Below are 114,966 nucleotides of genomic sequence, written 5' to 3'. Positions count from 1 at the left end.
ATCGACCAGGCGACAGAGCAGCGCCGGATGGGCACGCCGGCCGCGAGAACGCGGCGGGCCATGCCGTCGACGAGGTCGTCGAGCACGACCGCCCTCAGGGCGTTGTCGAGCAGCCAGTCCTCAAGCGCGGCCCCGGTCGTGGTCTCGGCCATCGGGCCCCTCTAGCGGTGGCCCCGCCCTCAGGCGAATTGGCCGTGGCAGTGCTTGTACTTCTTGCCGGAACCGCAGGGGCAGGCCTCGTTGCGGCCGACCTTGCCCCAGGTGGAGGGGTCGTTCGCGTTCCGCGCCGTCGCCTCGCGCCGTGGCGGGGCGAGAGCAACGCCCCCCATCGCCTCGTCGGCCAGTGCCATCTCGTCCTCGCCGGTGAACGGATCGAGGTGATGGGCCTCCATCATCGGCAGGTCGTCGTCCGAGGGCATCGTCGGCGGCGACTGCACGAGCTCGACGCGGGCGAGCTGCGAGGTCACCTGCGTGCGCAGGTTGGACAGCAACGCTTCGAACAGCGTGAAGGCTTCGGACTTGTACTCGTTCAGCGGATCGCGCTGCGCGTAGCCGCGCAGATGGATCGCCGAGCGCAGGTGGTCGAGGGTGGCGAGATGCTCGCGCCACAGGTGGTCGAGCGTCTGCAGCAGCACCGCGCGCTCGATCTGGCGCATGATGTCCGGCGAGAAGCGCTCGGTCTTCGCTGCCATCGCGACGTCAGCGGCCGCCTTCAGGCGCTCGCGCACCTCCTCGTCGGCGATACCCTCTTCCTTCGCCCAGTCGGCGACGGGCAGGTCCTGGTTGAGGGTGTCGCGCACCGCCGCGGCGAGGCCCTCGACATCCCACTGCTCCGGATAGGCGTTCTCCGGAATGTGCTTGGCGACCAGGCCGTCGATCACCTCGTGACGCATCTCCGCGACCATGGCGCCGACATCCTCGGCGCCCATCAGCTCGATGCGCTGCTCGAAGATGACCTTGCGCTGGTCGTTCATCACGTCGTCGTACTTGAGAATGTTCTTGCGGATGTCGAAGTTGCGCGCCTCGACCTTCTGCTGCGCCTTCTCCAGCGCCCGGTTGATCCACGGGTGGACGATCGCCTCGCCGTCCTTCAGGCCGAGCTTCTGCAGCATGCCGTCCATGCGGTCGGACCCGAAGATGCGCATCAGGTCGTCCTGCAGCGACAGGAAGAAGCGCGAGTGGCCCGGGTCGCCCTGGCGGCCGGAGCGGCCGCGCAGCTGGTTGTCGATGCGGCGGCTCTCGTGGCGCTCGGTACCGATGACGTAGAGGCCGCCAGCGGCGAGTGCCTTTGCCTTCAGGCGGGCGATGTCGTCGCGGATGCGCTTCTCGCGCTCCTCCCGCTCCGGCCCTTCCGGCATGTCGGCGAGCTCTTCGCGGAAGCGCATCTCGGCGTTGCCGCCGAGCTGGATGTCGGTGCCGCGGCCGGCCATGTTGGTGGCGATCGTCACCGCCCCCGGCACGCCGGCCTGGGCGATGATGAAGGCTTCCTGCTCGTGATAGCGGGCGTTCAGCACCTGGAAGACGAGCTCGTCGTCAGCGTGCGAGGAGTCGAACAGCACCGAGAAGTCGCGCTGGCGGAAGCCCTGGGACTTCAGGAGGTCGGCGAGCGTCTCCGACTTCTCGATCGAGGTGGTGCCGACGAGCACCGGCTGGCCGCGCTTCTTGCAGTCGCGGATGAGCTCGACGATCGCGCGGTTCTTCTCGAGCACCGAGCGGTAGACCTCGTCGTCGTCGTCGACGCGGGCGACGCCGACGTTGGTCGGGATCTCGACGACCTCGAGCTTGTAGATGTCCATGAACTCGTCGGCCTCGGTCGAGGCCGTGCCCGTCATGCCGGCGAGCTTGCCGTACATGCGGAAATAGTTCTGGAAGGTGATCGAGGCGAGGGTCTGGTTCTCCGGCTGGATGGCGGCGTGTTCCTTCGCCTCCAGCGCCTGGTGCAGACCGTCGGAATAGCGCCGGCCCGGCATCATGCGGCCGGTGAACTCGTCGATGATGACGACCTCGTCACCGCGGACGATGTAGTCCTTGTCGCGCTGGAACAGCTTGTGGGCCTTCAGGGCCTGCTGCAGGTGGTGGACGAGCGAGACGTTCTCGATGTCGTAGAGCGAGCCCTCGCGCAGCAGGCCGGCCTCGCCGAGGAGCTTCTCGAGCTTCTCGTTGCCGATCTCGGTGAAGGCGGCGGTGCGCTGCTTCTCGTCGACCTCGTAGTCCTCCGGCACCAGCTGCAGCACGAAGGTGTCGACGGTGTTGTAGAATTCCGAGCGGTCCTCCAGCGGACCGGAGATGATCAGCGGCGTGCGCGCCTCGTCGATCAGGATCGAGTCCACCTCGTCGACGATCGCGAAGCCGTGACCGCGCTGCACCATCGAGGCGCGGTCGTACTTCATGTTGTCGCGCAGGTAGTCGAAGCCGTACTCGTTGTTGGTGCCGTAGGTGATGTCGGCCGCGTAGGCGCGGCGGCGCTCGTCGTCGGTCAGGCCGTGCACGATGACGCCGACCTCGAGGCCGAGGAAGCGGTGGATCTGGCCCATCCAGTCGCTGTCGCGCTTGGCGAGATAGTCGTTGACGGTGACGACGTGCACGCCCTTGCCGGCGAGCGCGTTGAGGTAGCTCGGCAGCGTCGCGACCAGCGTCTTGCCTTCGCCGGTCTTCATCTCGGCGATGCGGCCCTCGTGCAGGACCATGCCGCCGATCATCTGGACGTCGAAATGCCGCTGGCCGAGCGTGCGCTTGGCCGCCTCGCGGACCGTGGCGAAGGCCGGCGCGACGAGATCGTCGAGCGAGCGGCCGTTGGCGATCTGCTGGCGGAAGTCGTCGGTGCGGGCGCGCAGCGCCTCGTCCGACAGCGCCGAGACCTCGGCTTCGAGAGCGTTGATGGCAGCGACGCGGGCGCGATACGCCTTGACGCGACGATCGTTCGCCGACCCGAACATCTTGCGGGCGAGGGCACCAAGGCCGACCATGATTCCCGTCCCTTCGGAGGAAGAAAGACACCGGTCGGTCGCGCCGACCCGACGAACGGGTTCCCATGAACGGCGTCTCGACGGACCGAGACACGGAAGACCCGCAGATTGACGCTCGCCCGCGAAGGCGGCAGCGACAAGGCCGTCATCGGATCGCTCGCCGGCACCGCCCGAAGACAGAGGCAAGCTCGCAAGCCCCCTCCGACCGGCACCGCGCCGAGACATAAGAAGCACCCCGGAGGTTGTCAACGTCACGGCTTTCGGACATTGTGCCGCCGCCTCGACGGGGGGCGCCCTTGCAACCGACGGGCCCCGATCCCGCGGGCCAGAGACGGAATTCCATGACCTTTTTGAACCTCAAGCGGTTGGTCGTGCCGGCGGTCCTCGCCGTCGCGCTGACCACGTCCTCCGCCCTCGCCCCGTCCTTCGCCCAGGACACGGCGCCGGCGACCCCGACGACCACAGAAGGGCTGGCTGCGGCCCTGGCGCCCGCGGCGCCGGCCCCGCCCCCCGAGACCGTTCTCGCCACCGTCAACGGCCAGCCGATCACCCAGGGTGACATCGAGATGGCGGCCGAGGACTTCGCCGACGATCTCGCCCGCGTACCGGAAGGCGCCCGCCGCGGCATCATCCTCGACGTCCTGATCGACATGCACGTCATGGCCGACGCGGCCGCCAAGGACGGCGTCACCGAGACCGAGGCGTTCAAGCAGCGCCTGGCGTTCATGGAACTGCAGGCGGCCCGCAACGCCTACGTTCAGGACAAGATCGCCGGCGCCGTCACCGACGCCGAGGTGAAGGCCCGCTACGACGAGGAAGTCGGCAAGTTCGGCGACAACATGGAAGTGCGCGCCCGCCACATCCTGGTCGAGACCGAGGACGAGGCGAAGGCGATCATCGCCGACCTGAAGGGCGGCGGCGACTTCGCCAAGATCGCCGGCGAGAAGTCCAAGGACCCCGGTTCGGCCGCCCAGGGCGGTGATCTCGGCTACTTCTCGCGCGGCCAGATGGTGCCGTCGTTCGAGGAGGCCGCCTTCACCCTCGAGGTCGGCTCGATCACCGAGACGCCGGTGAAGTCTGACTTCGGCTTCCACGTCATCCAGGTCGAGGACAAGCGCAAGCAGGCGCCGCCGGCCTATGACCAGGTGCAGGCGCGGCTGCGCGACCTCCTGATCCGCGAGAAGTTCGCCTCGACCCTCGCGAGCCTCAAGGGGGCCGCCACGATCGACGTGCTCGACCCGACGCTGAAGGCCGACGATCCGGCGGCCGCACCGGCGCCGGCTCCGGCGCAGTAGTCCCGCAATCCGGCGCCGGTGCCCGCCAGGGTCGCCGGCGCCGACGCAAGCAGACGTGACCGGAGGACAGCCTCCGGCCATGGCAAGGGTGGCCCCGCCACCCCATATCCGCGGAGCAGCCGCCCGTCGGGCGGCTTTTCCATTGGCGCAATCGGCGCTAAAGCATCGCACGCGGACCGGCCGCATCCGGCGGCGCCCCGACGTGGCGACACAAGTCAGAGACGATGGCAGCTTTCAAAGACAACGACTTCAACGAGCGCAAGAAGGTGGCGGCCGAAGCCCGGCAGAAGCTGCTGGAGCGATTCCGCAGCCAGCCGAAGCCGGACGATCCGGCCGTGCAGGCGCGGCTGGCCGAACGCAAGGCGGTCGCCGATGCGCGAGAGGCGCGCACCGCAGAGCGCAAGGCGGCAAAGGAAGCGGAGGCGCAGCAGCGCGCCGCCGAGGCTGCCGCGCGTGCCGAGGAGGAGGCGCGCCGCGCCGTCGAGGACGCCGAGCGGTCGGCGGCCGAGAAGGCCGAGCGGATCGCCCGCGAGGCCGCGCTCGAGATCGAGCGCAAGGCCGCCCGCGACGCGCGCTACGCGGCCCGCAAGGCCCGCAAGCGGTGACGTGCCGGAGCCGCCACGGCGGCTCCCGCGGACCGGCGCGGCCTTCTCTGACGGGTGGGCCCGCCTGATGGGCCGCTTCGCGCCCGAGGTCGACGCCGCCGAGGCGGACTGTCGCGGCTGTGGCGCCTGCTGCGCCTATTCGGCCGAGTGGCCTCGCTTCACCATCGAGGACGACGCCGAACTGGCGCTGATCCCCGCCGCCTATGCCGACGACGGCGCGCCGGGAATGCGCTGCGATGGCGACCGCTGCTCGGCGCTGGTCGGCGCCATCGGCGTCGCGGCGTCGTGCGCCGTCTATGCCGTCCGTCCGCAGGTCTGCCGGGACTGCGAGCCGGGCGATGCGGAATGCCGCATGGCGCGGGCCCGCCACGGGCTCTGAGGCGCACCGCCGGCGCTTGCGCCGCCGCCCGGGGTGGGGCACACCGAAGCGCCTCCCGCCTTTCGGATGACCCGCCGATGTCCGTGACCGTTTCCCCCTTCGCGCCCGCCATCGTCGCCGAGATCCCGCCGATCGAGGGCGTCCGCCTCGCCACCGCCCAGGCCGGCATCAAGTACAAGGGCCGCACCGACGTGCTGCTGATGGCGTTCGCCGAGGGCACCACGGTCGCCGGCGTGACGACGCGCTCGCGCTGCCCGTCGGCGCCGGTCGAATGGTGCCGGGCGAACCTGCCGGGCGGCCACGCCCGCGCGCTGCTGGTCAATTCCGGCAACGCCAACGCCTTCACCGGCATGAAGGGGCGCACCACCGTCGAGGTCTCGGCCGCCGCGGTGGCGCGCACGCTCGGCTGCCGGCCGGAACAGGTGTTCCTCGCCTCCACCGGCGTCATCGGCGAGCCGCTCGACCCGGCCAAGTTCGAGGCGGTGCTGGACGAGACGGCGACGCGGCTTGCCGACGGCCCGTGGAGCGATGCCGCCCGCGCCATCATGACCACCGACACCTTCCCGAAGCTCGCCACCCGCACCGCCCGTCTCGAGGGCGCCGAGGTGCGGCTCTGCGGCATCGCCAAGGGCGCCGGCATGATCGCGCCGGACATGGCGACGATGCTGTCGTTCATCGCCACCGACGCGCCGATCGCCGCCCCCGTGCTGCAGGCGCTGCTCCACCGCGGCGCCGAGCGCAGCTTCAACTGCATCACCATCGACGGCGACACGTCCACCTCCGATACGCTGCTGATGTTCGCGACCGGGACTGCCGCCCGGCGCGGTGCTGCGGTGATCACCGATCCGGCCGACCGCCGGCTGCTGCCGTTCCGCCGGGCGCTCGACTCCCTGCTGCTCGAGCTCTCCCACCTCGTCGTCAAGGACGGCGAGGGCCTCAGGAAGTTCGTCGCCGTCACCGTCGAGGGCGCCACCTCCAGCCGCTCGGCCAAGAAGATCGCCATGGCGATCGGCAACTCGCCGCTGGTGAAGACGGCGGTCGCCGGCGAGGACGCCAACTGGGGCCGCATCGTCATGGCGGTCGGCAAGGCTGGCGAACCGGCCGAGCGCGACAAGCTCGCGATCTGGTTCGGCGACGTGCGGGTGGCCGTCGAAGGCGCCCGCGACCCGGCCTATTCCGAGGCTGCGGCCACCGCCGTCATGCAGAAGCCGGAAATCGACATCCGCGTCGAACTCGGCCTCGGCCGCGGCAAGGCGACGATCTGGACCTGCGACCTCACCAAGGAATATGTCGCCATCAACGGCGACTACCGCAGCTGATGGACGGCGCCTCGGCCGTGGATGTGCTGCGCCTGGAGACGGCGAACCTCTCGGCCTGGCCGGCCGAGCGGCTCCACCACGACGGCACGTGGCTCCTGCGCCGCACCCCAGGCCATGGGTCGAAGCGCCTCAACAGCCTCAACTTCCTCGATCCGGCCGACGACCGTGACGCTGAGGCGCGGCTCGCGGCGATGGCGGCGGCGTCGCGCCGCCACGGGCTCGACCCGACCGTCCGCATCACGCCGCTGACGCCGCCGTCCGTGGTGGCGCTCGTCGAGCGCGACGGCTTCGAGGCCTTCGACGAGACGCTGATGATGGTGCTGCCGACCGATGGTGCCGCCATGCCGGCGGGCATCGAGGCCTGGGACGCAGCACCCCGCCGCCGCTGGGCCGAGGCGATGAAGACGACGGCCTCTGCCAAGGCCGCCGACATCGGCGCGCTCGTCGCGGTGCTCGAGCGCATCGTGCCGGAGGCGGCGCTGATGGTGGCGGTCGACGGCGGCACCGTTGCCGCCTCGACGCTCGCCGTGCGCGACCGCGACCTCGTCGGGCTGTTCGACGTCGGCACCAACCCCGCCTTCCGCCGCCGCGGCCATGCGAGCGCCTGCGTCCGCGCGGCGCTCGCCTGGGGCCGCGCGGGCGGGGCGCGGACGGGCTACCTGCAGGTGCTCGCCGGCAACACGGTCGCCGTCGACCTCTACCGCCGCATGGGCTTCACCGAGGCCTACCGCGGCGACTACCGGCGGACGAGGGGGAGCGCGGCATGACGACGGCGACCGCAGCCGAGGGACCGCGCATCGTCCTCGTCGTCGCCTGCGCCCTCGTCGACGCCGACGGGCGGGTGCTCGTCGCGCAGCGGCCCGAGGGCAAGGCACTCGCGGGCCTCTGGGAGTTTCCCGGCGGCAAGCTCGAGCCCGGCGAGCGGCCGGAGGAGAGCCTGATCCGCGAGCTCGCCGAGGAGCTCGGCATCACCGTCAAGGCGGACTGCCTGGCGCCCTTGACGTTCGCCAGCCACGGCTACGAGAGCTTCCACCTCCTGATGCCGCTCTATGTCTGCCGGCGCTGGGAGGGCACGCCGGTGGGTCGCGAGGGCCAGGCGATCCGCTGGATGAAGCCGGCGCGCCTGCGCGATCTGCCGATGCCGCCGGCCGACGCGCCGCTGATCGCCCACCTGATCGACCTGCTCTGACGGCGGCCGCGACGGCCGCCGTCAGAGCCGCGCGGCCCCCACCGCGCAACGCCGCTCAGTTGCGGCGCTGGTAGGAGTTCTGCAGCTCGTCCTGGATGAGGTAGGCCTCGCCGTCGGCGGTGAGCTCGAGGTCGGCGTCGAGCACGCGGGTCGAGTAGGTCCAGCCGTCCGGCAGCTTCAGCTTGGCGCCGAGGCCGGCCAGATCATCCATCGTCAGCGTCTTGTCGACGATCTCGGCGAAGGTCTGCATGACGTAGACGCGGCCCTCGTCGTCGGTGATCTCGTAGACTGGCTTGCCGGCCTGATAGAGGTAGGTGGTCTCGCGCATAACGGTGCGAACCGCGTAGGCGCGGTGGCCGAGCAGGAGGTCGCGGAAGGGCAGCGACAGGGTGGCGCGCTGGGTGGCCGCGAGCCCGTCGAAGGTCTTCGTCACGCCGTCCTTGGTGGTGCCGGTAGCACTGATGCTGTCCATCACCCAGAAGCGCGGTCCATTCATCACCACCTCGAAGGCGCCGAGCTCGTCGGCGAGCTTTTTCCCATCGATGGCGTTCCAGACGTCCGGCGGGCAGTCGTTCTGACCAAGCGTGTTGTAGACCTCGAGGCGGAACGACAAGCCGTCGCGATAGACCGGGATGATCTCGCAATAGCGGGTGCCGCGCAGGTCCTTCGGGACCGTCCCGCCCGCCGTGGAGGTGTCGGCTGTGGCAGGGGCGGCGGCGAGGGCGGCGACGACGAGGGCCACCGGGGCGACGGCGGCGAGGAAGCGGGTCATCGGACTGTCTCCGGGCACGGGGCGCGAGGGCGCCGCTCAAAGGAGAATACGCGGCGCCGGGCCAAAGTCTTCGTGGCGCCTGCGCCGGCGCATCCTGTTGCCGTCCCGGAACGACGAAGGCCCGCCCCGCCGTCGCGGAACGGGCCGCCTCGTCGCTCGTCCTTGAGCCGCCCACCGGCTGACGGGCTCGCGCCCCGCCTGGCCCGGGGGCTGGCGGCCGGAGCCTACTGGGCCTGGCCGAGCTTGGTGAACCACTTCTCGCGCAGCGCCTTGTAGGTCCCGTTGTTGATGCGGTCCTGGATGTAGACGTTGAGGAAGTTCAGCATGTGCAGGTCCGACGGGCGCACGGCGTAGGAGAGGCCGACCGGCTTCAGGAGGTTGTCCTCGCCGTTGAGGAGCTTCACCTTCGAGGCGAGCTCCGGGTTCTGCGCCTTCAGGATGGTGAAGGTGGTGGGGTCGATCATGTGCGCCGTGGCGCGGCCGGCGAGCACGTCCTGGGTGGGGGCGGCGACGTTCTCGCCGACGAGCACACTGATCTTGGCGTTCGGATAGAGCTCGGCCGGGAAGATCGATTCCACCGAGCCGGACATGCCGACGAACGTCACGTCGGGCGAGTTCAGGTCGTCAAGCGAGTCGAGCGGCGAGTCGGCCGCCACCATCACCATGAAGCCATTGAAGGCGTAGGGCTGGGTGAAGGAGACGACGAGCGCGCGCTCAGGCGTGGCGAACAGGTTGGCGAAGACGACGTCGTACTGCTCGGCGACGAGGCCGGAGACCAGCGTCGCCCATGTGGCGTCGACGATCTCGAGCTTGACGCCCATGATCTTCGCCACTTCCTCGGCCATCTCGACATTGTAGCCCTCGTAGACGCCGGTCGCCGGGTTCGGCGACTGGTCGGACGGGCTCGGCGCCATGCCGACGCGCAGCACGCCGGCCGACTGGATGCGGGCGATCAGATCATCGGCGGCGTGGGCGGCGAGCGAGGCGACGCTCAGCGCCAGGGCCAGGACGGCGGTCGAAAACCATTTCATGGGTCCACTCCGTTGAAGGTTCGCCGGCGTTGCTGCCGGCCGTTCGTCATTGGCGCGGACCTGCGAGCGGCCCGCGCGTAAGGCGGTCGTCACATCGCGGCCTGCCGCCGGGTCTTCTCCAGGCGACGGGACAGCAGGCTAATCGGAAAGATGATGAGGAAATAACCGATGCCGATGGCGGTAATGAATTCGAAGTAACGAAAGGTCTGGGCGCCGAGGTTGTAGGCGACATAGGCGAGCTCGGCGACGCCGATCGCGGCGAGCAGCGTCGTGTTCTTGATGAGCTCGGTCAGATAGTTGATGAACGGCGGCGTCATCAGGGGAACGCCCTGCGGGAGCACCACGCGCGTCCACAAGGCAAAGCGGGAGAGGCCGAGGGCCCGGCCGGCCTCGAACTGCCCCTTCGGCACCGACTGGATGCCGGCGCGGAAGATCTCGGCGAGATAGGCGCCGGTGACGAGGCCGAGCGACAGGCTGCCGGCGGTGAGCCCGCTCATCTGGATGCCGAGCACCGCCGGCAGGCAGAAATAGGCCCAGAAGATCAGCACCATCTCCGGCGTCGTGCGGAAGAAGGTGAGGTAGGCGTCGGCGAACCGGCGGGACCACTTGCCGCCGCCGAGCCGCATGGCGACCATGATCACGGCGACGACGAAGCCGATCGACAGCGCGATCGCGGTGGCGAGGCACGTCACCATCAGCCCGCCGAGCAGGGCCGGATAGTTCGCTTCGAGGACGCCGATATTGAAGTTCATGCCGGGCGCTCCAGCCGCTTCTCGACGAAGAGGCCGAGCCGGCTGATGGCGAAGCCGACGAGGAAGAACAAAAGGGCGGCGGCGGTGTAGAGCTCGACCGGCCGGTAGGTGAAGCCGTTGATGCGCATGGCCACCCGCATCAGGTCGTTGATGGCGAGGATCGACAGGATGGTCGAGGCCTTGACGGTCGAGATCGCCGAGCTCGTCAGCGGCGGCACGATCAGGCGCAGCGCCTGCGGCAGGATGATCTTCGTCCAGACGAGCCGCGTCGGCAGGGCGAGCGCCCGCGCCGCTTCCACCTGTCCCTTGTCGATCGCGGCGATGCCGGCGCGGAAGATCTCGCTCGTGTAGGCGCCAACGTTGAAGGTGAGAGCCAGGATGGCGCTGACGGTCGGCGTCAGCGTGAAGCCGAGCGCCAGCGGCAGGGCGAAGTGCACCCAGATCGCCTGCATCAGCAACGGCGTGGCGCGCAGGAACTCGACCAAGGCGCGGATCGGCCAGCGGATGATCCACAGGCGCGACGACTGGAGGACGGCAAACACGGCCCCGAGGATCGTGCCACCGACGAGGCCGCTCCCCGCCAGGAACAGCGTGAAGCCGAGGCCCATCAACAGGGCATCGCGGAAGCGCCAGACGACGCCGAAGTCGAGGCTCGACCAGAAGGTCTCGGCCATCGGATCGCCTCCCCGCTTGCTGCGGTCGGGTGGTGGGCATGGCGCCGTTCCCCCGCGTCGTCGGCATGGCGTGGAGCGAAGATCCAGATTGGATTTTCGTATCCACTCGGCGATAGTGCTCTGGAATTCGGCCGTCCGTCAACACGCCGCGCGCCGCCGACGGGCAAAAATCAAGCAGCCCCAGCAGGAGCCCAAAAATGCAGCAGATCGTGCGTCACGAGGTCGGCCCGCGGATGACCCAGATGGTCGTCCATGGCGACACCATCTACCTGTGCGGCCAGACGGCGGCCGACCGCAGCGTTGGCGCCGCCGACCAGACCCGGCAGATCCTGGCGCGCATCGACGAGCTTCTGGCGGCCGCCGGCAGCAACAAGTCGAAGCTCCTCAGCGTACAGATCTGGCTCGCCGACATCCGCTATTACGACGAGATGAACGCCGTCTGGGACGCCTGGGTGGACCCTCAGAACACCCCCGGCCGCGCCACCTGCGAGGCCCGCATGGCCTTCCCGGACGTGTTCGTGGAGATCATCGCCATCGCAGCGAAGTAGGCGGGACTCCCGGATCCCCAGCGCTGGTTCCGGGTCTCCACTCTCTCGCTCCAACCCCTCCGAAGTCATTCCCGGGCTTGTCCCGGAAACCCAAGCAACCGTGAAGCGGGTGCTCGACCGAGAGGGTGTACATCGGCGCAGCGTATGGGTTCCCGGGACAAGCCCGGGAATGACTCAAGTGGGGAAGCGCGGGCTCACAGACGCGCCAGCAGATAGTTCACGCCCCCGCCGCCAGCCCCGCCCGTCGCCGCTCCGTCGCCGCTCCGTCGACGCTGCCCTCCGCCGTCAGCACCACCCCATAAACCGCCTCCGCCCGCTCGCGGCTCACCCACCCCTCCACCACGTCGCGGGCGACACTCGCCGGCGGTCGCTCCTGAGGCGGCCCATAGCCGCCGCCGCCGGCGGTCAGCGAGACGAGGCTCTCGCCCTCCTTCACGATCAGCTGCGACGAGCCCGGCAGCGCCTCGAGGCTGCCGTCGGCGCGCCGGAGATACGCCTCCGCCAGCGCCCCTGGTCCGCCGCCGCGCACCCCTTGTGCCGGGTGGACGACGCCGTCGCAGGCGAAGCCCACCTCGACGTCGCAATCGACCGGGCCGTACTCGATCTCCGCTCCCGGCGCGCCGCGGAAGCGGCCGGCGCCCTCGCCATCGGTCCTGAGGCGGCGCGCCTGCACGACGATCGGCTGGTGCAACTCGTCGAGTTCGATCGAATCGTAGAACGGCATGCCGGCGTTGCCCATGCAGGCGATCGTCAGCCAGCCGTCCGTCACCGGCGTGCCCGGCCCGCCGCCGGCGCCGAGGATGACGACGTTGATGAACGCCGCCCCGTCGGCCCGCGGATCGAAGCCGGAGACGACGCCGCACGAGGGCGGCAGGCTGGAGCCGGAGGCGTCCGCCATGCCGATGCCGTCGCCGAGCGAGGCGAAGGCACGCTGCACGGCGTTGACCAGCCGGTCGGCGAGGTTGGTGGTGGCGACCGAGGTGCTCGTCGGGTGCTCGGGAATGCCGACGACGCAGTTGCGGCGGAGCTTCACGTCGATGCGGCGGTAGCTGCCCGCGTTCGCCGGCACGCCGGGCTCGATCGAATCGAAGACGCCGCAGAGCGCCCCGGACGTCGCTGTGCCCTCGGACAGATTGAGCCCGCACGGCATGCAGTCGGGATTGTCGGTGAGGTCGATGACGATGCGCGCCGCCTCCGGGTCGACCTGCACGTCGGCGCGGATGTGGATGCCGTCGGCCGGCGTGCCGGGGAACGGGTCGTGGGCGTTCTCGGCGCTCGCGCACCCGCCGGGAAGCTTGCGGATCGCCGCGATCATGCGCTGCTCGGAATAGTCGAACCAGGCGCGCTCCAGCGCATGGAAGCGCGCCCAGCCCACCTCGGCGCCGAGCTTCAGGATCTCCCGCTCGGCGACGCGCGCTGCCCCCAGCGCCGCGAGATAGTCGCCCCACCACTGGTCGGGCACGCGGATGCGCATCCGGCACATCCGGACGATGTCGTCGATGTGGCGGTAGTCCGACTGGATCTTCGTCGCCGGGAAGATCAGCGCCCCCTCGGCGTAGACGTCGCGCGCGGCGCCCATGTAGGTGGTCGGCAGGGCGTTGCCGCAGTCTGCGACATGGGCCTTCGCCAACACCGAGAAGCGGTGGACGCCATCGTCGTCGACCACCGGCACGATGACGGTGTGGTCGGCGGCGTGCGAGTTGCCATGATAGGGCGAGTTGTGCAGGTAGGCGTCGCCGCGCTGGAGCACCGGGTGCATCTCGGCCATGCACTGCGCCATCAGGTCGGCGCCGCGCAGCATGTGGATCGGAAAGCCCTCCGACACCGACAGGAGTTCGCCGGTCGCCGTCACCAGCGAGCAGGAGAAATCGCGGGCGGTGTTGATCACGCCGGAGCGGCCGGTGCGCAGCATGGTGTTGGCCATGCGGCGGGTGATCGATTCCATCCGGCTGTTGAAGATCGCGAGTTCGACCGCGGTGGGCGGAGCGCCGGCGTCGGCGTTGGCCTCGGTGACGCGGTCCAGCATCGCGGTGTCCTCGCGGCTCATCGGGCTGTCCCCGGGTCGATGACGATGCCGCCGCTCCCGCTGCCGCGCGCGGTGGCACCGGGCGGCACGACGACGGTGGTGAAGGCGGATTCGACGATCGCCGGCCCGGCGACCGGCTCGGCGAGGTCGCCGAAGGCGCGCACGGCGGCGTCGCACCAGCCGTGGCCGGCGAAGTAGGCGCGGCGGCGCGAGGCCGGCTGCGGGGTGCCGGTTGCGAGCGCCGGAGCGTCATCGGCATCGGGCCGCAGCCGGCAGGCGACACGGGCGCTCCAGGTGAGGAATTCGACGGCCGAATCCGGGTCCGACACCGCAAACAGTTCTTCATGCGTGCGGTGGAAGGCCTCGACGAGGCGCGCCACGCCGGCGGCGTCGATCGCCGCGCCATCCGGCAGCTCCGTCTCGATGTCCCAGGCCTGCTGCACGTAGCGCGCCTCGACGGAGAAGCGGACGGTGTGGCCGAGCGAGCCGGCGCCGGGGCCGGCGGCGAAGGCGGCCGCGCGCTCGGCGAGATCGGCCAGCACCGCCGTCACGGCGGCGGCGTCGAAGCGGTCGCTGCGCTGCGGGGCGAGCGTGCGGAACTCCGCCGACAGCGTCGACAGCAGCGCCCCGGCGGCCGACAGCGTCGCGCCGGTGCTGGGGATCACCACCTCTGCGCAGCCGAGGCGGCGGGCGATGGCCACCGCCGTGAAGCCGGCCGAGCCGCCGCCGCCGACCAGCACCGCCTGCGACGGGTCGACGCCGCGGTTGATGGTGATGTCCTCGATCGCCGCCACCATGCGCTCGGTGGCGAGCGCCAGGATCGCCGCGGCGGCATCCTCGGTGGTGACGTTCAGTGGGCCGGCGACGTCACGGTCGATCGCGGCGCGGGCCGCGGCGACGTCGAGCGCCAACCGTCCGCCGAGGAAGTGGCCGGGGTCGAGGTAGCCGAGCGCCAGCGCCGCGTCGGTGACGGTCGGCCGCGTGCCGCCGCGGCCGTAGCAGGCGGGGCCCGGCTCGGCGCCGGCGCTCTCAGGGCCGACGGCGAGCAGCCCGCCGGCATCGACGCGGGCGATCGAGCCGCCGCCGGCGCCGATCCACTTCACCTCGACCGAGGGGAAGCCGACCAGGTGGCCCCGGAAGGGCGGGCCGATCCACGATTCCGCTGTCCATGGGATCTCGCCGCGGCGCACGAAGGAGACGTCGAAGGAGGTGCCGCCACTGTCGGTGACGATGGCGGTGTCGCGCCCGGCATCGGCGCGGGCATAGGCGCGGCCGGCGAGCGGGGCGAGCGACGGGCCGGAGTTGATGGCGTGGATCGGCGCGGCGGCGAGCATGGAGGTCTCGACGACGCCGCCCTGCGAGGTGACGCCGAGGATGCGGCCGGAAAAGCCGGCGCCGCGCAGCCGTGCGTCGAGGTCGCGCAGGTACGGACCCATGATCGGCTTCAGCGAGGCGTCGATGCAGGTCGACGATGCCCGGCGGTACTCGCGCAGGATCGGGTTCAGCTGGTGCGACAGCGTCACCGCGAGGTGAGGCAGGCGCTCAGAGAGCAGCTTGCCGACGGCGAGCTCGTGAGCCGGGTTGATGATCGACCACAGCAGCGAGACGCCGACGGCCTCGACCTCGAGTGCCGCCAACTGGTCCACGATCTGGTCCAGTGCCGCCGTGTCGAGCGGCCGCAGCACGCGGCCGTCGCTCCACAGCCGTTCCGGCACCTCGAAGGTCAGCGAGCGCGGCACGTAGGGGTCGGGGAAGGGGCGGGTGTAGTCGAAGAGGTCGGTCCGCCCGCCCTCGCGGAACAGGAGGATGTCGGGGTGGCCGGCGGTGGTGAGGAAGGCCGTCTTCGCCGTCGTGCCGGTGAGGATGGCGTTCAGCGCCCGCGTCGTCGCGTGGATGAAGACGGAGCCGCGGCCGAGGAGTGCCGCGGTGTCGGTGCCGAAGCTCTCCGCCGCCCGCGCCACCGCGGCCAGCACGCCGGCAGCGGGATCGTCCGGCGTCGTCGGCGCCTTGAAGCCGTGGAAGCGGCCGTCGTCGTCCTCGACCACCAGGTCACTGAACGTGCCTCCGACATCGACGGCAAATCGCATCGGCGGCCCTTCATGCTCGCAGGGGTGGCGGCCGCGACAGGGGGAGGGTCGCGACAGACCCGAACGCTAGCCGCGGGCGGAGATGTCGTCAACGATTTGATACGTGGATTTTTGGATACAGATTTGGCAATGCAGTGGGCAGTGGGCAGTGGGCAGTGGGCAGTGGGCAGTGGGCAGTGGGCGGTCGGCAGTGGGCAGTCGGCAGGAGGGTGGGCAGGGCAGGGGCTGTTGGCTCGTGGGCAGAGTGGTCTTGGGCGGTCGTGACTCCGCATCGGCGGAGCGTAGAGGGAGAGCAAGCGGTTGGCGGCCTGGTCCCCTCCCCCCTCGTGGGGGAGGTGGCCGGCGTAGCCGGCCGGAGGGGGCCGCCGCGCAAGGCGCGGCGGTACGGCGCCCGAGACTGCTGAACCCTTGCACCGCCGTCGGCTGCGCCGCCGGCGGCCCTCCCCGGTCCGCTCCGCGGCCCGGCCCTCCCACAAGGGGAGGGCGGGTGCCCCGCTGCTGCCATCGGCGCCCGGCACCTCGCCCTCCGTCAACCACCCGCCCCCCACTGCCCACCGCCACCGCCCCTCCCACTCCCCCACTCCCCCACCCCCCTCCTTGCGAACCTGGATCATTGCATCCAACGTGGCCGGTGCCGCCGAATCCTCGACCGGCGGCCGGCGAGGGGGTCTCCCTCCGGCGACCATCCCCCTGGAGCAACCCGTGGCGCAGCAGATCGAGTTCACGACGCGGCCGGAGATCGACGGCACCTTCGGGGTCGTCTCCACCACCCACTGGATCGCGACCGCCGTCGGCATGGCCATGCTGGAACGCGGCGGCAACGCCTTCGATGCGGCAGTGGCGTGCGCGTTCACGCTGCAGGTGGTCGAGCCGCACCTGAACGGCCCCGGCGGCGATGCGCCGTTCATCCTGCACGACGCCCGGCGCGGCGTGGAGGAGGTGATCTGCGGCCAGGGCACGGCACCGGCGGCGGCCACCGACGCGGCCTTCCGCGCCCTCGGGCTTGACCTCATCCCCGGCACCGGCCTGCTCGCCCCGTGCATCCCGGGCTCGTTCGATGCGCTGATGCTGCTGCTCGCCGACTACGGCACGATGCGGCTGCGCGACGTACTCGAGCCGGCGATCTTCTACGCCCGCGAGGGCTATCCGCTGGTCGCCCGCATCTCGGCCACCATCGCCACCGTCAAGGACCTGTTCCTCAACGACTGGCCGACCTCGGCGGCGGTGTACCTGCCGGACGGCAAGACGCCGGCGCCCGGAAGCCTGTTTCGCAATCCCGGAATGGCCGACACCTACGAGCGCATCCTGCGGGAAGCCGAATCTGCCGGCGGCGGCCGTGAGGTGCAGATCGAGGCAGCGCGCCGGGTCTGGTCGCAGGGCTTCATCGCCGAGGCGATCGACCGCTTCTGCCGGACTGAGGAGGTGCTCGACGTCACCGGCCGTCGCCACCGCGGCTTCCTCACCGGCGAGGACATGGCCGGCTGGCGGGCGAGCGTCGAGGCGCCAATCGGCTACGACTATGGCCGCTACCGCGTCCTGAAGGCGACGACGTGGACTCAAGGGATGGCGACGCTGCAGCAACTGGCGCTGCTGAAGGGCTACGATTTCGACGGCGTCTCGCCGACCGACCCCGACTTCGTCCACCTGCAGATCGAGTGCGCCAAGCTCGCCTTCGCCGACCGCGACGTCTTCTACGGCGACCCCAAGTTCTCCGACGTGCCGATCGAGGCGCTCTTGTCGGACGCCTACGCGGCCGAGCGGCGGGGGCTCGTCGGCGAGACGGCCTCGCTCGAGCAGCGGCCGGGCGCAATCGCGGGCTTCGGCCGCTCCTTCGGCGACCGCGTCGCCACCGGCGGGCGCACCGCCGTCTCCGCCCACGGTGCCGGCGAGCCGACCGTCGGGCGCCTCGGGGAGACGAAGGGGGACACGGTCCACTTCGACATCGTCGACCGCGCCGGCAACATGATCTCCGGCACGCCGTCGGGCGGCTGGCTGCAGTCCTCGCCGATCATCCCCGAGCTCGGCTTCTGCCTGGGATCGCGCATGCAGATGTTCGTGCTCGACCCGCAGCACCCGGCGGGTCTCGCGCCCGGCAAGCGGCCGCGCTCGACCCTGTCGCCGACGCTCGCCTTGCGCGATGGTGTGCCCTATCTCGCGTGGGGGTCGCCGGGTGGCGACCAGCAGGACCAGTGGGTGCCGCAGCTGCTGCTGCGCCACGCCCACTGTGGCCTCGACCTGCAGCAGGCGATCGACGCGCCGGCCTGGCACACCGAGCACTTCCCGTCATCGTTCTGGCCGCGGCTGGCGCGGCCGGGCGTCGTCGTCGTCGAGGAGCGGATGCCGAAGGCGACGGTGGACGAGCTGAAGCGCCGCGGCCACGTCGTCGAGGTCGGCGACGCCTGGTCGGAGGGGCGGCTGACGGCGGCGGCGCGTGACGGCGTGCGCCGGCTCGCCGCCGCCAACCCGCGCGGCATGCAGGCCTACGCCGCCGGACGGTGAGGCGGAAAGAGAACGCCGGGTCACCGGCGCGCGACGCACGGGAGAGCGAAGTGGGGGCGAAGCGATGAGCGCCAGGGACATGCCGGAGGGCGGCGCGACCTCGGCGCAGCACCAGGCCTACATCTACCTGCGCGACCAGATCCAGCAGGGCCACCTGAAGGGCGGCGCGCGGGTGAAGCCGGAGGACGTGGCGCACGTGCTCGGCATCAGCCGCATGCCGGTGCGCGAGGCGATCCGCCAGCTCGACACCGAGGGCCTGCTGACGATCCGCCCGAACCGCGGTGCCATCGTCACGGTGCTCACGCCCGACCGGCTGGTCGAGCTCTTCGAGATGCGCGCCGTGCTGGAGGGCCTGTGCGCCCGCTGGGCCTGCCAACTGCTCGACGAGGATGGTTTCGACGAGCTGACGCTGCTGCTCAACCGGATGACGCGCGCCTCCACCGACCTCGACCAGTGGATCGAGCGCCACGAGGCCTTCCACGACTTCATCTGCCTGAAGAGCGGCCGGCCCTATGTGGCGGCCGAGGTGCGCAAGCTGCGCGCCGCCGCCGAGCCCTACCTGCGCATCTCGCAGACGCGCGAGACGGCGATGGCGGATTCGCAGCGCCAGCACACCGAGGTGCTGGAGGCGCTCAGGAGCGGCGATCCCGAGCGGGCGGAGACGGTGATGCGCCGCCACGTCGACAGCACGGCGTCGGACCTGATCGCCGGGCTGGATGCCTAAAGGTCGTCCGCGACGTCGGCCGTGCCGGGCGCGGCCGGTCGCAGCGGCTTGATGAGGTCGGCGGAATAGGGGCGGAAGCCGAAGCGGTCGTAGGCACGCTCGGCCTCCGCGTTGCCGCTCTGCACGCTCACCATCAGCTGCGTCAGTCCGCGCGCTACCGCGATACGCTCCGCTTCCGACAGCAGCGCCTTCGCGATGCCGCGCCCGCGCTGCTCCGGCTCGACATAGAGCACCGCCACATAGGCGTAGGGCTTCTCCTGATCGCGCACATAGACCGGCGCCGTCTCGAAGGTCAGCGCCAGATGGCCGACGACGCGGCCGTCGGTCTCGGCGACGATCGTCACGCCGCCGGTGCGCGCGATCCGCTCCTCCGTCTCGACGAGCGATGCCTCGCCACCGTCACGGTCGGTTCGTCGGTTGGGACTGACGGCGTGCTCGTGGACGTTCAGCGCGAAATGGTGGTCGACGAGGGCGGGACGATCGCTCTCGCGGGCGGGGCGAAGGGTGACGGGCGAAGTAATGGAAGGCATGGGGACTGGCTGCATTTGAACGTTCGGGGCGGCGCCGGAGGATCGCCGGGCGGCTCCAGTATCGCCGCCGCAGGCCGTTGTCCTCAAGCGGCCGCAGCGACCTTGCTTGCAGCGCCGTGCGCGTCCAGCCGCTCGCGCGTCGCCCGTGGCAATTGGCGGGCGGACTTGATGCGCGGCATCGCCAGCTCGGCGATGTTCGCCTGCTCGGCGCCGTAGAGCGCCTCGAACTCGGCGAAATTGTCGAAGCGGCGGCGGGTGACGTGGTCGACGAAGGTCTCCGCCGGCACACCCTCGGCGAGGATCAGGGCGTGATCCACCAGTTCGACGTGGAAATAGGTGAAGCGCGGCGCCGGGGCGGGGGCGCGGGTGATCGTCGTCCCGTTGACGAGCGCGCTCGCCTGCACGAGCAGGCCGTCGACCAGCAGCGCATGGTCCGGCGAGACGAACAGGTCGCGGACCGGCAGGCCGTCGCCGAGGGCGCCCGGGGCGATGCGGATCGGATAGGCATGGAGCGGGTCGGCGAAGAGGGCGACGATCGTCTGCCGGCCGATCCAGCGCACCGGCCGCGTCGTGCCGTCGGCGGTCGTCACAAGGTCGCCGATCGAGAGCGTCTCGACGGCGCGCAACCCGTCCGGCGTGGCGATGCGGGTGCCTTCCAGGAAGCAGACGGGGAAGGGCGTCACCGAGACCTGGAAGGTCGACCCGACCAGCTTTTCCGCATTCGCGTACAGGAAGAAGTCGCCGTCCCGCTGCACGACGATGCCGCCGGAGACGTGGCCGACGAACTCGACACTGAAACTGCCGTTGATGGTGATGGTGTCGCCGACGGTGAACGTCCCGTCGATGCTGCCGGAGACGACGGCGTTGTAGGTGACGACCTCGTTGCCGAGCACCGTGTAGGTGTCGGTCTCCACTACGTAGCTGAGCTCGATGGAGACGGTCGCTTCGAACTCGGCGGCCATGGGCGTCCTCGTCGGGTGTCCGGCGCGGCACGCGCGCCTTCCCGAACTACGGGTGGGGGCGGGAAATCATTCGCCGGGCGATTGTGCAGGCCGGGGAGCGGACCGTCGCTCACGTATAGCAGAAGCGGAAGCCGTCGCCGTCGCTTTCGAGGCGGCCGGCGGTGCGGCCCGGGAAATGCGCGGTCAGAAGCACCGTGTCGGTGTCGGCCGTGCGTGCGATGATGTCGCGGCGGGTGCGGGTGCTCTCCGCCGGGTCGGCGTCGGCGGAGCAGTGCCAATGCGGCCGGCCGAACTGCACGGGGTGGTGCAGGGCGTCGCCGGTGAGCAGCGCGCGACGGCCGCCGGCGGCGATGGCGAGGCCGCTGTGGCCGGGGCAGTGGCCGGGCAGCGGCAGCAGCGTCAGGCCGCCGTCGAGACCGGCCTCCGTGGGCAGCGCCGTGTCGAACAGCGTCGCCCGGCCACTCTCCACCAGCGGCAGCACGCACTCCTTGAAGGCGAGGCGGGACGCCGGCGGGCCGTTGCCGCTCGCCTCGATGCGCAACCGGTTCGCGAAATCCTCGGCACCGAACAGGTAGCGGGCATTCGGGAAGGTCGGCACGAAACGGCCGTTGTCGTCGCGGACGTTCCAGCCGACGTGGTCGACGTGGAGGTGCGTGCAGAAGACGAAGTCGATGTCCTCCTGGCGGAGCCCCAGCGCTGCGAGGTTGGCGAGATAGGGGGTTTCGAGCTGGTGGAACGGCGAGGCGGTGCCGCGCTCGCGCCGGTCGCCGCAGCAGGTATCAACCAGCACCGTGCAGGTCGGCGTGCGCACGACGTAGGAATGCACGCCGATCAGGAGCTTCTTCGCCGCCCAGTCGACACCGTCGTCGCCGAGGCGGTGGCGCTCGGTCTCGAGCTCCGCCCAGTCGAGGTCGGCGATCAGCCAGTTCGGGTCGAGGGGGAAGAAGTCGAGCTCGACGATCTTCTCGACCGTGATGGCGCCGAAGCGCTGGGGGCTCATCGCGGGGTGGGACAACGGCGGCCTCACGGAGTGACGGGAAGCGTGCCTTCCGCGCCGGCGCCGCAGACGAGCACGCAGACGCGGGCGCCCGGCGGCACGGCGATGCGGCCCGCCCGGAGTGCCGCCACGGCGGCGGCACCGCTCAGGTCCGCGGCGATGCCGAATTCGAACCACAACCAACGCGCGGCCGCGAGCATCTCGTCGTCCTCGACGAGCACGATCTCGTCGACGGTCTGGCGGACGGTCTCGTAGACCGGCGTCTCGGTCTTGCCGCAGCCCATCGTGGCGATGCGGGTCGTCACCTCAGGCAGCCGCACGACGCCGCCGGCGGCGAGGCTCGCGTGCAGGGTCGGCGAGCCGGTCGGCTCGATGCCGACGATACGCGTTTTCGGCGACAGCGCCCGGAAGGCGACCGACAGGCCGGCGATCAGCCCGCCGCCGCCGATCGCCACCAGCACGAGGTCGAGGTCGGCTGCGTCCTCGATGATCTCGAGCCCGACGGTGCCCTGGCCGGCGACGACGGCCGGATCGCCGAAGGGATGGAAATAGGCGGCGCCGGTCTCCTCGGCGAAGGCGAGCGCCGCGACGTTCGCCTCGTCCCAGACGCGGCCGACCGTGCGCACCGAGGCGCCCCAGGCGGCGAGCTTCTCGACCTTCTCGGCCGCCACGGTGGACGGCACGAACACGGTGGCGTGCACGTTCGCCAGAGACGCGGCACGCGCCGTGGCGAGGCCGTGGTTGCCGCCCGACGCCGTGACGATGCCGCGCGCCAGCGTCTCCTTCGGGGTGGTGAGCAGCTTGTTGGTGGCGCCGCGCGCCTTGAACGAGCCCGAGGCCTGCAGGTTCTCGAGCTTGAAGACGAGCGTGCCGTCGATCAGCGGCGCCCGCATCGCGGTCGCCGCCAGCATCGGCGTGCGGCGCACGAACGGCGCGATGCGCGCCCGCGCGCCGCGGATGTCGTCGAGATTGATCATCACAGCGCCGCGTCCCTGTCCGTCACACCGTGACCGTCACCCCGAATCGGGTCAGGCGAGGATAGACCCGCGACGGCCGGTCACATCAGCCCTTCGCGGCGGACGTGGTCGAGGGTCTCGTCGAGGGCGACGGCGACGACGCGCAGGATCTCGTGGATGTCGGCCTTCTCGACGATCAGCGGCGGCGCGATGGTCAGGGCATCGCCCAGCGCCCGCAGGATGACGCCGTGTTCCTGGCAGCGGCGCTCGATGTAGAGGCCGATGTTCGCCGCCGGCGGGAACGACTCCTTCTTCGCCTTGTCCTTGACGATCTCGAGCGCGCCGACGAGGCCGAGGCCGCGCGTCTCGCCGACGAGCGGGTGGTCGGCGAGCGCCGCCATGCCGTCCTGCAGCACCGGCGCCATGCGACGCACGCGGGCGACGATGTCGAGGTCCTCGTAGATCGCGAGCGTCTCGAGCGCCACGGCGGCGCAGACCGGGTGGCCGGAATAGGTGAAGCCGTGGCCGAACACGCCGATCTTGCTGCTCTCCGACAGGCACGCCTGCCAGATCGGCTCGGAGATCATCACCGCCGAGATCGGCAGGTAGCCGGACGACAGCCCCTTCGCCATCGTCATGATGTCGGGCTTCAGGTTGAAGGTGTTGCAGCCGAACAGGTCGCCCAGCCGGCCGAAGCCGCAGATCACCTCGTCGACGACGAACAGCACGTCGTACTTCTTCAGGACCGCCTGTATCTTGTCGAAATAGGTGGCGGGCGGGACGATGACGCCGCCCGAGCCCATGACCGGCTCGGCGAAGAAGGCGGCGACCGTCTCCGGCCCCTCGGCCAGGATCATCTTTTCGAGATTGTCGGCGAGCCGCGTTGCGAACGCTTCCTCGCTCTCGCCCGGCAGGCCGTAGCGCCAGAAATGCGGGCAGTCGGTGTGCAGCACGCGGGCGATCGGCAGGTCGAAGTCGGTGTGGTTGCGGGCGAGCCCGGTGAGGCTGCCCGACGCGATGGTGACGCCGTGGTAGCCGCCGATGCGGCCGATGATCTTCTTCTTCTCCGGCCGGCCGATGGCGTTGTTGTAGTACCAGACGAGCTTCATCGCCGAATCGGCGGCTTCCGAGCCGGAGTTGGCGAAGAACACCTTCGACATCGGCGATGGTGCCAGTGCGAGCAGCTTCTCGGCGAGCTCGATGCCGGGCTCGTGGCTCTTGAAGCGGAACATGTGGTAGCTCGACAGCTTCGCCATCTGCTCGGCGGCCGCCTTGACGAGGCGCTCCTGGCCGAAGCCGAGCGAGATCGACCACAGGCCCGAGACGCCCTCGATGTAGGCGCGGCCGGTGTCGTCATAGACGCGCACGCCTTCGCCGTGGTCGATGACGAGTGGTCCCTCGCGATCGTGGCGCACGAGGTCGGTCATCGGATGCAGAACGCTGCGGCGGTCCCGCGACTCCAGCGAATTCGGCACGGCGAGGAGATCCGACAGAGCCATCACGAGTGTTCCACTTGTGGGGTTGGCGCCGCATTCGCGATTGCGTGGCGGGGCCGGGTCGCCATAATCTGATACGTGGATACAAATATCAAGTCTGCCGATCCTCCCCCCTTCGGCTGGCTGCCGTATCCGCCCGGCGGGATCCGCCGACGGGCGCCTCGGGCGCCGGTGGATCCCGCCGGATTGCCTCGAAGCTGAAGGCCGGAGGTCCTGTTGCCCACCGAAACCCGTCCAAGCACCGCCCGCCCGCACCCGCCGCTGGCCGGCCGCGTCATCATCGTCACCGGTGCTGCGCGCGGTATCGGCCGGGCCGCCGCCGAGCGTCTCCTCGCCCACGGCGCCACGGTCGCCCTGTGGGACCGCGACGCCGACCGGCTGCAGGCAACGGCTGCGGAGCTCGCGAGCCTCGGGCGGGTATCGCCGATCGTCTACGAGCAGTCGTCTCTCGATTCGGTCGAGGCCGCCGTCGCCGCGACGCTCGGCGCATTCGGCCGCATCGACGGGCTCGTCAACAATGCCGCGATCGTCGGGCCGACGGTGCCGGTGTGGGAATATCCGCCGGACGCGTGGGACGCGGTTGTGAAGGTGAACCTCACCGGCGTGTTCTACTGCTGCCGGTCGGTGATCCCGGTGATGCTCGCCGCGGGGCGCGGCCGCATCGTCAACGTCGCCTCCGTCGCCGGCAAGGAGGGCAACCCCAACCTCGGCTGCTACAGCGCGGTGAAGGCGGGGGTGATCGCGCTGACCAAGGTGCTCGGCAAGGAGCTCGCCACCAGGGGCGTGCTCGTCAACGCCGTGACGCCGACGGTGACGGAGACCGAACTCATGCACGCCGTCACGCCGGAGATGAACGAGGCCTTCCTGGCGAAGATCCCGATGCAGCGCTTCTGCCAGCCGGAGGAGGTCGGCGCGATGATCGCCTGGCTGGTCTCCGACGAGGTGTCGTTCACCACTGGCTCCGTCTTCGACCTCTCTGGAGGCCGCACGACGTACTGAGGGAACGCCGCCCGGGTCTTGCAACTGCGCCCGCGCGGGAACGGCAGTGGCCGCCCCGTCGTTGTCGACGGCGGCAACGGGACGGACGGCCGATGACGATCACCCTGGAGAGCGGGCACGAGGCGGGGCTCACGGAAGCGGGGCTGCGGCACGGGACGGTGTCGGCGCTCACCATCGCCCGGCGACGCCAGGGGCGGGGCTTCGTCTACCTCGACCGCAAGGGGCGGCGGATCAGCGAACCGAAGGTGCTCGACCGCATCGCCGCACTCGCCGTGCCGCCGGCCTACAGGGAGGTGCGCATCGCCACGGACGCGAAGGCGCACTTGCAGGCGGTCGGCCGCGACGAGGCGGGACGGCTGCAATATCGCTACCATCCCGGCTGGGAGGCGGTGCGCGAGGCGCAGAAGCTCGAGCGGTTGGCGGAAACGCTCGCGGTGCTCCCGAAACTGCGCAAGGTGGTCCGGGTCGACCTCGCCCGGCGCACGCTGACGCGCGAGAAGGCGCTCGCCTGCGCCGTGGCGATCATGGACGGCGCCCACATCCGCGTCGGCTGCGAGGACTATCTCCGCCTGTCCGGCAGCCGCGGCGCCGCGACCCTGATGAAGGACGACGTCGAGATCGGCTCCCGCCGCATCGAGCTCGCCTTCCGCGCCAAGGGCGGCAAGGACGCCTCGTGCGCCATCGAGGACGCGGCGCTCGCCCGCGCGCTCGCCCGCCTCGCGGAACTGCCGGGTCGCCGTCTCGTCCAGTATGTCAGCGGCGACGGCACGCGGCCGATCACCGCCCGCGACGTCAATGTCTACCTCGCGCAGGCGACCGGGCGGCCGATCACCGCCAAGGACCTGCGCCAGCGCGCCGGCTGCGTACTGGCGTGCGAGCGCTTCCTCGAGATGGAGCCGGCGGCGTCGGAGACGGCGCGCAAGCGTCAGATCGCCGGCGTGATGAAGGCGGTGTCGGAGATCCTCGGCAACACCCCGGCGGTGGCGCGCAAGAGCTACGTCGCGGCCATCGTCGTCGAGGCCTTCCTCGACGGCCGCCTGAAGGCGGCGCATCGGCGGACGCGCGGCGGCGGTGGCCGCAACCGCATCGAGGAGACCTTGCGCCGGCTCGTCACGGAGGCGAAGGCCGCGGCGTGAGGCGCGCCACCGCCACCGTCTGGACGCTGTCGCGAAACTCTGCGACCCCTTAGCGCCGGGTCGAAAGGACCCGGCCGGGGCCACGCTCCCCACCGACCGACACTGCGCCGGCCCATGAGCCAGGCGACGAGGAGGGCCGACGTCGATGCCGATTTCACCGCTCGCCGGCAAGCCGGCGCCGAAGGACATGCTGATCGACCCGGTGGCGCTGGAACGGGACTACCACACCCGGCGCCCCGACATGGATGATCCCGGTCAGCGCGTCGCCTTCGGCACCAGCGGCCACCGCGGCACCTCCTCAAAGGCCTCCTTCACCGAGGCGCACATCCTGGCGATCACCCAGGCGATCTGCGACTACCGCGCCGCCCAGGGCACCGACGGCCCGCTGTTCATGGGCAAGGACACGCACGCCCTGTCCGATGCGGCGCAGCGCACGGCGCTCGAGGTGCTGGCCGCGAACGGCGTCGAGACCGTCATCGAGCAGGACGACGGCTTCGCGCCGACGCCGGTGATCTCGCGCGCCATCCTCGTCCACAACCGCGGGCTCGCGTCGCGGCTAGCCGACGGCATCGTCATCACGCCCTCGCACAACCCGCCCCAGGACGGTGGCTTCAAGTACAACCCCACCAACGGCGGCCCCGCCGATACCGACGTGACGAAGTGGATCGAGGGCCGCGCCAACGCCCTGCTGTCGGACGGCAACGCCGACGTGCGTCGGATGGCCTACGAGCGGGCGATCGTCGCGCCGACGACGCACGCCCAGGACCTGATGCGGCCCTATGTCGAGGACCTGCGCAACGTCATCGACATGGCGGCGGTCCGCGACGCCGGCATCAAGCTCGGGGTCGATCCGCTCGGCGGCGCGGCGGTCCACTACTGGGACGCGATCAACGAGGTCTACGGCCTCGACATCGAGGTGGTGAACCGGGCGGTCGACCCGACCTTCGCCTTCATGCGCGTCGACCACGACGGCGCCATCCGCATGGACTGCTCGAGCCCCTATGCGATGGCGGGCCTCGTTGACCTGAAGGACCGCTTCCGCGTCGCCTTCGCGAATGACCCGGACTCCGACCGCCACGGCATCGTCTGCCCGGGCAGCGGGTTGATGAACCCCAACCACTACCTAGCGGTGGCGATCCTCTATCTCCTGACGCACCGGCCCGACTGGCCGGCGACGGCGGCGGTCGGCAAGACGCTGGTGTCGAGCAGCATGATCGACAAGGTGGTCGGCAAGCTCGGGCGGCGGCTCACCGAGGTGCCGGTCGGCTTCAAGTGGTTCGCGCCTGGCCTGTTCGACGGCACCGTCTGCTTCGGCGGCGAGGAGAGCGCCGGGGCGAGCTTCCTGCGTCGCGACGGCACGGTGTGGACGACCGACAAGGACGGCCCGATCATGAACCTGCTCGCCGCCGAGATCACGGCGCGCACCGGCAAGGACCCCGGCGAGCACTATGCCGACCTGACGGCCGAGTTCGGGAAGAGTTACTACACCCGCATCGACGCGCCGGCGACGCTCGAGCAGAAGGCGCGGCTCGCCAAGCTGTCCCCCGACGACGTCACCGCCACCGCGGTCGCGGGCGATCCGATCCTCGCCAAGCTGACGCGCGCGCCCGGCAACGACGCGCCGATCGGGGGCCTCAAGGTGGTGACGGCGAACGGCTGGTTCGCGGCGCGCCCCTCGGGCACGGAAGCCGTGTCGAAGGTCTACGCCGAGAGCTTCGTCTCCGCCGAGCATCTCGCCGAAATCGTCCGCGACGCCCAGGCGATCCTCGGCGGCGGCTGAACGGCCGCCTCCCGTCAGAGTGCAGGCGGCTGGGCCGCCGCGAGGGCCGAGAACGCCGGTGGCTGAGCCACCGGCGCCTTCGTCAGGGCCTCAGGCCGCCGGCGGGCGGGTCGCGGCCATCGACGGGCGCTCGCCGAAGCGGGCGTACCAGTCGGCGAGCTTCGGCCGCGACGGGCGCCAGCCGAGGTCGGCGAAGCGGAAGTCGAGATAGCCGAGCGCGCAGCCGACCGAGATCGTGCCGATGTCGACGACGCCGTCGATCGCCGCGATGTTCGCCTCGAAGTGGTCGAGGGTGCGGGTGATCTTGCGCATCTGGCCGTCCGTCCACGCCGCCCAGCGGTGCTCGGCCGGACGCACCGCGCCCTCATAGCGGGCGAGCAGCGCGGCATCGAGAAGGCCGTCTGCCTCCGACTGGCGCACCAGCGCCGGCCAGCGCGCCGCGCCGGCGGGGAACAGGGCGCCGCCGCCGAGGACGTCGAGGTACTCGCAGATGACGCGGCTGTCGTAGAGGGCGTGGCCGTCGTCGGTGAGGAAGGTCGGTACCTGGCCGAGCGGGTTGTCGCCGGCGATGGTCTTGTCGGTGTCGACCGGGTGGGCGGCGCTCGGCAGGTTCTCGATCCTGTCGGCGAGGCCGAGCTCGTGGGCGCACACCAGCACCTTGCGGACGAACGGCGAGGACTGGGAGAAGTAGAGGCGCATGGGGATCTCCGGGGAAAAGGTCAGGCGGCGGCGTCCACCGCGTCCGCGTCGGCGATGGTGCGGCCGGCAATGTAGCCGAAGGTGAGCGCCGGGCCGAGGGTGATGCCGGCCGCCGGATAGGTGCCGGCCATGATCGAGTTCATGTCGTTGCCGCAGGCATAGAGGCCGTCGATCGGCCGGCCGTCGGCACCGAGCACGCGGGCGGCGGTGTCGACCTTCAGCCCCGCAGCCGTGCCGATGTCGCCCGGCCAGACGGCCACCGCATAGAACGGCGGCGTCGCGATCGGGCCGAGGCACGGGTTCGGCCCGTGCGCGGGATCGCCGAGATAGCGGTCATAGGCCGATTGGCCACGCTGGAAGAGCGGGTCCACGCCCGCGACGGCCGCCGCGTTCATCTGCGCCACCGTCTCGGCGAGGGCGTCCGCCGGTACGCCGATCCTCGCCGCGAGCGCCGCGATGGTCGGCGCCTCGATCAGGTAGCCGGCCTTCCGGTAGCGGCCGATCGGATAGGGCGCGGGGCGCACCGCGCCGAGGCCGTAGCGGCGCAGGAACGGGCGGTCGACGATGAGCCAGGCCGGAATGCACGGCACGTCAGTGTGGGCGCGATGCATCGCGGCGACGAAGTCGTGATAGGACGTCGCCTCGTTGACGAAGCGCCGGCCGGCCGAGTTGACGGCGACGAGGCCGGGCTTCTGTCGGTCCATGATGAGGTGCGGGAACACCGTCTCGCGGCCGTTCTCCGTCAGCACCGACACCGGCGCCCACAGGGCGGGGCCGACGTTTTCCGTCTCAACCGCCGCGCCGACCGACAGGGCGAGCGACAGGCCGTCGCCGGTGTTGCCGGCGGGCGCCATCGAGCGGTGGACGCTCGCGTGCGGCAGCATCTCGGCGCGGCGGGTGGCGCTCTGCGGGAAGCCGCCGGTGGCCAGCACCACCGCCCGGCGGGCGGCGATGGTGCGCGGCTGCGAGCCGCCGAGGCGGACGCCGACGATGCGGCCGGAGGGGCCTCGGACGAGCGCCTCGACCGACGTGTTGCGTCGCAGGTCGATGCCGGCATCGACGGCGGACTTCAGCAGCATGGCGGCGAGCGCATTGCCCATCAGCAGCCGCGTGCCGCGCGACCAGCCGGTGAGGCGGTCGCGGACGTAGCGGGCGAGGAGGCCGCCGGCGTGGCGCGCCTTGCCGCGGTCCCTGGCCATGCCGAGCAGGGCGTCGATGTCCTTGCGGTTCACCATCATGCCGCCGGCGGCGAGGAACTGCGGGATCGGCCGCCTCAGCGCGTCGAACCAGCGGCCGAGCCGGCGGCCGTCGAACTCGACCGGATCGAGCGTGCGGCCGCCGAACGAGGCGCCCTCGAGCTCCGGCTTGTAGTCCGGCGAATAGGTGCGGGCGGCGAGCTTCACCGCCGTGTTCGCCTCGAGGAAGCGCACCATCTCCGGGCCGTGGTCGAGAAAGGCGGTCATCAGGTCGCTGCGGGCGCGGTTGCCGACGGCGCGCGCAAGATAGGTGGTCACCGCCTCGCGGCTGTCGGTGTGGCCGACGCCGGCCATGTGCGGGTTGTCGGGGATCCAGACAGCGCCGCCGGAGACGGCGGTCGAGCCGCCGAAGACGTCGGTCTTCTCGACCACCAGCACCGACAGGCCGGCGGCCCGCGCCGTCAGCGCCGCCGCCATGCCGCCGGCGCCGGAGCCGACGACGACGACGTCGAAGCTCTCCTCGAAGCCTTGCTCGCTCATCGCCTCAGATCCCGAGCCCGCCGCCGAGCGACTTGCCGCCGTCGACGAGCAGCACCTGGCCGGTGATGAAGTCGGTCGCAGGCGAGGCGAGGAAGGCGACGGCGTTGGCGATGTCCGCGGGCCGGCCGGCGGCGCCCGTCGGCTGCAAGGAGAGCTGCTTCTCGAGGCGCTCCGGCGTCAGGGCGCGCAGCAGCGGCGTGTCGATCAGGCCGGGGGCGACGGCGTTGACGAGGATGCCCTGGGGCGCGAGCTCCATCGCCATCGCCCGCGTCAGCCCGACGACGGCCGCCTTGGCGGCGACGTAGTGTGCGTGGTTGCGGGCGCCGAGGAAGGCGCGCGAGGCGATGTGGACGATCTTGCCGCCGCGCGGCAGCCGCGGGATCGCCGCCTTCGACAGCGTGAACAGCGGGATCAGGTTGACCTCGTAGTGGCGGCGGAAGTCGTCGGCGGTGAGGTCCATCAGCGCCCGCTCGTCGAAGATGCCGGCGTTGTTGACGACGGCGTCGAGGCGGGGGAGGCGGGCGACGAGGGCGCCGAGCGCCGCCTCGTCGCGGAGGTCGAGCACGGCCGCCTCGGCCGATCCGCCGGCGGCGGTGACGAGGCCGACGGTCTCCTCGGCCCGCTCGGCGCCGAGGTCGGCGACGACGACGTGAAAGCCGTCGGCGGCGAGCCTGAGCGCGATGGCGCGGCCGATGCCGCTGCCGGAGCCGGTGACGATGGCGACGGGTGTGCTCACGAGCGGGTCTCCGGGGGACGGCTCTTCAGGGCGAAGTGGCCACCCTGCTGGTGGGTGAGGAAGCCGGCGGTGAGGCCGCCGTCGAGCTCCAGCACGGCGCCGGTGACGTAGGCCGAGCGCGGCGACAGCAGGTAGGCGATGGCGTCAGCGATCTCCTCGGCGGTGGCGAAGCGGCCGAGCGGCGTGCGGTCGAGCATGACGGCCAGGAAGTCCGCCGGCACGCCGTCGCGCAGCATCGGCGTGTCGACGCCGTTCGGTGCCACCGCGTTGACGCGGATGCCGTGGCGGCCCCACTCGACGGCGAGGGTCTTCGTCAGGCCGACGAGGCCCCACTTCGAGGCGGCGTAGTTGGCGCGGCCCGGCTGGCCGCCCTTGGCGGTGATCGAGGCGAGAGTGACGATGGCGCCACCGCCCGTCCGCATCATCGCCCGGCCGGCGGCGCGGCAGGTGTAGAAGACGCCGGTGAGGTTGACGCCGAGGACGAGCTCCCAGGCCTCGTCGGTCATCTCGTCGGCGGGGGCGGAGCGGGTGAGGCCGGCTGCGGGGACCGCACCGGTGAGAGGGCCGAGTTCGGCCTCCGTGCGGGCGACGAAGGCGTTGATGGCGGCGGCGTCGCGGGTGTCGAGGCCCGCGGCGATCGCGCGGCCGCCGGCGGCGACGATCTCCGCGGCGACGGCCTCCGCACCCGGTCCATCGAGGTCGGCCGCGGCGATGGCGGCGCCCTCGGCGGCGAGGCGCCGGCAGACGGCGGCGCCGATGCCGCGCGCGGCGCCGGTGACCAGCACCACCGCGGCGGGCGGCGCACCGGCCGGGAGATCGTGGCTCATGGCGTCCCTCAGGTCGTCGCGGGGTCGGGGAGGTACTTCGCCGAGGTCCAGCCGCCGTCGACCGGCAGCACCACGCCGGTGACGAAGCCGGCGGCGGGGCTCGCGAGGAACACGGCGGCGGCTGCGACGTCCTCCGGCGTGCCGGGCCGGCCGAGCGGGCAGCCTTCGATCATCATGCGGCGGAACCACGGGTTCTCGGCCAGGCGGTCGTGGGTGAGCGGCGTCGCGATCAGGCCGGGGGCGATGGCGTTGACGCGGATGCCGTCGCGTCCGTACTCGGCGGCGAGCTGGCGGGTGAGACCGGCGACGGCCGCCTTGGTGGCCGAATAGGGGGCGCTGCGGGCCGCGCCGACGAGGGCGAAGACCGAGGCGATGTTGACGATCGCGCCGCCACCGGAGGCGCGCATCGCCCTGACGGCGGCGCGCGACAGCCGGAACAGCGCCGTCTGGTTGACTGCGACATAGCGGTCGTAGGCCTCGTCGTCGGTCTCGTGGATCGGCGCGGCGTTGCCGATGCCGGCGTTGTTGACGAGCACGTCGAGCCGGCCGCCCGGAACCGCGGCGACCACCTGCTCGGCGGCGCCGGGCGCGGTCAGGTCGAGCGTCAGGTCGGTGAAGCCCGGCCGGCCCGACAGCGAAGACGGCGCGGCGGTGCGGTCGACGCCGAGGACGCTCGCGCCGGCGTCGAGGAAGGCGGAGGCGATGGCGAGGCCGATGCCGGACGAGGCGCCGGTGACGACGGTCGAGAGCGTATCGAGACGGAACATGGCGCCCGGGCGGTGGGAGGGGCGGTGGCTCCGGGGCGGGTCGCCCCGGAGCGTGTGGCGAAGTGTGGTCAGTCGACGCCGAACGAGTTCGGGTCGAGCTTGCTGTAGATCTCCTGCTGGAGGAGCGCGGTCAGGGCGTCCGCATCGGTGCGATCGACGCTGGCGAGCAGGCCCTGCCACTTCTCCATCAGGGCGGAGAGCTCGGCGAGGCTCTGGTCGACGTTCTCGACGCCGGCCTTCTGGCCAATCTCGGAAAGCCCGCCCATGCCGCCGGCGACGAAGTCGTCATAGGCCTTCTGCAGGTCGGCCGAGGGCTCGTTCAGCTGCTTGCCGGCCTGCTTCGCGGCTTCGAGGTTGGCGTCCACGGCGGCGTCGTAGGCCATCTGTAGGCGGACCACCGAGCGGGCGGATTCCTCGAAGATCACCTTGCGCTGCTCGGGTGTCAGGCCGTTCCAGAAGTCCTTGTTGTAGATCCACGTCGCGCCGGCGAAGAACGGTCCCATCTTCAGGAGGTTGATCGACTTGACGACGCCCATCAGCGTCGCCCCGGCGGTGAGGTGCGTCACGTCGGAGGCGGTGCAGTCGACGGTGCCGCGCTCGAAGGCGGTGTAGATCTCCGACGACGGCACGTTCACCGAGACGGTGCCGATCGACTCGCCGAAGCGCGCCCAGGCGCCGCCCGGCATGCGCACGCGCTTGCCCTTCAGGTCCTCGAGCGTCTTCACCTCGTCGCGGCAGATGAAGTGGTAGATCGGCGTCGAGTAGCCGCCGAGATAGACGACGCCGTTCTTCGCCCAGTCGCCGTGGCCGGCGGGGTTGAGGACGCCGAACTCGGTGGCGGCGAAGGCGGCGACCATCGCGTCCGGATACTTGAAGGAGAGGTCGCCGATGACGTTCCAGAGCGGCAGCTCGGAGGGCGTGTAGGTGGCGGTGTGGAAGCCGCCCTGCGCGACGCCGTCGGCGACGCCCTGCATGGTGCCCTTTGCCGGCAGCAGCGCGCCGGCCATGTAGATCTCGAAGTTGATGTCGCCGTTGGTGCGTGCCTTCACCGCCTCGGCCCACGGGATATGGGCGTTGAGGGTGATCGGGTGGTTCGGCTCGAGCCAGGTCGAGAAGCTGTACTCCTCGGCACTGGCCGGCAGGGCTACGGTCATGGCGCCGGCGAACAGTGCGGCGGCGAGACGGCGGTGGGTCTTGGGGGTCATCTCGGTCTCCTCCGTGTGGGTCTGCTTGTTGCGCGCGCCGCCTCCGGCCCGCGGGTCGAGAAGGGTCACCGGACCATCAGGCTCGGCAGGAACAGGGACAGGATCGGGAACGCGATCAGGATCGCGAGCATCACGAGGTCGGTGGCGATGAACCACGTGCAGCCGCGGAAGATCGTCGGCAGGTCGACCAGATTTCCGAGCGATGTCTTGATGACGTAGACATTGAGTCCGACCGGTGGCGTCACCAGACCGATCTCCAGCAGCTTGATCGTGATGATGCCGAACCAGACCATGTTGATGTCGAGCTCGGTCAAAAGCGGCATCAGGATCGGCAGCGTCAAAAGGATGATGCCGATCGAGTCGATGAACATGCCGAGGAAGATGAAGATTGCCGCGATGATCAGGATGACGACGTATTTGTTGTCGCTGAGCGTCAGCACCTGGTCGGCGATGAAGGCGGGCACCTGGCTGAGGCCCATCAGGCGGGTGAACATTGCCGCGCCCATGGCGATGATGAACATCACCGAGGTGGCCACTGCCGCGTCGATGATCGCCTCCCACAGCATCGGGAAGGAGAGCGACCGGCGCAGCGCCGCCACCAGGATGGCGAGGAGCGCGCCGACGGCGCCGGCCTCGGTCGGTGTGAAGACGCCGGCGAAGATGCCGCCGAGCACGCCGAGGATGAGGGTCGGCAGCGGCCAGACGTCCTTCAGCGCGGCGCGTTTCTCCGCTGCGGTGAAGACGACCTCTGTGCGCGGCGCCAGCGAAGGCTTCAGCTTCACGCGGATGGTGATCATCAGGATGAAGGCGATGGCGCTGAGGATGCCGGGGATGAAGCCCGCCATGAACAATTCGCCGATCGGCGTGCCGGTGAAGACGCCGTAGATCACCATCAGGATCGACGGAGGGATCAGGGAGCCCAGCGTGCCGGCGACCGCCACCGTGCCGGTCGCGAGGCCCTTTTCGTAGCCGGCCTTCAGCATCTCCGGCACGGCGATCCGCGACAGCGCCGCCGAGGTGGCGACGGAGGAGCCGGAGGCCGCCGCAAACAACGCACTCGCCGCCACCGACGCCGAGGCGAGGCTGCCCGGCACGCGGGCGAACATGATGCGCATGCCCTGGAAGAGGCCGCCGGTGATGCCGCTGCGGGCGGCGATGTAGCCCATCAGCAGGAACATCGGCACCGCCGAGAATTCCCAGGTGGCGATGAAGTTGTAGGGAATGGCGCTGACGATGCCCCACGCCGCCTTCCAGCTCGTCAGCACGCCGATGCCGACGAAGGAGACGCCGGCAAGCGCGATGCCGATCGGCATGCGGATGGCGATGAGCAGGAGGGTGACGGCGAGCGAGAGGAGGCCGATGTCGACGCGGTCCACGGGCCTACTCCACGCCGGAGGTGTCGAGGGCGCGGAGCCAGGAGTCGCGGTCCCAGCCGATAACCACGCCGGCGAGGTGCCAGAGCGCGATGACGCTGGCGAGGCCGAAGCCGAGGGGCAGCACGAAGCGGGACGGCCAGATCACCGTCTGCGCCGGTCCCATGGCGATCTCGTTGCGGCTGTAGGCACGCAGGGCGTCGTTCCAGGTCTGCCAGGCGAAGGCGCCGTAGAGGGCGGCCATCACGGCGAGCACCAGCACGACGCAGCCGAGCTTCATCCAGCGCGGCATCTGCATGAACACGACGTCGACGAGGATTGCCTGCCGGCGCCACTCAACCAGCGGCAGCGGCAGGAAGACAGCGAGCACCATGTAGTAGCTCGAGACGATCTCGAGCGTGCCCTGCAGTGGCGCATTGAAGACGTACTTCATGAACACGTCGGCGCTGATGTGGACCATCATCAGCAACAGGACGATGCCGCCGATCGTGGAGAGCGCCACAAGCAGGCGCTCGAACGCCGGCCGGGGTCTGCGCTCGCTCTGGGTCATGCCGTCCTCCCTGCGGAACGTTCGGCGCGGGGGCGCCGTCGTCCCGTCCGTTACTGCATGCGGTAGCCGCCGTTGACGTCGATGGTGACACCGGTGAGGTAGCCGGCGCCCGGCGAGACGAGGAAGCGCACCGCCGCCGCCACGTCGGCCGGCTGGCCGAGGCGGTTCAGCGGAATGGTCGCGGACGCCCGCGCATCGTCGGCGGGGTCGAGCGACAGGCGCAGCATCGGCGCGTCGATGAGACCGGGGGCGACCGAGTTGACCGTGATGCGGCGCTCGGCGAGTTCGCGGCCGAGCGCCTTCGTCAGGCCGATGACCGCCGACTTCGAGGCGATGTAGGCGGCGCTCGAGCGATAGCCGCCGAGCTGGGCGGCGACGGAGGAGATCGTCACGACGCGGCCGAGCGGGTCGTCGGCCGGGGCGCGGCGGGCATACTCGCGGCAGCACAGGAAGCAGCCGGTGGCGTTCACCGTCATCGTGCGCTGCCAGTGGTCGAGATCGGTCTCGACGACGAGCGGGCGGTCGCCGTCGGGCTTGAAGAGGAGGATTCCGGCGCAGGTGACGAGTACGGAGGGCCGGCCGAGGTCGGCCTCCACGGCGTCGAACAGGGCCGTCACGGAGGCCTCGCGGGTGACGTCGACTTCGTAGGCCCGGTGGGGCGCACCGAGCGCGGCGGCGGTCGCCCGGGCGGCCGCCGCGTCGAGATCGGCGACGGCGACGCTCAGTCCGTCCTCGGCGAGCGCTCCGGCGATGGCGGCGCCGATGCCGCGGGCTCCACCAGTGACGATCGCGACGCGGTTCTGGTTCACGCAGGGGCCTCCCGGGCGGCGGGCTTGGCCCGCTGTTTTTATCCAATGCGCCCCTTCGGCCTCGACCGAACGGCGGCAGAGCGCGGCGACGGGGTGCGTCTGCGCAGCTTTGGATAAAATCCATTGGCTTATGCGGCTTGTCAACCGCTTCCCGTGCTCCCAGAATGCTTCTCGAACACGATTGGATAAAATCGTGCATCCAAACCCAGGGCGGGAGGGGTCCGGTGGTCCAGGCGGGTCGACCGACGAGCGCGGGCGAGGTGGCGCAGCTTCTCCGCGAGCGCATCCTGTCGGGCGAGATCCCGCCGGGCGAGCGCCTGCAGCAGGTGCCGCTGTCCGAGGAGCTCGGCGTGTCACGGACGCCGCTGCGCGAGGCGCTCGCCCTGCTCGCCCGCGACGGGCTGCTCGACTACGAGCCGAACCGCGGCTACGCCGTGCGCGCCTTCCGCCTCTCCGATGTCGAGCAGGCCTTCGAGGCGCGCGGGCGGCTGGAATCGCTGGCTGCCCGGCTCTGCGCCCAGCAGGGCGTGTCGGCCGCGGTGCTCGAGCGGCTGCGCGAGTGCGTCGCGGGCGGTGACCGCATCCTCGCCAAGGGCGTCCTCGATCCCGACGACCTGCCGCCCTACCGGGCGATCAACGTCTGCTTCCACGAGACCATCCTCGAGACCGCCGGCAACCGCTGGGTGATCGACTTCGTCCGCCAGTGCCACAACGTCCCGCTCGCCTCCGACCGGGTGTTCATCTGGCAGGACTACGACCTCATCAAGCGGTCCCACGACGACCACCACCGCATCCTCTGGGCGATCGAGGCGCGCGACGCCGAGCGCGCCGACCATCTGATGCGCGAGCACATCTTCTTCGCCGGCCACACGTTGCGGCAGGCCGTGGAGGGCTCCTCGCGCTGGTGGCTGAGCGAGGAGACGTCGCGGACGATCGCCCTGACGCGCCGCTAGAGGGGCCGAACGGCGGTCTCGACGGCGGCGCTCCGCCGGGGGACAATCGCGCCGGCGCAATCGCCCTGCGTCGTTGTCTCGGAGCGGGCATGGATTTCGTCATTGCGCGTGGCGTCTCGCTGCCGCTCGCCTCCGTCTTCACGCACGCGACGTGGGCCATCGATGCCGCCCCTGGGTTCGTCTGTGAGGGGGAGGTCGTCGTCGCCACGTCGCACGCGCCCTTGCGGTGCGGCGGTGCGACCCTCGTGTTCGACGGGCACGCCTTCGACCGCGACCTCTTCGTCCACCGCGCGGCGGGTCGCCCCGGCGACGTCGCCGCCCTCGTCGGGCGGGACCTCTCCGACCTCGGCGGCGCGTTCTGTCTGGTGACGGTGACGGCGGTGGAGGACGGTCCGCCCACGATCACGGTCGTCACTGACGCGCTCGGCATGTACCCGCTCTCTGTCTGGCGAGGCCCGGACGGAGCCTACGTCCTGTCGAACAGCGCCCACGCCGTCGCCGCCGTCCTCGCCCACAACGGCCGGCCGCCGGCGCGGTCGTTCCTGCCCTGCCTCGCCAACCTCACCTTCAACGGCCCGGTCGGCGGGCCCTTCCTCTACGAGGGCGTCGACCGCCTGCCGTACGGCACCGGGGTGTCGTTCGAGGCGGGCCGGCTGGTGCTGTCGCGGCCGGAGGCATTCCGCTATCGCGAGGACGGGGAGGCCTACCAGGCCAGCATCGAGGCCGCCTGCGCCCAGATGCGGGGCGCGCTGGAGGCCCTGCTCGCGAGGTGGCCGTTCGCCAGCGTCGTCATGGACCTGACGGGCGGCGCCGACAGCCGCGCCATGCTCGGCCTGATGCTGTCGATGGGGCTGCGCCGCCGCTTCGGCATCCGCAACATCATGCACCGGCCTCATCCGGACGCGCACGTCGCGGCACTCCTGGCCGACCGCTACGATCTCGCGGTCGGCGAATCCATCCTGCCGCTGCCCGCCCCCGCGGCGACCGCTGCATTCGAGGCATTCGGGCTCGACGCTTTCCTGCACGGCGGCGCGCGCGACGGCGGGTCGGCCTTTCCGTCCGACGTGTTCCTCGACGACTACATCCACCTCACCGGCTTCTATGGTGGCGGCCTCGGCGGCAAGACCGGCGCGGTGATGACCCTGCGGGGCCCGGTGCTGCGGATGTCGGTGCCGCAGCGCGTCGACCACCTGCTCGCGCGCCGTCGGCGGGTCGGCCAGCTCGACTTCGTCACCGACGCGGGTGTCGAGCGGATGCGGGAGGGGATCATCGCCTTCTATGAAGGCCTGCTCGAACAGGGCGCGCGACCCGACACGCTGGAGGCGGAAGCCTATCTCGCCGGCCGCTGCAGAACGCACTTCGGCCTCGCCTCCGTGCAGGCCAACCGCCGCCGCATCCAGCCGGACCTGCTCGGCAACCCCTGGCTGGTGCGCGCGCGGCGCGCGCTGTCACCGGGGCTGGCGGCGCACAACAAGGTCGTCTTCGATATCCTCCGGCACTTCGGCGGCGCAGAACTCGCCTTCGCGCCGATGGCGGAAAGGCGATGGGACCGCAGTCTTGTCGCCGACGAGGATCTCGCCGCCTTCGAGGAGATGATCGCCGTCGGCCGCGACACGCCCTCGCTCAGCGACCGGACGGAGCGGCTGATGAAGGCGCGTTACCTTCCGTCCCGTCCGACCTCTGGCGGCCCGGGCCCCGGCCTGCGCGTCTCCGAGCCGTCGGAGATCGTCTATCCCGCCGACCGGACCCGGCGCTTCAGCGCGGCACTCGTCCGCTGGGCGTTCGAGAACGGCGCGCGCGAGCAGGTCGGCGATCTCATCGACGTCGACGGCGTGATCGGGCGGATCGAGGACGAGGGCTGGCGGCCGCGGAACATCGTGCAGGCCTCCTTCTTCGACAAGCTGTTGCCCGGGCTGTTGTGGATGATCGGCGCGGAAGCCGTGGGCCGCACGGATCGGCGAATGGCCCCGGCGGATCTGCCGACCCCGGCCGACCTCGCGGCGGCCAAGGTCGCCTCGGCGGCAGCGCCTGCGACCCCGGCGAGGAGCGAATCCGAGCTCCGCGGGGCGGCGCGGGCGCTGCTGCGGACGGCGCGAACCGGCGAGCTGACGATGGCGGGGGGTGGGGGCTCGATGCTCCAGGTCGCGGTGGCGACGATGCCGGACGGTGCCCCCCTTCTGGCGAGCGGGGCGCCTCCGGACGTGATCCTCGCCGGTGACGCGATGCTGCGCCTCGCCGCCGAGGTCGCCGACGGCCCGTCGGTGGCGGGCCTCCGCCTGATCCTGACGGGCCGCGCGACGCCGGTCGGCGGTGCCGGTCCGGCGGCAGACCTCGCGCGTCGCCGCTTCGGCGCGCGGCACCCGCCGGAGGCGCCGACGGATCAGCTGTCCCTCTGGCGCCTCGAGGTGACGGCTGGTCGCCTCGCCGGGCCGGGCGGCACATTGCTCTCCTTGACGGACGACGTGCTGCTGATCGACCCGGCGGAGGCCGATGCCCTCGCCGGGCTCGAAAGCTGGGCCTTGCAGCGTCTCAACGAGGATTTCTCCCAGATCCTGGCGCTCATCGCCATGCGCCTCTGCGCGGCGGGAGCCGGGACATGGTCTGTGACCGGCGTCGATTCGGGGGGGCTCGACCTCGTGCGTTCCGACGGGGCGCAGGTCCGCCGGCTGGCCTTTCCCGAGCCGGTACATGACGGTGCGACGCTGAAGGCGATGCTGATGCGTCTCGCCGAGGCCGCCCGCGCGACCCCGCCGCCTGTCCACCGGTCGAATGGATCGATGGTGGGTTCTCCACCATCACTCCCGCCGACTGCGGCCGCGCCAGCCTGACGGACCCCCGCACCCGGATAGGCAGGTGGCCCGCCGCCAGACGAGGCTTGTCCGCGCGAACGCCGGAACCCGGCTACCCGATCCGACCGCCGGCCAGTCCGTCGCTCATCCCCCCGTCTCGGGCAGCGCGTAGGCGATGACGTAGTCGCCGGCCGTCGTGCCGAGCGAGCCGTGGCCGCCGGCGACGTGGACGACGTACTGGCGCCCGTCGACCGAATAGGTCATCGGCGTCGACTGGCCGCCGGCCGGCAGCCGGTGCGACCACAGCTGCGCGCCGGTGTCGAGGTCGTAGGCGCGCAGGTAGTCGTCGATGGTTGCACCCAGGAAGGCGACGCCGCCGGCGGTGATGATCGGGCCGCCGATGCCGGGCACGCCGAGCTTCAGCGGCGGCATCGTCACCGGGCCGGCGTCCTGGATGGTGCCGTTCTTGTGGCGCCAGGCGATCTCGCCGGTGGCGAGGTTCGCGCCGGCGACAAAGCCCCACGGCGGCGCCTGGCAGGGCAGGCCGAGCGGCGAGGTGAACGGCCCCATGATGACGCCGTAGTCGCCGCCTTCGTTGAGGTTCAGGCCCTGCTCGCCGGCGTTGACCGTCTCGTCGGGCCCGATGTCGGTGTGCGGGACGAGCTGGACGGTGAACGCGAGATAGGTCGGCATGCCGAACATCACGCCGCGCGTCGGGTCGACGGCCACCGAGCCCCAGTTGAAGACGCCGAAGTTGCCGGGATAGACGAGCGTGCCCCCGAGGGACGGCGGCGTGTACTGGCCCTCGTAGCGCAGCGAATGGAAGCGGATGCGGCAGTAGAGCTGGTCGAGCAGGCTGACGCCCCACATGTCCGCGCCGGTGAGCGCCGGCGGCCGGAAGGTCAGGTCCGTGATCGGCTGGGTGGGTGCGGTGAAGTCGCCGGGGATGCCGGCACCTTGCGGCGCCGGAAGCTGGCGGATCGGCAGGATCGGCTCGCCCGTGCGCCGGTCGAGGACGTAGATCTCGCCCTGCTTGGTCGGCTGCACCAGCGCCGGCACGATGCCGTCAGGCGTCGAGAGGTCGAGGAGCGACGGCTGCGCCGGCACGTCCATGTCCCAGAGGTCGTGGTGGACCGTCTGGCGGACCCAGCGCACCGCGCCGGTGTCGATGTCGAGGGCGACGACCGACGACGAGAAGCGCTCCACCGCCTCGCTGCGGCCAATCCCGACCTGGTCCGGCGTGGCGTTGCCGAGCGGGATGTAGACCAGCCCGAGGGTCTCGTCGGCGCTCGAGATGCTCCAGCTGTTCGGCGAGTTCTCGGTGTAGGTCTCGCCCGGCCCGAGCGGCTCGGTCCGGTCCGGATTGCCGGAATCCCACGCCCAGACGAGGTCACCCGTCGTCGCGTCGTAGGCGCGGATGACGCCCGAGGGCGATTCGATGTGATAGTTGTCGTTGACGGCGCCGCCGATGATGATGAGGCCGCGCGCCACCACCGGCGGCGAGGTCGAATAGTAATAGCCGCTGCGCTGGTGGGGCATGTTCGCCCAGAGATCGACGGTGCCGCCCTCGCCGAAGTCCGGGCACGGCTCGCCGGTCTCGGCGTCGAGCGCGATCAGGCGGGCGTCGGAGGTCGGCAGGAAGACGCGCCGGGGGCACGTCAGGGCTGCGACGGCTGCGACCGGGGGCACGTCCGTCGGGGGCGGGGCGGCGGCCTCGTCATCTGTGGTCGCCGGCGGCGGCGCGGCGGGAAGCTCGGCCTGGGCGCCCTCCGCGTCGAGGGCGGCAGCCGCACCCGTATCGGCGGCAAAGTAGGCGAGGCCGCGGCAGGTCTGGTGCTGGCGGTCCTGGTCGTAGCCGCCCGCCGGGTCGAAGCGCCAGCGCTCCTCGCCCGTCACCGGATCGAGGGCGATGGCGACGCTGTGCGCGGTGCAGAGATAGAGCAAGTCGCCGATCTTGATCGGCGTCACCTGATAGGTCGTCTCGGTGACGTCGCGCGGCCCGCGCACCTCGCCGGTGCGGTAAGTCCAGGCGACCTCGAGCCGGTCGACGTTCGCCGTCGTGATTTGGTCGAGCGTTGAATAGCGCTGGCCGAGGAGCGTGCCGCCGTAGTGGGGCCACTCCTCGCCGGCCGCGTCCGTGGCCGGAAGCGCGTCGGAGGGCGTGCCCGCCCGGGCGAGCGTGCCCGGCCGATCGTGCGGATCGTTCAGGAGCGAGGCGCCGGCCACCGCGACGGAGGCGAGCAGCGCGATCGCCAGCATGCGGCCGCCGGACGTCCACACCGGCTGCCGGCGCAGCGCCCAGGGTGTCATCAGCCACAGGCCGAGCAGGACGATCAGACCGCCGCGGGTCGCGAGCGGCCACCAGTCGAGGCCGGTCTCCCACAGTGCCCAGGCGAGCGAGCCGATGAGCAACGCCGCGTAGACCCAGCGGGCACGCGTGTCGCGCCGCCACACCAGGGCAGCGGCGAAGGCCAGCGCCAGTCCGGCGAGCAGATAGTACCAGCTGCCCCCGAGCGCCGCGAGCCAGACACCACCTCCCAGCAGCGCAACCGCGATGAGGCCGAAAACGAGCGCGGTCACGATATGCATGGAAATCTCCTCGATGGGCGCTCTGCGCCGGGTCGGTTTGAACGACCCGCTGGCCGCATCGACTGGGTTGCCAGAGCCCGCCCGTCGGCGGGCACCTGTCCACCCATCCCCGTTCGCCAACCTCTTTCGGCGTGAATGGTTCCCGAGAGGCCGGGCGATCTCGCGCCGGAACCAGCGATCCGGTCTTCCGTTGTCGCCGGAGGGCACGGCCGCTTCGCCTTGCCTGGCAGCCAGCGAAGGAGATGCCCGTGGAGCCTGCGATGTTCGACGTCTGCGGTGGGGAAGGGGCCTTCCACGTCGCCGGCCTGTCCGACCCGACGATGCGCTACGTCACCAAGGAGGCGGCCTTCGAGGCGGCAGTCTCCGCCTCCTGGACCGCCATCAAGGAGGGTCGTTCCGTCGTTATCCGCGTGCGCGGCAGCGACGGCAGCGAGAGCGCGCTGGGGGACGTCCACACGGCCTGAGCGCCGGCCCCTGGGAGACCGGCGCCCGCCTGCAGGGGGACGCTGCGCAGAGCGTCCTGGCCGCGCTCAGGCGCTCATGGCGTCGGCGGGGCGCCGAAGCGTCCGACTGGCACGCCGGTCACAGTGGCGGTGCAGGCGAAGAGGGCACCTGCCACACGACCCTGCGACGTCTCGCGGGCGAGCGAGGTGAGGAACAGTGTCCGCCGGTCTGGCCCGCCGAAACACGGCATCGTCGGGGCCGGCGCCGGCACGGGGAAGCGCTCGATGTCGCCCGACGGCGAGACGCGGTTGAGGCAGCCGGCGCTGACGCCGGCGCTCCAGTCGAACCCCTCCATGTCCATCGCCGCCCCGTCCGGTCGGCCCTCGGCGTCCGACAGAAGGGCGAGGCGGCGCGCGTTCGACATCGCGCCGGTCGCGGGGTCGAAGTCGTAGGCGGTGATCACCCCGGTGGTCGAATCGGCGTGTGTCATCGTTCGCCCGCCGGCGGCCCAGGCGAGGCCGTTCGAGACGTGCACGTTCTCGACGACACGGGTCGAGGTTCCCTCCGGCGTGACGCGGTAGAGCGCGCCCGTCGGCTGGCGCGGCGAGCTGTCGTGCATGCTGCCGACCCAGAAGCAGCCGTCGGGGCCGACCTTGCCGTCGTTCATCCGGTTCATCGTCCGCTCGGGCTCCGGATGGACGAGGAACGTCAGGCTTTCGGACTGCGGGTCGAACAGGTGGACGCCGCTGCGCAGCGCCACGACGAGGCGCCCGCCCTCGGCGAGGCCGAGGCTGCCGATCTCGGTCGGCATCCCGTGGCGGGTGAGGGCGCGCGACGGCCAGTCGAGCCGGTAGAGCGCCGGCGCCAGGATGTCGACGAACCACAGCGCCTGCCGGTCCTCGTCCCACACCGGTCCCTCGCCGAGAGCGAGGTCGATATCGATCACGCGTTCGAACGGACTGAGCACGCCATATCCTCCCTCGCCGGCACGACGGGTTCACCCTTCGCACTCGCGGCCGCAACCCTCGTCGAGGCGCCCGCCCAGTGCAACCCGAGGGAACCGAAAGAGTTCGACCGCGAGGGCTGGCGCCGGTGCGTATAGGATATATCCTGCCGCGCGACGCCGTCAGAAGCCGGATGCGACCATGCCGTCTGCCGTTCCCCCGTCGCCGGAAGCCCCGCTGACACCGCTCGACAAGGCGGTGCCCGCCGATGCCGGCGCCGTGCCGCTCGAGGCGGTCGCCGCCCTCGGCTGGAACGTGCTGCGCGAGGACGTGCCGCTGCCGGTTGCGGTCATCCGCCGCGAGCGGCTTTCGCACAACAGCGCCTGGATGCGCCGCTTCCTCGCCGACTGCGGCGCCGACATCGCCCCGCACGGCAAGACGACGATGAGCCCGTGGCTGTTCGACCTGCAGATCGCCGACGGCGCCTGGGCGATGACCGTCGGCACGCCGCACCAGCTGCAGGTCGCCCGCGCCTTCGGCCACAAGCGCCTGGTGCTCGCCAACCAGCTCGTCGGCCGCAGCGCCATCGATCAGGTGATGTGCGACCTGCGCGACCATCCCGACTTCGAATTCTACTGCCTCGTCGATTCGCTCCCGAACGTCGCAGCGCTGGCGGCGGCGGCCCGCCGCCACGGTCTGACACGGCCGCTGACGGTGCTCGTCGAACTCGGCTATCCCGGCGGGCGTACCGGTTGCCGCACGGTGGACGAGGCGCTCGCCGTCGCCCGCGCCGTGCACGGCAGCGCGGGCGCCTTGGCGCTCGCCGGCGTCGAGGGCTTCGAAGGGCTGCTGCGCGGCGAGAGCAACGCGGCGACGCTGTCCCTGGTGGAGGACTTCCTCGACCGCCTCGTCGCCCTTGCCGAGCGCTGCGACGCCGAAGAGCTCTTCGCGGCAGATCCCGTGCTCCTCAGCGCCGGCGGCTCGTCGCACTTCGACGTGGTGGCGCACAAGCTCAGGGCGGCGCGGCTCGGTCGTCCGACGCGGGTGCTGCTGCGATCGGGCTGCTACATCACCCACGACAGCGGTCTTTACGTCCGCGCGCAGGAGGGCATGCGCGAGCGCGACCCGGCGCTGGCCGACCGTGATGGCGGCCTTCTGCCGGCGCTGGAAGTCTGGGCCTACGTGCAGTCGCGCCCGGAGGCGGGCAAGGCGATCGCCGGGCTCGGCAAGCGCGACGTCTCCCACGACGACCCGCCGGTGCCGCTCGCCTGGTTCCGGCCGGACGGCAGCATGGACCGGCCGCAGCCGATCGCCGACGGCACCCATGCGACGCGCCTCAACGACCAGCATTGCCACCTGACGGTGCCGGCGTCCTCGCCTCTGCAGGTCGGCGATCTCGTCGCCTTCGGCGTATCCCACCCCTGTCTCACCTTCGACAAGTGGCGGGCCCTCTACCTGGTCGACGAGGCCTACGACATCGTCGGCGCCATCCGCACCTACTTCTGACAGCGTAGGCAGCCGCGCAGTCTGTTCCACATTGCCGGCGCGGGGACCTCGCGCCGATCCGAAGTCCCGCACACGAGGGCGACATGAAGGCGATGAAGAGCAAGGTCATCCTGATCACGGGTGCCGCGAGCGGCATCGGCGCTGCGACGGCGCGGGCGGCGGTGGCGGCGGGGCACCGGGTCGTCCTCGCCGACATCGACCTCGCCGGCGCCGAGAGCGTCGCGGCCCGCCTCGGCGAGGCCGCGAGTGCCGCCCGCCTCGACATTCGCGACGAGGTCGGCTGGGCGGGCGTGCTCGACGACGCCTTCGCCCGCCACGGCCGGCTCGACGTCCTCGTCAACAACGCCGCCATCGTTCACACCGGCTATGTGCGCGACGTGTCCCTCGAGCGGCACGCGCAAACGATGACGACGAACTTCATGGGCGCCGTCACCGGCATGCTGGCGGTGCTGCCGCGCTTCAAGGCGCAGGGCGCAGGCCACATCGTCAACGTCTCCAGCATGACGGCCTTCATTCCCTTCCCCGGGCTCGCCACCTACGCCGCGGCGAAGCACGCGCTCCGCGCCTTCCACCACGCGTTGGCGCTCGAGGAGCGAGGCGGACCGGTCGCCTTCACCATCGTCTATCCGACCGCCACAGAGACGCCGATGCTCGACAAGGAGGCCGAGGACGACGCCCTGGCGCTCGCCTTCGCCGGCACGCCGATGACGGCCGACGCCGTCGGCACCGCCATCGTCGAGGCGATCCGCAAGCGTTCGGTGGAGGTCTACCTGCCGCCCGAGCGCGGGAAGGTCGTCCGCCGCCTCGGCACCAGCCCGCGGGCGCTCGTCGCCATGGTCGAGCGCAACGGCGCGATCGGCGCCGAGAAGCTGAAGGCGCGCCGCGCGGCGACGGCGGCGGCGAAGGCCGCGCCGGGCGACCGCTAGGCGGCGGCCGGCTCGACGGCTGCCGCCTGGCACGCCGGCGCCGCAGCTGCCTGGCGGACGGTCTCGGCCACCTCGGCGAGCTGCGACGACAGCGGCGTGCTCTTGCGCCAGACCATGCCGATCGTCCGCGACGGCCGTGGCGCCGGCAGACGCGCCACCGAGACCGGCGCCGAGCGTGTCTCGACCGGCACAGCCATCTGCGGGATCAGCGTCACGCCGATGCCGGCGCCGACCATCTGCACGAGGGTCGACAGGGCGCTGCCCTGGATCAGGTCGCCCGGCGTGGTCGGCACCTTGCAGTAGGAGAGCGCCTGCTCGCGGAAGCAGTGACCCTCGTCGAGGAGCAGGAGCCGCATGGTGCGCAGGCCTTCGGCGTCCGGGACCGGCCGGTCGGCGTCGCCTGCCGGGCGGACGAGCACGAACTCCTCGTCGAACAGCGGCTGCTCGACCAGCGAGGGCTGCGAGACGGGGAGCGCGACGATCGCCGCGTCGAGGCGGCCTTCCATCAGTTCCTCGATCAGCCGCTGCGTCACCGCCTCGCGCGGTCGGAGGTCGACGGCTGGGAAGCGGACGGCGAGGTGGCGGATCACGGCCGGTAGCAGGTAAGGCGCCACCGTCGGGATGACGCCGATGCGCAGGCGCCCGGCGAGCGGGCTGCACGAGCCGCGGGCGAGGTCCTCGAGCTCGTCGACACCCCGCAGGATGTCGCGGACCCGCACGACGAACTCCTGGCCGAGCGCGGTGAGGCGGGTCTGCCGCGCCCCGCGTTCGAACAGGGCGGCGCCGAGAATCTCTTCGAGCTCCTTGATCTGCAGGGACAGTGCCGGCTGCGAGATCGCACACGCCTCCGCCGCCCGGCTGAAATGGCCGTGGTGGGCGAGCGCCTCGAAGTAGCGCAGGTGCTTGATGGTGACGCCGATCATTTGCAAAACCTATCAATGGGATTGGAAAATGCAAATTCTGTTTATGTCAGAGCTCTGCTAAAGATGGGGTATGGGCAGGGACGGCCAAAAGAGCGTCGTCCCGGCACGGCCCGCCGCCGGTCTCGTCGAGGCCCGCGCGCCGCGCCAGAAGGCTCCACGCCAATTCGGCTCAGACGCCGCAAGGCTCAACAAGGACGGGGGTCTACATGAACGTCGTCGATCAAATCGTAGTCGGCAAATGCCCGGTCGTGCACGGTGGCAACACCAACGTCAGCACCTCGAGCATGAACTGGTGGCCGAATGCCCTCAACCTGGACATTCTGAGCCAGCACGACACCAAGACCGACCCGATGGGGCGGGCCTTCAACTATCGCGAAGAGCTCAAGAAGCTCGACGTCGAGGCGCTGAAGCGCGATCTCAAGGGCCTGATGACCGACAGCCAGCCCTGGTGGCCGGCCGACTGGGGCCACTACGGCGGACTGATGATCCGCATGGCCTGGCACGCGGCCGGCTCTTACCGCGTCGCGGACGGCCGCGGCGGTGCCGGCACCGGCAACCAGCGCTTCGCCCCGCTCAATTCCTGGCCGGACAACGTCAACCTCGACAAGGCCCGCCGCCTGCTCTGGCCGATCAAGAAGAAGTACGGCAACAGGATCAGCTGGGCCGATCTCATCGTGCTCGCCGGCAACATGGCCTACGAGTCGATGGGCCTGAAGACCTTCGGATTCGGCTTCGGCCGCGAGGACATCTGGCACCCGGAAAAGGACGTCTACTGGGGCGACGAGCAGGAGTGGCTCGGCTCGACCCGCTATGACAGCGATGACCGCACCAGCCTGGCGAACCCGCTGGCCGCCGTGCAGATGGGCCTCATCTACGTCAACCCGGAAGGCGTCAACAGCAACCCGGACCCGCTGCGCACCGCCCAGGACATCCGCCTGACCTTTGCCCGCATGGCGATGAACGACGAGGAGACCGTCGCGCTCACCGCCGGCGGCCACACCGTCGGCAAGTGCCACGGCAACGGTGACGCCGCGCTCCTCGGCCCGGCGCCGGAAGGCGCCGACGTCGAGGACGAGGGCCTCGGCTGGCTCAACAAGACCGGCCGCGGCATCGGTCGCGACACCGTCTCGAGCGGCATCGAGGGCGCCTGGACCAGCCGTCCGACCCAGTGGGACAACGGCTACTTCGACATGCTGCTCGGCCACGACTGGGAGCTGAAGAAGAGCCCGGCCGGCGCCTGGCAGTATCAGCCGGTGTCGATCCGCGAAGAGGACATGCCGGTCGACGTCGAGGATCCCTCGATCCGTCGCAGCCCGATCATGACCGACGCCGACATGGCGATGAAGATGGATTCCATCTATCGCCAGATCTCCGAGCGCTTCCACAAGGATCCGGCCTACTTCTCCGAGGTGTTCGCCCGCGCCTGGTTCAAGCTGACCCACCGCGACATGGGCCCGAAGGTCCGCTATGTCGGCCCGGACGTTCCGGCCGAGGACCTGATCTGGCAGGACCTGGTCCCGGCCGGCCGGCGTGACTACGACGTCGCGGCGGTGAAGGCGAAGATTGCGGCGAGCGGCCTGTCGGTCAGCGACATGGTCACCACCGCCTGGGACAGCGCCCGCACCTTCCGTGGCTCGGACATGCGCGGCGGTGCCAACGGCGCGCGCATCCGCCTCGCCCCGCAGAAGGACTGGGCCGGCAACGAGCCGGCGCGTCTCGCCCGGGTGCTCTCGGTGCTCGAGCCGATCGCGGCGGCGACAGGCGCGAGCCTCGCCGACGTCATCGTGCTCGCCGGCAATGTCGGCATCGAGCAGGCGGCGAAGGCCGGCGGCGTCACCGTCGCGGTGCCGTTCACGCCCGGCCGCGGCGACGCCACCCAGGAGCAGACCGACGTCGACTCCTTCGAGGTGCTCGAGCCCGTCCACGACGGCTACCGCAACTGGCTGAAGGACCGCTACGCGGTCAGCGCCGAGGAACTGATGCTCGACCGCACCCAGCTCATGGGTCTGACGGCCCCGGAGATGACGGTGCTCGTCGGCGGCCTGCGCGTCATCGGCGCCAACCACGGCGGCTCCGCCCACGGCGTCTTCACCGACCGCGTCGGCGCGCTGACGAACGACTTCTTCGTCAACCTCACCGACATGGCCTACACGTGGAAGCCGACGGGCGAGAACCTCTACGAGGTGCGCGACCGCAAGACCGGCGTGACCAAGTGGACCGCCACGCGCGTCGACCTCGTCTTCGGCTCGAACTCGGTGCTGCGCTCCTATGCCGAGGTCTACGCCCAGGACGACAACCGCGAGAAGTTCGTCCACGACTTCGTCGCCGCCTGGACGAAGGTGATGAACGCCGACCGCTTCGACGCCTGATCGCGATGGCTGCCGGTCGTGGCGATCGGCAGCCCATGCAGACCTGGAACCCGGGGGTGGCCCGCAGCCGCTCCCGGGTTTCGCGTTCGCCTCCGGCACGGCTGTCCCTGCGTCGTGACGAGGCGCCGTGCCGGACGAGAAGCCAGCGCCGCGCAAGCTCCATCGGTGAACATCTCTCTAGGTGAGGACCGGAGGCCGGGCGGGCGACATGTTCAATTCAAGTGGGTGCCGTGACGCGCAGCGGACAATCGAGGCGCTGAACCGCTCGCTCGCCATCATCGAGTTCGACGTCGACGGTACTGTTCGCGCCGCCAACGCCAACTTTCTCGGCCTGATGGGCTACGAGCTGTCGGAGGTCGTTGGCCGACACCACCGGCAGTTCGTGACGCCGGAGGAGCGCGACTCCGCCGCCTATGGCGAGTTCTGGGCGGCTCTCGCACGCGGTGAGTATCGTTCCGCGGAATTCCTGCGCATCGCCAAGGGCGGCCGCGAGGTCTGGATCCAGGCGAGCTACAATCCGATCCTCGCCGGTGGGCGCGTCGTCAAGGTCGTCAAGGTCGCCTCGGACGTCACCGAGCAGAAGCGGCGCGCCGCGGACTGGGAAGGCCAGATCGCCGCGATCAATCGCTCCCAGGCGGTCATCCACTTCACCCCCGACGGCATCGTCACAGACGCCAACGAGAACTTCCTGCGCACGCTCGGCTACTCCCTCGGCGAGATCGTCGGCCGCCACCACGAGATGTTCGTCGACCCGGCCGAGCGGGGCGGGGCCGCCTACCGCCGGTTCTGGGACGAACTGCGTGCCGGCCGCTCCCAGTCCGCCGAGTTCAAGCGTGTCGGCAAGGGTGGCCGCGACGTCTGGATCCAGGCCGCCTACACCCCGATCGTCGATGCGTCCGGCCATGTCATCAAGGTCGTCAAGTTCGCCACCGACATCACCGCCGAAGTCTCCGACCGGATGCGGCGGGCGGCCATCCAGAAGACCATCGACGCCGACCTCGGCAACATCTCGGCCGAGATCACCGACACCAACCGCCAGGCGACGGATGCCGCCGAGGCCTCGAGCCGCGCTTTCGCAGACGTGCGGGCGGTCGCTTCGGGAGCCGAGGCCCTCGCCCGCTCCGTCGAGGAGATCCGCGGTCAGGTCGACCGTGCGTTGGGAGTCACGCGCGAGACGGTCGCGGCGGGCGAGCGGACCCATCGGATCGTCGGCGGCCTCGCCGAGGCGGCGCGGACGATCGGTACCATTCTCGGGCTGATCGAGACCATCGCCTCCCAGACGAACCTGCTCGCCCTCAACGCCACCATCGAGGCCGCGCGCGCCGGCGATGCCGGCCGCGGCTTCTCTGTGGTGGCTTCGGAAGTGAAGAGCCTCGCCACACAGACGGCGACGGCGACCGGAGAGATCGGGGCGCAGATCGCCGCCGTCCAGGGCGCCACCGACGAGGCCGTCCGCGCGCTCGCCGCGATCGCCGAGCGCGTCGACCAGATCAACACGATCTCGACGGGCATCGCCGCCGCCGTCGAGACGCAGGCGCACGTCACCCGCAGCGTCTCGCAGAACATGCAGTCGGCCGCGCAGGGCGTCGAGACGGTGATGCAGAACCTGACCACCGTCGCCGCCTCCACCCACCAGATCGACAGCGCCGCCCGCCAGGTGCGGGAGACGTCGCGACAGATCGCGTGATAGGGGTTGCTCGCCGAGCTGTGTTTGGCGCCGCTCGGGTTTTGCGTCCGACCTGATCCGTCACGGGGATCGCTCGCTGCCTTTCCGAGTTGAGGCGCCGTCCGTTGATCCGGACGGCGGTGGCGGCAGCGAGTCCTGCTCGGACGCGACGGTCCGCGGCGCCATGGACGTCGGGCGCGGGCCGGACGATGATGCAATCAGGGAGTGTCACTCATCCCGGCGGCATCGAGAGGCGTCCATTGCATCTCTATCGTCCCAGGCAGGTCTGGCGAACGGCGAGGCAGCTGATCGTTGCCGGCTGTGCCCCCGTCATCATCATGACGCTCGGCGGTGCCGGCACAGCCGCGCAGGCCGAAAGCTCGCTGGCCATCGATACGAGTCCCTGGTCGCTGCCCGCTCCTCAACGCTCCTTTGCCGAGCATCAGTTCGTCGCAGGAGCCACAGACATGGTCGGCAACGGCGAAGCTTCGCGCCTTGTCCTGCCAATAGCCGGGCGTCCACGCATCGCTCCGACAATCATGATCCGTCCACGTTCCGACACGGGCGCCTCGGCGAGCGACGGGATAACCAGGGACGCGACACCGACGGTCGCCGGTACTGCGCAGCCAAGGGCGAAGGTCTCCGTCCTCGACGGCGTCAAGGTGCTCGGCACCACGACTGCTTCGAAACTGGGCTCCTGGACGCTGACGTTGCCGACGCTACGGGACGGCAAGCACAAGCTCCGGGCGCGGGTCGGCACGGCCATGTCCGAGGCCGTGACAGCCGTCGTCGACACGATGCCGCCGAAGGTGCCGACGCTCGCCGTGGGCGGCGGGCTCTACACTCCCACGCCAACCGTCAGAGGACGGACGACCGCCGGCGCGATCGTCAGCATTCTGGAACGATCGACCATCCTCGGCACCGCCGAAGCGGGCGGCGATGGGCGCTGGTCGTTCACCGCGCCGCCGCTCTCTCCCGGCACTTACCGGTTCTCGTCCTTCGCGACCGACGTCGCCGGCAACCAGAGCGGCCTGTCGGCTGCGGTTAAGGTCATAACCGACGAGAGTGCCGCGCGGCCGGTCACCATCGACCTTCCGCCGTCGTCGGACACCAGCCGCTCGGACGACAACGTTACCCGCAACCCGCAGCCGGGCTTCGCCGGGACCGCCTCGCCGCTCGCGCGGGTGACGGTGAGCGACGGCGCCGGGATCCGCGCGACCACGAGGGCCGACGGCGGCGGGAACTGGGCGTTGACGGCGCTGGCCCTACCGGTCGGCGTGCACCGCCTCACCGCGAGCGCCGCCGGCCGCACCAGCGACGTGCTCGAAGTGACGGTCCAGCCGGCGCCGGCCGCCGTCGACCTCGCGGATCTTTTCGCTGCGGGCGCCCACCGTTTTGACGGGGCCGCGGCAGAAGGCGGCGCGGGGGCTTCGGTCGCTGCGGCCGGTGACGTCGATGGCGACGGACGCCAGGACATCCTCATCGCGGCGAGGGCGCGATCGGGAGTGGACGATCGGGGCGTCGCCCATCTTGTTTTCGGCCCGACCGAGGGCTGGCCGACGACACAGGATCTCCGCAGCCTCGGCGGCGGCGGCGGCGTAACCATCCTGGCGCCAGGCCCCGGGTTGGAGAGGCCGATCGCTGGCCTCGGCGATGTGAACGGCGACGGTTTCGCCGATGTCGCCGTGGCGGACGCTGCCCGCCTCTACATCCTTTTCGGTGGCGCCGACCTCCCGGCCACCCTCGACCTCGCCACGTTCGCCGAGGCGGACGGGGCCGTCCTCGAGTTCGACGAGACCGTCTACAGCGTGGCGGCTGCCGGCGACGTCAACGACGACGGCATTGCCGATCTCATCGTCGATTCCGGCGGCAATGCCGCTGTCGTCTTCGGCAGCGTCGGCCTTGCCAGCCGCGAAAGCTGGGACACGCTCGCCGGCAGCGACGGGTTCCGCTTCCTCGGCGTCCAGACGTTCGGGCATCAGGGGACGCGGCGCGTCGCCGGGGTGGGTGACGTCAACGGGGACGGGATCGACGATGTCGCAATCGGTGCCAACGGCGTCGTCCGCCGCGGCGACGACGAGGAGGACATCACCGGCGCAATCCATGTCGTCTATGGGCGCGAGGGTGCTTTTCCGGCGACCTTTGACGCCAGTGCCGATCCGGCCAGCTACGGCTTCCGGATTCTCGGCTGGTTCGAGCAGGTGATCGGCAACTGGATCACCGGCGGTGACGTCGACGGCGATGGCCTCGGTGACATCCTGACCTCGCCCGGCACGGGCTTCGTTGACAGTGCCGTCTACAAGTCGCGGCTCATCTATGGAAGTGCCGACGGCTACGGCGGGACGCTCGACCTGCGCGTGCCGCCAACCAACCAGATTCTCAACCTGTCCGGTAACCTCACGGTGTCCGAGGTGGCCGATCTGGACGATGACGGACTGGCGGATGTCGCGCTGTCGTCACCTTCGGGGACCCAGCGGGGAACGGTCCTCATCCTCTACGGACGTGACGTTCGCCGCGCCGGGACCTTCGGACCGGCGACGATCGACGGTCTCGATGGATTCGCCATCCGGGCCGCCGATCCGGGCGACGGATTCGGCACGTCCCTCGCGATGGTGTCCGGCGCCGACGGGCGCGGCGCGCTCCTGATCGGGGCCCCCGAGGCCGATCCTCACGGACGGCAAAGGGCGGGTTCCGCCTATCTCGTCCCTGGCCAAGGCGGCGAATAGGGCGAGGCCGCGCGGAGGCCGCCGCCGTAACAGCGTCGGACAATTGCTTTGTGGCAGAGGGGAAGTGATGGTCGGAGTGGCCGGATTCGAACCGACGACCCCCTGACCCCCAGTCAGGTGCGCTACCAGGCTGCGCTACACTCCGATCGGCGACACTCCTATCGGACGCGCACCGTGGCGGCAAGCCGGCAATGCGCGGGCGTCGGATCCGCCCGCCCACGGGCGAAAGTCCACGGACGGCCGGTATGGCCACTCCTGCCAACGCTCTGCCCGTACCCCCGTCCTTGGCCCCGTCGTCCGTCCTCGCGTCGTGCATCGGCCAGTCGGCTGCGCTTCCCCGCCAAGCGGGCGCGGCGTATTGCAGAAGCCGGGACCGGCGCCCCTGCGGTGCTGGCGGGCGTGGAGGAAGCGATGTCGACAGTGGTGGCCGGACTGGACGCGGGCCTCGCGGCGGACCTCGACGCCGCCGTCGAAGGCCTGCGCGAGCGTGTCGTGGCGCGGCTGTCGGCGCTGGTCGCCGAGGACAGCACCCTTGGGCGCGAGGCTGGCGCGCAGGCGTTGATGGCGGAGACCTATGCCGGCCTCGGCCTCGCCGTCGACCGCTTCGAGGTCGACCCGGCGGTGCTCGACGGCACGCCGGGGTTTTCCCCGCCTGTCCACCACACCTACCAGGGCCGCGACAACGTCGTCGGCGTCCACACGCCGCGCGGGACGGCGGCGCGAGGGCAGGGCGGTGGGCGGTCTCTCATCCTCAATGGCCACATCGACGTGGTGCCGCCAGGTCCGGCGGAGCTGTGGGCGAGCCCGCCGTTCTCGCCGAGCGTCCGCGACGGTCGCCTCTACGGCCGCGGCGGCGCCGACATGAAGGCGGGCCTCGTCGCCAACATCACGGTACTGGAGGCACTTGCGGCGCTCGGGCTGGCGCCGGCGGCGCCGGTGACCCTGCAGTCGGTGATCGAGGAGGAGTGCACCGGCAATGGTGCGCTCGCCTGCCTCGCCCGCGGCTACCGCGCCGACGCGGCGATCATCCCCGAGCCGTTCCACCAGTCGCTGATGACGGCGCAGCTCGGCGTCATGTGGATGGGCGTGCGGCTGACGGGCAAGCCGGCGCACGTGCTCGACACCTCGGCCGGCGCCAACGCCATCGAGGCGGCCTATGCGCTGTTCTCGCGGCTGAAGCGGCTGGAAGCGGCGTGGAACGAGCCGGCGTCGCGCCATCCGGCGTGGGCCGACCACCGCCACCCGGTGAACTTCAACCTCGGCCGCATCGCCGGCGGCGACTGGGCGTCGACGGTGCCGTGCGAGGCGGTGATGACGGTGCGTGTGGGCTTCTATCCCGGCACGCCGCTCGCCGAGGTTCGCGATGCCCTGCAGAGGGCGGTGGCCGAGGCGGTGGCGGAGGAGGCGGGCCTCGCCGGCATTCGCGCCGACGTGACGTGGCGCGGCTTCCAGGCGGAGGGGTGCGTCGTCGACCCGGATTCGGATCTCATGGCCGGTCTCGCCGAGGTCCATCGGGCGGTGACGGGGGCAGAGCCGGCCCGGCTCGCCTCGACGGCGACGACGGACGTGCGCTTCTTCACGCTCTACGGCGGCATGCCGGCGACCTGCTACGGCCCGGTCGGCGGCAACCTGCACGGCATCGACGAGTGGGTGTTGATCGACAGCCTGATGGAGGTCGCCCGCGTGCTTACCCGCTTCACCGCCGCGTGGTGCGGGCTCGAAGAGCGCTGAGGGCCGTCGGACGGGTGGCCGTCAGAACTGGCTGCCGGCCGTACCAGTGCCCTGCGCAAACGAAAACGCCGGCCCCAGGGGGCCAGCGTCTGTCTTTCGATCGGGTTCGATCGAGGTCGTTCAGCCACCGCGGCGCGGCGTCTGCAGGAAGGCCATGCCGCCGATGTCGGCGCTGGCACCGGCGCCGTCACGGCTGCGGCGATCGTCGCTGCGGCCGCGCGGCTGCTGGCCGCCCTTGCGCGGACCGCGGCCGTCGCCCGCACCGGCTGCCGGCTTCGCACCGCCGCGGCGGTCGTCACGCGGACGACCGGGGGCACTGGCGCTGCGCTCGTCGCGCGGCTTGTCGGCCCGCGGCGCACCGCGCTGCTGCTGGTCGCTGCGCTGGCCACCGCCACCACCGCCGGCGCGCTGGCCGGAGCGGCCCTGCGGGGGACGCCCGCCGCCACGCTGGCCACCGCCACGGCGGCCGTTGGTCTCGGTCGCCTCGCGGGTCTCGAGCGACTCGCCGCCGGCGATGCGGCGGTCGGTCGTCGGGATCTGCTGGCGGGTGAGCCGCTCGATGTCGCGCAGGAACGCCCGCTCCTCGGCATCGCAGAAGGAGATCGCCACGCCCTCGGCGCCGGCGCGCGCGGTGCGGCCGATGCGGTGGACGTAGGACTCCGGGATGTTCGGCAGGTCGAAGTTGACGACGTGGGTGATGCCGTCGACGTCGATGCCGCGGGCGGCGATGTCGGTGGCGATCAGGATCGGCGCCTGGCCGGAGCGGAAGCTCTCGAGAGCCTTCTCGCGCTGGTTCTGGCTCTTGTTGCCGTGGATGGCGACCGAGGCGATGCCCTCCTGCTCCAGGCTTTTGACGACCTTGTCGGCGCCGTGCTTGGTGCGGGTGAAGACGAGCGTCCGGGCGGGCTTCTCCTCGCGGATGACGTCGCCGAGCAGGGCGCGCTTGCGGCCGGTCTCGACGAAGATCACGCGCTGGGCGATGCGCTCGGCGGTGGTGGAGACCGGCGTCACCTCGACGCGCACCGGATCGCGCAGCAGGTCGGCGACGAGCCCGCTGACCTCGCTCGGCATCGTCGCCGAGAAGAACAGGCTGTGGCGCTCGCGCGGCAGCTTGCCGGTGATCTTCCGGATGTCGCGGATGAAGCCCATGTCGAGCATGCGGTCCGCCTCGTCGAGCACCAGCACCTCGGTCTTGGAGAGGTCGAGGGTGCGCTGGTCGAGGTGGTCGATCAGGCGGCCGGGGGTGGCGACGAGCACGTCGACGCCCCGGGCGAGCCGGTCGGTCTGCGGCTTGTAGCCGACGCCGCCGAAGATCACCGCGACGCCGAGCGGCATCGTGCCGGCATAGGTGCGGAAGCTCTCGGCGATCTGGCTGGCGAGCTCGCGCGTCGGGGACAGCACCAGCACGCGGCAGGTGCCGCGGGAGGGCTTGCGCGGGTTGGCGGCGAGGCGCTGCAGGATCGGCAGGGCGAAGGCGGCGGTCTTGCCGGTGCCGGTCTGGGCGATGCCCAGCAGGTCACGGCCGGTCAGAAGATGCGGAATCGCCTGCGCCTGAATCGGCGTCGGCTGGGTGTAGCCCTCGGCGGCCAGCACCTGGAGGAGGGCGGGCGACAGTCCGAGCGTGGCAAAATCGGTCAAAGGAAGTCTCTTCTCGAATCACGGGCGCGGCGCCCGTCACGAAGGTGACGGACGATCGGCGCCGCGGGGTGGCGAACGCCCCGCGTGACTTGGGCAATTCTGGAAAGGTCGATCAGGGCGTCTCCCGGCGAATCGGCGTCCATAAGGATGCTCGTTCACGCGGCCGGGGCGCACGTGCCGCTTGATGCGACGTGGCTCAGATGCGCCTTGACGAGGGCGAAGTCAAGGTTCGCAGCCTGCGGCGATCTCGACGGGGCGGTCCGATCGTGCGACGATTCCCTCATCCGGCCCCCACGCCGAACCGAGCCGAATCCAAAGATGAGCGAGCCAGCCCCCGAGATCGAGGCCGATCCGCAGACCGCGGCTGCGCTGCCGTCGTTCTCGTTCGCCGCGGCCGCGGCGCTCGATCTCGTCTCGATCCCCGTCTGGGTCCACGACCGGGAGCGCGCAAGCAACGTCTACGCCAACGCCGCCGGCCTGCGCTTCTGGGGGTGCGAGACGATCGAGGAGCTGGCCGAGCGCAGCCACGCCGACATGTCGCAGACGTCGCGGGCCCGCGTCGACGCCCTGTTTTCCCGCATCGGCCGCGGCGAGCGGGTGGTCGACCGCTGGACCTTCTATCCGCTCGGAAACCCCGTCACCGTCGACGGAACGATCTCGGGCGTGCGGCTCGACGACGGCAGGCTCGGGATGCTCTTCGAGGCGGCCCCGAGTGCCGTCGACCCGATCGACCGCCGCGCCGCCGAGGCGATGCGCTACGCGAGCGTGCTCGCCACGCTCTACGACGACCTCGGCCGGGTGCTGTTTCGCAACCCCGCGGCCACGCGCGCCTATCCGGGCGAGGAGCATCGCTTCACCGACCGCTTCGCCTCGCTGGTGGAGGCGGTCACGATGTGGAAGCAGCTGCAGGCCGGCATGCCGGTCAACGCCATCGTCGGCGTGCGCACGGCCGACGGCCCGCGCTGGCACGGCCTCGACGCCCGCGCCGTCACCGATCCCGTCACCGGCAAGCCCTGCGTGCTCGTCAACGAGCGCGACGTCACGGCGCTGAAATCGGCGGAGGCGAGTGTCGCCGAACGCGAGCGCCGCCTCACCGAGGCACAGCAGATCGCCCGGCTCGGCGACTGGCGGCTCGACGTCGCCACCGACGAGGCGACGCTGTCGGCACAGCTCGCCGCGATGTTTGGCTTCGGACGCTCCACCATCACCGGCGAGCAGTTGCGCAGCCTGCTCGGCGACGGCGACACGCGGTTCGCGGCGGCGCTCGACCGTGTCGTGGCGCATGGCGGCGGCGCCGAGGCGGTGTCGCGCCTCGAGCTGGCGTCCGGACGTCAGCGCCATGTCTGGACGCGCTTCGCCGCCCGCCGCGACGAAAGCGGCCGCATCGCCGAGATCGTCGGCGTGGCGCGCGACATTTCCGAGGAGGTCCGCGCCCGCCAGCGCATCGACTATCTCGCCATGCACGACAGCGTCACCCGCCTCGCCAACCGCGTCCGCTTCGGCGAGGTCCTGATCGAGGCGATGCTGCGCGACAGGGAGACCGGCGGCTCCATCGCGGTGCTCGACCTCGACGGCTTCAAGGAGATCAACGACCGCTACGGTCACGATGCCGGCGACGCCGTGCTGGTGGAGGTCGGCCGGCGCCTGGCCGCCGCCGCCCGGTCCGGCGAGATGGTCGCGCGCCTCGGAGGAGACGAGTTCGGCCTGATCCTCGTCGGCCGCGACGCCGCCGCGCTCCGGCAGCGTGCCGATGCGGTGCTGGAGCGCGTCGCGGCTCCGGTGCAGATCGAGGGCGCCACCGTCCATCTCGGGGCGAGCATCGGGCTCGCGACGTGGCCGGAGCAGGGCGACAGCCCGGAGACGCTGCAGCAGAACGCCGACCTCGCGCTGCAATCGGCGAAGCTCGAGGGGGGCGGCAAGGTCGCGGTCTACACGCCGGAGATGCGCGCGGCGCGCGACGCGCGACGGTGGGTGGCGGCCGAATTGCCCGGTGCCATCGAAAGCGGCGCCATCGAGGTGCACTATCAGCCGATCGTCACCCTGACCGATGGCCGCCTCGCCGGGTTCGAGGCCCTGGTGCGCTGGCGCCACGAGGCCCGCGGGCTCGTCCAGCCGGACGACTTCGTCGAGCTTGCCGATGCCGCCGGCCTCGGCGCCGTGCTCGGCGCCCACGTGCTGGCACAGGCGCTGGCGCAACTGCGCGGCTGGCTCGACGCCGGGCTCGAGCCGGGTCGCCTCGCCGTCAATCTCGGCGCCGGCCATCTCGCCGGGGGCCGCGCCCGCGCCGACGTCGCCGATCTGCTCGCCCGCCTCGAGGTCCCCCCGCACCGCCTCGAGCTCGAGGTCACGGAGAGCGTCACGCTGCGTCCGCGTGCCGGTGGCGTGGTCGGCACGATCAATGGCCTGCACGATCTCGGCGTCTCGATCGTCCTCGACGACTTCGGAACCGGCCAGGCGTCCCTGACCCACCTCAACCGCCTGCCGGTCGACCGGGTGAAGATCGACCGCTCGTTCGTCGCCGAAATCGCCCGCGACCGCCGCGAGGCGGCGATCGTTCGGGCGATCGCGGCGCTGGCGCGGGAGCTCGGCATGTCGGTCGTCGCCGAGGGGGTCGAGACGGCGGAGCAGGCGGCGCTGCTCATCGCCGCCGGTTGCGAGTTCGGCCAGGGCTTCCTCTTCGGCCGCCCGATGCCGGGGGCGGTGGCGGCCGACTGGATGCGGGAGCGCGTCCTCATCTCCTGAGCGGCGCCGCGCCCCGTCCGCTTCAGTCGCAGCGGCGAACCCAGGCGTCGAGGTCGAGGCGCTTGAAGATCATCGACACGCCGGCCTTCTTCGCCTGCTCGCAGGCCTTCGCCTTGTCGAAGCGCCTGCCCTCGTCCTTCCACGCCTCCGGATAGTCGGCGTCGAACACCGGCTTGCCGGCGGCGACGAAGGGCTTGGCGTCGCCGCAGAACCTGTACAGCGCGCAATCCTCGAACAAGAGCGCGTCGAAGTGGGGCTCGAGCGCTTCGGCGAGCTCGGGGACGTTCTTCTGCATCGGCTTCAGGCCGAGCCGGCGCGCCTCCGCGGCCAAGGCCTCGGCGTAGCGGACGGTGTCGGACTTGCGGATGGTGAAGCCGGTCTTGTTCTCGTAGGCGTCGAGATTGTCGAACTCGACGAACTCGAAGCCCTTGTCGCGGCACATCTCCAGCCGGTCGACCATCAGCGGCAGGAACACCTTGTAGCGGCGCACGTCGAGCCAGCGCTCGCCCTCCCACTCCGGGTAGCGCTTGCCGATGAAGGGCTTTCGGCCGGCCTTCACCTGCTTCTCGTTCAGCGCCTCGAAGGCCTTGCGGTCGGGCCGCCAGTTCTCGATCGTGCCGACTGACAGGTAGCACCAGGTGCGGATGCCACGCTTGCCGGCATCGACGACGTAGCGCTTCGGCGTGTCGAAGCCGTCGAGACCGAGGAACTCAACGGCCGGCGGCGGCGACGGCAGCTTGTCGATACCGATGATCCAGTCCCAGGTCGGAAGGGCCGCGGGCGCGGCGGCGGTCGCGACCGGCCGTGAAGGCTCGGCGGCGGCGAGGCCGGCAGGCGACAGGGCGACGGCGGCGGCGAGTGCCCCGGCGATGATCGCCACCACCGGCATCGCGGCACGCCGTCGGACCGGCGGCGCGACGACCGCCGGCGTGAGCTCCGTCCGCACGTCTGTGAGGGCCCTCTCCAGCGCATCGGCGAAGAAGGTGTATTCCACCGTGCCGATGACTGCCGCATCGTCGGCGGGTGGGGTCGGCGGGGCAGCGCCGGTCGGCGCGGGCGGCAGCGGGCGTGGCTCGGCGCCGTCGAAGGCGGCCAGCACGCGATCGCGGGCGCGGCCGATGACGTCGACCGCGTGGCGCGAGCGCGGCAAGGCCGACAGGCGCGACGTGGCGCCGTCGATCAGCGTCAGATAGGTGGCGATCGTCTCGACGTGGGAGACCAGCCGGACGAGGCCCTCGGTGGCGCGGAAGCCGAGCGCCGCCTCGTCATTGAGCCGGGGCAGGCGCTCCCGCAGCCCATAGGACGCCGCTGCGAGCGTCGCGGGGGTGTCGGTCGCGCCGGGGGTCTCGTGGGTCGTCGCAGGCATGGGAAAGTCCTCCGTGCCCGCCGGCCACAGGCGTGCGAACACCGCGCGGCAGCGGGCGAGATAGGCCCCGATCTCGGCTCTCGTCGGGTCGGTGAGCGCCACCGGTAGCACGAAACGGGCGCAGACGAGGGCCGCGGCCGCTCCGATGGCGGTGTCGTAGAGACGGGCGATCATGCCGGCCGCCCCGAGGCCGCTGATCAGATGCAGACCGAGCAAGACCGCGAAGGCGACGCAGGCGCAAGACACGTCATAGCGATCGCGCATCGTCAGCAGCGCCACCGCCATCGCGGCGACGGCGAGCGTCGCGCCGATCCCCACGGCGTCGCCGATGGTGAGACCGACGGCCATGCCGGCGGCGACGCCGACGACGGTGCCCGTCAGCCGGGTGCGGGCACGCGCGACGGTCTCGCCGAACGAGCCGCCGAGCACGAAGGCGACGGTGAGCGTCGCCCAGTAGCCGTGGTCGAGCCCGAAGCCGAGATAGATGGCCGTCGTCACCACCGTCGCCACGAGGCCCTGGATGGCGACGCGGGTCGTCTGCAGGAGGCCGTGGCTTGCCGCGGCCGGTGGCGGTGGAGCGGCGGGGATCGGTGACGCGGGCACGACTGGCTGGTCGAGCGCCGCGGCGACGTGGGCGATGCGGGCGACGCCGGCGAGCGCCACCAGCAGCCGGTCGCGGGCGCGCACGTCGATGTCGGTGGCGCGCAGCAGCGCCGTCTGCGCTGCCGTTATCGCGCTGCTGCAGGCCTGCGAGGCGGCCGCGGCGGCGCCCGGTCGCACCGCTCCGGCGGTTGCGAGAAGGGCCGCGGCGATCGCGGCGCGGATCGGGCCGTCGGCGCTACCTCTCGAAAGCGCTTCGGCGAGCCGCTCTCCGATGAGTTCGCTCGCGATCTCGAGCCGATAGGTGGCGCCCTTCCTGTCCTGCACCTCCTCTTCCCGCTCGGGCGCCTCGCGCAGGGCGGCGATGGCGGCGCGGCGCAGCCGGCGGCGGCCCGTTGCGGCGGCGGCCAACGCCTCCGCCGGCCAGGGGGCCCCAGTCGCGAAGGCGGCGGCGAGGTCGGTCAGCGCCGCCGCCGCGGCCATCCGGTAGGCGACGACGGACGCCTCGAAGGCCGGCACGGCGAGCGGACGCCACAGGACGAGGCGCACGGCCAGCGCGATGGTGGCGCCGCCGGCGGTGGCGATGGCGAACCATATCGCCTCCTCCCGGGTCGGCGTGGTCGTCGCCACGATGAGCGCCATCTCGAACAGGGCGATGCCGGCGTTCTGAGCGTTGCGGCCGAAGCGCCGGACGTAGAAGGAGAGGAAGGTGAGCGGTACCAGCAGCACCGTCAGGGCCTTGGCGGCGAGCGGGTCGCCGGCGCCGCCGAGGAGCGCGACCAGCGCGACATAGCCGACCAGCACCGCCGCGAGGCGGACCATCCCGGCAGCCTCGTCGCCGCGGCGGCCGGGAACGAGGAGGAACAGCAGCGTGCCCGCGGCGATGCCGCAATAGAGCGGCAGGCCGACCGGCTGGCCGAGGCCGAGAGCCGTGTCCGCGATCCGTCCCGCGACGATCGCCAGCACCACGGCGATGACGAAGTGCAGCGCCCGATGGGCGTCGACGCCGCCGGGATCATACTCGTCCAGCCAGTCGAGCAAGGGCTGCGCCTGTGCCGGCAGCCACCGGCGGGCCCGGCGGATCATTGCGACGACGCGGCGGCTGACAACGGCCGCGGGCTTCGGCTAGAACGGCGGCGTTCCGCGGACCCTCGGCGGCGGGAGTGGCGCCACGGGGGCGCGAAGGGTGGCCGCATGATCGTCTCGCACCAGCACCGGTTCATCTACATCAAGACGAAGAAGACCGCCTCGTCCAGCATCGAGGCGGCGCTCTCGACGGTGTGCGGCCCGGACGACATCATCACGCCGACCACCGAGGAGGTGACGGACGCCTTCGAGGGCGAGCGCAACGCCCAGAATTTCCGCCTCGACCATCCCCTTGTGCCGAAGCGCCCGCTGATCAAGCGCCTGCTGCGGCGGCCGGAGCGCTACTATCACCCCTCGATCGGCTACTACGAGCACATGCCGGCCTGGCGCGTGAAGGCCTATCTCGGCGACAAGACCTGGAACGCCTATTTCAAGTTCACCTTCGAGCGGAATCCGTGGGACCGCCAGGTCTCCTGGTACAAATACAAGACGCGCAAGCTCGACCGGAAGCCGTCGTTCGGCGACTTCATGGCGAACACCCGGCGCGCCTTCGTCAACAACTACGAACTCTACTCGATCGGCGGCGAGGTCGTGCTCGACCACGTCGGTCGCTACGAGAACCTGGCGACGGAGTTCGAGGCGGCGATGGAGAAGCTCGGCCTCGCGGGCCGCGTCAAGCTGCCGGTGCTGAACACCACGGCGAAGCCCGCGGCGACGGGCGAGGCGCCCTATCGCGGGTTCTACGACGACCGCCTGCGCGACACCGTCGCCGACTGGTACGGCCGCGAGATCAAGGCCTTCGGCTACGAGTATTGAGGGTCAGGCCGTCGGCAGCAGCCGGATGGAGAGGTTCGCGGCGGCCTCGGCCATCCTGCGATCCTTCGTCGCCAGCGGCAGATCCAGACGCTGCGCGAGGTCGACATAGGCGGCGTCGTAGATTGCCAGACCCGTCGAGCGGGCGAGCGGCAGGACGACGGCGAGGAGGTGGCTGCTGGCGGTCGCCTCGATGTCGATGCGCAACCCGTCGAGCCTGTTCAGAAAAGCCGATGACTGGGCCGGCGTCACCCGGCCCCGACGTTCCGCGACGAACAGCACATTGGCGAGTTCATACGCCCAGATCGACGGAACCGTGACGCCCGTCCGGATCGCCCTGTCGAGAAGCTGCCAGCCCGCATCGGTGGCCTCGTCCTCAAAGAGCCAGCCCATCGTCAGCGAGACGTCGAGAACATAGGGCGTCACTCGCGCCCCTCGTCGCGGAGCTCTCGAACCGTCAGGCCGTCGAGCCGGATGCCTTTCGACGACGCCCTCATCTCGGCGACGATCTTTGCGGCGCGATCCCGTGCGGCCGCATCGCTTTCCACCGCATCCTCCTCCATCGCGACCAGCCGCGCAACCGGCTTGCCGCGGCGGGTGATGATCACCTCCTCGCCGGCGGCGGCGCGGTCGATCAGGGCGGCGAGGTGGGTCTTCGCCTCGAACGAGCCGACGGTGGTGGTCCTGACGGGGCGGGGAGCCATGGTGGCGTCCTTCAAACTGGTTTGATGAACTAGTTTACTCGTCACTGCCTGCCGCGACAACGGTGGCGCGCCGGGAGGCCGGGCACGTCACGCCTCCTGGTCGAGGGCGTCGTCGTCCGGGAGACGCCCGGCCCGCTTTTCATTGCCCGCGGCGGCCCGATCGCCTAGAACGGCGCCGACCTCTTCCTCAGCTCTCGAAGGCCTCGCGACACCCATGGCGCGCCAGTTCATCTATCACATGCACGGCCTCTCGAAGGCCTATGCCGGCGGCAAGAAGGTGCTCGACGGCGTCAACCTGTCGTTCTACCCGGACGCCAAGATCGGCGTGCTCGGCCCGAACGGCTCGGGCAAGTCGACGCTTCTGCGCATCATGGCGGGCACCGACAAGGAGTTCACCGGCGAGGCCTGGGTCGCCCCCGGCGCCACCGTCGGCTACCTGTCGCAGGAGCCGAAGCTCGACGAGACGAAGACGGTCCGCGAGAACGTCATGGAGGGCGTCGCCGCCAAGCAGGCGATCCTCGACCGCTACAACGAACTCGCCATGAACTACTCGGACGAGACCGCCGAGGAGATGGCGAAGCTCCAGGACGAGATCGACGCCAAGAACCTGTGGGACCTCGACAGCCAGGTCGAGCAGGCGATGGACGCCCTGCGCTGCCCGCCCGGCGACGCCGAGGTCGGCCCGCTGTCGGGCGGCGAGCGCCGCCGCGTCGCGCTCTGCCAGCTCCTGCTGCGCCAGCCCGACCTGCTGCTCCTCGACGAGCCGACCAACCATCTCGACGCCGAGACGGTGCACTGGCTGGAGAACCATCTCCGCGAGTATCCCGGCGCCATCCTGATCGTCACTCACGATCGCTACTTCCTCGACAACGTCACCGGCTGGATCCTCGAGCTCGATCGCGGCCGCGGCATCCCCTACGAGGGCAACTACTCCGCCTATCTCGAGAAGAAGGCGAAGCGGCTCCTGCAGGAATCGCGCGAGGACGCGGCGCGCCAGAGCGCCATCTCCCGCGAGCGCGAGTGGATCCAGGCCTCGCCGAAAGCCCGCCAGACGAAGTCGAAGGCGCGCATCCAGGCCTATGACGAGCTCGTCAAGCGCAACGAGGAGCGGGTGCGCTCCGGCGAGGCGCAGATCGTCATCCCGCCCGGCCAGCGCCTCGGCGACACCGTCATCGAGGTCGATCACCTCGACAAGGCCTATGGCGACCGGCTGCTGGTCGAGGGCCTCACCTTCAAGCTGCCGCCCGGCGGCATCGTCGGCGTCATCGGCCCGAACGGCGCCGGCAAGACGACGCTGTTCCGCATGATCACCGGCCAGGAGAAGCCCGACGCCGGCACGATCAAGCTCGGCGACAGCGTCCAGCTCGGCTATGTCGACCAGTCGCGCGACGCCCTCGCCCCGAACAAGACCGTCTGGGAGGAGATCTCCGGCGGCAACGAGGTGATCGCGCTCGGCAAGCGCGAGGTGAACAGCCGCGCCTATGTCGGCGCCTTCAACTTCAAGGGCGCCGACCAGCAGCAGAAGGTCGGCAACCTCTCCGGCGGCCAGCGCAACCGCGTCCATCTCGCCAAGATGCTGAAGTCGGGCGCCAACGTGCTGCTGCTCGACGAGCCGACCAACGACCTCGACACCGAGACGCTGGCGGCCCTGGAAGAAGCCCTCGAGGATTTCGCCGGCTGCGCCGTGGTGATCAGCCATGATCGCATGTTCCTCGACCGCCTCGCCACCCACATCCTCGCCTTCGAGGGCGACAGCCACGTCGAGTGGTTCGAGGGCAACTTCCAGGCCTACGAGGAAGACAAGAAGCGCCGCCTCGGCCCCGACGCGGTGATGCCGCGCCGCATCAAGTACAAGCGCCTGACGCGAGCCTGAGATTTCGGCCGACACTGCCGGTTGCGGCACGACCGCAAATCACTATCGTGACCACGCGGGGCTCATGTCGGCGGCCCCGCGGCTCACCCTAATTTCCGTCTCCTCACACCGGTGACGATGTCCCTCGCGCGCCTCCTCATCGCCAGCCTTGCGCTCATGGCACTCCCGCTGCCGGCGCGCGCGGTGGAGGAGCCGCCGACGGTGCTGGAGTGCTCCGCCGTCAGCGCCTTCGTCTCCGCCTGGACCGTCGCCGGCGAGCCCTATGCCCGCCTCGTCGTCCACGGAACGGTGCGCGAGCTCACCACCGTCGGCGAGGCTGCCTACACCGTCATCTGCGGCCGGGCGCTGCTCGAGGTGGTCTGCGTCGAGGCGTCGGCGGCCGGGCTGGCCCTGGGAGACGCCGTCACGGTGCAGGGCGTCGTCTCGCGCGCCGATGGCGACGAGCTGGTGCTCGACCCTTGCTGGTCCATCCTGCGCAAGTGACGCCGGCGAAACGAGAGCCCTCCGGACGTGACGAGCCCCTGAGCGGAGAGAGCCGATGAGCGCCTGGTCCCCGTCGCTCTACGTGAAGTTCGAGGACGAGCGCACCCGGCCCGCTGCCGACCTCCTCGCGCACGTCCCGCTCGAGACCGCCCGCCGCATCATCGACATGGGCTGCGGCCCCGGCAACTCGACCGAACTCCTCGCGGCTCGCTTCCCCGCGGCCACCGTGACGGGCGTGGACTCGTCGCCCGAGATGCTCGCCGCAGCCAGCAAGCGCCTGCCTCACCTCGCTTTCGAACACGCCGATCTCACGACCTGGATGCCCGCCGGGCCGGTCCACCTCCTCTACGCCAACGCCGTCTTCCAGTGGGTGCCGGACCACCTCGCCGTGCTCGTGCGGCTGATGGGGGCGCTCGCGCCGGGTGGCGTGCTGGCCGTGCAGATGCCGGACAATCTCGGCGAACCCTCGCACCGCGCCATGCGGGACACCGCCGAGGCCGGGCCGTGGGCGGAGCGCATCCACGCCGCCGGCATCGGCCGCGAGCGCCTGCCGCCGGTCGAGGCGTACTACGACGCGCTCAAACCCTTCGCCGCCCGGGTCGACCTCTGGCACACCCACTACCAGCACCCGCTCGCCGGTGTGCCGGCGATCGTCGCGTGGCTGAAGTCGACGGGCCTGCGCCCCTATCTCGCCCCGCTGACGGAGGCCGAGAGGCCGGCCTTCCTCGCGGACTATGCCCGGCGTCTGGAGGCCGACTACCATCCCCGCGTCGACGGCACCGTGCTGCTGCGCTTCCCGCGCCTGTTCATCGTCGCCGTCAGAGCGTGAAGAGGTCGGCCGCCGGCGGCGGCGGCACGTCCGCGGCGGCGAGGAAGTGCGCGATGGCGTGCTGCGTCGGCTCGTCCCACAACAGCGGCGCGTGGCCCTCGTCGGCGACGGTGTGGACGGTGAGGTGCGGGTGGCGCGCCGCCATCTCGGCGACGGTGGTGGCCGACAGGATGTCCGACAGGGCGCCGTGGATCACCATCGCGGGCACGGTCGCCAGCGCCTCGAAGGCCGGCCAGAACGGCGGCGGCGGCTTTGCCGGGTCGAAGGCCCGGAACGCGTCGCCGATCTTCGGATCGTAGGAGAGCACCGGCCGGCCGCCCTCGTCGCGGAAGAGCTGGCGGGCGAAGCGCATCCAGCCGGCCGCGTCGAGCGAGGGGAACATCTCGCCCTGCGAGGCCCTGAGCATCGCCGCCGCCTCCTCCCAGTTGGCCGGCGGGGCGACGCCGACATAGCCGGCGATGCGGACGAGGCCCGCCGTCTCGATCACCGGCGCGATGTCGTTGAGGATCGCCGCGGCGACAAGGCCTGGCTTCGTCAGCGCCATCACCATCGTCACCATGCCGCCGCGCGACGTGCCGAGGACCGCCACCCGGTCGATGCCGAGGGCCTCGAGCCCGAGAACGGTGTCGTCGGCCTCCGTCGGCGGCGTGTAGGTCTCGACGGGGGCGTGCGCCGAGCGGCCGCGGCCGCGGAAATCGAAGCAGACGACGCGGCGCGCGGCCGGCCCCGACGACAGCGTCGCGGCGATCGCGTCGAAGTCGTCGGAATTGCGGGTGAGGCCCGGCAAGCAGAGCAGCGGCAGTCCCGGCGCGGTGTCCTCGCCCCACACCCGGCCATAGAGTGTCAGGCCGTCGCGGCTCTGCCAGGTGACGGGACGCCAGGGCACCGATTGCCCTGAGGTCCCGGGAGAGGCTGAAGCAGCCGGGTCGAGGTCGCCGGGTCGATTCGCCATGTCGGGCTCCACGCTGAGGGGTGGATCGTCGGTGCGGTCGCCGACGGCTCGGACGGAGCATCGCGCGGACCGCCGCCGTCGTCGAGGCCGGGTCTGGCGCCTCCCACGAGAGGGATTGATGCGCGCCGGCGACACACCGCTCCGGAGATCGATCCGCGAGCCGCCTCCGCGGCTTGCCGACCTCCCGCCGGCCGTCCTATAGCTGGTGCAGCGTCGTACCCCGGAGGCCCTTGATGACGACCGCGAGCCGCTCCGCCACCCTGATCGATATCGCCTGGCCGGAGACCGCCGGTGTGCGGGCGTTCCGCTTCCTCGCGCTCGCCGTCGCCGGCAGCCTTCTCCTCACCATCTCGGCGAAGATCACCGTGCCGTTCTGGCCGGTGCAGATGAGCCTGCAGACGTTCGCCGTCATGGCGATCGCCGCCGCCTTCGGCTGGCGCCTCGCGGTGGCCACCGTCCTCCTCTACCTCGCCCAGGGTGCCGCCGGCCTGCCGGTGTTCCAGGGCACGCCCGAGAAGGGCATCGGCCTCGCCTACATGGTCGGCCCGACGGGCGGCTACCTCCTCGGCTTCATCGCCTGCGCGGCGATCGTCGGCCACGCCGCCGAGACCTGGGCGCGCGGCTCGATCGTCAAGCTCGGTGCCGCCATGCTGATCGGCGACGCGGTGATTTTCGCGCTCGGCCTCGCCTGGCTCGGCACGCTGCTCGGCTGGGACAAGCCGATCCTCGCCTGGGGGCTCTATCCCTTCCTGCTCGGCGACCTCGTCAAGATCGCGCTCGCCGCTGTCGCGGTGCCGACCGCCATCGCGGCGCTGGAGCGCCTGCGCGGCCTCTGAGACCCGGCGCCGGCTCCGGCCGGCGCAGCTTCTCCTTCCGGTGCCGGCCCGGCCGGCGCCCCGCCATTTCGGATCGCCCGGGCGCCCGCGTCCGGGCGCCTTTCGTTCAGCGACGTCGCCCGGAGTGACCTGCATGTCCGACTTCCAGCCGCTCGGCATCTCGCCCTTTCCGCGCTTCTCGCACATCGCGACCTTCATGCGGCTGCCGCACGTGCCGCTCGACGATCCGCGCCTCGACGAGCTCGACATCGGCCTGATCGGCGTGCCGTTCGACCTCGGCGTCACCAACCGCACCGGCCCGCGCCACGGGCCCCGCCAGATCCGCGACCAGTCGTCCATGATCCGCCGCGGCCACCGCGTCCACGGCACCTATCCGTTCCAGCAGGCGAACTGCGCGGATGTCGGCGACGCCGAGATCAACCCGGCGAACCTCCACGACAGCCTCGCCAAGATCGAGGCCTCGGTGGGCAAGCTCGTCGCGAAGGGCATCCGCCCGCTCTCGGCCGGTGGCGACCACCTGATCTCGCTGCCGCTCTTGCGCGCCGTCGCCAAGGACCGGCCGGTCGGCATGGTCCACTTCGACGCCCACACCGACACCTGGGACAGCTATTTCGGCGGCGAGAAGTACACCCACGGCACGCCGTTCCGCCGCGCCATCGAGGAGGGCCTGCTCGATCCGAAGCGGGTCATCCAGATCGGCATCCGCGGCTCCGTCTACGACCTCGACGACGACCGCTGGGGCCTCGAGCAGGGCATCCGCATCATCTACATCGAGGACTATTTCCGCATGGGGCCGGACGCGGTGATCGCGGAAGCCCGCCGCGTCGTCGGCGACGGGCCGACCTACCTCTCCTTCGACGTCGACGGCATCGACCCGGCCTTCACGCCCGGCACCGGCACGCCGGAGGTCGGCGGCTACACGCCGGCCGAGGCGCAGAAGATGCTGCGCGGCCTGCGCGGCATCGACTTCGTCGGCGCCGACGTCGTCGAGGTGTCGCCGCCCTTCGACCAGTCCGGCAACACCGCGCTGGTCGCCGCCAACCTGATGTTCGAGATCCTCGCGCTGCTCGCCGACCGGGTGGCCGCGGCGAAGGGCTGAGCGCGGACTGACCTTCAGGGGTGCACCTTGCCCTCCGGCACCGACCCCTCCGTAGTCATTCCCGGCCTTGTGCCGGGAACCCATGCGACGCCTGCCCCACGCCGGTCCCTCGGTAGGTTCTCCCTCTCGGCAAGCGAATGGGTTCCCGGCACAAGGCCGGGAATGACCTCGAGTATGGAGCGAGGGCAGCGCGCCTCACGCTCGATGGGGCGGGGGCAGGCTGCGCCGCGGCGCCGAAGGCTGTATTCCGCCCGCCACCTGAAAACCCGCGACGACCCGTCGTCATGACGGCGCCGCGATCGGCGTGCTGTCGTCCCCCGCGGCCGCGTCGATGGCCGCCCTTTTCCACGGAGCCTCTTCCATGAAGTCCGTCGAGCTGTTCATCGAACGGCTGCTGATGGCGAGCCGCTGGGTGCTCGTCGTCTTCTATCTCGGCCTCGCCGCCGCCCTCGTCGTCTACGCGGTCTCCTTCCTCGCCAAGTTCGTCAAGATCGCAGGGTCGGTGTTCGTGCTCGGCGACGCCGACATGATCCTTGCCATGCTGGCGCTGATCGATGCCGCGCTGGTGGCGAGCCTGATCGTCATGGTGATGCTCGCCGGCTACGAGAACTTCGTCAGCCGCATCGACCAGGCGGCGGCAAACGCCGAGATCTCCTGGCTCGGCAAGCTCGACGCCGGCAGCCTGAAGATCAAGGTCGCCTCCTCCATCGTGGCGATTTCGTCGATCCACCTGCTGCAGGTCTTCCTCAACCTGCAGAATTTCTCGTCGATGCAGCTGCTCTGGGCGACGCTGATCCACCTCACTTTCGTCGTCTCGGCGCTGATCCTGGCGATCCTCGACCGCATCGTCTCCTACGGCAAGGACAAGGGCGCGGCGGACAAGACGGCGGTGTGAACGGCGACCGGCCCCCGCGAACGAAGCCGCCACCGCGGCGTTCGACTGGCGGGGGCATATCGACGAGGAGGTCGCCGATGATGACGCTCGAGGGATCCTGCCGCTGCGGCGCCGTGCGCTTTCGCGTGAAGAGCCACGCGCCGCAGCCCTACCAGCTCTGCTACTGCTCGATCTGCCGCAAGACCGCCGGCGGTGGCGGCTTCGCCATCAACCTGTCGGCGGTCGCCGACACGCTCGAGGTCGAGGGCCGGGAGGCGATCGGCGTCTACCGCGCCGAGATCGACCGCGGCGGCGGCCACTGCGAGACGAGCACTGGCGAGCGCAACTTCTGCAGGAGCTGCGCCAGCGCGCTGTGGCTCTACGACCCGACGTGGCCGGATCTCCTGCACCCGTTCGCGTCCGCCATCGACACCGACCTTCCGGTGCCGCCGTCGCGCACCCACCTGATGCTGGGCTTCAAGGCGTCCTGGGTGGTGCCCGACATCCGCGACGGCGACCTCGCCTTCGACGACTACCCCGAGCAGTCGATCGAGGACTGGCACCGCGAGAAGGGCCTGTGGCTGGACTGAGGGCCAAGACGGTCGTGTCGCCGGCTATCCCGCCCCGCGCTCAGCTGCTTCGGGAGGCTGCCGGGCGAAGACCTCCTTGCAGGCGAACAGGCCGTTGAGGGCGGCCGGGAAGCCGGCATAGACAGCCATCTGGATGATCACCTCGGTGATCTCCTCGCGGGTGAGGCCGACGTTCAGCCCCGCCTCGATGTGCACCTTCAGCTGCGGCGTCGCGTTGCCGAGCGCCGTCAGCGCCGCGATGGTGGCGATCTCGCGGGCCCTGAGGTCGAGGCCGGGGCGGCTGTAGATGTCGCCGAACGGGAACTCGAACAGGTAGGTGGCGAAGTCGGGGGCGATGTCGGCGAGGGCGTCGATGACCTTCGCCCCGGCTTCGCCATCGATGTCAGCGAGCGCGCGCCGTCCGCGCTCCAGCCGGCTTTCGCCGCCGTTCGTCTGTTGGTGCGTCATGGTTCTTCATCCTCGGTTCCGGACCGGCATAGCCGGCGATCTTGGTGTCGAGGACGAGAAGGCACGCCTGCAGGTCGGCCACGTGGAGGCGAACCCGCTCGCGATGCTGTTCCAGCAGGGCGCGGCGGTCGGCTTCCGTGCTGTCGCCGCGCTGCCGGAGCGCGGCGTAGCGCAGCATCTCCCGGATCGGCATGCCGGTCGTCTTCAGGCGGCCGAGGAAGTCGATCCAGACCAGGATGGAGGCGTCATAGTCCCGCTGGCGCGAGCGGTCCCGGTCGGCATAGGGCAGGAGCCCGATCCGCTCGTAGTAGCGGATCGTGTGGGCTGAAAGTCCCGTCTGCCGGGCCAGTTCACCGATCTTCATGCGCACCCGCTTCGTCACGACGCCCGGGAAGCTACGGGTTCGAGCGCACTCTCAGTCAAGAGCGTTTCCGTCCGCCGGGTCCTGCCACGCCCATCCCCACCTCCCGTCATCCCCCGCATTGACTCCCGCCGCCGGATGGCTTTTGATCGTGAACAAATAGGGAACAATCGAGAGGTCGAACCGTGCCGGGGGTCCGGGCTGCGGACAGGTTGGCGTTGCTGCGGCGTCGCATCGAGGAGATCGAGCGCGCTCCCGGAGCCGTGCGCAAGCCGCGCACCCGGGAGGGCGGTGCGGCGGCGCCGTCGGGGCCGGCGCAGCCGCCGCTCCCCCCCGGTGGCGGGACGGGTCCCGGGGATAATGAGGGACGCCGCGCTGGGGGCGGAGCGGGGATCACGGGTGGCGGCGAGGGGCCCGTCACCCGTGGCGCGGGCCGCACGGTCGGGACGCGGCCGCCGCTGGTGCTGGGTGCGGCGGCGGTCGATGCGGCGCTCGGGGGCGGGCTCGCCCGGGCGGCGCTGCACGAGGTCGCAGCGGCGCGGCCGGGCGATCCGTCGGCCGCCCTCGGCTTCGTCCTCGGCCTTGCGGCGCGGGCGGCGGCCTTCAAGGGGCGGGTGCTGTGGGTGGTCGAGGGGGCGGCGGCGGGCGAGGCCGGCGCGCTCTACGGCCCCGGCCTCGACGGCTTCGGGCTGCCGGCGCGGCGGCTCGTCGTGCTCGCGGTGCGCCGGCCGGTCGACGCCCTGTGGGCGATGGAGGAGGGGCTGAAGACGCCCGGCCTCGCCGCCGTCGTCGCCGAGTTCCTCGACGGCGGAGCCGTCGACCTCACCGCCAGCCGGCGGCTGTCGCTGGCGGCGGGGGCGGGCGGCGGGCTCGGCCTCATCGTCGCCCACCGGGGTGGGCCGGGGCCGTCGGCGGCGGTGACGCGCTGGCGGGCCGGCGCCGCCGCGGCAGCACCCGACCGCCACGGCGGCCTCGGCCCGCCGGCCGTGGCGCTCTCCCTGACACGCAACCGCCGCGGACCCTGCGGCGCCTTCATCATCGAGTGGGACAGCCATGCCGGACGCTTTGCCGATCTCGATGCCGCTCGCCCCGCCCTGGCGGGAGCCGGCTCTCCCGCCGCCGGCCGCCGGGACCACGGCGGCATTGCCCTCCGGGGGAGTCCCGGCGGGGAGCCTTTCGACGCCGGGTGCCCGGCGGCCGGCGCCGCCGGCGCGCACCCTGGCGGTGTGGCTGCCGCGGCTGCCGACCGACCGCCTCGCCCGCAGGCGGCGTGAGGCGGGGGCCGACGGACGGACGGCGGCGGGCCCTGGCGGCCCGGCGGCGGGCGGTGCCGGGCCGCTCGTCACCGTCGTGCGCGAGAAGGCGGCGCTGCGGCTCGCCGCCGTCAACGCCGCCGCCGCCGCGCTCGGGCTCGCCCCCGGCCTGGCGCTCGCCGACGCCCGTGCCCGCCACCCGGACCTCGCCGTCGCCGAGGCCGACCCGGCGGCGGAGCGGGCGCTGCTCACAGCCGTCGCCGACCTCTGCGACCGCTACACGCCGCTCGTCGCCCTCGACCCGCCGGACGGCCTCTTCCTCGACGTCACCGGCTGCGCCCATCTCTTCGGCGGCGAGGCGGCGATGGCGGCCGACCTCTCCGCCCGGCTTTCCCGCTTCGGCCTGACCGCCCGCCTCGCCGTCGCCGCGACGCCCGGGGCGGCCTGGGCGGCGGCGCGCTGCGGTCTGGAGGGCGGCGGAGCCTCCGACCGCGACCAGACCGGACATCCGTCGGCGGGCCGGGATCGAGACGGCCGGCAACCGAACCGCCGAGACGCTACCGACCCGGCCGCCGGCTGGTGCGTGCTGGCCTCGGGTGACGAGCCGGCGGCGCTGGCGCCGCTGCCGGTCGCAGCCCTCCGGCTCGCGCCGGCCACCATCAGTGCGCTCGGCCGCGCCGGGCTGACGTGCATCGGCGACCTCGCCGTCCTGCCGCGGGCGCCGCTCGCCGCCCGTTTCGGCGCCGGCCTCCTCACCCGCCTCGACCAGGCGCTCGGCCGCGCCGACGAGGCGCTGGTGTGGCGGCGGCCGCCGCCGGTCCACCTCGTCGAGCGGGTGTTCGCCGAGCCGATCGTGTCGGAGCGCGACGTGCTGCTCGCCGCCGAGCGCCTCGCCGCCCGCCTCGCCGAGACGCTGACGGCCCACGACCAGGGCGCCCGCGGCCTCGAACTGACGCTGTTCCGCGTCGACGGGGCGGTGCAGCGGCTGACGGTCGGCACCAGCCGGCCGCTGCGCGACCCCGCCGTGGTGCGCCGGCTCATCGCCGAGAAGCTCACCCGCTTGGTCGACCTCGATGCCGGCTACGGCTTCGACCGCGCCCGCCTCGCCGCTCTGGCCGTCGCGCCGCTGCCGCCGCAGCAGGCGGGCTTCGAGGCGGGGCTGGCCGACGGACTCGACGGCGGTGCGGACGCGGAGGAAGAACTCGCCCGCCTGGTCGACCGCCTCGCCGCCCGGCTCGGGGCGGAGCGGGTGACGCGGCTCGTCGCCGGCGACAGCCACCTGCCGGAGCGCGCCGGTGGCGCGGTGCCGGTGGTGGGCTTTTCCGAGCCTCCGCAGGCGGTCCTCGACCCGTCGCCGCCCGCCGACCTGCTGCAGCAGGACACCCGCCACCCGCGGCCGCCGCGGCTGTTCGTGCGGCCGGAACCGGTGGAGGTGGTGGCCGAGGTGCCGGACGGGCCGCCGGCGCGCTTCCGCTGGCGCCGCGTCGAGCACCGGGTGATGCGCTCGGAGGGGCCGGAGCGCATCGCCGCCGAATGGTGGCGCGACGGCCCGGCGGCGCCGACGCGCGACTATTTCCGCGTCGAGACCACCGAGGGCCGCCGTCTCTGGCTCTATCGCGAGGGCCTCTACGAGCGCGAGACGGTGCACCCGCGCTGGTATGTGCACGGGCTCTTTGCATGAACCGGCTCTTCGCATGAGAGAGCGCCCACCGGACCGGGACGCCCCGCATGCAGCCCTGCGCGAGCCCCCTCCGCCAAGCCCACCGGCCCCGCCGCGGGTCGCCTCGCCCGCCTATGTGGAGCTTGCGACCACCAGCAACTTCACTTTCCTCACTGGCGGCTCGCATCCGGAGGAATACGTCGAAGCCGCCGCCGAGCTCGGCCTCGCCGGCATCGGGCTCGCAGACCGCAACACGCTATCGGGCATCGTCCGCGCCCACACCGCGGCGAAGGAGAAGGGCGTGCGCTTCGCCGTCGGCTGCCGCCTCGGCTTCTCCGACGGCACGCCGGACGTGCTCGCCTACCCGGCCGATCGTGCCGCCTATGGCCGGCTGTGCCGGCTGCTGACGGCCGCCAACCTGAAGGGCGAGAAGGGGTCGCCGGAGCTCCGCCTCGACGACCTCCTCGCCGTCCTCGCCGAGGAGGAGGGGAAGGGGTCGCCAGGGGAGGGCGGCTGGGCAGGGGGCGGATCGGCAGGAGCCCCCGAGGCCCCGGCCCGGCCTCCAGCGGGCGCCGGCCTGCGGTTGATCGCGATGCCGCCGCCGCGGCCGGGTGCCGGCTTCGCCGCCCTGCTCGAGCGGCTCGCCGACGCAGCACCAGGGCGGGTGTGGGTGGGGCTGGCGATGGGCCGGCGCGGCGACGACGCACGCCGCGCCGCCCGCCTCGCGGCGCTGGCGGCGGCGCACCGGCTGCCGCTCATCGCCGTCGGCGACGTCGTCTACCACACCCCCGCCCGCCGGCCGCTGCAGGACGTTCTCGCCTGCATCCGCGAGGGCACGACGCTCGCCGCCGCCGCCGCCGGCCGCCGGCTCGAGGCGAACGCCGAGCGCCACCTGAAGGCGCCGGCGGAGACCGCGCGGCTGTTCCGCGCCTACCCCGAGGCCGTCGCGGAAACCATGCGCTTCCTCGCAGGCCTCACCTTCTCCCTCGACGAGCTGCGCTACGAGTACCCGGACGAGCTGCGCGCCGGTCATGCCACGCCGCAGGCGGCGCTGGAGGCGCGCACCGCGGAGGGAGCACGCGAGCGCTATCCGCGCGGCGTGCCGGAGAAGGTGGCGACCGTGCTCGCCCACGAGCTCGCCGTCATCGCCGAGCTCTCCTACGCTCCCTACTTCCTCACCGTCGACGACATCGTCCGCTTCGCCCGCGGCCGCGGCATCCTCTGCCAGGGGCGCGGCTCGGCGGCGAACTCCGCCGTGTGCTTCTGCCTCGGCATCACCGAGGTCGACCCCGCCCGCAGCGACCTCCTGTTCGAGCGCTTCATCTCGGCCAACCGCAACGAGCCGCCCGACATCGACGTCGACTTCGAGCACGAGCGCCGCGAGGAGGTGATCGCCTACATCTACGCGCGCTATGGCCGCGAGCGCGCCGGCCTCGCCGCCACCACCATCACCTACCGCACGCGCAGCGCCGTGCGCGAGGTCGGCAAGGTGTTCGGCCTCTCCGAGGACACGGTGGCAGCCCTTGCCGGCGCCGTCTGGGGCTGGTCGTCCTCCGGCGTGGCCGAGGCCGACGTGCGCCGCATCGGCCTCGATCCGGCCGACCGCCGCCTCGCCATGGTGATGGCGTTGACGAAGGCGCTGATCAGCTTCCCGCGCCACCTCTCCCAGCACGTCGGCGGCATGATCGTCAGCCGCGGCCGGCTCGACGAGCTGGTGCCGCTGACGCGCTCCGGCATGGAGAGCCGGCCGATCATCGAGTGGAACAAGGACGACCTCGAGGAGCTCGGCCTCCTCAAGATCGACATCCTGGCGCTCGGCATGCTGACGGCGCTCCGGAAGTGCTTCGCCCTCCTGCGCGAGCGCTACGGCCTGCCTGTGACGCGCATCTGCGACGTGCCCCCCGAGGACCCGGCGGTCTACCGCATGCTGCAACGGGCCGATTCCGTCGGCGTCTTCCAGGTCGAGAGCCGGGCGCAGCAGTCGATGCTGCCGCGCCTGAAGCCGGAGCGCTTCGAGGACCTCGTCGTCGAGGTGGCGATCGTCCGCCCCGGCCCCATCCAGGGCGGCATGGTGCACCCCTATCTCAAGCGCCGCGAGGGGCGGGAGAAGGTGGTCTATCCCCTCCCGGAGCTCGAGCCGGTGCTGAAATCGACGCTCGGCGTGCCGCTCTTCCAGGAGCAGGCGATGCAGATCGCCATGGTCGCCGCGAACTTCTCCGCCGCCGACGCCGACGGGCTGCGCCGCGCGATGGCGACCTTCCGGCATGTCGGCACCATCCATACCTTTCAGGAGAAGCTCTTCGCCGGCATGCGGGCCAAGGGCTATCCGGCGCAGTTCATCGAGGACCTGTGGAAGCAGATCGAGGGCTTCGGCTCCTACGGCTTCCCGCGCTCCCACGCCGAGAGCTTCGCCCTCCTAGTCTACGCCTCCGCCTGGGTGAAGTGCCGCTACCCGGACGTCTTCGCCGCCGGGCTGATGAACGCCTGGCCGATGGGCTTCTACGCCCCCGCCCAGCTCGTCCGCGACGCCGAGGAGCACGGCGTCGAGTTCCGTGCCGTCGACATCCTCCACTCCGACTGGGACCACACGCTGGAGCCGGGCGCGCCGGCGGCGCCGCGGCTGCACCGTCGTCACGCCGACATGGCCGGCGACATCGAAGCGGTGAACGCCGTGCGGCTCGGGCTGCGCCAGGTCGAGGGTCTCGGCGAGGCGCAGGGCAGGGCGCTTGTCGCCGCTCGCGGGACGGGCTTCGATTCCGTCCGGGACCTCTGGCTGCGGACGGGCCTCGCGCCCTCCGTGCTGGAGCGCCTGGCCGATGCCGACGCCTTCCGCTCCCTCGGGCTCGATCGGCGCGCGGCACTGTGGGCGGTGCGCGGCCTCGGGCGGGCCGGCGACAAGGACGACCTGCCCCTGTTCCGGGCGGTCAAGATGGAGGCGCGCGAGGCGGAGGTGGCGCTGCCGGCGATGCCGCTCGGCACCCACGTGGTCGAGGACTACCGCCACCTGAAACTGTCGCTGAAGCACCACCCGGTCGCCTTCGTCCGCCGGACGCTCGATGCACGCGGCGTGACGAAGAACGCCCGGCTGCCGGAGACGGCGCCCGGCCGGCGGCTGACGATCGCCGGCCTCGTGCTGGTGCGCCAGCGGCCGGGCACGGCGAGCGGCGTCGTCTTCATGACGATCGAGGACGAGACGGCGTGGGCGAACGTCATCGTCTGGCCGCGCGTCTTCGAGCGCTTCCGGGCCGAGGCGCTCGCCGCCCGCCTCGTCGCGGTGACGGGCAAGCTGCAGAACGAGCGCGGCGTCGTCCACCTCGTCGCCGACCGGCTGGAGGACCTCAACGTGCTGATCGACGGCATCGCCGGCGCCGGCGTCGACGCCGTCATGCAGTCGGACGAGGTCAAGCGCCCGCAGGATGAGCGCCGTGGCCCGCCGCGCCGGCCGTTCCGCGACGAGGCGGCAGCGGCCATGCCGAAAGGGCGCAATTTTCATTGAGCGGCAGCAAACGGGGCCGCACCGGCCGCCCGCCACGAAATCAACACACCGGTTACAGAAAGGGTGCGCGCGAAGGCCATGGTGCAACCTTCTTCCGATAACCCCTCGAAGACGAGTTCGTCCATGTCCGTCGCCGGGTCTGAACCCTCGGTCGCAGAGTTTGCGATGCGCCTCAGCCAGCAGAAGCTCGTGGCGGAGTTCGGGCTGTTCGCCATGCAGCAGGCGAACGGCCTCCACGACATCCTGCAGGAGGCGAGCCGCGTCGCCGCCGACGGCCTGCAGACGCGCTTCGCCAAGGTGCTGCAGCATCAGCCCGGCGAAGCGGACTTTCTCGTTTGTGCCGGCGTCGGCTGGCAGCCGGGGGTCGTCGGACACGCCCGCATCGGCGGCGATCTCGCGAGCCCGGCCGGCTACGCCTTCCGCACCCAGCGGCCGGTGATCTCCAACCATCTTTCCGACGAGGAGCGCTTCCGCACGCCGGAACTGCTCGCCCGCCACGGCATCAAGAGTGCCCTCAACGTGGTGATCCGCGGTGGCGATGCCCCGCCCTTCGGCGTGCTGGAGGGCGACAGCACCGACCGCCACGATTTCGGCGATCACGACTCCACTTTCCTGCAATCGCTCGCCAACACGCTCGCGGCGGCGCTCGAGATGCAGGCGCGCCAGGAGGCCCGCGACCGCCTGCTGCACGAGAAGGATCTCCTGATGAAGGAGGTCCACCACCGTGTCGAGAACAGCCTGCAACTCGTGCGCAGCATCCTCCAGCTGCAGGCGCGCTCCCAGACGTCCACGGAGGTCCGCGTCCAGCTCGAGGAGGCGGCCTCCCGCATCTCCGCCATCGGTGCCGTGCATCACCGGCTGCACGCCGGCGGCTCGGTCGAGACCGCCGACCTGCCGAGCTACTTCGACGGGCTGATGGGCGACGTCCGCCAGTTGCTGCCGGGTGACGATACCGCCCGACCGATCGCCATCGACAGCCCGCAGATCGCGCTGCCGGTGAACGTCATCACGCCGCTCGGCCTGATCACCATGGAACTCATCACCAATTCGCTGAAATACGGCAGCGGGCCGGTGCGGGTGACGATCCGACCCGTCGCGGGCGCCATCGAGGTGGCGGTCGTCGACGACGGGCACGGCTTCCCGGTCGAATTCGACCCTGCCATGAGCCGTGGGCTCGGCATGCGGCTGGTGAGGGCGCTTTGCCGACCCGCCGGCGGCGTCGAGATCGACCGCTCCGTCCCGCACGCGCGTGTCGTCGCACGCCTCGCGCTCGACTGATCGAGCCGTCGCGCCCGGTTCCGCGGGCCCGGCGGCGACCGGCCCGACATCCTGCAGTCCTGAAGTCGTGCCGGAAGTCGTCGTGCAGACGTCCGGCCGATATCTCAAGATGTTCGCCCAATGCCGAAAAAATGATGAGAGTCCGGCATCGCCGCGCCTTATCGTTCCGCCGCGCGCGAAGTAACTCGGTCACGAGATGATGCGCGTCGTGGAGGGGAATATGCGGACGAAGCATTTTGCACTTGGTATTTCAGCATGTCTCGGCCTGGCGCTGACAGCAGCGCCGGCGGCAGCCGACGCTGGCAAGACGGAAGCCGTCTATCCGTCAGGTTCCTCGGTCGCGCCGATGGGCGATTTCGCCTGGCTCGTGTCGAAGAACGCCGACAAGTACGACGTCGAGATCCTCGACAAGAACGGTGCGGTTCTCCAGAAGAAGACCTTCACTTCCGCCAAGGCCAAATGTAATCAGAAGAAGAACCTGGTCTGCCGCGCCCCCTTCGGCGAGGCGATCGATCCGAAGGCGGCGAGCTGGCGCGTCCGCGGCGTCGAAGGGTCGAAGAAGGGACCGCAGAGCGAACTCGCCTACTTCATCGTCGAAACCGACACCCCGCTGTGGGCGGTGGTCAACCCCGACCTGACGCTCGCCCGCGGCGCCGGTGTCGTCAGCGTCAGCAAGCAGGACGAAGGCCAGTCCGCCGTTCTCTTCGACCGGGACGTCTCGCAGTGTGCCTACACGGCGAATGTCGGCTTCGCCGGCGACACGGGAGTGCCCGACGACGGCGCGGTCACCGTCGTCGGCCTCAACGGCGAGCCCAATGGCGTCTACATCGCAACCTACGATCAGGCCGGCGCGTCGGTCGATTCCGGCTTCCACCTCGTCGTCACCTGCGGCGGCAGCGAGCCGCCCGTCTGAAGCCGGACATCGACACGGCGGCGCGCGGGCCAGGACCCGCGCGCCGCTCTCGCGGGCAGCCGCGTCCCGCCGCATCGTCGCGGATCCGTCAAGGCGCCCGCGCGCTCTCCGACAGCCCGCTCTCCTGGCCGGAGCGCTGCACGGCGGTGACGGCATAGGTGCGGCCGGCAGCGACGGGCGCGTCGTCCACGAAGCGTGTGGTCGTCGCGGCGACCTCGCCGAGCAGTGTTCGGCCGCCCGCCTCGTCGACTGCGTAGACGCGATAGGCGGCGACCGCCGGGTCATAGGCTGGCTGGCCGCTCCTCGCCACCAGCGGCGGCGGCGACCACGTCACGACGACCGCAGTCGCCTCAAAGGCCGCCCGCACCTCGACCGGCGCCGGCGGGAAGACGCGATGGTACTCGTCGACGGAGATGCCGCCGTCGGCCTGGGCGGTCGCGGGCACCAGCGCTGAAGCGAGGCAGACCCCGATCAGCGCCGCCGCCGTGGTTGCGGAGACCACCGGCCCGACTCCCGTCCGTCTCGCACGCTGCGCCGTCATGCCCACCGTCACGCTCCCACCTTTGCCGGTCACGACCCTCGCCCCGCGCGGCGGCGAAAACACGACGGCCGCGGGGGACGATGCCCCCGCGGCCGCGTTCGGCGTGCCGTGGCTCAGTTCTTCTGCTTCGACTTCATCGCCACATAGTCGTCCCAGCTGAGCTCCTTCAGGTCGTCGGGGCTCGTCATCAGGCTCTGCAGCGGCTCCTCGCCGGCGCCGATCTCGCCGCCGTCGTAGATGATGTTGTCCCACTCCGGGAAGCGGGCGCGCAGGATGCTCTGGACGCCGCTGTTGTTGAGATCGACCGCCACCGGGTTGTCGGTGTTGATGATGTTGTTGTTCCAGTCGATCTTGGCGTTGGCGCCCTGCGGCTTCGACTTCGACACGCCGGCGGAGAACCAGCGCGCACCATAGGGCCGGAGCGGCGCGTCGCCGCCCTGGCGGGTGAGGCCAGCCGTCTCGTTCAGCGCCGCCTCGTTGAGATCGTGCAGGTCGAAGCGCTCGTAGTCGAGTTTGGCGCCGTCCTTGTGCAGGATCCAGTCGAGCTGGTGGTGGTAGCTCATGATGGAGAGGTGGTTCGGCTTGTAGTTCTCGTGGTCGACACCGCCGTGGCGCAGGCCGAGATTGTGGCCGAGCTCGTGCATGATGGTGCCGGCGCGCTGGACGACGGTACCGGGATTGGACGGGAACAGCCCGAGCGTCTCGATGAAGTCGCTCGCCGGGATGCCGCGCGACAGGCCGCTGGAGCCGCCGCCGCTGTAGCCGTGGCCCGCGATCATGCGGTGATAGATGCGCCGCTCGGCTTCCGAGACGAGCGGGTTCATGATCGCGTCGAACTCGGTCCACACCGGGTTGAGGTCGGCGTCGTGCGGCACGCCGCCGAGGTTCCTGAAGTGGAGGGTGATGCCGGTGCTGCCGTCAGGATTGGTGACGGGCGCGTTCTTGAAGGACTTGGCGACGGCCTTCAGCACGGCCTTGCTCGGCTCGTGCGACACGGCCTCCGTCTCCGAGGCCTCCATCCACGCGTAGGCGATGAAGATGTCCTTGCGGTTCGGGTCCGCACCACGCTTGTGGATCGGCACGTCCACCTTGCCGTCGCCGTCGTGGTCGTAGCCGCTGGTCTCCCACGAATCGAGCAGGCCGTCGCCGTCGGTATCCTTGTTGACGTCGCCCTTCCCCGAGAGCTCGAACCAGGCGAAGAAGATGTTGTCGTCGTCAGACGGGTTGTAGGTGTCGACGAGGATCTTCGCCGTCTTGGCATCGAGGAACTTCAGGAGATCGTACATCTCGTCGTCGGTGCGGGTGTCGGTCGGCTGCGCGTTCGGGTCGACCGGGTTGGCCTTCGCGTCTCCGAGGCCACCGGCGGTGATCAGCGCGCCGTTCGCGAAGCTTCCATCGTCCTGGCCACCGGCCGACGTCGACAGCCGTTGGCCGTTGACGTCGATGGTGCTGTACTGGTTGGTCGGCTGGGCGCTGTAGGAGATGCCGAGGCCCATGTTGGCGAAGGCGCCGCGCGCCTTCGGGTCGATCGGCTCGGCAAGCGTCAGCTCGAAGCGGTCACCGGCGAGCTGCTGGCCACCGAACATCAGCACGACGGTGCGCTTCTCCGCGTCGCTCGGCGTTCGGAAGACGACAGCCAGCACCTCGCCGTCGATTGAAAAGTTGTTGACCGGCTCCGCCAGAGCGAAGTCGATGGTGCCTGCGCCGGCGGCATCCACCTTCGGCTTGACGATGTTGGTGACGTCGGCGAGCACGCTGTGGAAGAAGGCCGGGGTGAACTGGATATCGTTGTAGACGCCGTCGATCCAGGTCACCTTCTTGCCGTCGAGCGTGACGTTGTCGTTGCCGATGGTAACGACGCCGCTCGAGGCGGCCATCAGGAAGGCCTTCTCGACCACCGCGTCCTTGGCGGGCTTCTTGACGCTGACGACGTGGCTGAGATCGTTGCTGCCGGCGGCGTCGACGGACAGGCGGTACTTGCCGAACTTGCGATAGAACACCTCGAGCCCGGAGGCGGCGGTGATCGGGTCCGGCGCCTGCTGAACTGCGGCGGGAGCACCCTTGGCGGCCGGCGCGGTGCCGGGCGCGCTGCCTGCGAACGCAGTGCCGGCGAGCGCGGTGCCGGCGGTGAGGATGGCTGCGAGCGCCAGGAAATGGCGCGAACGGGAACGTGACATCAATGCCTCCTGTTGAATCGACGCGAGCGCCCCCACATCGTCTCCGGCGGAGACGATCGGCGCGTTGGCAGAAGTCTTCTTCGTCCGATGGCTTTACTGAGCACGAAGGCGCCACCCCCCTGGCGCCTATCGGTGCAGTCTTCCCCCCGTCTTCTTCTTGTCGTTCGATCCGAAACAGGAGCACAATTCGCGCAGGCCGGCTATAGCGCGATCACCAGCGACGAAAGCAAGACGAGAATACTGAAGTCGGACTACAACCGGTGGTCCTCGATCTGGCGTGGAACACGGTTGATGCTGCGCTGCGGCACGGATGGTCGTTGCGCATCGAAAGCGCCTGATGGTTCGGATCCCCGCAGAATTTCCACCGGCGAGCCGCTCCCGGCAGGTGGTTTATAAGCGGCAGGATAGAATAGTTCCCAATTCCCTCGATCGCTGCTGCCGAGGAGACCTGTCCTTTGCCGCACCGATTGTGCGGTGAACGACAAGAAGCGATCCATTCGCCGCAGCGGGGAGGCGTCAGCGAGGGCTGTTGGCGCGAGGAAGGCAGGAATACGAGCGGCTGCTGTCGGGTGGCATCCGCCGATTTGGGGGATCGGACAGGGCCGAACACGTTCGCGGCATCGCTACGTGATCGGCCGACCCGTCGGGGTGGGGCAGCGCATCCGGGCGGCTCCGACAACGTGTCGCGGCCTGAATCGCCGCACCCGCACGACCGTCCGGCCGCCGCGCCTGTGCCCGCGGCGACGGCTGTCGCCGCTGCACACAGGAAGCTGCGTCGCCGCGCTTGACTTTGCCCGGCGCAGATCGTACCTCCCGCCTCGCCTCGGCGCCGACACGCGCGTCGACCGAGGGGGTGTAGCTCAGTTGGTTAGAGCGCCGGCCTGTCACGCCGGAGGTCGCGGGTTCGAGCCCCGTCACTCCCGCCACTCCTTCCCTTGATCGACGTTGCACGCAGGGCAATCGGGCCGGGCAGGGCCGTGCCCCGCCAGCCCCCGACCCGCTTGCCTGCCTGCGATGGTTTCCGACAGCGGCCAAAAGGGGAATTCTGCACCCGGCCGGCCCGTGTCCTGCGGCGCCGAAAACGGTCGCGCCCTGCGGGCATGGCGGTCGCCGTACTCGTCAAGGACGGCGTATCTGTCTATGCTCCCGGCCGGATTCGCCTCTCGGAACCCATTGCCATCTCGTCGCCAGAGTATTTCCCAGCATGAAGAAGCTCAATGTCTTGATGTGCGGCGGACGCCGGATTTCGGATGCCGTTCTTTCAATTCATCGGGGTTTTCAGAAGCTCGGCCATGACGTCGTGCACGTCGCGACGCGCAAGGCGGGAACCAAGTACGAGCCGGCCGACGATCTGCACGAGACCTTGAGCGGCATCGTGCGTGACTGGAAGCCGGATCTCCTGATCTGGGTGATGTGCAAGTATGACTGCCCGCCGGGATTGATTTCGGAGCTCAGACGGCTGCGGCCCGAGATGGCCACGGTGTTTCACAGCTTCGACGATCCCGTGCAGATCGACCTGACGGGGGCGCCCTGGGCGATGGAATTCTCGCACGCGGTGACGTGCTGCATCGCCTCCGTTCCCTGGTACGAGCAGCATGGATTGCAGGCGATCTGTCTGTATCCGCCCTCGGATGCGGAGATTCACGGCAACGCCGCCGCGGTCACCCAGGAAGAGTGCGAGTTGTCCCTCGCTGCGACCAACGTCTATCCGCGCGCGCTGTTTCCGCGTGTCCTCGCCGAGCGGACCGAACTTGCACGACTGGCGGACAGGCTCGGCCATCTCCACCTCTACGGTCCCTGGGAAGGCAGTCGCGTCACCTGGGGCGGGCAGTTCGGCGCGCCTGACCTCAAGCATGCGTTCAAGGGGCGCCGCAACTGGGACCAGATGCCGGGCATCTACAAGTCCGCAAAGATAAACCTGAACTCGCACAACCGTCCGGACGCCTACGGTTACCTGAACGAGCGCACCATTCATGTGCTGTCGACGGGAAGCTTCATGCTGACCGACGCCGTCGCCGGCATCGAGACGCTGTTCGACGTCGGCCGGCACCTGGACACCTGGAGCAGCCTCGAGGAGGCCGAGGACAAGATGCTGTTCTGGCTCCGCCACGACACGGCTCGACAGAAAGTCGCACAGGAAGCAAAAGCATTTACCCTTGACCAGTACAGTAATACCGCCCACAATCAAAAGCTGATTGATTTCTTAAGGCTTTCGTGAGGGCGTATCATGGGCGATGTTCTGACCATCGGCGGAATTGGCGGTCTCAAGATGCGGCCTTTTCCGCCGAAGGAGCGGGAGGATGGCACGCTGTTTCGCGATGCCGTGACGGAAACGATCCGGGAGTACGGTTGCTGGGAGCCGGACGAGACCGAGATCATTCTCGAGTTGCTTCCACCCGGCGAGGCCGACAGCGGCTATTTCGTCGATGTCGGGGCGCAGCTCGGTTATTACAGCCTGATCGCAGCGTCGCGCGGCTACAAGGTGCTGTCGTTCGAGTATGATATCGACGTCTATGCCACGCTCGTCGAGAATATTCGACTGAACGGGTTCCAGAACCTGATCACACCCTATCGCCGCTACGTCTGTGACACGTGCGATGGCGTGGCGAAGGGCGTGCCGCGCGTTTCAATCGATGCTCTCGCGGATGCCTTCAAGCTTTCGACCTACGGAATCCGGCTGCTGAAAGTCGACGTGGAGGGCTTCGACCCGTTGGTGATCCGGGGGGCGATGGAGTGCTTCCGCAATCGGTCCATCCATGCCGCCATCGTCGAGATCTCCCCGAAGTTCGAGAAGAGGACGCCGTTTTCCCAGTATGTGAAAATGGCGGCGGACGTCGCGGGCCTCGGCTACGCCGTCTATGACATCGGCATCGCGCCGAAGCGCCGCCTCGCTGATCGCCATGATCATCTCGGGCGGCTGGCCGGCAACGAATTGACGAGCTTCGATGAAGCGGAGCTGCGGGCGATGATCGGCGCGAAGGGCCAGACCAACTTTCTCTTCGTCCGCACGGCCGGCTAGGCACCGGCTTCGGGTGCGCCATCCGGGCGCGCCCGCCGGCGGTCGGCCGAGCGCATGGCGCGCGTCCGGACGCGGCGGCAGGGCGCGGTGTGGGTGCGGATCACGCTGCCTCCAGCGACCCGCGCACGATCCCGATGCCGGCGCCGACCCCGTGCTTCTCGATGTGCCTGCTATAGAAGTCTTCGGTGTTGCGGTCGCGGATGGTGATCAGCATCCGGACCTCGGGATCATCATTGGTGAGGGATCCGAGCTTCCGGTCGTCGGGAATCTCGTTCCACAGTCGCGGCACGCCGCACGCCTTGTTGGCGATGTCGTGGAAGGCGATGTAGCGGGACGGCATCGACAGTTCCAGCTCATAGTCGGCCTTCACGCCGGCATAGGAATGATCGCCGTCGATCATCACGAGGTCGATCTGCCCGAGACCCGCGCGCCAGGTCCGGTACTCCGGCGAATGAGAATCGCCGATGAAGATTGCCCAGTCCGGGTGGCCGTTTCTCCGCGACCGCAGGGTTTCGCGCTCCTCGTAGGAAACGCCGGCGACGGTCTCGAACTGGCACGCCGTCTCCATGAAGGCGAGAAGGCCTCCGTGCTGGATGCCGACCTCCAGGTAGCTTCGGACCCCGTTGTCGATGCAGAATCCGGCGAAGAACGCCAGCTCGTTCGGATACTTCATGATCGTCGACTGCTTGCCGGCCGCTTCGGCGTGGATCATCCGGTCCAGCCGTTGCGTCCAGGTGTCGGCGGTGAAGTCGGGAGTATCCATGCGGGAGCCCCTTGAAGTTGCGTTGCGTCGACGTCGCGGTGCAGTCAATGCGATGCCGCGCCGGCAAGTGCCGCGGCGCCGTAGGCCGGATGCACCTTCTCCTCGACGATCTCCGAGCCGAACAGCATGTTGATCTCGCGTTTGATCGCTGCCCGCCGGTCGTTGAAGATGTAGACGTTGCGGGCGAGCTGGATGAACTCGGCGTCGAAGCGCTGTTCCGCCTCGTGCTGGCGCTTGGCGTTCTCGATGTCCCAGAGGAGCTCGTTCACCGCCTTCAGGTTCGCCTGCAGCCCGACGTGGGCCTGGCTCCTGCCGAACACCGCGTCGGCGACCTTCCGCAGCGCCTCCAGTTCACGGATGACGTTCGCCGTTCGCGCAGGGTCGGAAATGCGGTCGCGCTTGATCTCCAGGATGGTGATCTTGTCGACCAGTTCTCCGGCGGCCACGGGGATGAGGATCATTGCACCGGACCTCCATGACGGGCTCATCGGCTGACGACGAGCTTGAGGGGCACGTGGACCCGTTCCACTTCGGCGAGGAGACCCTGCACCGCCGCCCATACGGTCTCGAGGTCGAGGCGGTCGATGCAGGTGCAGCCGCCCGCCAGGAAGTGTTTGGAATTCTTCACTTCGCAGGGAGAGCACTCGGACGACAGGCTGACGCTGCGGCCGTGCGCGCTGAGCGGGCCGCGCGTTTCCCAGTTGGTCGGCCCGAAGATGCCGACGACGGGAATGCCCAACGCGTTGGCGATGTTCATCACGCCGCTGTCGTTGGAGATGAACGCGTCGCACTGCAGCATGCCGCGCACCATCTCCTCGATGGTGCCACCGGTGTGGTCGAGGGTGCCCTCGACATATTCCGCGGGGGTCCCGAAGGAGGCGACGCTGTAGCCGGCGTCGCGGAGCCTGCCGCCCAGGGCCGGGAAGTGCGGCCAGCGCTTGCTCGTCCAGAAGCCGCTCTTGGAGCCGCCGTGAAAGCCGACGAGGCCGCCGTTCGGCCGCTGGTAGGCGTAGTTCCCGACATAGTAGTCGGCGGCGGCCGTGGCCGGATCGTAGGGGATGCCCAGGAGAACCTTCGCCGCCTCGAGGTTGAACAGCGCCTCGTGCAGGGCATGGCCGGGATGGAAGCCGTCCCAGTCGCGGCTGAACACCACGCGCCGCGCGTGGAAGGGCAGGCTCGCCGTGCCGAAGCAGTGCGTCACGAAAATGGTGTCGTAGCGCCGCCGGAGCGCGTAGTTGCGCAGCGAGTAGACACTGTTCACGAACCGGTCGTTCTGCAGCAGGAACAGGCTCGTGCCATGATCCTCGGCGACGAGCAGATCGACGCGCCGGCCAAGCGTGCGGGCAATGTTGCGGATCATCGGCCCGGCGTGCAGCATGTTTCCGATGCCGGAGCCGACGCAGACGAGCATGGCGTCCGTCTGCGTCTCGACGATGCGCAGGATGTCCTCGCGCTGCGCCGCCTGCGAGTATCGCTCGGAGTTCTCCGCCGCCAGCCGGCAGCGCTCGCCATAATAGGCCGCGTCCCCGTAGAGCCGCGCGATCTCCTGCGCCCAGAGCTCGACACTCTCCGGAAGCACGATGCCCGACTCGGCAAGGAGATAGGGAACGTTGCCGACATCGGAGCCGATCACGGGCTTGCCGTAACGCTGCGCCTCGATGCAGACGCGGCTGAACGTCTCGACGAAGCGGTAGCTCGGCACCGCGACCATCCGGGCCGCTCGGTAGAGCGAGGCCATGTCGGTGGTCTTCTCGATGATGCGGACGTTCGTCGCCCCCAGACGGCGGACGAGCTCGCGCGCCTCCGTCGCGTCGGACTGGCTGGCGATCGAGACGAACGGGATATGGCGGAGCGTCGCCGCCACCTGCGCGATGAGGTCGAAGCCCTTCTCCGGCTTGGCGTTGACGAGCAGGACGAAGCCTGGCTCGGGTGCCGCCGCCGTCACGCCGCGCGCTCCAGGTCGTGCGGGACCGAGTAGACGACCGGGCAGCGGACGCCGAAGGCCGTCTCCAGCACTTGCCGGGTATAGTGGGAGTTGGCGTAGACGGTGGAGGCGCGGGTCAGGACGAACTCGAACTCCGATCGCGGGATCGGCGCGCCCGTCTCGTCGAAGAAGGCATCTCCGGCATCCGAGCCCAGCGCCTCGCGCCAGAAGTGGACGCCATAGACGAGCTGCACGTTCATCATCTCGAGTGCGCTCGCAGCCAGCATGCCCGTGCCGGAAATGCCGTGCACAAGCGTCGCGCCCGTGCGCAGGACGAGCTCCCGCAGGCTGTTCGGGTTGTCGCCGACGAACGCGAAGGGCCTGTCGCCCATCCGTCCCGCTTCCCCCGCGCGCTCGTTCGAGATGCCGACGATGATCGGCTCGAGGCCGATGCTGCGGTAGTGATCGGCCATGCTCTCGATGAAATGCTCGCCGCCGCCGAACTTGACGATGCCGTGGCGCGACATGACGATGACGGTGTCGCCCGGCCGCGGCGGCCGGAACCCCGGCAGGTAGAGCTCCTCGAACGTCTTCAGGCGCGCCAGCGTCTGGGCGGTGCCGGTCGACCGCACGAGTTCTGTCACGGCGTCGCGGTGCCAGAAGACCCGCTCGGCCCCCCCGTCCTCGCGGAAGCGGTGGCAGCCGAAGCGCTCGTCCATCGCGCCGGCGGGCGGAGCCGGTGCGGCCTCGTCCCGCGCCCCGCGAGCGCACACTTCCAGCCACACGGCCGCGACGGCCGACAGCCGGGTGGCAGCGTCGGTGGTCGGCCCGGCCGGGTCGAGCCGGACCTCCGAGCCATCGGCGTCGACGAGGCTGTGCCGGCCGTCCGGGTCGAGCATCAGCGCGCCGAAGCGGTGGCGCTGCTCGGGCTGGTCGTCGTCGTCCAGGAAGCGGAGGACGCGCAGCTGATAGCGGGCCGTCTCGTTGTTCGGGTCGATCTCGACGATGCGCTTGGCGAGGCGCAGCGCCTCGGAGACGCGCCGCAATCCGACCAGGCTCCGGCTGGCGCCACTGAGGGCCAGCACGTGCGCCGGCTGCTCGTCGATAACCTTCTGGAACAGCTCCAGGGCTTCCGCGAAGCGGCTCTGGTCGAAGGCGAGGCGAGCGGCCCTGAGCGTGATCTCGAGCGACGGCTGGGCGGCGGCGGCCTCGAGCAGGAGGGTGAGCGCCTCGTGCTCGATCGCTGCCCGCTGCTCGTTGCGCGGCAGGCCGCGGGCGGATCTCGCGAGGGCGTCGGCGAGATCGCGCTTGCTGCGCACTGCGCCCGGATCGAGCGCCAGCGCGCGGCGAAGGTACGTCACCGCCTCCCCATAGTCGCCGGTACGCAGGTGGGTGACGCCACAATAATAATGCGCGTCGACGAGGTCCGGGTAGAGGAGGCAGGCGATGGCGAGTGTCCGCTGCGCGTCCTCGAATGCCTTCGCATAGAGGCTGCCGCGTCCGAGCAGCAACAAGGACTTGTCGAGATCCGGAACCTGCAGCACGAGCGAGCGGTTGAGGTCGGCGAGGGTCGGCCAGTCCTTGTTGCCGGTGTGTTGCTTCAACGCGGGGAGAATGTTCTCCCGCATGGTCTGGCGAACGACGGACGGTATATCGAGCAGATCAAGAGTTGTGTCTGTTTGGTTGTGCTGGGGTGTAGGCGCGGCAACTGGCGTCGCCTCGGCCCCGTCGTCGAAGAGGGTGCTCAGATGGAAGTCGGCGCTGTCGGATGGCTGCAGGACGATGATGGAACGTCCCGTCAGGGGCCATTCCGGCGCAATCGGAATGTGGAAGCCGAACCGCCTGCTGATCATGCCTCGCGCGTTGATCTTCTCGCGTACGCGCGCAGCAGCATAAAAACCGACACGTACTCCATTGATGAAGAGAGCAAAGCGCACCTTGGAAGTGGCGTCTTGATTGTCGACAAGCCAGCCATTTATGCCAAGGCTGTTGGCATAGTTGATGTTCCCGGAGAAGCGTGACTTGTGTGCTCTTCGCACGGTCGCCCCCATCCGCCAGAAGATGCCATAACTCGCAGCGCGGCATTTCTGTGTCGAATTTTGCAATGACGACGCCGGCGCGCGCGGTCTTGGGTCCGGCGACGTCGATGCGACGGCTCATATCTCAAATGGTAACGTTGCCGTGAACGGATGACAAGCGCCTAAACGCTCTCAGGGTTGTGTTCTGCTCGCTGAAAACGAGCATCAAGACAATGTGAAAATGCATATTTTGGCCTGCCTGGGGTGCGGCGACCCCCGTCAGGCCGGCGGGCGCGCCGGCGGCCGTTCCTCATCCTGCCGTTGCAGGGCTCGCGCCCCCGTCGACCCAGGCCCGGGCGGCGGCCTCTTCGGCGAGGTCGAAGGTCTTCTCTTCCACGGGTGTCAGCGGTGCGAACAGGTTGATCATCGCCTTCGCCCAGGCGGGCGCACCGACCACGGCGTAGCGGCGCACGTGGCGGGCGGCGCGCGCCTGCACGCCGAGGGCGTCGCCGTCGAAGATCGCGCCGAGCTCGGCGCCGTCGTAGTTCGACATGACGATGAGCATGTCGACCTCGCCGAAGCGGTCGAAGGCGGCGTCTGCCTGGGCCGCCATCCACTCGATGTCGGGCTCGGTGATCTTGGCGCGGATGTCGAAGATCAGCAGGTCGCCGCGGGAGCTGTCGCGGCGGATGATGGAGCGGTCGGGGGCGGTGGCGGGCATGGGACGGCGGCCTTCGGCGAGAGGAACACTCGCCGGACAACGCCGCCTGTGCCCCGGCCGTTCCGGCCACCGTGCGACCGTTCCGTGTCCCCGCGGGGGAGCGCCGCGCCGCTGCTCAGGCGCGGCGGGCGGGTTCAGTGGAGCACCCGGCCGGGCCGTCGAAGGCCCGGCCAGTGTCTTTCGATCGTCAGGCGGCGAGCCGCGCCGCCGAGACGAGGGCCGCCTCTAGCTTCGCCATGCCCTCGTCGAGGATCTCCTCGGAGGCGGTCAGCGGCACGAGGATGCGGATGGCGTTGGCGTGCACGCCGCACGACAACAGCACCAGCCCGTCGTGCAGGGCGGCGGTGGTGACGCGCTTCGTAGCCTCGGCGTCCGGCTCGTAGTCGCCGCGCGTCTTGACGATGTCGAAGCCGATCATCGCGCCCGGGCCGCGGATCGCCGTGATCGGCACGACGTCGTTGCGCGAGGCGATCGCCTTCAGCTTCGCCTTGACGCGCTCGCCCATGGCATCGGCGCGCTCCAGCAGCTTCTCCTCGGCGATGACGTCGAGCACGGCGAGCGCCGCCGCGCACGCCACCGGATTGCCGCCATAGGTGCCGCCGAGGCCGCCGGGGTCGGCGGCGTCCATCACCGCCGCCTTGCCGATGACGCCGGCAAGAGGGAAGCCACCGGCGAGCGACTTCGCCACCGCGACGAGGTCCGGCTCGACGCCGGAGTGCTCGATGGCGAACATCTTGCCGGTGCGCGCGAAGCCCGTCTGCACCTCGTCGGCGACGAGCAGGATGCCGTGGTCGTCGCAGAGCTTGCGCAGCGCCACCAGGAACTCGGCCGGTGCGGGGTAGAAGCCGCCCTCTCCCTGCACGGGTTCGATGATGATGGCGGCGACCCGCGAGGGTTCCACGTCGGCGCGGAACAGGGTCTCGAGCGCCTTCAGGCTGTCCGCCACGCTGACGCCGTGGTCGGCGATCGGGAACGGCGCGTGGTAGACGTCCGCCGGCATCGGGCCGAACTTGTGCTTGTAGGGCTGCGTCTTGCCCGTCAGCGCCATGCCCATCATCGTGCGGCCATGGAAGGCGCCGGCGAACGCGATGACGGCCGAGCGGCCGGTGGCGGCGCGAGCGAGCTTCACGCAGTTCTCGACCGCTTCGGCGCCCGTCGTCACGAACATCGTCTTCGCCTGGCCCTTGAAGGGGGCAAGCGCGTTCAGGCGCTCGGCGAGAGCGATGTAGGGCTCGTAGGGGACGACCTGGAAGCAGGTGTGGGTGTAGAGGCCGAGCTGTGCCTCGACGGCGGCGATCACCTTCGGGTGGCGGTGGCCGACATTGAGCACGGCGATGCCACCGGCGAAGTCGATGTAGCGCTTGCCGTCGACATCCCACAGTTCGGCGTTCTCGGCGCGGGCCGCATAGACCGGGTAGGGGGTCGACACCCCGCGCGGCACCGCCTTCTGGCGGCGGTCGACGAGGTCGGCGTTGTGGCTCATCGAAGATCTCCTCGAGGGATCGGCCGCGAATTCCGGCGCCCGCCGGCCCCGCGCCGGCAAGGCGGAAGGACGATCCCGATCGCGGCATCGGGCGCCCGACCCGGAGCGTCGTCCCGCCCCGGGCGTGAAGTCAATGCGGTGTTTGCGGCCGTCTCCCGCGGCGGCCGCACGGCAGTGTGTCAGAGCGCGCCTTCGCGGCCCCGCACCGCGGCGTGCACGAGCTCGGGCAGCGTCGAGACGCCGAGCTTCGCCTTCAGTTGCGAGGCAGTGTTGGCGATCGTCTTGTAGGAGAGCGACAGCTCCTCGGCGATCAGCGCGTAGGACTTGCCGTCGGCGAGGAGCTCGAGGATCTCGGTCTCGCGCGGGGTCATCACCGGGCGCGGCGCGCGGCGCTGGCGGGCGCCGTGCAGCACCACCTCGGTGGCGAGGCCGTGGCTGAGATAGGGGCGACCGCGCAGCACCGCGCCCACCGCCGCCACCAGTTCGTCCGGGGCCGTGTCCTTGAGGAGATAGCCGTCGGCGCCGGCTTCGAGCGCCCGCGTCACCACGGCCGGCTCGCGGTGCATCGTCAGCACCAGGATGGCCGTGTCGGTGGCGCGCCGGCGGATGCGTTGCACGAGCCGGAGGCCGTCCAGCCCGCCGCCGCGCATCGACAGGTCGATGATGGCGAGCCGCGGCTTGAGCCGGAGGAACAGCCGGTAGCCGCGCGCGATCGACGGCGCCTCGGCGACCGGGCCGAGCCCGGCGTCTTCCAGGACGCGGCGACAGCCCGCCAGCACGATCGGATGATCGTCGACGACCAGCACAGGACGGCTCATCTCACTCTTTCCCCGAAACCAACCGGCACGTCCGCTACTCCCTCACCATTCTCGGGCGTGCCGCCGTCACCGGCGAGCGGCAGCTCGATCTCGAACCGCGTGCCGCCCGCCTCGCCCGTTCCCCACGAGAGCTCGCCGCCGAGAGCCCGCACCCGCTCGGCGATGCCCGACAGGCCGTAGCCGGCCGGCACGTTCCTGTCCATGCCGATGCCGTCGTCCTCGACCGAGAGGTGCAGGCGCGGCCCGCGCGGCCCCGCCCGCCGCTCCGCGAGCTCGACCAGCACGATGCGCGGCTCGGCGTGCTTGAGGGCGTTGGTCAGGCACTCCTGCAGGCAGCGATAGACGGTGAGGTCGCGCGCCTCGCCATAGCCGTCGGCGAGCTCACCGACGGCGAGGTCGAACAGCACCGAGGGCGCCAGCCGGCGGAACTCGTCGACGAGACCGCCGGCGAGCTCCGCGAGCGGCACATGGCCGAGCGACATCGGGCGGAGGCGCTGCAGAAGGCGGCGGTTCACCGTCTTCAGGCGATCGGCGATGTCGGCGACCTCGCGGGCCCGCTCGACGATCTCCGGGGCGCGGGCGGCACGGCTGCCGCGGGCGATCGTTTCGATCGAGCGGGCGTTGGCGACGATGCCGAACAGGCACGGGCCCGCCTCGTCGTGGAGTTCGCCGGCGACGACACGGCGCTCGTCGTCCTGGGCGCTGAGGAGGCGCAGGCTGAGCCGCCGGTTTTCCGCACGGGTGGCCGTGAGTTGCTCGGCGAGCGCGTTGAAGCGGGAGGCGATCAGCGCGAACTCGGCGTCGCGCGGCGGCTCCAGGCGGGCGCGGTAGTCGCCGCCCTCCAGCCGCGACAGGCCACGGGCGAGCGCCGACAGCGGCGCGAGCGCCCGGCCGACGGCGACGGCGAGCACGAGCAGCACCGCGACATTGACCACCAGCGCGATGATCGCCAGCGCCTGCACGTCCTCCCACACCTCGGCGATCTCGTCGGCCGGCTCGCCGGTCAGCACCACCGTCGCGATCTCTTCGCCGCCGACGACGACGGGCACCTGCACCGTCGGGGGCGTCGCCGCGATCAGCCGGGCAAACCAGTCGGGTGCGCGCTCGTGCGGCTCGTCGTCATCGTGGCGGTCGACCGGGGCGCTCGCGGCGACGGCGCGCCCCTCGGCGTCCAGTACGGCGATGCGGACGTGCCGCGCTGCCGCGCCGCTGTCGACCGCCGTCGCCAGCGCCGGCAGCGAGACGTCGGCGCGCATCTCCACGATGGCGGTGCGGACGAAGCGGGCGGAGGCGTCGAGCGACGCGGCGATCTCGACATTGGTGGCGAAGCGGGCATTGACGACGACGACGATGCCGGCCGCCGCGATGGCCGCGAGGTTGAGGGCTGCGGCGGCGATCAGGATGCGGCGGCGGATCGGCTGCGCGTGCCAGTGGTCGCTGACCGCCGCCAGCAGCCGGGCCATCACGCCTGGACCAGTCTCGGGAATGTCGTCGCTCTCGCTCACGCCGGCCTCGTCGCGCACGGTCAGGAGCCTAGCGCGCTCATCGGCGCTGCGACAGGGGTTTGCGTGCGTCAGTCGGTCGTGAGCGTGCGGCGGACGGCGCGGGCCCAGCCGGCGAGCTTGCGCTCGCGCTGCTCGGCCGGCATGGCCGGTTCGAAACGGCGGTCGAGCTTCCAGCGCTCGGCAAACACTGAAGGCTCCGGGCAGACGCCGGTCTGCAGGCCGGCGAGATAGGCCGCACCCACTGCGGTCGTCTCCAGCACTTCCGGGCGGTCGACTGGCGCGTCGAGCACGTCGGCGAGGAACTGCAGCGTCCAGTCGCTCGCCACCATGCCGCCGTCGACGCGCAGCACCGTGGCGGTGCCGTCGGCGTCCGGCCAGTCGCGGCGCATGGCGTCGAGGAGGTCACGGGTCTGGTAGCCGACGCTTTCGAGGGCTGCGCGGGCGAGTTCGCGCGGCGTCGTGCCGCGCGACAGGCCGTAGAGGGCGCCGCGGGCGTCCGGGTCCCACCACGGCGCCCCGAGGCCAGTGAAGGCCGGCACGAGGTAGACGTCCTGCGTCGGGTCGGAGGCGGCGGCGAAGGCGGCGGTCTCGGCCGCCGTGCGAATGACGCCGAGCCCGTCGCGCAGCCACTGCACGGCAGCACCCGCGACGAAGATCGCCCCCTCCAGCGCATAGGTGCGCTTGCCGCCGAGCTGGTAGGCGATGGTCGTCAAAAGCCGGTTGTTCGAGGCGACGGGGGCGTCGCCGGTGTTCAACAGCGCGAAAGCGCCGGTGCCGTAGGTGGACTTCATCATGCCGGGCGTGAAGCACGCCTGGCCGACGGTCGCCGCCTGCTGGTCGCCGGCGACGCCGGCGATCCGGATCGGCCCGCCGAACAGCTCCGGCAGCGTCGTGCCGAAGTCGGCGGCGCTGTCGCGGATCTCCGGCAGCATCGAGGCCGGCACGCGGAAGAGCCGCATCAACTCATCGTCCCAGGCGCCGGTGCGGATGTCACACAGCAGCGTACGGGCGGCGTTGGTGGCGTCGGTGGCGAACGTCGCGCCGCCGGTCAGGCGCCACATCAGGAACGTGTCGACGGTGCCGAAGGCGAGCTCGCCGCGCTCTGCCCGGGCGCGGGCGCCGTCGACGTGGTCGAGCACATAGGCGAGCTTGGTCGCCGAGAAATAGGGGTCGAGGATCAGGCCGGTTTTCGCCGTCACCATCGGCTCGACGCCCTCGGCCTTCAGGCCGGCGCAGAACTCGGCGGTTCGACGGTCCTGCCAGACGATGGCGTTGTGGACGGCGCGCCCCGTCGTCTTGTCCCAGACGACGGTGGTCTCGCGCTGGTTGGTGATGCCGATCGCCGCGATGTCGGCGGCCGCAAGGCCGGCCTTCGCCATCGCCCGGCGCACGGTGTCGACGGTCGTCGACCACAGGTCTTCCGGATCGTGCTCGACCCAGCCCGACAGCGGATAGTGCTGCGGGAACTCCGCTTGCGCGACGGCGACGACGGACAAGTCCGCCGCGAACACGATCGCCCGCGTCGAGGTGGTCCCCTGGTCGATGGCGATGAGGTGCGTGGGCATGGGGGAGGGGTTCCGTGGCGGAAGCGTCCTCCCCCTGCCAGGGGGGAGGACAGCCTTTGCGCAGCGAAGGCAGGTGGGGGCCTGTCAATCCAAGGCTCTTCGCTGGATTGACGGGCCCCACCCTGGCCGCTGCGCGGCCTGTCCCTCCCCCTGGCAGGGGAGGGACGCGTCTGGCGAAGAAAAGACAGGACGCCGCGCTCGCGCGCGGCGCCCCCTCCGACCGGCTTCGCCGGCCACCTCCCCCACAAGGGGGGAGGGACGCGTCGAGACCAGCCTCAACCGCTCACTTCGACTGGGCGTCGGCCCAGGTCTTGATCAGCGTGTCGTAGTCGACCGTCTCGCCCTGCGGCTTCTCGTTGGCGAGCTTCGGCTGCGGAGCGATGTTGCCTTCCTTCTTGGCGAGCTCGACCCAGTACTCGAGCGGATGCTCCTCGTTGAGCTTCGGCCCGATGTCGCCCTGCACGCCGGCACGCTCGAGGCGCTCCAGCACGCGCTCCTGCTCGGCGCACAGCGAGTCCATCGCCTCCTGCGCCGACTTGGCACCCGACGACGCGTCGCCGATCGCCTGCCACCACAGCTGAGCGAGCTTCGGATAGTCCGGCACGTTGGTGCCGGTCGGCGACCACTGCACGCGCGCCGGCGAGCGGTAGAACTCGATCAGCCCGCCGAGCTTCGGAGCACGCTCGGTGAAGCTCTTGTCGCGGATCGTCGACTCGCGGATGAAGGTCAGGCCGACGTGGCTCTTCTTCACGTCCACCGTCTTCGAGGTGACGAACTGCGCGTAGAGCCAGGCGGCCTTGGCGCGGTCGACCGGGGTCGACTTCATCAGGGTCCACGAGCCGGCGTCCTGGTAGCCGAGCTTCATGCCGTCGACCCAGTAGGAGCCCTTCGGCGAGGGCGCCATCCGCCACTTCGGCGAGCCGTCGGCATTCACCACCGGCAGGCCGTCCTTGACCATGTCGGCGGTGAAGGCGGTGTACCAGAAGATCTGCTGGGCGATCTCGCCCTGGGCGGGCACCGGGCCGGCCTCGCCGAAGGTCATGCCGGCGGCGTTCGGCGGCGCATAGGCCTTCAGCCAGTCGAGGTACTTCTCGATCGAGTAGACCGCCGCGGCGCCGTTGGTGTCGCCGCCGCGGGCGACGCACGAGCCGACCGGACGGTCCTGGGCGTCGACGCGGATGCCCCACTCGTCCACCGGCTTGCCGTTCGGGATGCCGCGGTCGCCGTTGCCGGCCATCGACAGCCAGGCGTCCGTGAACCGCCAGCCGAGCGACGGGTCCTTCTTGCCATAGTCCATATGGCCGAAGACCTTCTTGCCGTCGATCTCGCGGCCGGTGAAGAACTCGGCGATGTCCTCGTAGGCCGACCAGTTGACCGGCACGCCGAGGTCGTAGCCGTACTTCGCCTTGAAGTCGGCCTTGTTCTTCTCGTCGTTGAACCAGTCGTACCGGAACCAGTAGAGGTTGGCGAACTGCTGGTCGGGCAGCTGGTAGAGCTTGCCGTCCGGGGCGGTGGTGAACGACTTGCCGATGAAGTCGTCGAGGTCGAGGTTCGGATTGGTGACGTCCTTGCCCTCGTTCGCCATCCAGTCGGTGAGGTCGCGGGCCTGCAGGTAGCGCCAGTGCGTGCCGATCAGGTCGGAGTCGTTGATGTAGCCGTCGTAGATGTTCTCGCCGGACTGCATCTGCGTCTGCAGCTTCTCGACGACGTCGCCCTCGCCGATGAGGTCGTGCGTCACCTTGATGCCGGTGATCGCCGTGAAGGCCGGCGCCAGCACCTTCGATTCGTATTCGTGTGTGGTGATCGTCTCGGAGACGACCTTGATCTCCATGCCGGCCATCGGCTTGGCGGCATCGATGAACCACTGCATCTCGGCTTCCTGGTCGGCGCGCGACAGCGTCGACAGGTCACCGATCTCGGCGTCGAGGAACGACTTCGCCGCATCCATGTCGGCGAACGCGGGGCCCGCCGCCAGCATCAGGGCGAGTGCCCCGACCGAACTCATCAGATGGTATCGCATCACGGATCCTCCCAGGGTTATTCGTGAACCTTCCGGACCCGCCGCCCCTTGAACGGCCGGCCCGTCTCTTGCTGCGCCGCCCGGCACTCCCACCGGCCGCGTCGCATCAGATCTCCTTGCGGGCCGCGAACGGCGGCCCGAACCTCACACCCAGCGGAACACGCCGAGCGCCCAGACCACGCAGACGCCGAGGGCCCACCACAGGTCCGGCCCGACGAGGCCGAGCCAGGCGAGCGTGATGAAGGCGCTGCCGAGCAGCGAGACGAAGAAGCGGTCGCCGCGCGTCGTCTCGATGCCGAGTACGCCGTAGCGGGGGCTGCCGCCGGGCACCGCCCACTCCCACAGCGTCATGCCGACGAGCATCGCGGCGATCACCAGGAAGAAGGTGGCCGTCGGCCACGTCCACGCCATCCACGAGAAGTCCATCGACACGGGCGGCGGCTCCTCAAACCCGGCCGAGGGCAAAGCCCTTGGCGATGTAGTTGCGGACGAACCAGATGACGATCGCACCCGGGATGATGGTGAGCACGCCCGCTGCGGCGAGCACGCCCCAGTCCATGCCGGCCGCCGACACCGTTCGCGTCATGATCGCCGCGATGGGCTTGGCGTCCGTCGTCGTCAGCGTGCGGGCGAGCAGCAGCTCCACCCACGAGAACATGAAGCAGAAGAAGGCGGCGACGCCGATGCCCGACGCGATCAGCGGCATGAAGATCTTCACGAAGAACTTCGGGAAGGAGTAGCCGTCGATGTAGGCTGTCTCGTCGATCTCGCGCGGCACGCCCGACATGAAGCCCTCGAGGATCCACACGGCGAGCGGCACGTTGAACAGGCAGTGCGCGAGCGCGACCGCAAGGTGCGTGTCGATCAGCCCGAACGCCGAGTAGAGCTGGAAGAACGGCAGCGCGAACACCGCCGGCGGCGCCATCCGGTTCGACAGGAGCCAGAAGAACAGGTGCTTGTCGCCGAGGAAGCGGTAGCGGGAGAACGCATAGGCCGCCGGCAGTGCCACGGCGAGCGAGATCACCGTGTTCATCACCACGTAGATGATCGAGTTGATGTAGCCCGAGTACCAGCTCGCATCGGTGAAGATCACCATGTAGTTGGCGAATGTGAAGGTCTGCGGCCAGAGCGTCACGCCGCCGACGATCTCCGTATTCGTCTTGAAGCTCATGTTGACGAGCCAGTAGATCGGCAACAGGAGGAAAAGAATGTAGAGAGTGGGGACGATGACCCGCGCGCGCATCAGCGGTTCTCCCCGTGCATCGGCGGTCGCTTGCCGGTCATCACCGTGTAGAAGATCCACGAGAACAAGAGGATGATGAGGAAGTAGACGATCGACATCGCCGCCGCCGGGCCGAGGTCGAACTGGCCGACCGCCATCTTGACGAGGTCGATCGACAGGAAGGTCGTGGCGTTGCCGGGGCCGCCACCGGTGACGACGAATGGCTCGGTGTAGATCATGAAACTGTCCATGAACCGCAGCAGCACGGCGATGATCAGGACGTGCTTGATCTTCGGCAGCTGGATGTAGCGGAACACCGACAGCCGCGAGGCGCCGTCGATGCGCGCCGCCTGGTAGAAGGCGTCGGGAATGGAGCGCAGGCCGGCATAGGCGAGCAGCACAACGAGGCTCGTCCAGTGCCAGACGTCCATGACGACGACCGTCACCCACGCCGACAGGGTGTCCTGCGTGTAGTTGTAGGGAATGCCGAGGTTGTTGACGGCGGCGCCGAGCAGGCCGATGTCGCCGCGGCCGAAGACCTGCCAGATGGTGCCGACGACGTTCCACGGAATGAGCAGCGGCAGCGCCATCAGCACGAGGCAGGCCGAGGCCCAGACGCCGCTGCGCGGCATCGTCAGCGCGATCGCCACGCCGAGCGGGATCTCGATTGCCAGGATGATCGCCGAGAACGCGATCTGCCGGACGAGCGCGTCATGGAAGCGCGAGGAGGCGAGCAGTTCCTCGTACCATTCGGTGCCGGCCCAGAAGAACTGGTTGTTGCCGAAGGTGTCCTGCACCGAATAGTTCACAACCGTCATCAGCGGGATGATCGCCGAGATCGCCACGATGAACAGCACGGGCAGGACGAGGAACCAGGCCTTCTGGTTGACGGGCTTGTCCATCAGGCGGCCTCCCCCGCAACGCGCCGGCCGTCGGCGTAGACGTGCACCCGCCCGGGATCGAAGACGGCGCGGACGCCCGATCCCTCGAGGGTGGAATCCTCCGGCAGCACCGCGGCGAGCGGTCGGCCGGCGAGACTGAGCTTGGCGACCTTGAGGCGACCGATGTCGTCGATGCGGACGATCTCGACGGGCACGCCCTCGCCCTTCGTCGACAGCCTGACGTGCTCGGGCCGGACGCCGATCTCGATGCGCGCCGTCTTCGGCAGGGCCGAGTAGCGGGTGCCGAGCGCCACCGTGGTGCCCTCGACGAGGGCGTTCGTGCCGTCGACCGCCGCCGGCAGCACGTTCATGCCGGGCGAGCCGATGAAGTAGCCGACGAAGGTGTGTTCCGGCTGGTCGAACAGCGCCTGCGGCGGGCCGATCTGCACGATCTCGCCGTCATACATGACGACCACCGTATCGGCGAAGGTCAGCGCCTCGGTCTGGTCGTGCGTGACGTAGATCATCGTCGCGCGGCTCTGGGTGTGCAGGCGCTTCAACTGGGTGCGCAACTGCCACTTCAAATGCGGGTCGATGACGGTGAGCGGCTCGTCGAACAGGATCGCCGCGACGTCCTCGCGCACCAGGCCGCGCCCGAGCGAGATCTTCTGCTTGAGGTCGGCGGTGAGGCCGCTGGCGTTGCGGTTGAGGAGCGGCGTCAGCTCCAGCATCTCGCCGATGGTGGCCACCCGCCGGTCGATGGTCGCCCGGTCGACGCCGCGGTTCTTCAGCGGGAAGGCGAGGTTCTCCGCCACCGTCATGGTGTCGTAGATGACCGGGAACTGGAACACCTGGGCGATGTTGCGCCGCTCGGTCGGCAGGTTGGTCACGTCCTTGCCGTCGAACAGCACGCGGCCGTGGCTCGGGTGGACGAGGCCGGAGATGATGTTGAGAAGCGTCGTCTTCCCGCAGCCGGACGGGCCGAGCAGCGCGTAGGCACCGCCGTCGCGCCAGGAGAGGTCGAGCTTCTTCAGCGCATAGTCGGCCGGTGTCTTCGGGTCCGCCCGGTAGGCGTGCGCGAGGTCGGAGAGATCGATGCGGGCCATCGTCGCCTCCTCAAGCCGCCGCTGCGCGCGTCGGCGCGGCGACGAGGCGCTCGCCGGCGCCGAACACGAACATGCGGTGCGGGTCGACATAGACCTCCACCGGCGCGCCCGGCGACAGGTCATGGACGCCGTGGGCGAGCGCCACCCAGTAGTGTTCGCCGTGCGTGAGGTGCACGAAGCTCTCCGAGCCGGTGATCTCCACCGCCCGTACCGTTCCCGACAGCGCCACGGCATCGGCGGTCGGCCGGCGCAGATAGAGGTGGTTGGGGCGAAAGCCGAGCGTCACCGCGCCCTCGCCGACGACGGCGAGGGGCCCGACCGGCGGCAGCACGGTGCCGTCGGCGAGCACCACGGTGCCGCTGCGGCCGTTGGCCGTGACGAAGTTCATCGGCGGGTCGGAGAAGGTCTCCGCCGTCACCTTGTCGGTCGGCCGCCGGTAGACGTCGAGCGTCGGGCCGAACTGGGTGACGCGGCCCTTCGCCAGCGTCGCCGTCGAGCCCCCCAGCAGGAGAGCCTCGGTCGGCTCGGTCGTGGCGTAGACGAAGATCGCGCCGGAGGCCGAGAAGATCTTCGGCAGCTCCTCGCGCAGTTCCTCGCGCAGCTTGTAGTCGAGGTTGGCGAGCGGCTCGTCGAGGAGCACGAGGCCCGCCTCCTTCACGAGGGCGCGGGCAATCGCCGTGCGCTGCTGCTGGCCGCCGGAGAGCTCGAGCGGCAGGCGCTGCAGCAGCGGCCCGAGGCGCAGGAGGTCGGCCGCCTCGTGGACGCGCTTGTCGATCTCTGCCTTCGGCCTGCCGGCGACGCGCAGCGGCGAGGCGATGTTCTCGTAGACCGTCAGCGACGGGTAGTTGATGAACTGCTGGTAGACCATCGCGACGTTGCGCTTCTGCACGGCCACGCCGGCGACGTCCTTGCCGTCGACCAGCACGCGGCCGGTCGTCGGCTTGTCGAGGCCGGCCATCAGCCGCATCAGCGTCGTCTTGCCCGAGAGCGTCGGCCCGAGCAGCACGTTGAGCGAGCCGGCGGCAAGCCGCATCGACACGCCCGAGATGTGCGTCTCGCGTCCGACCGACTTGCCGACGTCTTCAAGGGTGAGTTCCACGGCGCTCTCCCTCAGGCCGCCGGCAGGGCGGCGGTGCCGCGCGCGGCCGTCATGTGCTCGTCGAGGGCGGCGGCCTCCTCGGCGGTGAGCCGGAGGCCGAGCTTCGAGCGGCGCCACAGCACGTCGGCGGCGGTGGAGGCCCATTCGTAGGTCATCAGGTAGGAGACTTCCCGTTCGGTCAGGTCGGAGCCGAAGACGCGGCCGAGATCGGCGGCGGTCTTCGTGCCCTCGAGGATGAGGCGGGCGCGGGTGCCGTAGGCGCGCACCAGCCGCAGCGCATGCGCCGGCGCCAGGAACGGGTAGTCGCGCCGGAACCGGTCGGCGAGCGCCTGGGCGCCGTCATGGGGGAAGTCGCCACCCGGCAGCGCCGCCGTCGCCGTCCACGACGGGCCGTGCGGCAGGTGGGAGGCGAGCTTGTCGAGCACCGCCTCGGCGAGCCGGCGATAGGTGGTGATCTTGCCGCCGAAGACGTCGAGGAGCGGCGCGCGGCCTTCCGGCGCCTCGAGCTCCAGCACGTAGTCGCGCGTCGCCTCCTGGGCCTTCGAGGCGCCGTCGTCATAGAGCGGGCGCACGCCGGAATAGGTCCAGACGATCTGATCGCGCGTCACCGGCGTGCGGAAGTATTCGCTCGCCGCGTTGACGAGATAGTCGACCTCGTCGGGCTCGATCGCCACCGCGCCGGGGTCGCCGTGATAGTCGCGGTCGGTGGTGCCGATCAGCGTGAAGTCGCGCTCATAGGGGATCGCGAAGACGATGCGGCCGTCGGAATTCTGGAAGATGTAGGCGCGGTCGTGGTCGTAGAGCTTGCGCACGACGATGTGGCTGCCCTTGACGAGGCGGACGTGCGCCGGTGCGTTCGCCCGGATGGCGCCGGCGAGCACCTCGCCGACCCACGGGCCGGCGGCGTTGACGAGGGCGCGGGCGGCGATCGTCTCCACCCGCTCTGAGCCGTGAGCGCGCACGCTGACGCGCCACAGCCCGCCGTCGCGATCGGCGCAGACGCAGCGCGTGCGCGGTGCGATCGTCGCCCCGCGCGTCGCGGCATCGAGCGCATTCAGCGCGACGAGGCGCGAATCCTCGACCCAGCAGTCCGAATACTCGAACCCATGGGTGTAGCCGGGCTTCAGCGGCGCGCCGGTCGGGTCGCGGGTGAGGTCGAGCGTGCGCGTCGCCGGCAGGATCTTGCGGCCGCCGAGGTGGTCGTAGACGAACAGGCCGAGGCGCAGCAGCCACTTCGGGCGCAGGCCGTCGTGGTGCGGCAGCACGAAGCGCAGGGGCCAGATGATGTGCGGCGCGAGCTTGAGCAGCACCTCGCGCTCGAGCAGCGCCTCGCGCACCAGCCGGAACTCGTAGTGCTCGAGATAGCGCAGGCCGCCGTGGATGAGCTTGGTGGAGGACGAGGACGTGGCGCCGCCGAGGTCGCCCTGCTCGCAGAGATAGACCTTCAGGCCACGGCCGGCGGCGTCGCGCGCGATGCCGCACCCGTTGATGCCGCCGCCGATGATGGCGAGGTCGTAAGCCGCTGCTGCCACGCCGTTTCCCCGTCGGGCGCTCGTTGCGGCCACGGGGGGGCCTCGGCGCCTTGCTTCTTCACGGGAAACGCTAAGCGAAAACGAAACCGCGCGCAATAAGCCTCTAAGCGAAAGCCAACCGAAAATAATGCTGCACTGCACGAAAGTCTTCGGCGGTGCAGCGTGCGTCCGGCGTCAGGTCTCGGCGGGGGAGGGGGACGCCGCCATCGCCTCGATCACCGCGACCCCGTGCGACCCGCAGATCTCGGCGAAGGGCTGAGAGATCAGCCGGTCGGTGACGAAGGCGTCGACCTCGGAGACGTGGGCGATGCGGATCGGCGCCGAGCGCTCGAACTTCAGCCGGTCGGCGCACAAGATGACCTTGCGCGCATTGTCGATGATCGCCCGCGACACCCGCACCTCGCGGTAGTCGAAGTCGAGCAGCACGCCGTCCTCCTCGATCGCCGAGGCGCCGATGACGGCGTGGTCGACCTTGAACTGGCGGATGAAGTCGACCGCCGCCGAGCCGACGACGCCGCCGTCCGAGCGCCGCACCGGCCCGCCGGCGACGATCACCTCGATCTGGGGGTTGCGGTACAACAGGTTGGCGACGTTCAGATTGTTGGTGATGACGAGGAGCCCCTGGTGCCCCTGCAGCGCCCGCGCCACCTCTTCCGTCGTCGTGCCGATGTTGATGAACAGCGACGAGTTGTCGGGGATCAGCCGCGCCGCCGCCTCGCCGATCGCCCGCTTCTCGTCGGGGGCGATGAAGCGGCGGGCGTCGTAGCCGACGTTCTCGACGCCCGACGAGATCACCGCGCCGCCGTGCACGCGCGACAGGAGCCGCTGGTCGCAGAGCTCGTTCAGGTCCTTGCGTATCGTCTGCGGCGTGACGCTGAAGCGGCCGGCGAGTTCGTCGACGCCGACGCGGCCGTGGGCGCGGGCCAGCGCCAGGATGTCACCCTGGCGCGGCGAGAGAGCGTTCATGCGGGCTTCCTCCCCAGCGGCGATTCCCGCCGTCGTGCGGGCCTCACGTTAGGGGAGTTTCGCGCCTCCGAAAAGCGAACCGTTCGAAACAGAAACGAAAGCGCGCTTGCCCGTCGCCCGCCTCAGGTGCGCTCGAAGCCGCGCCACAGCTCCCAGTCGGTGACGCGACGGTCGTACTCGAACTGCTCCCAGCGCGCCGTGTGCAGGTAGTGCTCGATGACGTCGTCGCCGAACGCTTCCCGCAGCATGTCGGACTTCTCGAGCTCGCCGATCGCCTCGCGCAGCGTCTTCGGGATCTCGCGCACGCCGGACTTGCCGTAGTTGTCGCCCGACTGCATCGGCTCGAGCTCCATCTTCTTGTCGATGCCGTCGAGCCCGGCGGCGAGCAGCGCCGCGAACGTCAGGTAAGGGTTGATGTCGCCGCCCGGCATCCGGCACTCGACGCGCAGCGCCTTGCCGTGGCCGCAGAGCCGGAAGCCGGCCGTGCGATTATCGATGCTCCACACCGCCTTCGTCGGCGCGAAGGTGCCGACCTGGAAGCGCTTGTAGGAGTTGATGTAGGGGGCGAGGAAATAGGTTATGGCGCGCGCGTGGTGAAGCTGGCCGGCGAGGAACTGCCGGCACATCTCCGACATGCCGTGCTCGCCGTCCGGATCATGGAACAGCGGCTTGCCGGACGCCTTGTCCCACAGGCTCGCGTGGACGTGCGCCGAGTTGCCGGCGACGTTGTAGTCGTACTTCGCCATGAAGGTGATCGAGGCGCCATGCTGGTCGGCGATCTCCTTCATGGCGTTCTTCAGGATCGAGTGGCGGTCGGCCATCTCGACGGCCTCACCATAGCGCACGTTGATCTCGGACTGGCCCGGGCCCCACTCGCCCTTGGAGTTCTCCACCGGGATGCCGGCGCCCTCGAGCCCGTTGCGGAAGGCGCGCAAGAGCGGCTCCTCGCGGGTCGTCTGCAGGATCGCGTAGTCCTCGATGTAGTAGCCGGAGGTCTCGAGCTTCTTGTAGCCCTTCTTGGCGGCCTCGGCGTAGCTGTCCTTGAAGATGTAGAACTCGAGCTCGGAGGCGAGCGCCGCCGTCCAGCCGCGCTCCGCGAGCTTGGCCGTCTGCTTCTTCAGCATGGCGCGCGGCGAATAGGGGATCGGGTCGCCGTGGTGGTCGTTGACGTCGCAGAGCACCAGCGCCGTCCCCGGCAGCCATGGCGTCAGGCAGAGCGTCGACATGTCCGGCTTCAGCACGAAGTCGCCATAGCCCGCCGCCCAGCTCGTGCCGGCGTAGCCCTGCACCATCTCGTTGTCGATGTCGGTGGCGAGCAGGTAGTTGCAGGCGTGCGTCTCTTCGTGCGCGCCCTGGACGAAGTAGCGGGCCGACATCCGCTTGCCGGCGAGGCGTCCCTGCATGTCGACGAAGGCGGTGACGACGGTGTCGATCGTCTTGTCGTCGACGAGTTCGCAAAGGCGCTCGAAGGTCAGGTTGCCGGCCATCATGGTCCTCGTCGAAAGTTTTCCCCCGGCCGCTTGCGGGCCGCGCCCGATGCGTAGCACGGCCGCCCCGCACGCGGTCAATCGCGGCGCACGCTGAGCCGGGAAAGACTGGAGCGGCAGGCACGGCGGGACGACGGCAGTGCCGCGCCTTATCCTTAGCCGGCTCGCACCGTCACGCGCCTTTCATGCAACGCCATCAAGGTGCCGGCCGACACGCCGGCGGTGCGCCGGTCGATGCGGGGGTCTTCCATGCAGCAGCAGCCGTCCGGCCACGGAAGCCACGAGCACGCCACCGGCAGGACCGTGCAGCACTACATCGACGAGCGTCCGAACTGGCCCGACGGCACCCCCGTGCCGGTGACGCCGATGACGGCGATGCAGTGGCGCATCTGGGGGCTCGCCGCCGCCGGCAAGTTCTTCGAGGGCCTCGTTGTCTTCATGACCGGCGTGGCGATGCCGCTGATCGCCAACGAGTTCGGCCTCGGCGCGGTGGAGCACGGCGTCGTCGGGGCCGCCTCGCTCGCCGGCATCCTCGTCGGGGCGCTGCTGCTCGGCGGCCTCGCCGACCAGTTCGGCCGCAAGCTGATGTTCATCGTCGAGATGGTGCTGTTCATCATCTTCCTGGTGCTGCTCTCGCTGGCACCGAGCTACGCTTGGCTCGTCGTCTTCCTGTTCGGCATCGGCCTGGCGCTCGGCTGCGACTATCCGACGGCCCACCTCATCATCTCCGAGAGCATCCCGACCACTGCCCGCGGCCGCCTGGTGCTCGGCGCCTTCGCCTTCCAGGCGGTCGGCGCGCTCGTCGGAACCGCCGTCGGCTACGTCGTCCTCACCCTCGACCCCGACGTCACCGCCTGGCGGTGGATGTACGCCTCCGCCATCATCCCCGGCGCGATCGTGCTCGTCGGCCGCTTCTTCGTCACCGAGAGCGCGCCCTGGCTGTTCGCCCGCGGCCGCCGCCACGAGGCCGAGCGCGAGACCGCCCGCCTGCTGCAGCGCAAGCCCGCCTATCCGAAGAAGGTCGTGCTCGCCGCCCCCCATCCGCACACGGCCGCGGAGGCGGAGGACAGCGGCTGGATGGCCCTGTTCACTTCGAGGAACCGCCGCGCCACCATCCTCGCCTCGGTGCCGTGGTTCCTGCAGGACCTCTCCACCTACGGCATCGGCATCTTCACCCCGACGATCCTCGCCGCGACGCTGGGCCACGACAGCGGCAACGCCCGCAACGTCGCCGAGATCATCCAGAACGACGTCGCCGCCGCCGAAGGGGCTGCGATGATCGACGTGCTGCTCATCGTCGGCATCATCTTCGCCGTGCTGCTCGCCGACCGGGTCGGCCGCATCCCCCTGCAGATTCTCGGCTTCATCGGTTGCGCCGCCGGGCTCCTGATCGCCTCCTTCTCCGCCTACTACGACGGGTCGATGGCGACGGCGCTGATCTTCATCGGCTTCATGCTGTTCAACTTCATGACCAACCTCGGCCCGAACGCGCAGACCTACCTGCTCGCCGGCGAGGTCTTCCCGACCGCCATCCGCGGCAAGGGCGCGGGCTTCGCCGCCGCCTTCGCCAAGATCGGCGCGGTCCTCACCGCCTTCGGCTTCCCGATCCTGCTGTCGGCGATCGGCCAGCAGGCGCTGCTCTACGGCCTCGTGGCGATGTCGTTGCTCGGCGCCGCCGTCACCTGGTGGTTCCGCATCGAGACCACCGGCATCAGCCTCGACGACGTCGGCAAGCACGGCCACCATAAGGCCGCCGCCCCGCCGCCTGTGGAGCGGGCGACGGTGGAGCTCTGACGGGCCGGCGTTCAGAAGGCGGCGGCCCTTATGCCGCTGCCTTCGCCCCGCCCGCCGCGTGCCAGAGCTCGGCCACCCGCGGGAACGCCTCGGTGCCGTGCCGGACCCGCTTCTCCTCCGTCACGTCGCCCCAGCTGACGACGGCCGACTGGTAGGCCGGCCGCGCGGCGATCTGCCGGTACCAGCGGTCGAGGTTGCCGAGGTGCGCCCACAGCGGCGCCATCATGAACGACTCGAGCCGGCGCACGTAGACGACGAGCGCCACGTCGGCCATCGAGTAGCCGTCGCCGGCGAGGTGCTCGGTCTTCCCTAGCGTCTCGTCCATCTCCTCGAACAGCTTGCGGAAGGTGGCGATCGAACCCGGCAGCAGCGGTGAATCGAGGCCGGACTCGATGTTGGTCTGGTCGTTCTTCTTGCGCACGCCGTCCTTCATGGTGGCGTAGTATTCGGAGAGCTTGTCCTTCTCCTTCTCCTTGTAGATGAAGCGGTTGACGATGCAGACGCCGACCGTGCGGCTCGCGACGTGCACGCTCTCGTCGATCTTGCGCATCCAGATGCGCGCCCGCGCCCGCTCCACCGGCGAGGCGGGCCGGAGCGGCCGCTCCTGGAAGACGTCCTCGAGATATTCGAGGATGACGAGCGACTCCGGGATCGCCACGCCGTCGTGGATGATCGTCGGCACCAGGCCCTTCGGGTTCAGCGCGTGATAGTTCGGCGGCAGGTTGCCGACGTCGCCGCGGGCGGTGTCGACGATGACGCTCTCCCAGGGGATCTGCTTCTCGTCGAGGGCGAGGCGCACGCGCTGCGCGGCGGTGGAGCGATCGTAGTGGAAGAGCGTCAGCTTCGGCGTGTCCATGGGCGTGTCCTCGTGCGATGGGGCGTGGTCCGCCCTCGTCTGCGATATTTGGGACAGGGAGTAAGACGGCGTCAGACGTTGAGCAGCAGGTATTCCCGCTCCCAGCTCGAGATGACGCGGTTGTAGAGCTGCCACTCGAAGCGCTTCACCTCGGTGAAGGCGTCGACGAAGCGGCCGCCGAGCACGCGCCGGAGCGGCTCGGCCGCCTCGAACAGCGACAGCGCGTCGTGCAGGTGGCGCGGCAGCGCGAACGGCAGCGTGTGCGCGTCGATCGTCACGATCGGCGCCGGCTCCTGCGCTTCCTCGAGCCCGATCAGCCCGCAGGCGAGGGTGGCAGCGGTGGCGAGATAGGGGTTGGCGTCGGCGCCGACGACGCGGTTCTCGATGCGGCGCGCCTCCGGCGGCGCGTCCGGCACCCGCAGGCCGCAGGTGCGGTTGTCACGGCCCCAGTGGACGTTGATCGGCGCATCCGATTCCAGACGGATGCGGCGGTAGGAATTCACGTTCGGGCAGAACAGCGGCATCGCCGTCGGCACGTGGCGCTGCAGACCGGAGACGTAGTGCAGCAGCGCGGCCGAGTCGGAGGCGTCGGGCTCGACGAAGATGTTGCCGCCGTCGGAGGTGCGCACCACCGACTGGTGGATATGCATCGCCGAGCCCGGCTCGTTGACGTGCGGCTGCGCCATGAAGGTGGCGAACATGCCGTGCCGCATCGCCGCCTGCCGCGCCGTCCGCTTGAACAGGAAGGCCTGGTCGGCGAGTTCCATCGGGTCGCCGTGGCGGAAGTTCATCTCGAGCTGCGCCGGCCCGCTCTCGTGCGCCATCGTGCCGATCTCGATGCGCGAGGCCTCGGCGAAGGAATAGATCGCCTCCACCACCGGGTCGAACTCGTTCGCCGCCTCGATGCCGTAGGCCTGGCGGCCGCTCTCGGCGCGGCCGGACTGGCCGGGCGGGGCGGCCAGCGGCAGGTCGTGGTCGGTCGACTTGGCGACGAGATAGAACTCGATCTCCGGGGCGATGATGGGTTTCAGGCCCCGCGCCTTGTAGGCGTCGAGCACGGCGCGCAGCACCGAGCGCGGCGCATAGTCGACGGGCGTGCCGTCGGTGAAGGCGCAGTCGCAGATCACCTGCGCCGTCGGCAGCCCGTACCAGGGCACGATGCGGATGGTGCCCACATCCGGCACGGCGCGGATGTCCTGGTCGATCTCGGCGGCGACCTTGGTGTCGTAGACGGAATCACCCGTCACCCCCTGGATCAGCACGTGCTCGGGCAGCCGCAGCCCGGTGCTCGAGAAGGCGCGGATGAAGTCCTCTCGCGGCACGATCTTGCCGCGCATCATCCCGTTCATGTCGGGGACGATGCACTCGACCTCGTCGATGTTCAGGCGTCTGAGCCAGGCGATGCATTCGGCGGGATTGGTCGGCACGTCGGTGGTCGGCATGGAAGGCTCCGGCGCAGTCTCTCCCGCCAGTGTGCGCCGCCCGCCCCCCGCCCGTCGAGGGGAGGCGCCTCGGATGCCTGCCGTCAGACGCTCACCTTCAGACACTCACCGTCAGACGCTCACCTGCATGCCGATCTCCACCACCCGGTCTGTCGGGATCTGGAAATAGTCGGTGGCGTCGCTGGCGTTGCGGGCGAGCACGATGAAGATGCGGTCCTGCCACAGCGGCATGGCGGATTTCGCTGCCGGCCGGATCGAGCGGCGGGAGAGGAAGAACGAGGTCTTCAGGATCTCGAACTTCCAGCCGAGCCGCCGGCAGATCTGCAGGGCCTGCGGCACGTTCGGTTCCTCGACGAAGCCGAACTGCATGGTCACCTTGCTGAAGTGCTCCGACAGCCTCTCGATGGTGATGCGCTCCGCCTCCGGCACGCGCGGCGCGTCGCTCGACAGGATCGTCAGGATGACGTTGTGCTCGTGCAGCACCTTGTTGTGCTTGAGGTTGTGCATCAGCGACGACGGCGCCGACAGCGGGTCGCTGGTCAGGAAAACCGCCGTGCCGGGGACGCGGTGCGGGTGGCGCTTCTCGAGGCTGGCGATGAGGTCGGTGAGCGGCACCTCGCTCCGCCGTGTCTTCTCGATCAGCAGGCGCGAGCCTCGCCGCCACGTCAGCATCAACAGCACGATAAGGCCCGCGACGAGCAGCGGCACCCAGCCGCCGTGGTGGACCTTCAGCAGGTTGGCGGCAAGAAAGGTGACGTCGATGACGAGGAACGGCAGGATGACCGCGACTGCCGCCCCGAGCGGCCACCGCCACACCTTCCAGACGACGACGAAGGCCATCAGCACCGTCACCACCATGGTGCCGGTGACGGCGATGCCATAGGCCGACGCCAGCGCCGCCGAGGTGCCGAACATGCCGACCAGCAGCACGACGCCGAGGAACAGCAGCAGGTTCACCTGCGGCACATAGATCTGGCCGGCGTGCTCGGCCGAGGTATGGCGGATGGTGAGCCGCGGCAGCAGCCCGAGCTGTACCGCCTGCCGGCTCAGCGAGAACGCTCCGGTGATCACCGCCTGGCTGGCGATGACGGTGGCGGCGGTGGCGAGCAGCACCATCGGCACCAGCGCCCAGCCGGGGAAGAGCAGGAAGAACGGGTTCTCCGCCGCCTCCGGCTGCGACAGCACCAGCGCCCCCTGCCCGAGATAGTTGAGGGCGAGCGCCGGCAGCACCAGCACGAACCAGGCGAGGCGGATCGGTCGCCGTCCGAAGTGGCCGAGGTCGGCATAAAGCGCCTCGGCGCCCGTCACGGCGAGGAAGACGGCGCCGAGGGCAATCAGCCCGGCCTGCCCGTGCTCGGCCATGAACAGCGCGCCATACCAGGGATTGAGCGCGTTCAGCACGCCGGGGTCGTCGAGGATGTGGACGGCTCCCGCCGCCCCCATCGCAAAGAACCAGACCGCCGTGATCGGCCCGAAGAAGGCGGCGACGCGGCCGGTGCCGCGGTTCTGCACGAGAAACAGCCCGGCGATGATGGCGAGCGTGATCGGCAGCACGAACGGCTCGAAGCGCGGCTCGACGAGCTTCAGGCCCTCGACCGCCGACAGCACCGAGATCGCCGGCGTGATGATCGCGTCGCCGTAGAACAACGCCGCCCCGGCGATGCCGAGCGCCAGCATGACGCCGGCGCCGCGCCCGAAGGCGGTGCGGGCGAGCGCCATCAGCGCCAGCGTGCCACCCTCGCCGCGGTTGTCGGCGCGCAGCAGGATCAGCACGTACTTGACCGTGACGATCAGCACGAGCGCCCACAGGATCAGGGACAGCACGCCGTAGACCTCGACGCGCGAAATCGTGCCGTCCTGGTCGGCGGCGGCGAGCGCCTCGCGGAAGGCGTAGAGAGGGCTCGTCCCAATGTCGCCGTAGACGACGCCGACGCTGCCCAGCGTCAGGGCGAGGAGGTTGCCGCCGGCCACAGGGGTGGTCTCGCCGGACGGCTCGGCCGTGGCTCCGGCGACGGCCGGCTTGGCGCTACTCATGGGTGGACATGGGCCTCGACGCCGATTGTGCGGCGCAACGTCGGACGCTACTCCCACTATCGACACACCCGCAAGCGGCCGCGGCACTCAGGCGCGGCGGCGGGTCCGGA

Annotated in this window: 96 protein-coding genes and 2 tRNA genes (2 of these 98 only partly in view); 40 read left to right on the top strand and 58 right to left on the bottom strand. The window is 70.4% G+C overall.

Going from position 1 to position 114,966, the window contains the following annotated elements:
• Positions 1-152 carry the 5' end (the start) of an adenylate/guanylate cyclase domain-containing protein gene (locus RUR49_RS13260; protein ID WP_409146854.1) on the bottom strand. Its footprint begins 1,033 nt before the window's first position, so the window shows 152 of its 1,185 coding nt (coding positions 1-152); it begins with the start codon at positions 150-152; its stop codon lies beyond the left edge, outside the window.
• 27 nt (positions 153-179) lie between these two features.
• Positions 180-2,966, bottom strand: a complete 2,787-nt coding sequence (gene secA, locus RUR49_RS13255; RefSeq protein WP_409146853.1) for a preprotein translocase subunit SecA — start codon at positions 2,964-2,966, stop codon at positions 180-182.
• Between the two features lie 341 nt (positions 2,967-3,307).
• Here secA and RUR49_RS13250 point away from each other — a divergent pair, with 341 nt between their 5' ends.
• The 6 genes from RUR49_RS13250 (at position 3,308) to RUR49_RS13225 (ending at position 7,753) form a co-directional block, all read left to right on the top strand.
• Positions 3,308-4,261: a peptidylprolyl isomerase gene (locus tag RUR49_RS13250; RefSeq protein ID WP_409146852.1), complete on the top strand. Its 954-nt coding sequence runs from the start codon at positions 3,308-3,310 to the stop codon at positions 4,259-4,261.
• 224 nt (positions 4,262-4,485) lie between these two features.
• Positions 4,486-4,866 carry a DUF6481 family protein gene (locus RUR49_RS13245; protein ID WP_409146851.1) on the top strand — a complete coding sequence of 127 codons (381 nt, stop codon included), beginning with the start codon at positions 4,486-4,488 and terminating at the stop codon, positions 4,864-4,866.
• Between the two features lie 67 nt (positions 4,867-4,933).
• Complete coding sequence (locus RUR49_RS13240; protein WP_409146850.1) at positions 4,934-5,245, top strand: YkgJ family cysteine cluster protein; 312 nt, start codon at positions 4,934-4,936, stop codon at positions 5,243-5,245.
• Positions 5,246-5,322: 77 nt separating this feature from the next.
• Positions 5,323-6,564 carry a bifunctional glutamate N-acetyltransferase/amino-acid acetyltransferase ArgJ gene (gene argJ, locus RUR49_RS13235; RefSeq protein ID WP_409146849.1) on the top strand — a complete coding sequence of 414 codons (1,242 nt, stop codon included), beginning with the start codon at positions 5,323-5,325 and terminating at the stop codon, positions 6,562-6,564.
• Positions 6,564-7,331, top strand: coding sequence for a GNAT family N-acetyltransferase (locus RUR49_RS13230; protein ID WP_409146848.1), 768 nt, complete (start codon positions 6,564-6,566; stop codon positions 7,329-7,331). Before argJ ends, RUR49_RS13230 begins: the two co-directional genes overlap by 1 nt.
• A complete protein-coding gene (locus RUR49_RS13225; protein ID WP_409146847.1) occupies positions 7,328-7,753 on the top strand; it encodes a (deoxy)nucleoside triphosphate pyrophosphohydrolase in 426 nt (141 codons plus the stop codon). Before RUR49_RS13230 ends, RUR49_RS13225 begins: the two co-directional genes overlap by 4 nt.
• Before the next feature lie 55 nt (positions 7,754-7,808).
• Here RUR49_RS13225 and RUR49_RS13220 read toward each other — a convergent pair whose 3' ends face one another.
• The 4 genes from RUR49_RS13220 to RUR49_RS13205 form a co-directional block, all read right to left on the bottom strand.
• Positions 7,809-8,525, bottom strand: coding sequence for a hypothetical protein (locus tag RUR49_RS13220; RefSeq protein WP_409146846.1), 717 nt, complete (start codon positions 8,523-8,525; stop codon positions 7,809-7,811).
• Positions 8,526-8,749: 224 nt separating this feature from the next.
• On the bottom strand, positions 8,750-9,556 hold the full coding sequence (locus RUR49_RS13215; protein WP_409146845.1) for a transporter substrate-binding domain-containing protein: 807 nt from the start codon (positions 9,554-9,556) through the stop codon (positions 8,750-8,752).
• An 89-nt stretch (positions 9,557-9,645) separates the two neighbouring features.
• Entirely contained in the window at positions 9,646-10,308 is a 663-nt protein-coding gene (locus RUR49_RS13210) for an amino acid ABC transporter permease (protein WP_409146844.1), read from the bottom strand.
• Positions 10,305-10,982 carry an amino acid ABC transporter permease gene (locus RUR49_RS13205; RefSeq protein ID WP_409146843.1) on the bottom strand — a complete coding sequence of 226 codons (678 nt, stop codon included), beginning with the start codon at positions 10,980-10,982 and terminating at the stop codon, positions 10,305-10,307. Before RUR49_RS13205 ends, RUR49_RS13210 begins: the two co-directional genes overlap by 4 nt.
• A gap of 197 nt (positions 10,983-11,179) precedes the next feature.
• On the opposite strand from RUR49_RS13205, the gene RUR49_RS13200 reads away from it, so the two are divergent.
• A complete protein-coding gene (locus RUR49_RS13200; protein WP_409146842.1) occupies positions 11,180-11,530 on the top strand; it encodes a RidA family protein in 351 nt (116 codons plus the stop codon).
• A gap of 217 nt (positions 11,531-11,747) precedes the next feature.
• Here the strand turns inward: RUR49_RS13200 and RUR49_RS13195 are convergent, their stop codons facing one another.
• Positions 11,748-13,577 (bottom strand): hydantoinase B/oxoprolinase family protein, encoded by a 1,830-nt coding sequence (locus tag RUR49_RS13195; RefSeq protein ID WP_409146841.1) that lies wholly within the window; start codon positions 13,575-13,577, stop codon positions 11,748-11,750.
• A complete protein-coding gene (locus RUR49_RS13190; RefSeq protein WP_409146840.1) occupies positions 13,574-15,643 on the bottom strand; it encodes a hydantoinase/oxoprolinase family protein in 2,070 nt (689 codons plus the stop codon). Before RUR49_RS13190 ends, RUR49_RS13195 begins: the two co-directional genes overlap by 4 nt.
• Before the next feature lie 702 nt (positions 15,644-16,345).
• Here RUR49_RS13190 and RUR49_RS13185 point away from each other — a divergent pair.
• Together RUR49_RS13185 and RUR49_RS13180 are read left to right on the top strand one after the other, a co-directional pair.
• Positions 16,346-18,142: a gamma-glutamyltransferase family protein gene (locus tag RUR49_RS13185; protein WP_409146839.1), complete on the top strand. Its 1,797-nt coding sequence runs from the start codon at positions 16,346-16,348 to the stop codon at positions 18,140-18,142.
• A gap of 64 nt (positions 18,143-18,206) precedes the next feature.
• The gene (locus tag RUR49_RS13180; protein WP_409146838.1) at positions 18,207-18,866 is read left to right on the top strand and encodes a GntR family transcriptional regulator; all 660 of its coding nucleotides are present in this window, start codon (positions 18,207-18,209) and stop codon (positions 18,864-18,866) included.
• Here RUR49_RS13180 and RUR49_RS13175 read toward each other — a convergent pair.
• The 5 genes from RUR49_RS13175 to RUR49_RS13155 form a co-directional block, all read right to left on the bottom strand.
• Positions 18,863-19,411 (bottom strand): GNAT family N-acetyltransferase, encoded by a 549-nt coding sequence (locus tag RUR49_RS13175; RefSeq protein ID WP_409146837.1) that lies wholly within the window; start codon positions 19,409-19,411, stop codon positions 18,863-18,865. The two genes, RUR49_RS13180 and RUR49_RS13175, sit on opposite strands and share 4 nt — an antisense overlap.
• Positions 19,412-19,479: 68 nt before the next feature.
• Positions 19,480-20,358, bottom strand: coding sequence for a Hint domain-containing protein (locus tag RUR49_RS13170; protein WP_409146836.1), 879 nt, complete (start codon positions 20,356-20,358; stop codon positions 19,480-19,482).
• 109 nt (positions 20,359-20,467) lie between these two features.
• Positions 20,468-21,373 (bottom strand): MBL fold metallo-hydrolase, encoded by a 906-nt coding sequence (locus tag RUR49_RS13165; RefSeq protein ID WP_409146835.1) that lies wholly within the window; start codon positions 21,371-21,373, stop codon positions 20,468-20,470.
• An 8-nt stretch (positions 21,374-21,381) separates the two neighbouring features.
• Positions 21,382-22,332, bottom strand: coding sequence for a threonine/serine dehydratase (locus tag RUR49_RS13160; protein ID WP_409146834.1), 951 nt, complete (start codon positions 22,330-22,332; stop codon positions 21,382-21,384).
• A gap of 80 nt (positions 22,333-22,412) precedes the next feature.
• Complete coding sequence (locus tag RUR49_RS13155; protein WP_409146833.1) at positions 22,413-23,810, bottom strand: aspartate aminotransferase family protein; 1,398 nt, start codon at positions 23,808-23,810, stop codon at positions 22,413-22,415.
• Between the two features lie 213 nt (positions 23,811-24,023).
• Between RUR49_RS13155 and RUR49_RS13150 the strand changes: the two genes are divergently transcribed.
• The 3 genes from RUR49_RS13150 (at position 24,024) to pgm (ending at position 27,722) form a co-directional block, all read left to right on the top strand.
• Complete coding sequence (locus RUR49_RS13150; protein ID WP_409146832.1) at positions 24,024-24,806, top strand: SDR family NAD(P)-dependent oxidoreductase; 783 nt, start codon at positions 24,024-24,026, stop codon at positions 24,804-24,806.
• 92 nt (positions 24,807-24,898) lie between these two features.
• Positions 24,899-25,942, top strand: coding sequence for a DNA topoisomerase IB (locus tag RUR49_RS13145; protein WP_409146831.1), 1,044 nt, complete (start codon positions 24,899-24,901; stop codon positions 25,940-25,942).
• 145 nt (positions 25,943-26,087) lie between these two features.
• Entirely contained in the window at positions 26,088-27,722 is a 1,635-nt protein-coding gene (pgm, locus tag RUR49_RS13140) for a phosphoglucomutase (alpha-D-glucose-1,6-bisphosphate-dependent) (protein WP_409146830.1), read from the top strand.
• Positions 27,723-27,812: 90 nt separating this feature from the next.
• Here the strand turns inward: pgm and RUR49_RS13135 are convergent, their stop codons facing one another.
• The 9 genes from RUR49_RS13135 to RUR49_RS13095 all read right to left on the bottom strand — a co-directional run bounded on the left by RUR49_RS13135 (position 27,813) and on the right by RUR49_RS13095 (position 36,424).
• Positions 27,813-28,421, bottom strand: a complete 609-nt coding sequence (locus tag RUR49_RS13135) for a glutathione S-transferase (RefSeq protein ID WP_409146829.1) — start codon at positions 28,419-28,421, stop codon at positions 27,813-27,815.
• Between the two features lie 20 nt (positions 28,422-28,441).
• Positions 28,442-30,157: an FAD-dependent oxidoreductase gene (locus RUR49_RS13130; protein ID WP_409146828.1), complete on the bottom strand. Its 1,716-nt coding sequence runs from the start codon at positions 30,155-30,157 to the stop codon at positions 28,442-28,444.
• Positions 30,158-30,161: 4 nt separating this feature from the next.
• A complete protein-coding gene (locus RUR49_RS13125) occupies positions 30,162-30,893 on the bottom strand; it encodes an SDR family NAD(P)-dependent oxidoreductase (RefSeq protein WP_409146827.1) in 732 nt (243 codons plus the stop codon).
• Complete coding sequence (locus tag RUR49_RS13120; protein ID WP_409146826.1) at positions 30,890-31,720, bottom strand: SDR family NAD(P)-dependent oxidoreductase; 831 nt, start codon at positions 31,718-31,720, stop codon at positions 30,890-30,892. Before RUR49_RS13120 ends, RUR49_RS13125 begins: the two co-directional genes overlap by 4 nt.
• 8 nt (positions 31,721-31,728) lie before the next feature.
• Positions 31,729-32,487: an SDR family NAD(P)-dependent oxidoreductase gene (locus RUR49_RS13115; RefSeq protein ID WP_409146825.1), complete on the bottom strand. Its 759-nt coding sequence runs from the start codon at positions 32,485-32,487 to the stop codon at positions 31,729-31,731.
• A gap of 68 nt (positions 32,488-32,555) precedes the next feature.
• A complete protein-coding gene (locus tag RUR49_RS13110; RefSeq protein ID WP_409146824.1) occupies positions 32,556-33,692 on the bottom strand; it encodes a C4-dicarboxylate TRAP transporter substrate-binding protein in 1,137 nt (378 codons plus the stop codon).
• Between the two features lie 65 nt (positions 33,693-33,757).
• A complete protein-coding gene (locus tag RUR49_RS13105) occupies positions 33,758-35,068 on the bottom strand; it encodes a TRAP transporter large permease (protein WP_409146823.1) in 1,311 nt (436 codons plus the stop codon).
• Between the two features lie 4 nt (positions 35,069-35,072).
• Positions 35,073-35,615: a TRAP transporter small permease gene (locus RUR49_RS13100; RefSeq protein ID WP_409146822.1), complete on the bottom strand. Its 543-nt coding sequence runs from the start codon at positions 35,613-35,615 to the stop codon at positions 35,073-35,075.
• 50 nt (positions 35,616-35,665) lie between these two features.
• Positions 35,666-36,424: an SDR family oxidoreductase gene (locus RUR49_RS13095; RefSeq protein ID WP_409146821.1), complete on the bottom strand. Its 759-nt coding sequence runs from the start codon at positions 36,422-36,424 to the stop codon at positions 35,666-35,668.
• A gap of 260 nt (positions 36,425-36,684) precedes the next feature.
• Between RUR49_RS13095 and RUR49_RS13090 the strand changes: the two genes are divergently transcribed.
• Together RUR49_RS13090 and RUR49_RS13085 are read left to right on the top strand one after the other, a co-directional pair.
• Positions 36,685-37,377 carry a GntR family transcriptional regulator gene (locus tag RUR49_RS13090; protein WP_409146820.1) on the top strand — a complete coding sequence of 231 codons (693 nt, stop codon included), beginning with the start codon at positions 36,685-36,687 and terminating at the stop codon, positions 37,375-37,377.
• A gap of 89 nt (positions 37,378-37,466) precedes the next feature.
• On the top strand, positions 37,467-40,205 hold the full coding sequence (locus RUR49_RS13085) for a hypothetical protein (protein WP_409146819.1): 2,739 nt from the start codon (positions 37,467-37,469) through the stop codon (positions 40,203-40,205).
• Positions 40,206-40,310: 105 nt separating this feature from the next.
• Here RUR49_RS13085 and RUR49_RS13080 read toward each other — a convergent pair whose 3' ends face one another.
• Entirely contained in the window at positions 40,311-42,755 is a 2,445-nt protein-coding gene (locus RUR49_RS13080) for a membrane-bound PQQ-dependent dehydrogenase, glucose/quinate/shikimate family (protein ID WP_409146818.1), read from the bottom strand.
• Between the two features lie 260 nt (positions 42,756-43,015).
• Between RUR49_RS13080 and RUR49_RS13075 the strand changes: the two genes are divergently transcribed.
• Complete coding sequence (locus RUR49_RS13075; protein WP_409146817.1) at positions 43,016-43,219, top strand: hypothetical protein; 204 nt, start codon at positions 43,016-43,018, stop codon at positions 43,217-43,219.
• A 74-nt stretch (positions 43,220-43,293) separates the two neighbouring features.
• Here the strand turns inward: RUR49_RS13075 and RUR49_RS13070 are convergent, their stop codons facing one another.
• Positions 43,294-44,166 (bottom strand): SMP-30/gluconolactonase/LRE family protein, encoded by an 873-nt coding sequence (locus RUR49_RS13070; protein WP_409146816.1) that lies wholly within the window; start codon positions 44,164-44,166, stop codon positions 43,294-43,296.
• A gap of 178 nt (positions 44,167-44,344) precedes the next feature.
• Here RUR49_RS13070 and RUR49_RS13065 point away from each other — a divergent pair, with 178 nt between their 5' ends.
• Both RUR49_RS13065 and RUR49_RS13060 read left to right on the top strand, forming a co-directional pair.
• The gene (locus RUR49_RS13065; protein ID WP_409146815.1) at positions 44,345-45,649 is read left to right on the top strand and encodes an amino acid deaminase; all 1,305 of its coding nucleotides are present in this window, start codon (positions 44,345-44,347) and stop codon (positions 45,647-45,649) included.
• An 83-nt stretch (positions 45,650-45,732) separates the two neighbouring features.
• The gene (locus RUR49_RS13060) at positions 45,733-46,575 is read left to right on the top strand and encodes an SDR family NAD(P)-dependent oxidoreductase (RefSeq protein WP_409146814.1); all 843 of its coding nucleotides are present in this window, start codon (positions 45,733-45,735) and stop codon (positions 46,573-46,575) included.
• On the opposite strand, the gene RUR49_RS13055 is transcribed toward RUR49_RS13060, so the two are convergent.
• Positions 46,572-47,498, bottom strand: a complete 927-nt coding sequence (locus tag RUR49_RS13055; RefSeq protein WP_409146813.1) for a LysR substrate-binding domain-containing protein — start codon at positions 47,496-47,498, stop codon at positions 46,572-46,574. The genes RUR49_RS13060 and RUR49_RS13055 overlap by 4 nt on opposite strands.
• Positions 47,499-47,704: 206 nt before the next feature.
• Between RUR49_RS13055 and katG the strand changes: the two genes are divergently transcribed.
• The 3 genes from katG (at position 47,705) to RUR49_RS13040 (ending at position 54,259) form a co-directional block, all read left to right on the top strand.
• Positions 47,705-49,867: a catalase/peroxidase HPI gene (gene katG / locus RUR49_RS13050; RefSeq protein WP_409146812.1), complete on the top strand. Its 2,163-nt coding sequence runs from the start codon at positions 47,705-47,707 to the stop codon at positions 49,865-49,867.
• Positions 49,868-50,075: 208 nt separating this feature from the next.
• Positions 50,076-51,554 (top strand): PAS domain S-box protein, encoded by a 1,479-nt coding sequence (locus RUR49_RS13045; protein WP_409146811.1) that lies wholly within the window; start codon positions 50,076-50,078, stop codon positions 51,552-51,554.
• A gap of 239 nt (positions 51,555-51,793) precedes the next feature.
• Positions 51,794-54,259: an Ig-like domain-containing protein gene (locus RUR49_RS13040; protein WP_409146810.1), complete on the top strand. Its 2,466-nt coding sequence runs from the start codon at positions 51,794-51,796 to the stop codon at positions 54,257-54,259.
• Between the two features lie 68 nt (positions 54,260-54,327).
• On the opposite strand, the gene RUR49_RS13035 is transcribed toward RUR49_RS13040, so the two are convergent.
• Positions 54,328-54,404, bottom strand: a tRNA-Pro gene (locus RUR49_RS13035).
• Between the two features lie 266 nt (positions 54,405-54,670).
• On the opposite strand from RUR49_RS13035, the gene RUR49_RS13030 reads away from it, so the two are divergent.
• On the top strand, positions 54,671-55,990 hold the full coding sequence (locus RUR49_RS13030) for an ArgE/DapE family deacylase (RefSeq protein ID WP_409146809.1): 1,320 nt from the start codon (positions 54,671-54,673) through the stop codon (positions 55,988-55,990).
• A 120-nt stretch (positions 55,991-56,110) separates the two neighbouring features.
• On the opposite strand, the gene RUR49_RS13025 is transcribed toward RUR49_RS13030, so the two are convergent.
• Positions 56,111-57,628 carry a DEAD/DEAH box helicase gene (locus RUR49_RS13025; protein ID WP_409146808.1) on the bottom strand — a complete coding sequence of 506 codons (1,518 nt, stop codon included), beginning with the start codon at positions 57,626-57,628 and terminating at the stop codon, positions 56,111-56,113.
• 318 nt (positions 57,629-57,946) lie between these two features.
• Between RUR49_RS13025 and RUR49_RS13020 the strand changes: the two genes are divergently transcribed.
• Positions 57,947-60,370, top strand: coding sequence for an EAL domain-containing protein (locus RUR49_RS13020; RefSeq protein WP_409146807.1), 2,424 nt, complete (start codon positions 57,947-57,949; stop codon positions 60,368-60,370).
• A gap of 22 nt (positions 60,371-60,392) precedes the next feature.
• Here RUR49_RS13020 and RUR49_RS13015 read toward each other — a convergent pair whose 3' ends face one another.
• Positions 60,393-63,422, bottom strand: coding sequence for an endo alpha-1,4 polygalactosaminidase (locus tag RUR49_RS13015; RefSeq protein WP_409146806.1), 3,030 nt, complete (start codon positions 63,420-63,422; stop codon positions 60,393-60,395).
• Positions 63,423-63,530: 108 nt separating this feature from the next.
• Here RUR49_RS13015 and RUR49_RS13010 point away from each other — a divergent pair, with 108 nt between their 5' ends.
• Positions 63,531-64,238, top strand: a complete 708-nt coding sequence (locus RUR49_RS13010) for a sulfotransferase family 2 domain-containing protein (protein ID WP_409146805.1) — start codon at positions 63,531-63,533, stop codon at positions 64,236-64,238.
• A 3-nt stretch (positions 64,239-64,241) separates the two neighbouring features.
• Here RUR49_RS13010 and RUR49_RS13005 read toward each other — a convergent pair whose 3' ends face one another.
• Together RUR49_RS13005 and RUR49_RS13000 are read right to left on the bottom strand one after the other, a co-directional pair.
• Positions 64,242-64,661, bottom strand: a complete 420-nt coding sequence (locus RUR49_RS13005; protein WP_409146804.1) for a type II toxin-antitoxin system VapC family toxin — start codon at positions 64,659-64,661, stop codon at positions 64,242-64,244.
• Positions 64,658-64,939 (bottom strand): type II toxin-antitoxin system Phd/YefM family antitoxin, encoded by a 282-nt coding sequence (locus tag RUR49_RS13000; protein ID WP_409146803.1) that lies wholly within the window; start codon positions 64,937-64,939, stop codon positions 64,658-64,660. Before RUR49_RS13000 ends, RUR49_RS13005 begins: the two co-directional genes overlap by 4 nt.
• A gap of 214 nt (positions 64,940-65,153) precedes the next feature.
• Between RUR49_RS13000 and ettA the strand changes: the two genes are divergently transcribed.
• From ettA to tam, 3 genes are all read left to right on the top strand, one after another.
• The gene (gene ettA / locus RUR49_RS12995) at positions 65,154-66,812 is read left to right on the top strand and encodes an energy-dependent translational throttle protein EttA (RefSeq protein ID WP_409146802.1); all 1,659 of its coding nucleotides are present in this window, start codon (positions 65,154-65,156) and stop codon (positions 66,810-66,812) included.
• 117 nt (positions 66,813-66,929) lie between these two features.
• Positions 66,930-67,295, top strand: a complete 366-nt coding sequence (locus RUR49_RS12990; protein WP_409146801.1) for a hypothetical protein — start codon at positions 66,930-66,932, stop codon at positions 67,293-67,295.
• Between the two features lie 55 nt (positions 67,296-67,350).
• Positions 67,351-68,124, top strand: coding sequence for a trans-aconitate 2-methyltransferase (gene tam, locus RUR49_RS12985; RefSeq protein WP_409146800.1), 774 nt, complete (start codon positions 67,351-67,353; stop codon positions 68,122-68,124).
• On the opposite strand, the gene RUR49_RS12980 is transcribed toward tam, so the two are convergent.
• The gene (locus tag RUR49_RS12980) at positions 68,114-69,076 is read right to left on the bottom strand and encodes an alpha/beta fold hydrolase (protein ID WP_409146799.1); all 963 of its coding nucleotides are present in this window, start codon (positions 69,074-69,076) and stop codon (positions 68,114-68,116) included. The genes tam and RUR49_RS12980 overlap by 11 nt on opposite strands.
• 233 nt (positions 69,077-69,309) lie before the next feature.
• On the opposite strand from RUR49_RS12980, the gene RUR49_RS12975 reads away from it, so the two are divergent.
• The 4 genes from RUR49_RS12975 to RUR49_RS12960 all read left to right on the top strand — a co-directional run bounded on the left by RUR49_RS12975 (position 69,310) and on the right by RUR49_RS12960 (position 72,475).
• The gene (locus RUR49_RS12975) at positions 69,310-69,912 is read left to right on the top strand and encodes a biotin transporter BioY (protein WP_409146798.1); all 603 of its coding nucleotides are present in this window, start codon (positions 69,310-69,312) and stop codon (positions 69,910-69,912) included.
• Positions 69,913-70,045: 133 nt separating this feature from the next.
• Positions 70,046-71,011, top strand: coding sequence for an agmatinase (gene speB / locus RUR49_RS12970; protein WP_409146797.1), 966 nt, complete (start codon positions 70,046-70,048; stop codon positions 71,009-71,011).
• A 361-nt stretch (positions 71,012-71,372) separates the two neighbouring features.
• The gene (locus RUR49_RS12965; protein ID WP_409146796.1) at positions 71,373-71,906 is read left to right on the top strand and encodes a TIGR00645 family protein; all 534 of its coding nucleotides are present in this window, start codon (positions 71,373-71,375) and stop codon (positions 71,904-71,906) included.
• A gap of 80 nt (positions 71,907-71,986) precedes the next feature.
• A complete protein-coding gene (locus tag RUR49_RS12960) occupies positions 71,987-72,475 on the top strand; it encodes a GFA family protein (RefSeq protein WP_409147140.1) in 489 nt (162 codons plus the stop codon).
• Between the two features lie 24 nt (positions 72,476-72,499).
• On the opposite strand, the gene RUR49_RS12955 is transcribed toward RUR49_RS12960, so the two are convergent.
• Together RUR49_RS12955 and RUR49_RS12950 are read right to left on the bottom strand one after the other, a co-directional pair.
• Positions 72,500-72,922 (bottom strand): carboxymuconolactone decarboxylase family protein, encoded by a 423-nt coding sequence (locus RUR49_RS12955; protein WP_409146795.1) that lies wholly within the window; start codon positions 72,920-72,922, stop codon positions 72,500-72,502.
• Complete coding sequence (locus RUR49_RS12950) at positions 72,858-73,286, bottom strand: MerR family transcriptional regulator (RefSeq protein WP_409146794.1); 429 nt, start codon at positions 73,284-73,286, stop codon at positions 72,858-72,860. Before RUR49_RS12950 ends, RUR49_RS12955 begins: the two co-directional genes overlap by 65 nt.
• Positions 73,287-73,744: 458 nt before the next feature.
• On the opposite strand from RUR49_RS12950, the gene RUR49_RS12945 reads away from it, so the two are divergent.
• Genes RUR49_RS12945 through RUR49_RS12935 form a run of 3 tightly spaced genes read left to right on the top strand, consistent with a single transcriptional unit; the run spans position 73,745 to position 79,692 of the window.
• Positions 73,745-74,557 (top strand): ImuA family protein, encoded by an 813-nt coding sequence (locus RUR49_RS12945; RefSeq protein ID WP_409146793.1) that lies wholly within the window; start codon positions 73,745-73,747, stop codon positions 74,555-74,557.
• Positions 74,508-76,217, top strand: a complete 1,710-nt coding sequence (locus RUR49_RS12940; RefSeq protein WP_409146792.1) for a DNA polymerase Y family protein — start codon at positions 74,508-74,510, stop codon at positions 76,215-76,217. Before RUR49_RS12945 ends, RUR49_RS12940 begins: the two co-directional genes overlap by 50 nt.
• A 13-nt stretch (positions 76,218-76,230) precedes the next feature.
• The gene (locus RUR49_RS12935; RefSeq protein ID WP_409146791.1) at positions 76,231-79,692 is read left to right on the top strand and encodes an error-prone DNA polymerase; all 3,462 of its coding nucleotides are present in this window, start codon (positions 76,231-76,233) and stop codon (positions 79,690-79,692) included.
• Here the strand turns inward: RUR49_RS12935 and RUR49_RS12930 are convergent.
• Positions 79,686-79,817, bottom strand: a complete 132-nt coding sequence (locus tag RUR49_RS12930; RefSeq protein ID WP_409146790.1) for a hypothetical protein — start codon at positions 79,815-79,817, stop codon at positions 79,686-79,688. The two genes, RUR49_RS12935 and RUR49_RS12930, sit on opposite strands and share 7 nt — an antisense overlap.
• Between RUR49_RS12930 and RUR49_RS12925 the strand changes: the two genes are divergently transcribed.
• Together RUR49_RS12925 and RUR49_RS12920 are read left to right on the top strand one after the other, a co-directional pair.
• Positions 79,816-80,970, top strand: a complete 1,155-nt coding sequence (locus tag RUR49_RS12925) for a sensor histidine kinase (RefSeq protein ID WP_409146789.1) — start codon at positions 79,816-79,818, stop codon at positions 80,968-80,970. The genes RUR49_RS12930 and RUR49_RS12925 overlap by 2 nt on opposite strands.
• Positions 80,971-81,190: 220 nt before the next feature.
• Positions 81,191-81,883, top strand: a complete 693-nt coding sequence (locus RUR49_RS12920) for a hypothetical protein (protein WP_409146788.1) — start codon at positions 81,191-81,193, stop codon at positions 81,881-81,883.
• A gap of 88 nt (positions 81,884-81,971) precedes the next feature.
• Here RUR49_RS12920 and RUR49_RS12915 read toward each other — a convergent pair whose 3' ends face one another.
• Both RUR49_RS12915 and RUR49_RS12910 read right to left on the bottom strand, forming a co-directional pair.
• Positions 81,972-82,385 (bottom strand): hypothetical protein, encoded by a 414-nt coding sequence (locus RUR49_RS12915; RefSeq protein WP_409146787.1) that lies wholly within the window; start codon positions 82,383-82,385, stop codon positions 81,972-81,974.
• Between the two features lie 152 nt (positions 82,386-82,537).
• The gene (locus tag RUR49_RS12910; protein WP_409146786.1) at positions 82,538-84,601 is read right to left on the bottom strand and encodes a hypothetical protein; all 2,064 of its coding nucleotides are present in this window, start codon (positions 84,599-84,601) and stop codon (positions 82,538-82,540) included.
• An 849-nt stretch (positions 84,602-85,450) separates the two neighbouring features.
• Here RUR49_RS12910 and RUR49_RS12905 point away from each other — a divergent pair.
• From RUR49_RS12905 to RUR49_RS12895, 3 genes are all read left to right on the top strand, one after another.
• Positions 85,451-85,527: transfer RNA gene (locus RUR49_RS12905), tRNA-Asp, on the top strand.
• Positions 85,528-85,805: 278 nt separating this feature from the next.
• On the top strand, positions 85,806-86,819 hold the full coding sequence (locus tag RUR49_RS12900) for a glycosyltransferase (RefSeq protein ID WP_409146785.1): 1,014 nt from the start codon (positions 85,806-85,808) through the stop codon (positions 86,817-86,819).
• A gap of 9 nt (positions 86,820-86,828) precedes the next feature.
• Complete coding sequence (locus RUR49_RS12895) at positions 86,829-87,620, top strand: hypothetical protein (RefSeq protein ID WP_409146784.1); 792 nt, start codon at positions 86,829-86,831, stop codon at positions 87,618-87,620.
• A 100-nt stretch (positions 87,621-87,720) separates the two neighbouring features.
• On the opposite strand, the gene RUR49_RS12890 is transcribed toward RUR49_RS12895, so the two are convergent.
• Genes RUR49_RS12890 through RUR49_RS12875 form a run of 4 tightly spaced genes read right to left on the bottom strand, consistent with a single transcriptional unit; the run spans position 87,721 to position 91,911 of the window.
• Entirely contained in the window at positions 87,721-88,383 is a 663-nt protein-coding gene (locus RUR49_RS12890) for a class I SAM-dependent methyltransferase (protein ID WP_409146783.1), read from the bottom strand.
• Between the two features lie 44 nt (positions 88,384-88,427).
• On the bottom strand, positions 88,428-88,844 hold the full coding sequence (locus RUR49_RS12885) for a DUF6165 family protein (protein WP_409146782.1): 417 nt from the start codon (positions 88,842-88,844) through the stop codon (positions 88,428-88,430).
• A 23-nt stretch (positions 88,845-88,867) separates the two neighbouring features.
• A complete protein-coding gene (locus RUR49_RS12880; protein ID WP_409146781.1) occupies positions 88,868-90,328 on the bottom strand; it encodes a glycosyltransferase family 9 protein in 1,461 nt (486 codons plus the stop codon).
• The gene (locus RUR49_RS12875) at positions 90,325-91,911 is read right to left on the bottom strand and encodes a tetratricopeptide repeat protein (RefSeq protein WP_409146780.1); all 1,587 of its coding nucleotides are present in this window, start codon (positions 91,909-91,911) and stop codon (positions 90,325-90,327) included. The genes RUR49_RS12880 and RUR49_RS12875 overlap by 4 nt, the downstream gene beginning before the upstream one ends.
• A 144-nt stretch (positions 91,912-92,055) precedes the next feature.
• Between RUR49_RS12875 and RUR49_RS12870 the strand changes: the two genes are divergently transcribed.
• On the top strand, positions 92,056-92,328 hold the full coding sequence (locus RUR49_RS12870) for a hypothetical protein (protein WP_409146779.1): 273 nt from the start codon (positions 92,056-92,058) through the stop codon (positions 92,326-92,328).
• 307 nt (positions 92,329-92,635) lie between these two features.
• Here RUR49_RS12870 and RUR49_RS12865 read toward each other — a convergent pair whose 3' ends face one another.
• The 14 genes from RUR49_RS12865 to RUR49_RS12800 form a co-directional block, all read right to left on the bottom strand.
• A complete protein-coding gene (locus RUR49_RS12865; RefSeq protein WP_409146778.1) occupies positions 92,636-93,046 on the bottom strand; it encodes an STAS/SEC14 domain-containing protein in 411 nt (136 codons plus the stop codon).
• Between the two features lie 187 nt (positions 93,047-93,233).
• Positions 93,234-94,529 (bottom strand): 4-aminobutyrate--2-oxoglutarate transaminase, encoded by a 1,296-nt coding sequence (gabT, locus tag RUR49_RS12860; protein WP_409146777.1) that lies wholly within the window; start codon positions 94,527-94,529, stop codon positions 93,234-93,236.
• A gap of 179 nt (positions 94,530-94,708) precedes the next feature.
• Positions 94,709-95,347 (bottom strand): response regulator, encoded by a 639-nt coding sequence (locus RUR49_RS12855; RefSeq protein WP_409146776.1) that lies wholly within the window; start codon positions 95,345-95,347, stop codon positions 94,709-94,711.
• Positions 95,344-96,852, bottom strand: coding sequence for an ATP-binding protein (locus RUR49_RS12850; RefSeq protein ID WP_409146775.1), 1,509 nt, complete (start codon positions 96,850-96,852; stop codon positions 95,344-95,346). Before RUR49_RS12850 ends, RUR49_RS12855 begins: the two co-directional genes overlap by 4 nt.
• A gap of 68 nt (positions 96,853-96,920) precedes the next feature.
• Positions 96,921-98,417, bottom strand: coding sequence for a glycerol kinase GlpK (gene glpK, locus RUR49_RS12845; protein WP_409146774.1), 1,497 nt, complete (start codon positions 98,415-98,417; stop codon positions 96,921-96,923).
• Positions 98,418-98,700: 283 nt separating this feature from the next.
• On the bottom strand, positions 98,701-100,422 hold the full coding sequence (locus RUR49_RS12840) for an ABC transporter substrate-binding protein (protein WP_409147139.1): 1,722 nt from the start codon (positions 100,420-100,422) through the stop codon (positions 98,701-98,703).
• Positions 100,423-100,581: 159 nt separating this feature from the next.
• Positions 100,582-100,863, bottom strand: coding sequence for a DUF2160 domain-containing protein (locus RUR49_RS12835; RefSeq protein WP_409147138.1), 282 nt, complete (start codon positions 100,861-100,863; stop codon positions 100,582-100,584).
• A gap of 19 nt (positions 100,864-100,882) precedes the next feature.
• Positions 100,883-101,680, bottom strand: a complete 798-nt coding sequence (locus tag RUR49_RS12830; protein ID WP_409146773.1) for a carbohydrate ABC transporter permease — start codon at positions 101,678-101,680, stop codon at positions 100,883-100,885.
• The gene (locus RUR49_RS12825; protein ID WP_409146772.1) at positions 101,680-102,561 is read right to left on the bottom strand and encodes a carbohydrate ABC transporter permease; all 882 of its coding nucleotides are present in this window, start codon (positions 102,559-102,561) and stop codon (positions 101,680-101,682) included. Before RUR49_RS12825 ends, RUR49_RS12830 begins: the two co-directional genes overlap by 1 nt.
• Positions 102,561-103,646 (bottom strand): ABC transporter ATP-binding protein, encoded by a 1,086-nt coding sequence (locus tag RUR49_RS12820; RefSeq protein WP_409146771.1) that lies wholly within the window; start codon positions 103,644-103,646, stop codon positions 102,561-102,563. The genes RUR49_RS12825 and RUR49_RS12820 overlap by 1 nt, the downstream gene beginning before the upstream one ends.
• A 10-nt stretch (positions 103,647-103,656) precedes the next feature.
• A complete protein-coding gene (locus tag RUR49_RS12815; protein ID WP_409146770.1) occupies positions 103,657-104,745 on the bottom strand; it encodes an ABC transporter ATP-binding protein in 1,089 nt (362 codons plus the stop codon).
• 11 nt (positions 104,746-104,756) lie between these two features.
• On the bottom strand, positions 104,757-106,277 hold the full coding sequence (gene glpD, locus RUR49_RS12810; RefSeq protein WP_409146769.1) for a glycerol-3-phosphate dehydrogenase: 1,521 nt from the start codon (positions 106,275-106,277) through the stop codon (positions 104,757-104,759).
• 174 nt (positions 106,278-106,451) lie between these two features.
• Positions 106,452-107,243, bottom strand: coding sequence for a DeoR/GlpR family DNA-binding transcription regulator (locus RUR49_RS12805; RefSeq protein WP_409146768.1), 792 nt, complete (start codon positions 107,241-107,243; stop codon positions 106,452-106,454).
• Positions 107,244-107,365: 122 nt separating this feature from the next.
• A complete protein-coding gene (locus RUR49_RS12800) occupies positions 107,366-108,730 on the bottom strand; it encodes a glutamine synthetase family protein (RefSeq protein WP_409147137.1) in 1,365 nt (454 codons plus the stop codon).
• 249 nt (positions 108,731-108,979) lie between these two features.
• Between RUR49_RS12800 and RUR49_RS12795 the strand changes: the two genes are divergently transcribed.
• Complete coding sequence (locus RUR49_RS12795) at positions 108,980-110,524, top strand: MFS transporter (RefSeq protein WP_409146767.1); 1,545 nt, start codon at positions 108,980-108,982, stop codon at positions 110,522-110,524.
• Between the two features lie 28 nt (positions 110,525-110,552).
• Here the strand turns inward: RUR49_RS12795 and RUR49_RS12790 are convergent, their stop codons facing one another.
• The 4 genes from RUR49_RS12790 to RUR49_RS12775 all read right to left on the bottom strand — a co-directional run.
• Positions 110,553-111,380: a glutathione S-transferase family protein gene (locus RUR49_RS12790; RefSeq protein WP_409146766.1), complete on the bottom strand. Its 828-nt coding sequence runs from the start codon at positions 111,378-111,380 to the stop codon at positions 110,553-110,555.
• Between the two features lie 71 nt (positions 111,381-111,451).
• Complete coding sequence (locus RUR49_RS12785) at positions 111,452-112,822, bottom strand: glutamine synthetase family protein (RefSeq protein WP_409146765.1); 1,371 nt, start codon at positions 112,820-112,822, stop codon at positions 111,452-111,454.
• Between the two features lie 111 nt (positions 112,823-112,933).
• Entirely contained in the window at positions 112,934-114,856 is a 1,923-nt protein-coding gene (locus tag RUR49_RS12780; RefSeq protein WP_409146764.1) for a potassium transporter Kup, read from the bottom strand.
• 87 nt (positions 114,857-114,943) lie between these two features.
• A protein-coding gene (locus RUR49_RS12775) for an EAL domain-containing protein (protein ID WP_409146763.1) crosses the window boundary here: on the bottom strand, positions 114,944-114,966 show its 3' portion. Its footprint extends 2,830 nt past the window's final position; only the last 23 of its 2,853 coding nucleotides appear in the window; the start codon falls outside the window, past its right edge; it ends in the stop codon at positions 114,944-114,946.

This window comes from Pseudoxanthobacter sp. M-2, from assembly GCF_046156265.1.
GTDB lineage: Bacteria > Pseudomonadota > Alphaproteobacteria > Rhizobiales > Segnochrobactraceae > CAMDHY01.
The sequence above is the reverse complement of the archived record's forward strand: the minus strand, read 5'-3'. Positions and strand labels throughout refer to the sequence as shown.

Bases quoted from the DNA above. Each gene is read 5' to 3' on its own strand.
- RUR49_RS12805 (WP_409146768.1), bottom strand. From the start codon at position 107,243: ATGAACGCTCTCTCGCCGCGCCAGGGTGACATCCTGGCGCTGGCCCGC.
- RUR49_RS12955 (WP_409146795.1), bottom strand. From the start codon at position 72,922: ATGACGCACCAACAGACGAACGGCGGCGAAAGCCGGCTGGAGCGCGGA.
- RUR49_RS13180 (WP_409146838.1), top strand. From the start codon at position 18,207: ATGAGCGCCAGGGACATGCCGGAGGGCGGCGCGACCTCGGCGCAGCAC.
- gabT (WP_409146777.1), bottom strand. From the start codon at position 94,529: ATGAGCCACAACGCCGACCTCGTCGACCGCCGCCAGAAGGCGGTGCCG.
- RUR49_RS13175 (WP_409146837.1), bottom strand. From the start codon at position 19,411: ATGCAGCCAGTCCCCATGCCTTCCATTACTTCGCCCGTCACCCTTCGC.
- RUR49_RS13080 (WP_409146818.1), bottom strand. From the start codon at position 42,755: ATGCATATCGTGACCGCGCTCGTTTTCGGCCTCATCGCGGTTGCGCTG.
- secA (WP_409146853.1), bottom strand. From the start codon at position 2,966: ATGGTCGGCCTTGGTGCCCTCGCCCGCAAGATGTTCGGGTCGGCGAAC.
- RUR49_RS13045 (WP_409146811.1), top strand. From the start codon at position 50,076: ATGTTCAATTCAAGTGGGTGCCGTGACGCGCAGCGGACAATCGAGGCG.
- RUR49_RS13240 (WP_409146850.1), top strand. From the start codon at position 4,934: ATGGGCCGCTTCGCGCCCGAGGTCGACGCCGCCGAGGCGGACTGTCGC.
- RUR49_RS12950 (WP_409146794.1), bottom strand. From the start codon at position 73,286: ATGAAGATCGGTGAACTGGCCCGGCAGACGGGACTTTCAGCCCACACG.
- RUR49_RS13220 (WP_409146846.1), bottom strand. From the start codon at position 8,525: ATGACCCGCTTCCTCGCCGCCGTCGCCCCGGTGGCCCTCGTCGTCGCC.
- RUR49_RS12825 (WP_409146772.1), bottom strand. From the start codon at position 102,561: ATGGACAAGCCCGTCAACCAGAAGGCCTGGTTCCTCGTCCTGCCCGTG.
- RUR49_RS13085 (WP_409146819.1), top strand. From the start codon at position 37,467: ATGGATTTCGTCATTGCGCGTGGCGTCTCGCTGCCGCTCGCCTCCGTC.
- RUR49_RS12800 (WP_409147137.1), bottom strand. From the start codon at position 108,730: ATGGCCGGCAACCTGACCTTCGAGCGCCTTTGCGAACTCGTCGACGAC.
- RUR49_RS12855 (WP_409146776.1), bottom strand. From the start codon at position 95,347: ATGAGCCGTCCTGTGCTGGTCGTCGACGATCATCCGATCGTGCTGGCG.
- RUR49_RS13210 (WP_409146844.1), bottom strand. From the start codon at position 10,308: ATGAACTTCAATATCGGCGTCCTCGAAGCGAACTATCCGGCCCTGCTC.
- pgm (WP_409146830.1), top strand. From the start codon at position 26,088: ATGCCGATTTCACCGCTCGCCGGCAAGCCGGCGCCGAAGGACATGCTG.
- RUR49_RS13250 (WP_409146852.1), top strand. From the start codon at position 3,308: ATGACCTTTTTGAACCTCAAGCGGTTGGTCGTGCCGGCGGTCCTCGCC.
- RUR49_RS12980 (WP_409146799.1), bottom strand. From the start codon at position 69,076: ATGGCGAATCGACCCGGCGACCTCGACCCGGCTGCTTCAGCCTCTCCC.
- RUR49_RS12840 (WP_409147139.1), bottom strand. From the start codon at position 100,422: ATGAGTTCGGTCGGGGCACTCGCCCTGATGCTGGCGGCGGGCCCCGCG.
- RUR49_RS13100 (WP_409146822.1), bottom strand. From the start codon at position 35,615: ATGACCCAGAGCGAGCGCAGACCCCGGCCGGCGTTCGAGCGCCTGCTT.
- ettA (WP_409146802.1), top strand. From the start codon at position 65,154: ATGGCGCGCCAGTTCATCTATCACATGCACGGCCTCTCGAAGGCCTAT.
- RUR49_RS13130 (WP_409146828.1), bottom strand. From the start codon at position 30,157: ATGAGCGAGCAAGGCTTCGAGGAGAGCTTCGACGTCGTCGTCGTCGGC.
- RUR49_RS13145 (WP_409146831.1), top strand. From the start codon at position 24,899: ATGACGATCACCCTGGAGAGCGGGCACGAGGCGGGGCTCACGGAAGCG.
- RUR49_RS13245 (WP_409146851.1), top strand. From the start codon at position 4,486: ATGGCAGCTTTCAAAGACAACGACTTCAACGAGCGCAAGAAGGTGGCG.
- RUR49_RS13135 (WP_409146829.1), bottom strand. From the start codon at position 28,421: ATGCGCCTCTACTTCTCCCAGTCCTCGCCGTTCGTCCGCAAGGTGCTG.
- RUR49_RS12795 (WP_409146767.1), top strand. From the start codon at position 108,980: ATGCAGCAGCAGCCGTCCGGCCACGGAAGCCACGAGCACGCCACCGGC.
- RUR49_RS12835 (WP_409147138.1), bottom strand. From the start codon at position 100,863: ATGGACTTCTCGTGGATGGCGTGGACGTGGCCGACGGCCACCTTCTTC.
- RUR49_RS13075 (WP_409146817.1), top strand. From the start codon at position 43,016: ATGTTCGACGTCTGCGGTGGGGAAGGGGCCTTCCACGTCGCCGGCCTG.
- RUR49_RS12830 (WP_409146773.1), bottom strand. From the start codon at position 101,680: ATGCGCGCGCGGGTCATCGTCCCCACTCTCTACATTCTTTTCCTCCTG.
- RUR49_RS13200 (WP_409146842.1), top strand. From the start codon at position 11,180: ATGCAGCAGATCGTGCGTCACGAGGTCGGCCCGCGGATGACCCAGATG.
- RUR49_RS12920 (WP_409146788.1), top strand. From the start codon at position 81,191: ATGCGGACGAAGCATTTTGCACTTGGTATTTCAGCATGTCTCGGCCTG.
- katG (WP_409146812.1), top strand. From the start codon at position 47,705: ATGAACGTCGTCGATCAAATCGTAGTCGGCAAATGCCCGGTCGTGCAC.
- RUR49_RS13020 (WP_409146807.1), top strand. From the start codon at position 57,947: ATGAGCGAGCCAGCCCCCGAGATCGAGGCCGATCCGCAGACCGCGGCT.
- RUR49_RS13065 (WP_409146815.1), top strand. From the start codon at position 44,345: ATGCCGTCTGCCGTTCCCCCGTCGCCGGAAGCCCCGCTGACACCGCTC.
- RUR49_RS12870 (WP_409146779.1), top strand. From the start codon at position 92,056: ATGGAAGTCGGCGCTGTCGGATGGCTGCAGGACGATGATGGAACGTCC.
- glpK (WP_409146774.1), bottom strand. From the start codon at position 98,417: ATGCCCACGCACCTCATCGCCATCGACCAGGGGACCACCTCGACGCGG.
- RUR49_RS13230 (WP_409146848.1), top strand. From the start codon at position 6,564: ATGGACGGCGCCTCGGCCGTGGATGTGCTGCGCCTGGAGACGGCGAAC.
- RUR49_RS13030 (WP_409146809.1), top strand. From the start codon at position 54,671: ATGTCGACAGTGGTGGCCGGACTGGACGCGGGCCTCGCGGCGGACCTC.
- RUR49_RS12820 (WP_409146771.1), bottom strand. From the start codon at position 103,646: ATGGCCCGCATCGATCTCTCCGACCTCGCGCACGCCTACCGGGCGGAC.
- argJ (WP_409146849.1), top strand. From the start codon at position 5,323: ATGTCCGTGACCGTTTCCCCCTTCGCGCCCGCCATCGTCGCCGAGATC.
- RUR49_RS12960 (WP_409147140.1), top strand. From the start codon at position 71,987: ATGACGCTCGAGGGATCCTGCCGCTGCGGCGCCGTGCGCTTTCGCGTG.
- RUR49_RS12895 (WP_409146784.1), top strand. From the start codon at position 86,829: ATGGGCGATGTTCTGACCATCGGCGGAATTGGCGGTCTCAAGATGCGG.
- RUR49_RS12930 (WP_409146790.1), bottom strand. From the start codon at position 79,817: ATGGACGAACTCGTCTTCGAGGGGTTATCGGAAGAAGGTTGCACCATG.
- RUR49_RS12890 (WP_409146783.1), bottom strand. From the start codon at position 88,383: ATGGATACTCCCGACTTCACCGCCGACACCTGGACGCAACGGCTGGAC.
- RUR49_RS13225 (WP_409146847.1), top strand. From the start codon at position 7,328: ATGACGACGGCGACCGCAGCCGAGGGACCGCGCATCGTCCTCGTCGTC.
- RUR49_RS13215 (WP_409146845.1), bottom strand. From the start codon at position 9,556: ATGAAATGGTTTTCGACCGCCGTCCTGGCCCTGGCGCTGAGCGTCGCC.
- RUR49_RS12865 (WP_409146778.1), bottom strand. From the start codon at position 93,046: ATGCCCGCCACCGCCCCCGACCGCTCCATCATCCGCCGCGACAGCTCC.
- RUR49_RS13155 (WP_409146833.1), bottom strand. From the start codon at position 23,810: ATGGCTCTGTCGGATCTCCTCGCCGTGCCGAATTCGCTGGAGTCGCGG.
- RUR49_RS12935 (WP_409146791.1), top strand. From the start codon at position 76,231: ATGAGAGAGCGCCCACCGGACCGGGACGCCCCGCATGCAGCCCTGCGC.
- RUR49_RS12965 (WP_409146796.1), top strand. From the start codon at position 71,373: ATGAAGTCCGTCGAGCTGTTCATCGAACGGCTGCTGATGGCGAGCCGC.
- RUR49_RS13115 (WP_409146825.1), bottom strand. From the start codon at position 32,487: ATGTTCCGTCTCGATACGCTCTCGACCGTCGTCACCGGCGCCTCGTCC.
- RUR49_RS12790 (WP_409146766.1), bottom strand. From the start codon at position 111,380: ATGGACACGCCGAAGCTGACGCTCTTCCACTACGATCGCTCCACCGCC.
- RUR49_RS12975 (WP_409146798.1), top strand. From the start codon at position 69,310: ATGACGACCGCGAGCCGCTCCGCCACCCTGATCGATATCGCCTGGCCG.
- RUR49_RS13160 (WP_409146834.1), bottom strand. From the start codon at position 22,332: ATGATCAATCTCGACGACATCCGCGGCGCGCGGGCGCGCATCGCGCCG.
- RUR49_RS12780 (WP_409146764.1), bottom strand. From the start codon at position 114,856: ATGAGTAGCGCCAAGCCGGCCGTCGCCGGAGCCACGGCCGAGCCGTCC.
- RUR49_RS12925 (WP_409146789.1), top strand. From the start codon at position 79,816: ATGTCCGTCGCCGGGTCTGAACCCTCGGTCGCAGAGTTTGCGATGCGC.
- RUR49_RS13060 (WP_409146814.1), top strand. From the start codon at position 45,733: ATGAAGGCGATGAAGAGCAAGGTCATCCTGATCACGGGTGCCGCGAGC.
- RUR49_RS13205 (WP_409146843.1), bottom strand. From the start codon at position 10,982: ATGGCCGAGACCTTCTGGTCGAGCCTCGACTTCGGCGTCGTCTGGCGC.
- RUR49_RS12885 (WP_409146782.1), bottom strand. From the start codon at position 88,844: ATGATCCTCATCCCCGTGGCCGCCGGAGAACTGGTCGACAAGATCACC.
- tam (WP_409146800.1), top strand. From the start codon at position 67,351: ATGAGCGCCTGGTCCCCGTCGCTCTACGTGAAGTTCGAGGACGAGCGC.
- RUR49_RS13000 (WP_409146803.1), bottom strand. From the start codon at position 64,939: ATGGCTCCCCGCCCCGTCAGGACCACCACCGTCGGCTCGTTCGAGGCG.
- RUR49_RS12900 (WP_409146785.1), top strand. From the start codon at position 85,806: ATGAAGAAGCTCAATGTCTTGATGTGCGGCGGACGCCGGATTTCGGAT.
- RUR49_RS13015 (WP_409146806.1), bottom strand. From the start codon at position 63,422: ATGATCCGCCGGGCCCGCCGGTGGCTGCCGGCACAGGCGCAGCCCTTG.
- RUR49_RS13055 (WP_409146813.1), bottom strand. From the start codon at position 47,498: ATGATCGGCGTCACCATCAAGCACCTGCGCTACTTCGAGGCGCTCGCC.
- RUR49_RS12910 (WP_409146786.1), bottom strand. From the start codon at position 84,601: ATGTCACGTTCCCGTTCGCGCCATTTCCTGGCGCTCGCAGCCATCCTC.
- speB (WP_409146797.1), top strand. From the start codon at position 70,046: ATGTCCGACTTCCAGCCGCTCGGCATCTCGCCCTTTCCGCGCTTCTCG.
- RUR49_RS12785 (WP_409146765.1), bottom strand. From the start codon at position 112,822: ATGCCGACCACCGACGTGCCGACCAATCCCGCCGAATGCATCGCCTGG.
- RUR49_RS13110 (WP_409146824.1), bottom strand. From the start codon at position 33,692: ATGACCCCCAAGACCCACCGCCGTCTCGCCGCCGCACTGTTCGCCGGC.
- RUR49_RS13190 (WP_409146840.1), bottom strand. From the start codon at position 15,643: ATGCGATTTGCCGTCGATGTCGGAGGCACGTTCAGTGACCTGGTGGTC.
- RUR49_RS13120 (WP_409146826.1), bottom strand. From the start codon at position 31,720: ATGAGCCACGATCTCCCGGCCGGTGCGCCGCCCGCCGCGGTGGTGCTG.
- RUR49_RS13010 (WP_409146805.1), top strand. From the start codon at position 63,531: ATGATCGTCTCGCACCAGCACCGGTTCATCTACATCAAGACGAAGAAG.
- RUR49_RS13195 (WP_409146841.1), bottom strand. From the start codon at position 13,577: ATGAGCCGCGAGGACACCGCGATGCTGGACCGCGTCACCGAGGCCAAC.
- RUR49_RS13170 (WP_409146836.1), bottom strand. From the start codon at position 20,358: ATGGCCGCCGAGTTCGAAGCGACCGTCTCCATCGAGCTCAGCTACGTA.
- RUR49_RS12990 (WP_409146801.1), top strand. From the start codon at position 66,930: ATGTCCCTCGCGCGCCTCCTCATCGCCAGCCTTGCGCTCATGGCACTC.